Genomic DNA, 113903 nt, shown 5'->3' with positions numbered 1-113903 from the left:
GCCGCCGCCACCTGATACGCCGCCAGCTGGGCATGCTGCTGGGCGTTGTCCTTGGTGACAGGTGAGCGGGCGGTCTTCACATCGACGATCACGGGCCTGCCCTCGGCGTCGCGCTCGAGCCGGTCGATCCGTCCCCGCAGCCGGATCGTCGGGGAACCCTCCTCCCGCGGCTCGAGGACGCCGTCGACGGCCACCTCGACACCGACCTCGGTGAGTTCGGACCGGGTGTTCCCGAGCCAAGCGGTGAACGTGGCCAGCATGTCCCGGGTGCGGTCGAGTTCGCGCCGCGAGTACCACTGGGAGCCGAGATCGATCGACTCCCAGGCGTTCTCGAGCGCCCGTTCCACCTGATCGGCTGGGATGCGGCCGGCGAGCGCCTGCACCAGCGTGTGCACGAGCGTTCCCGCGATGGCGTGGGTATTGTCGCCGTCCCTGCCGCCGTGACGTTCGAGCAGCCACCGCAACGGGCAGGTGTTGAGCAGGTCGACAGTGGACGGCGACAGCGACACCGGTCCGTCCTCCGCGTTCCACAACGCCACGCCGGTGCTCGGTTCGGCGGTGCCGTACCACTGGTCCGGGTGAGCGCCGCGCACCCCGGCTTCGGCGAGCCGGGCGAGCTGGCGGGCGGCGCGTTCCTGGCGGGCGGGGTCGGAGTCGGCGACGTCCGGATCGCAGACCACGCTGCGCAGTTCGGCGACGAGGGCAGGCAGGGCCAGTACCCGGGTCGCCGGGTCCACCGCAGGCAAGGCCGCCTCCTCCGCGTCCGAATCCTGTTCTCCGGCGAGCAGTTCGTCGACGAAACGGGAGTGGACGAGATCGGCGTCGCCGCTGGCGGAATCGACCGCGGTGACGAGCAGACTCCGCCTCGCCCGGCTGCACGCCACCAGGAACAGCCTGCGTTCCTCGGCCAGCAGCGGTGCGGTGCGCGACATCCGGTCGGCGGCCGTCTCGCTGCCGTCGGACACGCCGCTCGTGAGGTCGATCAGCGCCTCGGTGCCGAGCAGGCTTCCGCGGGCGCGCAAGCTCGGCCACAGTCCCTCCTGCACACCCGCGACGGCGACGACGTCCCATTCGCGGCCGGCGGCGGCGTGGGCGCTGAGCACCGACACGGCGTCGCGGGGAACGACGGAGACGGTGCGCGCGGTGGGAATCGCCTGCCCGGTCAGGTAGTCGACGAACCCGGCGAGCTGCGCGCGAGGGAGGCGGTCGACGTAACTCGCGGCGGCGTCGAACAGGGCGACCACGGCGTCGAGGTCGCGGTCGGCCTGCGCCCCGATCGGACCGCCCCGGGCGGAGGCCGCCGACCATCGACGTTCGAGTCCGGTGGCCTGCCACGCCGCCCACAGCACGTCCTCGATGCCGCGCCCGCGTTCGAGCGGAACCCTCGCCTTGCGCAGCACGGACAGCACCCGGTTCAGGGACGCCGCTTCGACGTCGGTCAGCTTCGCCGTGACCCTGCGGGTGCTGCCCGTCTCGCCGACCAGCAGGAGACGAAGCAGCTCCGCGGAGTCGCGGTCGCCGCCGGAGGCGAGCTCGGCGCGCCGCAGACCCCGGCGAAGACGCCGGAGCGCCACGGGTTCTGCGCCGCCGACCGGGCCTGCGAGCAGGGCGAGCGCGTCCTCGCCCGTGAATTCCTGCCCGGACAGCGCCCGCAGCACCAGCATCAGCCCCGACACCCCGTGCTGACGGGCGAGCGGCAATTCGGACGCCGCGGTGGTGACGGGCACGCCTGCACCCAGCAGCGCCCGCCGGAGCGGGGCCAGCGCCCGTGGAACCGAGCGCACGATCACCGCCATCTCCGACCACGGCACCCCGTCGAGGAGGTGGGCGCGGCGCAGGGTGTCGGCGATCAGCGCGGCCTCCTTCGCCGCGGTGCCCAGGACCCGGGCCGACGTCCTGCCGCCGTCCTGCGCGGGGGTCCAGATCCGGTGCGGCAGATGCCCCGGCAGGCGGGACGTGATCCGCGCCGCGGTGGTCGCGACGTCCGCCGAACTGCGAAAGTTGACCGGTAGCAGCACCTGCCGGGGATCGCCCTTGTCGGCCAGGTGGGCGAGGAACGTGGGGTCGGCCCCGCGGAACCCGTAGATCGACTGGTCGGGGTCGCCGGCGACGACGGTGGTGCGGGTACCGGTGCCGACGAGCCGGACCAGTTCCGCGGCCTGCGGATCGAGGTGCTGGGCGTCGTCGACGAGCAGGTGCCGCACCCGGTCCCGTTCCGCGCGCAGCAGGTCCGGGTCGGTGGCGAACGCGGTGAGGGCCGCACCGATGAGTTCGGCCGCGTCCAGCGCCGGCGCCGTGGCCTCGGGGGCCTCGACACCCACCGCTCCGCGCAGCAGCATGCCGTGCTCGTACCGGGCGGCGAACATGCCCGCCGCCACCCACTCGGTGCGGTCGTGCCGCCGGCCCAGCTCGATCAGATCTTCCGGGCCGAGACCCCGCTCGCTCGAGCGCAACATGAGGTCGCGCAGTTCGACGGCGAAGCCGCCCAGCGGAAGTGCGGGACGCAGGCGTTCGGGCCACATCTCGCCGCCGTCCGCGATGTCGCCCTGCAGCATCTCGCGGAGCACGGCGTCCTGCTCGGCGCCGGTGATGAGGCGCGGCGGCGGATTGCCGTGGGCGGCGGCCTGCAACCGCAGCACCGCGAACGCGTAGGAGTGGACGGTGCGGACGAGCGGTTCGCGCGTGGCGCGGGGCCCGTGGTGCTCGTCGTGTCCGATGAGAGCGGCGGTGACCTCTTCACGCACCCGGCCTGCGGCTCGCTTCGACTGCGTCAGGACGAGCACCGACTCCGGGTCCTCGCCGCCGGCGATCCGGTCCACCGCGACGTCGACGAGCAGCGACGTCTTGCCGGTGCCCGGGCCGCCGAGCACCTGCCACGGATTCCACCCCACGCCGAGGGGCGGCGCGGTGAGGACCCGCCGGGTGGAGTCGTCCCACACGCGGGCCGGGCGGTCGGGGCTCGGGCGGTGCACGAGCCGGGCCCGGGGAGCCGACGTCCTGGTGCGCACCGCCGATTCCGTCATGGGCAGCATTCCACCAGAACGGTCCGACATCTCCGGCGGCGGCCCGATCCGGCATCATGGGTCACGTGTCAGCACTGAATACGTACCTGTTCGGCGCCGAGGACGGCACGGAGATCCTCGCCCTGCACGGACTCACCGGTCACGGCAGGCGGTGGGAGGCGCTGGCCACCGACCAGCTGCCCGACGCCCGGTGGATCTCCCCCGACCTGCTCGGGCACGGCCGGTCGACGTGGTCGCCGCCGTGGAACCTCGAGGCCCATGTCGCGAGCCTCGTCGACACCCTCGACGCGCACGCCCGGGGACCGGTCCTCGTAGTGGGCCACTCGTTCGGGTGCGCCCTGGCACTGCACCTGGCGCGCGCGGTCCCCGGCCGAGTTCGCGGCCTCGTGCTGCTCGACCCCGCGATCGGGCTCGATCCCGCGCAGATGCAGTCGGTGGCCGATCTCACCATCGCCTCCCCCGACTACACCGATGTCGAGGAGGCCCGGTCCGACAAGCTGCACGGCTCGTGGGGCGAGGTGGCCCGTGACGTCCTCGAGGACGAAATCGCCGAACACCTGGTACCCCTCGGGAACGGCCGGGTCAACTGGCGACTGTCCACCCCGGCCGTCGTCACGGCGTGGGGCGAACTCGCCCGGGAAGCGGTCCTGCCGCCCGCGCATCTGCCGACCGTGCTCGTGCAGGCGTCGAAGGTGCAGCCGCCGTACGTCACACCCGAGTTCCGCACGGCTCTCGCCGGCCACCTGGGCGACAACCTCACCGCCGTCGACCTCGACTGCGATCACATGGTGCCGCAGGCCCGGCCCGACGAGGTGGCCGAGCTCATCCGCAGACTTCTCTGATGGTCGCCACGACAGAGGAACAGGTCGAGGCAGTCCGCGCGCTGGTCGCGTCGATTCCGCCCGGCCGGGTGGCCACCTACGGCGACATCGCCGCGGCGGCCGGGCTGTCCAGTGCGCGGACGGTGGGCTGGATCATGCGCACCGACTCCGCCGACCTGCCCTGGCACCGCGTGCTGGGCGCCTCGGGGCGGCCGGCGCCGCACCTCGCACACAAGCAGATCGCGAAGCTCGAACTCGAGGGCGTGCCCATCCGGGACGGCCGCGTAAATCTCGCGGCGGCACGGTACCTGTTCGATCCGCCCGGCTGACGGTCCATCGGCTCAGCAGGTGCTCGGCGCGGGGTCGCCGCGGAACCTGGCGTCCATCCAGTCCAGCCCCTGGGGCAGTCCCAGCGCCGCCGCCGACAGATGGTCGGGTGTCGGCGTGAGCAGCGTCTGCACCGGTGTGCCCGCGTCGCAGTACCGCCGCAGGGTGGTGTCGATCGAATCGACCGGGATCAGCGCGTCCGTCGGACTGTGCCATTCGAAGATCGGTGTGGTGGGCACGCCCGGATACAGCTCCAGGCTGTTCTCCTCCATCACCTTCCACGCTTCCGGGTCGTCCATGAAATTCTCGTTGTCGGTCATTTCCGAAGCGCTGTGCCCGATTCCGAACAGCATGATCTCGTTGGTGCATCCGTTGCCGATCATCTGCTTCATCCGGCGGCCCTCGTCGTTCAGCTGGCCGCTGACGTCGATGCGATCGGGGTATTCGCGTTCCAGACCCAGTGCGGCGGCCATCGCGAGACCGAACGCGGGGTGCGGATTGGTGCCCAGCGCCTCCGCCATCTTCACCAGGTTCATCGGGGTTCCGCCCTCGGCCGCGCCGACGATGTTCAGTTCGGGGGCGTAACTCGGCGCCAGCGCCGCCGCCCATGCCGTCGCCATTCCGCCACCGGAGTAGCCACCCAGTCCGACCTTGCTGTTCTGCACCTGCAGGTCGGGGACCCGTTGGACGGCTCGGATGCCGTCCAACGTGATCTGGCCGCCGAGTTTGGCTGCGCCGTACGCCATCCGCGGTCCCAGATGGTCGGGCAGCGCCACCGCCCACCCGCGCGCGAGAGCGATGTTGAGGCCGGCGGCCTCCCGGATCTGGTGCAGGGGGTCGCTGGTGTAGAGCTCGGTGACGATCTTGCACTTGTTGCCCAGCGAATTGATGATGTGCTGATACGACACCAGCGGGCCGTCCGGAACGTGGTTCGGGGGCAGCACGTACGTGGTGTTCGCCGCGATCGGCCTGCCCTCGGAGTCGGTGGTCCGGAACAGCAACTCCCACATCGCACTACCGGGGAAATAGTACGACGGCGGCAGCTGGCGGATCTTCAGCACGTCGCCCGGGGCGTGGTCGGCGATGTCCGTGGGTTGTATGTAGAAGGGGTCGGGGTCGGCAACCGGGAAGATCGCGTCGGCAGCGGACGGTGTCGGCAAGGGCGGCAACGGCACCAGTGGTTGCGCCGCGGAAGTTCCTGCGCCCGCGAGGGCGGCGGTCAGCGCGAGGACCGAGCCGACTACGACGGTGCCGAAGGATCTGCGGAACAACGAGCCCATGACATACCCCACATTTCAGCGACGGGTCGACGGCATCACTATGCCAGAGCGTCGATAAAGATCCGCCCCTTTCCCGGTACCGAACAGGTCTCTGACCGATACTTCGATTCACAGATACTCGTCCGGGTGCACACCGCTGCGTCACACGACGAGCGCCGGCGTCACGGACATCGCCGCGTCGGCGGACACAACCAGGTTGGCAAGGACATTCACGGCGGCGGTCAGTTCGGACACCGGCCGCGTGAACGGCATCCGCTGATGGTCGTCGAACAGATGGCCGGTGCCGAACCGCGGCCCGGGCGCCAGCAGCAGGCCCCGCGACCGCGCGGCCGCGACGAGGTCCGTCGAACTCGTCCCGGCCGGCAGCGCGCACCACAGGGACAGTCCCCCGGCCGGCAGCACGTAGCTCCACCCGGGCAACCGCTCGTCGACCGCCGCCGCGAGCGCGTCCCGCTGCGCCCGGAGGTCCCGTCGGCGCCGCGCGACCAGCCGGTCGTGCCAGGCGAACAAGCGCACGGCCGCAAGCTGATCCAGCACGGAGACGGACAGTTGCCTGCGGGCCATGATCTTGGCCATCTGCGCGGTGCGGGCGGCCTCCGCCCGCACCCAGCCGATGCGGATACCTCCCCACACGGTCTTGCTGAGACTGCCGATCGCCACGGTCGCCGACTCCGGGACCGGGACGCCGAACGGCTCGAGGTCGTCCGGACCGTCCAGCACGATCTCCGCCGCCACCTCGTCCACGACGGTCACCACACCGTGACGGGCGAGGGTCGCGGCCAGCCGCCGTCTGCCGTCGGGAGTCGCCCTGGCTCCCGACGGATTGGAGAAGTCCGGCATCACATACGCCACCGTGGGGGCGCTCTGACGGGCGGCCCGGTCCGCGTCGGCGACGAACGCGTCGGGGTCGGTCGCGTCGATCGGCACCGGAACGGGTCTGCCGCCGGCCGCCTGCACGGATTCGACCGCGCCGGGGTAGGTCGGGTGTTCGATCAGGACACGGTCGCCCGCCTCGACCAGTGCCTCGAACACCACCTCGGTGGCGTCGCCGGCGCCGCCGGTGACGAGGATCTGGTCCGCGGTGGTCGGTCGACCGCGGCGCGTGTAGTGGCCCGCTATCGCCGCCCGGAGCGTGGTCAGTCCCCCGGGGTGGTATCCGTGCTGGGGCATGAAGCGGGGCAACTCGTCGACGGCGTCGAGGTATGCCTCCCGGAGTTCGGGAGCGGCCGCGGGGGCGGCGTTGACGAGGTCGATCACGCCGTCGACCGGCGCCCCGACCATGCTGCCCCAGGCAGGCGGACCCGACGGCATCGCCACGAACGTCCCCGACCCGTGCCGCGCCGACGCCCCAACCCGCCTCTCTCAGTTCGCGATAGGCGGCGCTGACGGTCACCCGGCTGAGCCGCAGTTCCTCCGCGAGGGCCCGTTCGGCGGGAAGCCGGACGCCCGCGGCCAGAGATCCGTCGGCGACCCTCTCGCGGAGGGCGTCCGCGAGCCCGCGATACAACGGCTGGCCGCCGGCGGGCGCCGCACCGAGCAGCACCGCCAGCTCGGCCGCGGAGACGGTTCGGACCGGTTCGCTGCTCATACAGGCCACTTTGCCACAGAGGACTGGAAGTTTGCGGTCCACTTCGGGCAGACAATGGGGACATGCTGGTAATTGGAATCATCTTGGCCCTCAGCCTGGCGTCGGTGGCCTGGCTCTGCGTCAGCACGGCGCAGGGCGGACGGTCCGGGCTCGCCGGTCCTCCGCGCAGCCACCTGCACAGCGACTGAGGGTGTGCGGCAGCATGAGGGAATGAACTCTGCCGCGCCCGTTCACGCGATAGTCCTCGCCGGTGGACGAGCCACTCGGATGGGCGGCGTCGACAAACCGGCCGTGGTGGTCGGCGGACGCCGGATGCTCGACACCGCACTCGACGCCGTCGACGACTGTGAGCGCATCGTCGTCGTGGGACCTCACCGCGTCGACCTCGATTCGACGGTGCTCCAGACGCAGGAGACTCCGCCGGGTGCCGGCCCGGTCGCCGGGGTCGCCGCCGGGCTGGCCGTGCTCGACGCCGAACCGGACGACCGGGTGATCCTGCTCGCGTCGGATCTGCCGTTCGCCGAACCGGCGATGGCCGAGACCCTCGCCTCCGCCGCGCAGGACGCCGACACCGTGTTCGCGGTCGACGAGTCGGGCCGCCTGCAATTCCTGTTGTCCGCGTGGCGCGTCGGCGCGCTCACCGATCGGCTCCGCGCGCTCGGCTCCACCGTGAACCAGCCGATGAAGGCCCTCGTTCCGGAATCGTTCGGCACGGTGCTCATCCGTGGCATCACCGACTGCGACACCCAGGAGGACGTCGAGCGGGCCCGGAGCACGGCCACGGCGGCACCCGTCACCATCGCCGAGGCCCGCGCCGCGATCCTGGCCGCGGTCCCCCCACTGCCACCGCGAGCCGCGGTGCTCGGCACGTCGCTCGGCGCCGCGCTGGCCGAGCCGCTGCTCGCCGCCGAGGCCTTGCCGCGCATCGCGGTGTCCGCCATGGACGGGTATGCGGTCGCGGGCGACGGCCCGTGGATGCTGCGCGACGCCATCCGGTACGCCGGCAGCGACGAGGAACTCGAACTGGCGGAGGGCGAGGCGGCGCGGATCGCGACGGGGGCGCACCTGCCCAGCGGCGCCACCACGGTCGTGCGCGACGAATTCGCGGTGACGACAGACACTTCCGAAGGTCCGCGACTGTCCCGGAGAGACGACGCGCCTCACCGCGACGACGCGCGCCGTCGCGGTGAGGACTGGCATGAGGGGTACCGGCTCGCGGCGGAGGGAACGGCCGTCACGCCTGCGCTCGTCTCGGCCGCCGCGAGCGCGGAAGTGACCACCGCCGGGGTGCGCGGACCGGTTCGCGCACACGTCGTGGTGACGGGTGACGAGATCCGGCGTGACGGCCCGCTGCGGCAAGGTCAGACGCGGGATGCCCTGGGACCCGTTCTCCCCCAGTTCCTCGCGTGGTGCGGCATCCACACGGTCGCCGACACGCACCTGCGGGACACCTCCGACAGCTTCGACGAGCTGTTCCGAGAAGTCCGCCGGCCCGACCTGATCGTGATCGTGGGGGCCACGGGCGGCGGCGCGGCCGACCAGCTGCGTGCGGCGCTCGACCGTGCAGACGCGCGGATCGTGGTGGCGCGGGTGCGGTGCCGCCCGGGCGGTTCGCAGGTGACCGCCCTGCTGCCCGACGGCCGGGTGGTGCTCGGTCTGCCCGGCAACCCGTACGCCGCGGTCGCGACACTGCTGACCACGGTTCCGTCCATCGCGACCGCGCTCACCGGTCGCACCCCGGCACCGATTCAGCTGGGGCGCATCGCGAATGCGTCCGAGGTCAGCGGTGACGCCACCCGCATCCTGCCCGCGGTCCCGCAACCGGACGGCACGTGGCGCGTCGACCCCGGAATCCGGACCGCGCATCTCGCGGGTCTCCTCGACCGCGACGCGCTGGTGCTGGTCCCGGCGGGGGCCGTCGACGGCGATCTCGCCGAGCTGGTTCCGCTACCGCGCTGACGGTTCAGCGCTGGTACGACAAGGCGCGGACCGCGGCAGGGATTCCACTGCGGTAGCGCTCCGCGACGAGATCGACGATCTCCGGATCGACGCCGAGCGGCTCGCCCACCCCGTCCGCACCGGCGTCGGCGAGGCGGGCGTGGAACAGTCCGTGGGCCAGGAGGTACGACGCGACGAACACCCGCTTCTCACCGCAGGCCCGCAATCCGGCGACCACGTCGGGGACGCGCGGCTGGGCGGTCGCGACGTAGCCGATCCGCACCCGCGACGCGACCAGTTCCGACAGCATCGCGGCGGCGCGCCGGACGTCGCGCAGGGCCCGGGGGTCGGAAGAGCCGGCCGCGGCGAGCACGACCGCGTCGCCGGGCCGCCAGCCCGCGTCGACGAGACGCCGCAGCAGGACGTCCGCGAGAACGGGGTCCGGGCCCAGGGCCCGCGTCACGGCTACGGAGGGGTGACCGCTGTCGGCGACCTCCCGCGGAACATCGGTGTGCACGTGGTAGCCCGACGCGAGGAACGCCGGCACCACGACGGCGGGCCCGCTGATGTCGCGGAGCACCTCGGCGGGTGAGGGCCCGAGTACGTCCACGAAGGACACCCGGGTCGGTCCGACCTGCTCGGCGACGGCATCGGCGAGCGCGGCGATCATCTCCACGCCCCGGGGACTGCGCGTTCCGTGTGCTACCAGTACCAGTGCTGTCTCGTTCATTGCTGTCCCTCCTCACGTGAATCGACGCAGTCGACGGGATCGAGCGCGAGGCGGTATCCCCGCTTGACCACCGTCTGGACTGCCTTGGGTGCGCCCAGTGACGCGCGCAGTCTGGCCACCGCCGTCTCCACGGCGTGCGTGTCGCCGCCGCCACCGGGCAGGGCCGCGAGCAGTTCGTCCCGGGGGACGACCCGGCCGGGCCGGGCGCCGAGCGTGCGCATCAGCGACATCGCGGCGGGCGGCAGCTGGCGCACCTCGCCGTCGACGACGACGCAGCCGCCGCGGATGCTCAGCTCGTGTCCGGCGGTCTGGATCTTGTTCGCCCGCCTCGGCAGCTCGTCGGCGATGTGCCGGGCGAGCGCACCCAGCCGCGAGCGTGCCGGCATCGTCGTCGGAACCTCGAGTTCGCGGAGCGGTCCGGCGGTGACCGGTCCGACGCAGGCCGCGAGGACCCGGTGCCGGAACGAGTGCAGCACCATCTCGATCATTCCGGTCTCCTTGGCGCGGGTCAGCAGCGAGGCCACCGCCGGCGCGCTGGTGAAGCTAACCGCGTCGAGACCGCCGGAGGCGATCAGTTCGATCATCCGGTCCATCGGGGCCTGGTCCTCGAGCGGCGTCCACCGGTAGACCGGGACGGCGATCACGTCGGCGCCCGCGCAGCGGAGCACCTCGCAGAAGTCCGCGACCGGCTCCCATTCCGTGGTGGCCCCGTGCAGCTGAACCGCGATGCGTTTGCCTTCGACTCCCTCACCGAGCAGATGATCGAGCACTTCCGCCGACGACTCCGACGCGGGGGACCACTCTTCCCGCAGGTCAGCCGCCCGGATCGCGCCCTTCGCCTTCGGTCCGCGGGCCAGCAGCCGGCTCGACGCCAAGGCCCGGCCCAGCTCCTCGGCTTCACCCCAGCCGTCCGCAGCCTCCATCCAGCCGCGGAAACCGATCCCCGTGGTCGCGACGACGATCTCCGGCGGGTTGTCGATGATCTGCCTCGTGACGCGCTCCAGTTCCGTGTCGTCGGCCAGCGGGATGATGCGGATCGCCGGCGCGTGCACCACGGTGGCACCCCGCCGCGTCAGCAGCGTCGCGAACTCTTCCGCGCGCCGAGACGCCGTGATCCCGATCGTGAACCCGCACAGCGGCGCCGCGTCGTTCACGCGTGCGTGCTGTGGACCTGGACGACGCCGGCCCACACCCGCACGTCGTACACGGGCAACCGCACCGACTCGTCGTCGAGGCAGCGACCGTCGACCAGCGAGAACACCTGCTTGAGCAGTGGCGACGCCACGGTGGGCTCCCCTGCCCGGTCACCGACGAGCCCGCGGGACATCACGGCCGCGCGCCCGAACGGGTCGATGTTGCCGACGGCGTGCAGGGATCCGTCCTCGAGAAGGAACAGCGCCACCTGCTCCCCACCCCGCAGCAGCACCGCCACCCCGAGACCGGGGATCAGCTGGCTGAGCGGACACGCGGACGTCCATTCCAGACGGCCTGACTTGACGCTCTCGAACCTGGTTCCACTGGCACTGTGGACGTTCATGTCGACGACGGTCATCACAGTCCTCCTTCGGGCTGGTGTGTATCCGTGCTTGGATACATAGTTCGTGGTGGGTGTTTCCGCTGCGTTAAGCGGGGATTACTCCGATGTAGAAGCTGCGAATTTCGGCATTCCCATCAACACCGGCACCTTCCGGACACCCGTGTCGTCGAACGCGACGGTCGGATCGGCCTCTTCGGGCGCGTTGACGAACGACACGAACCGCGACAGCTTCTCCGGGTCCTCGAGCACACCCGCCCACTCGTCCTTGTAACCCAGAACGTGCTTGGCCATGGCCGCCTCGAGATCGGCGGCGATGCCCAGGCTGTCCTCGCACACCACGGCCTTGAGGTGGTCGAGTCCGCCGTCCAGCGATTCGACCCACGGCGCGGTGCGCTGGAGCCGATCCGCGGTGCGGATGTAGAACATCAGATACCGGTCGATGTACCGGATCAGGGTCTCGTCGTCGAGCCCGCCCGCGAGCAGCTGGGCGTGCTTCGGGGACTGGCCGCCGTTGCCTCCGACGTACAGGTTCCAGCCGTTCTCGGTGGCGATGACGCCGACGTCCTTGCCGCGCGCCTCGGCGCATTCGCGGGCACAGCCCGAGACACCGAACTTGATCTTGTGCGGGGACCGCAGGCCGCGGTACCGGTTCTCCAGGTCGACCGCCATCCCCACGGAGTCCTGCACGCCGTACCGGCACCAGGTCGATCCGACGCAGCTCTTCACGGTGCGCAGCGACTTGCCGTACGCCTGGCCCGACTCCATGCCGGCGTCGACGAGACGCTTCCAGATCGCGGGCAGCTGCTCGACGCGGGCGCCGAACAGGTCGATACGCTGACCGCCGGTGACCTTCGTGTACAGGCCGAAGTCGCGGGCCACCTCGCCGATGACGATGAGCTGTTCGGGCGTGCATTCGCCGCCGGGCATCCGCGGCACCACCGAGTAGGTGCCGTTCTTCTGGATGTTGGCCAGGAAGTGGTCGTTCGTGTCCTGCAGCCCCGCCTGGTTGCGATGCAGAATGTGGTCCGAGTCGGTGGACGCCAGGATCGACGCGACGACGGGCTTGCAGATGTCGCAGCCCGAGCCCGTTCCGTACTTCGAGATCAGTGCGGAGAACGTGCGCGTGTCGGTGGCCTGCACGATCTCGAACAGCTCGGCGCGGGACTGCTCGAAGTGCTCGCACAGCGCCTTCGACATCACCACTCCGGACGAGGCGAGCAGCTGCTTGATGGTGGGCAGGCAGCCGCCGCACGTCGTGCCTGCGTTGGTGCAGCTCTTGACTTGCGCGATGTCGCAGGCGCCCTCGGCGATGGCCCCGCAGATCGCACCCTTGGTGACGCCGTTGCAGGAGCACACCTCGGCGTCGTCGGGCAGGGATCCGGCGCCGGGCTTCTCCCCCGCGGGGGAGATGAGCGAGGCCGGATCGCCGGGCAGTTCGCGGCCGACGAGGGGCCGCAGCGACGCGTACGCGGAGGCGTCGCCGACCAGGATGCCGCCGAGTAGCGTCTTCGCGTCGTCGGACACGACGAGCTTGGCGTAGGTGCCCTTGGCGGCGTCGCTGAGAACCACCTCGAGCGCGCCGGGGGTCTGAGCGTGGGCGTCGCCGAAGCTGGCGACGTCCACACCCATCAGCTTGAGCTTGGTGGACAGGTCGGCGCCCGGGAACTCCGCCGCCCCGCCCAGCAACCGGTCCGCGACGATCTCCGCGGTGGTGTAGCCGGGAGCGACGAGGCCGTAGCACCTGCCCTCCACCGCGGCGCACTCGCCGACCGCGTAGATGTTCTCATCCGACGTGCGGCACCCGAGGTCGGTGATGATCCCACCCCGCTCACCGACGTCGAGTCCGGCGTCACGGGCCAGCTGGTCCTGCGGGCGCACTCCCGCGGAGAACACCAGCAGCGCGGCCTCGATCACCGAGCCGTCGGACAGTTCGACGCTGATGCCGTCCGGGCCCTCGGTGATGCCTGCGGTGCCGACGCCCGTGTGAACGGTGAGACCCAGGTCGGTGACGAGGTTGGCCAGCAGCGCGCCGCCGCCCTCGTCCACCTGCAGCGGCATCAGCCGGGGAGCGAACTCGACCACGTGCGGGGTCATGCCCATCAGCTTGAGCGCGTTCGCGGCCTCGAGTCCGAGCAGACCACCGCCGACCACGACGCCGACGGCGCCGGGCCCGGCCGCGTCGGCACGCTTCCGGATGCCGTCGAGGTCGGCGAGCGTGCGGTAGACGAAGCACTCCGGCCGGTCGTGGCCGGGGATCGGCGGCACGAACGGATACGAACCGGTGGCCATCACCAGAGCGTCGTACCCGACGACCTCGCCCGAATCGGTGGTGACCTTGCGGGCCTCCCGGTCGATGGTCGCGGCCCGGCGGCCGATCCGGAGGTCGACGAGCGCGTCGTCCGGGTAGTCGTTACCCGCGAGCGCAAGCTCCTTGGGGTCCCACGCCCCCACGTAGGAGGACAGTCCCACCCGGTCGTACGCGGGGAGGGGCTCCTCGCAGAGCACCGTCACCGACCAGTCGTCCGACTCGTCGCGTGCACGCAACGCCTCGACGAATCGATGTCCGACCATTCCGTGTCCGATGACCACTGCTGACTTGCGGCTCATGCCGTCGCTCCTTCTAGCTGAATTACTCGGGTTCATGCGGTACTGCGCGAGGTCACGCCGAGACGGACACCTTTTCGTCGTCGCCGTCGGTGACGGGGAGACCGCGGGTGACGGACGGGCGGCGCAGGAAGACGAACCAGGTGACGAGGATGCAGGCGAGGTAGAAGGCGAGGAACACCCAGAACGCCATGGTCGCCGACTTCGCGGCGCCGCCGTAGGACGCGCGGAGGACCAGGTTGATTCCGACGCCGCCGAGGCCGCCGATCGCGCCGGCGAAACCGATGAGGGCGCCGGACATCGCCCGTGACCACGCCGCCTTGGCGTCGCGGCTCAGTCCTTCGAGCCCCTGCGCCTTGGCCTCGAAGATCGACGGGATCATCTTGTAGACCGAGCCGTTGCCGATGCCCGCCAGCAGGATCAGGGTGATGAAGCCGAACACGAACGCCACCAGCACTCCGGCCGTGGCCGCACCCGGAGCGCCGTCGTCGACGGTGCCCGCGGTCACCAGCACCGCGGCGGCGAGCGCCATGGCGACGAAGGTGTAGAGCGTGATCTTGCCGCCGCCGATGCGGTCGGCGAGCTTGCCGCCCATCGGCCGGGCGATGGAGCCGAGCAGCGGGCCGATGAAGGCGATCTGCGCGGCGTGCAGGGCGGCCGCCGCCGGTGTGGCGCCGCCGGCGAGGAAGTTGATCTGGAGCACCTGGCCGAACGCGAAGCTGAATCCGATAAACGAGCCGAACGTGCCGATGTAGAGGAAGCTGATGACCCACGAGTCGGAGAACTTCAGCGCCTTCACCATCGACCGGAGATCGGACTTCTGGTTGCCGAGGTTGTCCATGAACAACGCGGCCCCGACCGCGGCGACGGCGATGAAGACCAGGTAGACGGCGCACACGATCCAGGGGTCCGTGTTGCCGAGGGTGGCGATCACGAGCAGGCCGACGACCTGGATCACCGGGACGCCGATGTTGCCGCCGCCCGCGTTGAGACCGAGAGCCCAGCCCTTGAGCCGTTGCGGATAGAACGCGTTGATGTTGGTCATCGACGAGGCGAAGTTGCCACCGCCCACGCCGGCCAGTGCGGCGACGAGGATGAACGTCGTGTACGACGCCCCCGGGTTCATCATCAAGTAGAGGGTGAACAGCGTCGGGACGAACAGGACGAGGGCGCTGAAGACGGTCCAGTTGCGGCCACCGAAGCGGGCCGTCGCGACCGTGTACGGGATTCGAAGGATCGAGCCGACGAGGGTGGGGACGGCGACGAGGAAGAACTTGCCCGCCGCGTCGATCCCGTAGATGTCGGTCGGCATGAACAGCACCATGACGGACCAGATCGACCAGACGGAGAAGCCGACGTGCTCAGCGACTACCGACCAGATCAGGTTCCGCTTGGCGATATCCTTGCCGCCCGCCTCCCAGGCGTCGACGTCTTCCGCGTCCCAGTGCTCGATGTAGTGCTTCTTCACCCGGGCCTCCTCGTTGTGTGGGAGACCCAAAGGTAGAAAACCGGTGTTGCGGCGGTGCTGCGGTCGGTGACCGGGGCGTCAACTGATCCTCACTTTTCGGCTGGGCCGATGTGAGGTTTCCTGCATGTTTCCTAGACGTGTCGAAGAGCGTCCACGGGCTCCGATTCGACGTGCCAGCTGTCCTCGAGCATCCGCGGCTTGCACGCCTGGAACGCGGCTATGAGGAGGATCACCACGCCGAACGTCAGGAATCCGAACGACAGGGTCCACCCGCCGGACGCGTCGTGGAACACGCCGAACAGCAGCGGACCGAGGCACGCGACGGCGTAGCCGACGCCCTGGGTGAAGCCGGACAGCGTCGACGATCCGAGGTGGCTGCGGGTGCGCAGATTGATCAGTGTCAGCGCCATCGGGAACGTACTGGGCCCGAGGCCGAGCAGCACGATCCACAGGATGGGCGCGCTCATGGGTGCGAGCAGCAGGCCGCTGAACGACACCAGGTAGCAGACCGCGCACCCGATCACGATCGGGAACGGGTTGCGCATGCGCGCGCACAACGTGGGGGCGCCGAACGCCGCGACCAGACCCATGAACGAGAACAGACCCACCATGGCACCGCCGAACGCCTCGCTCGCGCCGGCGTCCGCGAGAATGTCGGGAATCCAGGTGAACATCGAATACGTGATCATCGACGTCATCCCGAACATGCCGGCCATTCCCCAGCCGACGGGTGACCGCCACGCGTTTCCGTGGGGGCGGTCCATCCGGCCGTCCGCGGTGGGCGCGGCGGCCACGCCCACCGCTCGCCGCCGTGCCCGCGTGAGCAGGAGGATCCACGGCACCGCCGCGGCGAAGCCGAGGAAGGCCCAGATTCCGATCGACAACCGCCAGCCGAAGGCCTCCGCGAGCGGGACCGCGACGAACGCGGGCGCGATGGTGCCGATCTGCACGCCGACGATGTACACCGAACTCATCACGGCCAGCCGGTCGGAGAAGTATCGCTTGACGAGCGGAGGGATCACCACGTTGCCGATTCCCATGCCGGCGAGCGCGAGCGCCGACAGCGCGAGCAGCGACCAGGTGTCGCTCATCAGCGCCCTCGTCAGCATGCCCACCGCCGCCATCAGCATGGCGACGAGCGCGGTCCGTTCCAGGCCCCACCGCTTGGCGATGAGCGGCGTTCCGAGCCCGAACAGCGCGAACATCGCCGTCGGGACCATTCCGAACACCCCGACGACCGTCGGCGAGAACCCGATGTCCTCCCGGATCTGGGAGGCCAGCGGGCTGAAGGACGTGACTGCGAGCCTCAGGACGAGAGCCGACATGGCGATCGCGCAGAAGACGAGGAGGCGGCCGCGTAGAAGAGTCACGAGAGAAATCATAGGATGACAGGATGACCTTTGGACAACCCGTGCGCCGCTCGAGTCTCATCTCACAGGTGACCGAGCAGCTGCGCGACGAGATCTGCAGTGGCCGGTGGGCGGTGGGAGCGAAGATCCCCACCGAGTCCGCGCTGTCCGAACTCACCGGAACGGGGCGCAACACCGTCCGTGAGGCAGTGCAGGCCCTCGTCCACACCGGACTGCTGGAACGACGGCAGGGATCGGGCACGTACGTCGTCGCCACCTCCGACGTCGGCGGCACGCTCGGCAAGTACTTCGCGGGCGCGCACGAGCGCGACGTCACGGAACTGCGGCAGGCGCTCGACGTCACCGCGGCCGCCCTCGCCGCCCGGCGACGAACCCCGGACGACATCACACGACTGCAGAGCCTGCTCGACGAGCGGTTCCGATGCTGGGCCGAATCCGGCACCGAGGCCGCGGTCGACGCCGACATCACCCTGCACCGCGCGATCGTCGAGGCGAGCCACAACGCCGTATACCTCGAGTTCTACGACTCGCTGCTGCCCTCGATCGCGCAGACCGTCGACCGGCACGTGCACGCGACGGGTGCGGGATTCCACGACGAGCACCGGCACCTGATCCAGGCGATCGTCGACGGCGACGAGACCGCGGCGACCACCGCCGCCCGCGACCTGTTCGCCGAGCTGCTCACCACCTAGAGCAGGAGGCGCACCACATCGGCGGTGCGGGCGAGTCCGGGGAACGCCTCCGCGGTCGACCGCGGGTGCAGCACGTGGACGGCGAGCCGGAACAGCACTGCCCGCAGAAGCATCTGCGGCCACTCGGGCAGGTCTTCCCACCGCCCGATGAGGGCCTCGTCGGCCCCGCCCCAGGAGATGGCGTCCACCACCGCCACCGCCGCCGCCCAGGACGCGGGACGCCAGTACGGCGTGATGTCGGTGATCCCCGGCGCGAGCGCACCGGCGAACAGGACGGTGCCGAACAGGTCTCCGTGGACGAGCTGATCCGGACACGTGACGGGCTTGCGCAATGTCGCCAGCCCCGTGATCAGGTCGAGGCTCTTGCGACCGTCCGGGGACGGGTTCTCGAGCTGATCGGCGCCCTTCGCGCTGCGCAGCGGGATCTTCTCCCAGGCCGCCCGGTCCGCCGCGACGAAGACGTCGACCTCGGCCCACGGCGCGACCGGGGGCTGCACCAGGAACCGAGGACGGTCGAGTTGCGAGGTGGCGGCGTGCAGCCGCCCCGACATCGACACGACCTCGTCGTGACGCGGTTCGGGAGTGCCCTCGATGAACGTGTCGGCGCGCCACCCGGACACCACGTACCGGCCGTCGGTGGACCGCACGGGACGGGCGAGCCGCACCCCGTCCACCTCGAGCGTCTCGCGGACCTTGGCGGACCACGCGGCGCGCGCATGATCGGCGACGGCTGACAGGACCACGTCTCCACAGAGCCACCCGCCGTCCCAGTCCGCACCGAGTGGGATGGGCTCGACTTCCCGGAGGCCGAACGTGGAGCACACGTGCTGAGGAGGTTGGCCGGTGCTCACGCACTCAACGCTACCGCCGGGTGGGCCGGTGACCGCGCAAGGCGCGCTGGCGGGCGGGGGTCAGTAGACGGGCAGGCTCGTGTCCACCTGTTTAGCCCACGCGATCACGCCGCCCTGCAGATGGGTGGCGTCGGAGAACCCGGCCTTCTTCAGCGCGGCCAGCGCCTCCGCCGACCGGACGCCGGTCTTGCAGTGCAGCACGATCGGCTTGTTCTGCGGAAGCTCCGACAGCGCCTCCCCCGACAGGATGCGGTCCTTGGGGATCAGCACCGCACCGGGCAGGTGGACGATGTCCCATTCGACGGGCTCGCGCACGTCGATCAGTTCGATCTCCTTGCCGGAGTCGAGGAGATCGCGCAGCTCCGTGGCGGTGATCGTCGAACCGGCCGCCGCGGCCTGCCCCTCGTCCGACACCACGCCGCAGAACGCGTCGTAGTCGATCAGTTCGGTGACCGGAGTCCGCGCCGGATCCCGGCGCAACGCGATGGTGCGGTACGTCATGTCCAGCGCGTCGTAGACCATCAGCCGTCCGAGCAGCGATTCGCCGATACCGGTGATCAGCTTGACCGCCTCGGTGGCCATGATCGAGCCGATCGACGCGCAGAGCACACCGAGCACGCCGCCCTCGGCGCACGACGGCACCATTCCCGGCGGTGGCGCCTCCGGGTAGAGGTCGCGGTAGTTGAGCCCGCGGCCGTTCGGCGCGTCCTCCCAGAACACGGACGCCTGGCCTTCGAAGCGGTAGATCGAACCCCACACGTACGGCTTGTGTGCGAGGACGGCGGCGTCGTTGACGAGGTACCGGGTGGCGAAGTTGTCGGTGCCGTCGAGGATCAGGTCGTACTGCTCGAACAGTTCGACGGCGTTGTCGGGCTCGAGCCGGAACTCGTGCAGCCGGACGTCGACGTTGTCGTTGATCTCGCGGATCGAGTCGCGAGCGCTCTCCCCCTTGGGACGGCCCACGTCCGAGCGGCCGTGGATCACCTGGCGCTGCAGGTTCGACATGTCGACCTCGTCGAACTCGACGATGCCGAGCGTCCCGACCCCCGCGGCCGCCAGGTAGAGCAGAGCCGGAGAGCCGAGGCCGCCGGCGCCGATGACGAGGACCTTCGCGTTCTTCAGGCGCTTCTGTCCCGCCATGCCGACGTCGGGGATGATCAGGTGCCTGCTGTACCGCGCCACCTCGTCGCGGGAAAGTTCGGCGTCCGGTTCCACCAGCGGCGGCAGCGCCTCGGTGGTCTTCACAGAACGGTCAAGCGACACGGCCCACTCCTGACGATTGCGCGACGGCTTCCGATGTGTCGGACAGCATTGACTTCAACGCCCCGACAGAGTCCATTCTTCCCCTCCCGCCCGCAGTCGCGCGGGACCGGTCCAGACTCATGCGCGCGGGAAGGGCCAGGGATTGAAATGGCAGGTCAGCCCGTTCATCGGCACGACACCCTCGGGGTCGAGCCGGGCGATGTCGTTGTTGGCCGTCCCGAACGTCTGCTGCATCATCACCGGCGCGAGGCCGCCCTCGGTCTCGCACGGCTGATGGTCCTGGTAGCCGATGGCGTGCCCGACCTCGTGGTTGATCTGGTACTGCCGGTACGACCCGATGTCGCCCTGGAACGCGATGGCGCCGCGCACCCAGCGCGGCTCGTTGAGGACGACGCGGTCGATGCCCGGGTTGTAACAGGACACCTCCAACTGGATGTCGTAGCCACACGCCTCGCGAATGGTCATCTGCGACGTCAGCGACACCCGGAAGTCGGGATCCCCCTGGTCGACGCGGCGGAACGCGAACCGCGGGTCCTTCGTCCAGCTCTTCGGATTCGACAGCGTCTGGTCGACCATCCGGCCGAACGACTCGTCCCCGCCGAATCCGGACGTGTCGACGCCGTCCTCGATCTCGACGCTGTACGTGAACTCGCGTTCGGTGCCCTGTCCGACCTTGGCTCCGTTGCCGGGAACGACGTGCCAGGTGCCGGCGCCCACCGCCGTGAACGGACCGCCGTCGGGCAACGCGCCCGAGGGAAGTTCGGCGGCGAAGTTTCCGTCGGCCTCCGGCGGGACCCCGATGACGCTGGAACCGTCGGTGTCGCGGGAGAGGGTGCCGAATCCGGGGGTGTCGGTCTCGGCCGTCGTCTCGCCGCCGCCGGTGTCCCGGACCGCGTCGATCACGACGAGCACGGTGACCACCAGCAGGATCGGGATCGCGTACGCCCGCCAGCCGTAGGTGGAGACGAAGCGGCCGATGCGGCTCTGCTTCCGGGCCTGCCGCTCGGGGCGCGGGTTGCGGGGACGGCCGACGTCGCGGCTGGTCGGGTCCCATTGAGCGCGGAGAGGTTGATGCGACTGCGCCTGCGGTGCCGACTGCGAGGCGCGGGGACGGACGTCACGCTGGTCGATGCTTCGCGATCGTCGCTCCCCGTCCTCGGAACTCTGGGGAGCCCGGCCGCGAACACGCGGTCCTCCTCGGTCAGTCACGCAGCCCAGAATCTCACAGTCCGGCACCGCCTCGTCCCAGTGCACCGTCCGCAGGTCATTCGGCGTGTCACGTGAGCGCGACCCGCAACGTCGCGGCTACCCGGATCACCAGGAGACCCGAACCCCTGCGGTACCCCAGTTACCGGACAGGCAATATCCTTGACCGGGCGAGTCCTGCGAGTCCACCATGAACGGTTCACTACGCGCGGGTATCGTTCACACAGTTACACAGAATGTGACGCGGAATACTTGTGCAGATTGGAAGCGCTATGACTGAACTCGCGGATCGGACGAACTCCGATCGCGATGCCAACACCGGAAAGGGCACCGGGGCCCGTCGCAGCACGCGACTCCCCCGCGACGCCCGGCGACTGCAGCTACTCGCCGCAGCCAGCGAGGTCTTCGTCACACGCGGATACCACGCTGCCGGAATGGACGAGATCGCCGAGTGCGCCGGTGTGAGCAAGCCCGTCCTCTACCAGCACTTCCCCGGCAAGCTCGAGCTGTACGTGGCCGTGCTGCAGAGCTACGTCGACAGCCTGATCTCGGGCGTCCGCCAGGCGCTGCGCTCGACCACCGACAACAAGCAGCGTGTCCGCGCCGCGGTGCAGGCGTTCTTCGACTTCGTCGACAACGACTCGCAGGGCTTCCGGCTCGTATTCGAGTCCGACCTCATGGGTGAGCCGCAGGTGCAGAGCCGCGTCGAGCAGGCCACCGAGGCATGCGTCGACGCCGTGTTCGACCTTGTCAGCCACGACTCCGGTCTCGACCCCTACCGCGCCCGAATCCTGGCCGTCGGCCTCGTCGGCGCCAGCCAGTTCACCGCGCGGTACTGGCTCGAGGCGGCGCGCCCGATCCCGAAGGAAGAAGCGGTCGACACGACGGTCACGCTCGCGTGGGGCGGTCTGTCCCGGGTTCCGCTGCACCCCGAACAGCGCTGACAACACGAGAAAGGGCCCGACAGTCGGATCGACCGTCGGGCCCTTTCTCGTGTTCACGTGGTCGGAGCGAATCCGACTGCGTTCACTTCGTCGGCGCGAATCCGACCTTGCGGATATCGGACGGGCCGATTTCCACGTAGGCGATCTTGCTGGACTGAATGAGGTACTTACGCCCCTTGTCGTCTTCCAGGGACAGGATCCCGTCGCCACCGGTGAGGGCGCCCGAGACCAATGTCTCGACCTCGTCCGGGGTCTGCTCGCTGCTGACGATGAGCTCACGCGGGCTGTCGATTACACCGATCTTGACCTCCACGGTCAACCTCCGAACTCTCCGAGAAACATCAGCTGTCCCGGCCAGGCTAATGCAGTGGCCGCCGCCGATGCGCGTCTGCGGGCTGTGCCCTGAGCGAACACCGGCAAACCGGTGCCGTCCAGACCAGTCACGACGGCGGTGCCGTCACACAAGTCTCGACGGCGGTGCCGTCACACAAGTCTCGACGGCGGTGCCGTCACACAAGTCTCGACGGCGGTGCCGTCACACAAGTCCGAGCACGGCCATGCGTTCGGCGTGCATCTCCTGCATGCGGTCGAACAGTGCGACGACGCCGTTGAGGTCGCCGGACGCGGAGATGACGAGTTCGGTCAGCGCCTCCCGCTGCGCCAGGACGAACTGCGCCTGGGTGATGGCCTCGCCGAGCAGTCGCCTGCCCCACAGCATGAGGCGGTCCTTGTCGCGGTTGCTGGCCTTGATCGCCTGCTGGACCTCGTGGACGACGAACTCGGAGTGCCCGGTCTGTGAGAGCACCTCCTCGACGGTCCGCGAGACCTCGGCGGGCAGCGAGTGCCCGATCTCGCGGTAGAAGTCCGCGGCAATCCCGTCGCCGACGTACGCCTTCACCAGCGCCTCGAGCCACGTCGAGGGGGTGGTGGACGCGTGGTAGTTGTCGAGGGCCCGGACGAACGGATCCATCGCCTCGAAGATGTCGAACCCACGCGCGGTCAGCGCCTTCTCGAGCATCTCGAAGTGGCCCATCTCGGCGGCCGCCATGCTCGCGAGCGCCACTTTGCCCTGCAGGGTCCGCGCCATCTGCGCGTCCTCGGACAGCCGGTAGAACGCGGAGATCTCGCCGTAGGCGAGGACCGCGAAGAGTTCACCGACGCCGGGGTGATCAGCGGGAATCGTGGAATCAGTGGATGCAGGGGTGTTGGGCTCCATGGCGCCACAGCCTAATGCGTCGAGCAGTGATATTTGCCATGCGTAACCAGTTGTGGAGCGTTCTCCGGCTACAATGATCGTGGGCAACCGCTCGTCACCACGTTCGTCTCCACAGAGAACGCGGTTCGAGTGATGATCGATCACGATCCGATCGGCGGTTCCCACCGATAATGTGCGCGCACCTGATCGACGGTCCCAGCCGCGCCTCGCCGAAATCTTCGATTTCTGCGCTGAGGCAGAGGCAGGATCGACTCGGAAGAGGACATCGACGAGCGTCGACTGGGAAATCGGGCCGACCAGCGGCCTGGCCCTTACCTCGTGCGTGCGTGCAGCTACGAGGAAGGCCAGACCCCTGAGCAAGATCACTGTCGACCATGAAGACGACGCAACCGAGACCACGCTGTCGGCGCAACTCGACTCCACACACGTCGCCCCCACTTTCGCCGAACTCGGAGTGCGTGACGAGGTCGTCCGCGCCCTCGACGAGATCGGCATCGAGCGCACGTTCGCCATTCAGGAGCTGACGCTCCCCCTCGCCCTCGCCGGCGACGACCTGATCGGTCAGGCCCGCACGGGCATGGGCAAGACGTTCGGTTTCGGCGTCCCGCTGCTCCACCGCATCTCCTCCGGCACCACCGGGACGGCCGCACTCGACGGCACTCCCCGCGCGCTGGTCATCGTCCCCACCCGCGAGCTGTGCATCCAGGTCACCAAGGATCTCGAGGGCGCGGCGAAGTACCTGAAGGGCGAGAAGAACAAGCCCCTCGAGGTCCTCGCCATCTACGGTGGCCGCCCGTACGAGACCCAGATCGCGACGCTGCAGAAGGGCGCCGACGTCGTCGTGGGCACCCCCGGGCGTCTGCTCGACCTCGCCAACCAGGGACATCTGATCCTCGGCAAGGTGGAGGTGCTCGTTCTCGACGAGGCCGACGAGATGCTCGACCTCGGCTTCCTGCCCGACATCGAGCGCATCCTGAACATGGTGCCGGACAAGCGCCAGACGATGCTGTTCTCGGCGACCATGCCGGGTCCGATCATCACGCTCGCCCGCACGTTCCTCACCCAGCCGACGCACATCCGCGCCGAGCAGGCCGACGACTCGGCGGTCCACGACCGCACGAGCCAGCACATCTACCGCGCTCACGCGCTCGACAAGGCGGAGATGGTGGCCCGCGTGCTGCAGGCCGACGGCCGCGGCGCGACGATGATCTTCACCCGCACCAAGCGGACCGCGCAGAAGGTGTCCGACGAACTCGCCGAGCGCGGTTTCGCCGTCGGCTCCGTGCACGGCGACCTCAACCAGGTTGCCCGCGAGAAGGCTCTCAAGGCGTTCCGGTCGGGCAAGATCGACGTGCTCGTCGCGACGGACGTGGCGGCCCGCGGTATCGACATCGACGACGTCACGCACGTCATCAACTACCAGTGCCCGGAGGACGAGAAGACGTACGTCCACCGGATCGGCCGCACCGGTCGCGCGGGCCGCACCGGCATCGCCGTGACGCTCGTGGACTGGGACGACATCCCCCGCTGGCAGCTCATCGACAAGGCTCTCGGCCTCGGTATCCCCGATCCGGTCGAGACGTACTCGAGCTCCCCGCACCTGTACGAGGAACTGTCGATCCCGGCTGAGGCGACCGGCACGATCAAGCGCCCCCGGGTCGAGAAGGCCGCGCCCGCGCAGAGCGAGGACGCCGACACAGAGAACGGCGAGAAGGCCGAGCGCACGGAGCGTCCGGCACGCACCCGTACCCGTCGACGCACACGTGGTGGCCGTCCCGCGGACGCCGTGGGCCCCAAGTCGCCTGAGCCGACGGCACCCGAATCCGCGGCGGCGAGCACGGACGCCGACGGCGAGGGTTCCAAGCCCCGCCGGCGCCGTCGCCGCCGGACCACGAAGGTCGGCGCCGCCGCGACGAACGCGGAGTAACCAACCACCGTGCTCGCACCTGAGCGGCGCTCACGCGCCGATCTCGTCGTCGCTGCCGGAATCGCCGTCGCGGTCGTGGTCGCCCTCACCGTGGTGTGGTTCCGCAGCGATGCCCGGGGCACCACCTCGATCACCGCCGCCGAACCGCCGCCCGCGCTCGTCACGGCCCTGACGGTCCCCGAGACACTGAGCCCGATCTGGGACTCCGCGAGTTCCGCCACCACCGCGCCTCTCGTCGTCGGCGGTGCCGTCGTCACCGCCGAGGGCGGCGACGTGGTGGGCCGGGACCGGATGTCGGGTACCGAACTGTGGCGATACGCGCGTGATCTCGACCTGTGCGGTGTGACGGCGTCGTGGGAGAAGGTCGTGGCCGTCTACCGCGACGACCGCGGATGCTCCCAGGTCACCGAACTCGACGGCGGCACCGGTGAGCGCCTGGCGCAGCGGAACAGCGACGCCGATCCCGGGGTGACGCTGACGGCCGACGGAACGTATGTGGCCTCCCTCGGCGACCGCCGTCTGGAACTGTGGCGCTCCGACCTGGTTCGCACCGTCGAGTACGGGCGGGTGGACGCTCCGGTGAACCCCAAGAAGCAGCCCCGCAGCGGATGCACGCTGATCGACGTCGGTTCGAGCAGCAGCAAGCTGTCCGTGCTCGAGCGCTGCCCCGGCGAGGTGGCCGATCGGCTGACGGTCCTGAATCCCTCGCCGAAGGACAATCAGGAACCCGAGGAGTACGGGTCCAGCGTCCTGGCGGGTGTCGACGCCGGCGTCGAGGGTGCGCGCATCCTCGGTGTGTCGGGCGACACCACGGCCGTCTACCTGCCCGCGGGCAGGACGACCGGACCGCGGATCGGCCTGTTCGACGGCACCGGCAACGCCGTGTCCGAGTACGCGCTCGCCCTCCGGGTCGGACCGGATCCGGTCACGTCGGCGAGCAGTTCGGTGGTCACCTGGTGGACCGGTTCCGATGTCGTCTCGCTCGGCGCGTCCGATCTCGTTCCGCGCTGGACCTTCCCGGGCGCTCTCGGCCCGGGCGCCGTGATGGCCGGGAACCTGCTGGTCCCGGTTGCATCCGGGATCGCCGTGCTCGATCTGCCGACCGGTGCGCTGTTGCGGACCATCCCGGTGGCGCGCGACAGCGTCACCGGTCCGATCACCACGACCGTGGCCGGCGACGTCGTGCTCGAACAGCGCGGCGACAGCGTGGTGGCGCTGCGCTGAGGTGACCGCTCAGGCGGACTCGGCGAACACCACGAGGTAGCCGTCGAGATCGCGGAGCCAGATCTCGCGATGTCCCGCATTGGGATTGACGTGCACGTCCGTCACCACGTCGGCTCCCGCCTCCCGCACCCTCGTGACGGTGCCGTCGAAGTCGGTCGTCTCGAACCAGATCGCCACCCCGTTTCCCCGCGGGAGTGACGGATCGCCGAGTGGGCCGTGGTGGTGGCCCTCGTCGAGTCGGTGCAGTTGCAGGATCAGGTGCCCGTCGACGAGGAGTTGCTCGTAGTCCCGTCCACCGTGACCGCTGCGCGCGTTCAGGACCGTCCGGTACCACTCGCCTGACCGTTCGACGTCGTCCACGGCGAGGAGCGGCTGGGCCCGCATAGTCAGCGTGTTGTTCCGGGTTGTGTCCGTGACCGTCATGGGCCCGACGTTAGCGCCGCACGCTCCCCCGCACTTGGACGAATGGGCACACCGCGCGCCCGTCAGCGGAAGGTGGCGCGGTACGCGGAGGGTGAGACGGCGACGGTGCGCGCAAGGTGTTGCCGCAACGAGGTGGCGGTACCGAATCCCGCGGCCTCGGCCACGTCGTCCACCGGCAGGTCGGTGTTCTCCAGCAGTTCACGGGCGCGGGTAATCCGCTGCTCGAGGATCCACTGCGTCGGCGACATCCCCGTCTCGGCCCGGAATCGTCGGGTGAACGTGCGTACGCTCATCGACTCCCCTGCGGCCAGTTCCCGCAGCGACAGCGGCTGATCTAGCCGGGCCAGCGCCCGGGCCCGCGCTCCCGACGTCGACGCACCGCCGGCCTCCGGGACCGGCGCGGTGACGAACTGCGCCTGACCACCGCTGCGGTGAGGCGGCACGACCGTTCCCCGCGCCACCTCGTTGGCCACCGACGCACCGTGATCGACGCGAATCATGTATAGGCACAGATCGATTCCGGATGCGACGCCGGCGGCGGTGAGCACGGTGCCATCGTGGGTGTAGAGCACACCGGGGTCCAGGTGAACGTCCGGGTAGAGCCTCCGGAACGCGTCCGCCGATTTCCAGTGCGTCGTGGCGCGCCGGTTCTCCAGCAGGCCGGCGGCGGCGAGGACGAACGATCCCGTGCAGATCGAGGCCACCCGGGTGCCGGGACGGATGTGCGCGAAGGCGTCCGCGAGCGGGCCGGGCAGCCCTCCGTCCTCCGGCGGATCGTAGTCCTGATCGGACGCCGGGACCACGACCGTGTCGGCGGTGCCGAGCAGCGCCGGGCCGTGCTCGACCGACAGCGTCACGTCGGTGTCGGTCCGGACGGCGCCGGGAGCGAGGGCGCACGTGAGGATCTCGTACAGCGGTTCGCCGTCCCGCGACCGTGCTTCGCCGAACAGGCGATGAACGATTCCGAACTCGATCGGGAGCAGGCCGTCACGCACGAACACGACCACGCGATGACGACGCCCGGGCCGTTCGACGCTCGAATCGGACATGGCCCGATTATTTCACATAGTGTCCCACCGGCCACTGGTGCGGCGACGTACGCGGATCCAAGATCGGAAGGGTCGAAGGCGACCGAGCGAAAGGCGGACCATGAAGATCCTGTGGGTGTCGGCGCATCCCGAGCCGAAGTCCCTGAACGCCGCACTGCGCGGCGATGCCCTCGCGGCACTGCGCGGCGCCGGCCACCAGATCCGGACCTCCGATCTGTACGGGATGCGATGGAATCCGGTGGTGACCGCGGACGACTTCGCACACGATCCGGGCGGCCGCCTCCTGGTGGGAGCGAGGTCGGGACAGGCGCTGGCGGAGGGCACCCTGGCTCCCGACATCCTCGCGGAGCAGCGCAAACTCGGGTGGGCCGACGCGGTGATCGTGCAGTTCCCGCTGTGGTGGTACGGCATGCCCGCGATTCTCAAGGGCTGGTTCGACCGGGTGTTCGTCGAGGGCTACGGATACGGGGTGCGGGGCGAGGACGGTTCCACCCGTCGGTACGGCGAGGGGACCCTCGCCGGTAAGCGGGCGATGACCGTCGTCAGTTTCGGCGGCAGCGCCGACAGCGCAGGCCCGCGCGGAATCAACGGCCCAATCGACGAGGTCCTGTTCCCGATCCACCACGGAATCTTCTGGTACACCGGGATGTCCGTGCTGCCCCCGGTCCTGATCGACAGCGCGGACCGGTTGCCCGCCGAGTGCTACCCCGGGGTCGCGGCCCGCGTGATCGATCGCGTATCCGGCCTGTTCACCGACGCCCCGTTGCCCTTCCGCTCACAGAACGGCGGCGACTACGACGACCGGTTCGTGCTGCGCGAGGACCGGGCGCCCGGCGTCACGGGCCTGCGCGCCCACTACACCGACGCTCGTTCCGGGGCGCACGGACCGGAAGCCCAAGTCCCCACCCGCTGCGGGGTGTAACGTGTTCTAATTCACGGCATGGCAACCTACGTGATCACCGGCGCGGCCTCGGGCATCGGGGCGGCGAGCCGCCGCACCCTCGAGGCCGGCGGCCATACCGTCATCGGCGTCGACCTCGCACACACCGACGTGACCGCCGACCTGTCGACCCCCGGTGGCCGGCACGCGGCGGCCGCCGCCGTGACCGACATGAGCAGCGGCGGCGTGGACGGTCTCGTCTGCTGCGCCGGACGCGGACCGCTGTCCCAGGTGTCGGGCGGCACGCTGATCGCCGTGAACTATTTCGGGGCCGTGGAACTCGTGACTGCCCTGAAGCCCGCCCTCGCGCGCGCGGACGGCGCCTCGGTGGTGGTGATCTCGTCGAGCAGCACCACCACGCAGCCCGGGATTCCCGGCAATCTGGTGACGGCGTGCCTGCACGGCGACGAGGCGGAGGCGGTGCGCATCGGCGACGAGGTGACTGCCATCCCGGCGTACCCGGCGTCCAAGCTGGCGCTGGCGTGGTGGATGCGACGGGAAGCGGTGCGGCCCGAATGGATCGGCAACGGAATCCGGCTCAACGCGATCGCCCCGGGGATGATCGACACGCCGATGACCAGCGGGGACCACCTCGACCCCGAACTGGCCAAAGCCCTCGACTTCTACCCGGTGCCGCTCGGCAGGCGCGGACGCCCGGACGAGATCGCCGCGCTCGTCGAATTCCTGCTCGGACCGGGTTCGACACTGTTCTGCGGAAGCGTCGTCTTCGCCGACGGGGGAACGGATGCCCAGCTACGCCAACAGGATTGGCCCGCCGCGTGGAATCCCACGCCGGAGGAACTTACTCGGCACTTCCAGGCGAAAACGTAGCGAGTTCGGATCCCGCCCAGTGCTTGGCGAGGTTCTCGGCCAGGTCCCGGTACGCCTGGGCGCCCTTGTTCTTGCGCCCCACCAGGACCGTGGCACCCGACGCCGTCGCCTCCGCGAACCGCACCGTCCGCGGGATCGGCGGGGCGAGGACCGGCAGGTTGTAGCGGTCGGACACGTCGGACAGCACGTCCCGGCTGTGGGTCGTGCGCGCGTCGTACAGCGTCGGCAGCGCACCGAGCAGCACCAGGTCGGGGTTGGTGATCTGCTGCACCTCGGTGACCGTCCGCAGCAACTGCCCCACACCGCGGTGGGCGAGCGTCTCGCACTGCAGCGGCACCAGTACCGACTGCGCTGCCGTGAGCCCGTTGAGCGTGAGCACACCGAGCGACGGCGGACAGTCGATGATCACCGTGTCGTAGTCGTCCAGCAGCGGCGCCAGAGCGCGCTTGAGGGCGAACTCACGACCGGGACGCATGAGCAGCAACGCCTCCGCGCCCGCGAGGTCGATCGTCGCGGGCAGGAGCGCGACACCGTCCTCGGTGTCGATCACCGCTTCGCGCGCCGCCAGGTCACCCGTCAGCACGTCGTGGACGGAGGCGTCGAGGCGGTCCGGGTTGTGCCCCAGGGAGAAGGTCAGGCACCCCTGCGGGTCGAGATCCACCACCAGAACCTTCTGGCCCAGCCCGACCAGAGCTGCACCGAGAGAGGCGACCGTGGTGGTCTTCGCGACCCCACCCTTCTGATTTGCCACTGCAAGAACCGTTGTCACGGCTCGATCCTTACCTACTTCGTCGCCGGAGGCGAGCCATACACGCAGATTGACTGACATGATGGATGGATGCCACCCAGTGATTCGCCGCGCGGCCGTCGGATCGTCCTCCTCCGGCACGGCGAAACCGAATGGGCCCGTTGGGGTAAACACACCGGCCGGACCGACGTCCACCTCACCGAACTGGGTGAATCCCAGGCACGGCAGGTCGGCCCGGCGATGGACGCTCTCGCGCTGCGCGACCCCCTCGTCATCGTCAGCCCGCGGCAACGCGCCCAGGAGACGGCGGAGCTGGCGGGGCTGAAGATCCAGCGCACCTGGGACGCGCTCGCCGAATGGGATTACGGCATCTACGAGGGCATGACGACGCCCGAGATCAGGCAGCAGGTCCCGGACTGGACCGTGTGGACACATCCGTGTCCGCGCGGCGAACAGGCCGAGCAGGTACACACCCGCTGCGACCTCGTACTGTCCGTCGCGCATTCGCAACTCGTCGACCGCGACGTGATCCTCGTCGGGCACGGCCATTTCTCCCGCGCGCTCATCGCCCGCTGGGCGGAGCTTCCGATCAGCGAGGGGCGCCGGTTCGCGATGTCGCCCGGCGCGTACTCCGTCCTCGGCTTCGAGCACGGGGCGCAGCAGGTGGTCAGCCACAACGTGACAGCGGAAGGTGCCCGATGATCAGACGCGCAGTACCCGAGGACGTCTCCGCGATCACCGCGATGATCTACGAACTGGCCGAACACCAGCGGGCCCGCGACAAGTGCACCGTCACCGCCGACCAGATGGACGACGCCCTGTTCGGTCCGCAGCCGTCCACGTTCGCCCACGTCGCGGTCAGCGACGACGGCCGGGTCGTCGGTATTGCGGTGTGGTTCCGGAACTTCTCCACTTGGGACGGCACGCACGGCATCTACCTCGAGGACCTGTTCGTCAGCCCGTCCGAACGCGGGTCGGGTCACGGCAAGGCCCTGCTCGCCACCCTCGCGAAAGAGTGCGTCGACAACGGCTACACGCGGCTGTCGTGGTCGGTGGTCAACTGGAACAAGCCGTCGATCGCGTTCTACGAGTCCCTCGACGCGCGACCGCAGGACGAGTGGACGACGTATCGGCTGACCGGGGATCCGCTCGGCCGCCTCGCGTCCGAGGTGAGTTAGCGTTCCGACGGGTTGTCGACGTCGGCTTCCTGGCCGTACTCGGCCGCCATCCATTTCGATGTCGGGCTGCTGAACAGGCACCCGAGGGCTCCCACCACGACGACGCCGAGCAGCACACCGAAGAACGGCTGATGGGAATCGGTGAGCAGCGACCACGCCACCGGAAGCAGCAGCAGCTGGGCGACGATCGCGATCGCCCGCCCCCAGCGCCTGCCGAAGATCAGGGCGAGCCCGGCGGCGAGCACGGCGCCACCGAGAATGGCGAACCAGGCGGCGGTGCCGTATCCGCTGCTGACGCTCTGGTCGTGCCCGAGCAGCCCCCGGACCACCAGCACCACGGCGACTCCGACCGCCACCGCACCCTCGAGCGACACCAGGGCGCCCGCCGCGCGGACCGTGGTGGGCGTGGACTTGCTGAGAGACGGCTTCGGCACGTCGGCCAGCCTAGAACACCTCGCCGCCGGCGGCCTCGGACGGTGACACGTGCCGCCCCGGCTAGGCTTGGGCCCCGTGCGCGCGCTGCTGATCGTCAACCCCAATGCCACCTCGACGACCCCGGCCGGGCGGGATCTGCTCGCGCACGCGCTGTCGAGCCGGGTGCGGTTGACGGTCGCGCACACGACGCATCGCGGGCACGCCGCCGAACTGGCGCAGCAGGCCTGCGTCGACGGGATGGGCCTGATCATCGTGCACGGCGGCGACGGCACCGTGAACGAGGTGGTCAACGGGCTGCTCGGCACCCCGGACCCGGGGTCGGCGAGCACGGTGACGGTGGGGCCGATCCCCCCGATCGCCGTCGTCCCCGGCGGGTCGGCGAACGTGTTCGCCCGCTCTCTCGGCATCGCCCCGGATCCGGTGGACGCCACCAACCAGCTCATCGATCTCCTCTCGAACCGGCAGCGGCGCCGGATCGGGCTCGCGCACTGCGACCACCGCTGGTTCACGTTCAACGCTGGCCTCGGCTGGGATGCCCAGGTGTGTGAGGCGGTCGACCTACACCGCAAGAACGGGCGCCCTGCCACACCGGCGCAATATGTCCGCGCTGCGGTGCGCGTGTTCTTCCGGTCGAAGTACGCGGAGCCGACCCTCACCGTCGAGGTTCCCGGTAGCGATCCGGTCGAGGGCGTTCATTACGCCTTCGTGTCGAACGCGAGTCCGTGGACGTATCTGAACAAGCGGGAAGTCCACACCAATCCGGACACCACCTACGACACCGGTCTCGGTGTCTTCGCGATGCGATCCACCGCGATCCTCACCACCCTGCGGGTGGCCCGCCAGTTGCTGACCCCCGGCACCCGCCCGAAGGCGAAGAAACTCGTCCGGGTCGACGACGTGCCGTGCGTGCGGATCTCCGCGTCGGAGCCGATCGGACTGCAGATGGACGGCGACTACATCGGGCTTCGCAACGTCGTGGAGTTCGTTTCGGTGCCCGAGGCGCTCGATGTCGTCGCGCCGCCGCGACCCTGAGCAATTCTCGAGAATCCCCGTTTTCACCTAGCGGGAAGTACCGGCTCGGGGTAAAAAGGACGGCGCGCCTCGAAGGGCAGCCTAACTACGTGAGCTCCCCCACGGTGCGGCGGTTTTCTATTGACATCCCGCCAGTTCGTGAAAGCATTCACAAGCAACAGTGCGGAAACATTCTCTACGCACACATGAACTCACGAAGACGAAACGGTGCACGACGCACCCAGTTAAGGAGCAGAAGGATGGACTGGCGCCACAAGGCAATCTGTCGCGACGAAGACCCCGAGTTGTTCTTCCCTGTGGGCAACAGCGGTCCGGCTCTCGCGCAGATTGCTGATGCCAAGGTTGTCTGCAACCGCTGCCCGGTGACCGCCGAATGCCTTTCCTGGGCACTCGAGTCGGGCCAGGACGCCGGTGTGTGGGGCGGCATGAGCGAAGACGAGCGTCGCGCACTCAAGCGCCGGAACGCTCGGACGCGTGCCCGCACCACCGTCTGACACTTCAGAAGGAGACGGGCCCGGCACCACATGGTGCCGGGCCTTTTGCTTGCCCGGTCAGTACCGCGGTCCACGGCGGCCCAGCGGTACGCGTAACACGGCATCGGTTCCCCCCTCCGCCCCCGGGTGCAGACCCAGCGAACCGTTCAGCTCGGCGGCCACCAAGGTCCGGACGATCTGGAGACCGAGCCGGTCGGACCGCTCGAGGCTGAAACCGGGCGGCAATCCCCTGCCGTTGTCGTGGATCACGACGTCCAGCCAGCGCGCCGACCGTTCGGCCCGCATGGTGACCGTGCCCGCGGCGCCCGGTTCGAAGGCGTGCTCGATCGCGTTCTGCACGAGTTCGGTCAGCACCATCACCAGCGGTGTCGCCCGCTCCGCGGAGAACACCCCGAAGCTGCCCTCCCGGCGGACCTTGATGGGCGTGCTCACCGTCGCCACGTCGGACAGGATCGGCACGAGCCGGTCGACGACCTCGTCGAGGTTCACCTCCTCGTCCACCGACATCGACAGCGTGTCGTGGACGAGGGCGATCGACGTGACACGTCGCACCGATTCGCTGAGCGCCTGACGGGCCTCCTCGTTGTTGGTGCGGCGGGCCTGCAGCCGCAGCAAGGCCGCTACGGTCTGCAGATTGTTCTTCACCCGGTGGTGGATCTCGCGGATCGTCGCATCCTTGCTGAGCAGAGCCCGATCGCGCCTCTTCACCTCCGTGACGTCCCGCACGACGACGGCGGCGCCGACCCGGTTCCCGCCGGGTTTGAGTACCAGGGCCCGCAGCAGGACGGTCGCTCCCCTGGCCTCGATCTCCATCCGGCGGCCCGGCTTGTCGGCGATCGTGTCGCGGATGTACCCGGCGACCTCCTGTGACTCGAACGGGTCCGTCACGAGAGACCGCGTGGTGGCAGCGAGATTCTGGCCGATCAGGTCCGAACTGAGACCCATCCGGTGGTACGCCGACAGCGCATTGGGACTGGCGTAGACCACGCTGCCGTCGGTGTCCAGGCGGATGAAGCCGTCGCCGGCGCGGGGGCTCGAGTTGGTGTCCGAGCGGGCCTCACGGATCGGGAAGGTGCCGTCGCTGATCATCTGGCACAGGTCCTCGGCGCAGTCGAGGTACGCGACCTCGAGCGGACTCTGCGCCCGCTGGTGCGACAGGTTGGTGTCCCGGCTCAGGACGGCGATCACCTCGCCGTTCCACCGCACCGGGACCGCTTCGCCGCGCGGCGGCAGACCGGCGTGCCCGCCGCCGTCCTCGGGGCGCACGACGTTGCCCTCGAGCAGCGCCTGCAGCACCTGCGGATGTTCCGACTCCGACACGACGGTCCCGACGACGTCCTCCGGGAAGGCGGTGGATGCGGTGGTGGGCCTGCAGTGCGCGACGCAGATCACGGTGCCGGTGGGATCGGTGGAGGCGGAGTCCGCTCCGACCCACAGCAGAACGTCCGCGAAGGAGAGATCGGCGAGCAACTGCCATTCACCGACGACGCGCTGCAGGTGGTCGACGGCCTCGCCGGGCAGGTCGGTGTATTCGGCGAGCAGATCGCTCAGGGTCGACATCGTGGTGGGTGTCAGTCAGCTCAGGAGATGACCGCGATCAGGTCGCCCTGCTGGATCACGTCGCCGACCTTGACGTCCACAGACGTGACCGTGCCGGGCTCTTCGGCGATGACGGGGATCTCCATCTTCATCGATTCGAGGATGACGAGGGTATCGCCTTCCTTCACCTCGTCACCCGCGCTCACCACAACCTGATACACCGTCGAAACCATTTCGGCGCGCACGTCTTCTGCCATTGTGATCCTTCACTCCCGGGTGTCGAGAAAGCCCTGTTGCAAGGACACCCAACCACACGTGGAAGACTGTGGTGAAAAGAAGGGAGATCTACTCATGGGTAAGCGTGGTCGCAAGAAGCGCAGTCGCAAGGGCAACGCCGCAAACCACGGCAAGCGTCCCAACGCCTGACGCGCCGCAGAACGCACCAGGGGTCGGAAAGCAGCAATGCTTTCCGGCCCCTGATTGCTGTTCTGACGGGTCAGGCCTCGGGTTCGGTATTCGTGATGAGGATCGTCCGCCGCAACTCGATGGAGAGCCTCTGACGCAGACTCTCCGGTGCGTGCTCACCGCCGCACTTGCGGTTCACGAGGCTCTTGACCTTCTCCTCGATCCCGTACGCCTCGAGGCACGACCCGCACTCGTCGAGGTGCCGCTGCAGCCGCGCCCGCGAGGCCTCGTCGCATTCGCTGTCCAGCATCAGCCAGACGTCCGCGATGACGGCGGAGCAGTCGAGCTGCTCGAATTCGTCCTGCTCGCTCACCGGGAAACCTCCTGCTCCGCACTCACTACACTGTCGCCGGACACATCGCCGGTGCCCCCGCGGTTGAATCCTCGTTCGCGTGCGACGTCGGCGAGCAGACCCCGGAGCTGCTTGCGCCCGCGGTGCAGCCGCGACATCACGGTCCCGATCGGGGTGCCCATGATCTCGGCGATCTCCTTGTAGGGAAAGCCCTCGACGTCGGCGTAGTAGACGGCCATCCGGAATTCCTCCGGCAGGGCCTGCAGCGCTTCCTTGATGTCGTCGTCGGGAAGCGCGTCCAGTGCCTCGACTTCGGCGGACCGCAGCCCGGTCGACGAATGCTCCGCCGTCGCCGCCAGCTGCCAGTCGGTGATCTCGTCGGTCGGGTACTGCGCGGGCTGCCGCTGCTTCTTGCGGTACGAGTTGATGTACGTGTTCGTCAGAATCCGGTACAGCCACGCCTTGAGGTTGGTGCCCTCGCGGAACGAACGGAACGCTGTGTAGGCCTTCACGTACGTCTCCTGCACGAGGTCCTCGGCATCCGCCGGGTTCCGGGTCATCCTCAGAGCAGCGCCGTACAGCTGATCCAGAAGTGGGAGCGCATCCCTTTCGAAACGCGCGATCAACTCGTCCTGGGGCTCGGCCTTCTCTGCCGTCGGACGGTCATGTTCCTGCACGCTGATCCCTTCGGTCGCCGTGGGCGTCAACGTTACCGCCAACTGCAGACGCGACGTGGGCTCGATTACCGAGGACATCACGATACGGACCACTCCCTTCGATGCACTGGTCTTCTGCAGGTACCAACACGACTCCCGCCCGCGGTGTTCCCGCACCGCGTGGCAGAGTGTTCGCCCATGGCCGGAACTGCCACTCCCGCGACGAAGCTCCTCGTCACACAGCGCGTCGACCACACCGTGCACAGCTACGCCCACGACGAGCGGGCGGAGTCATACGGTTCGGAGGCCGTCGACGCGCTGGGCGAGACGGTCGGCGTCGCCGCCCACCAGGTGTTCAAGACACTCGTGATCAAACTCGACACGGGCAAGCTGGCGGTGGCGGTCCTGCCGGTACCGGAGAAACTGTCCCTGAAGGCCGCGGCCGCGGCGCTGGGCGCCGGCAAGGCCGTGATGGCAGACCGCACCGAGGCCGAGCGCTCCACCGGGTACGTCTTCGGCGGCATCTCCCCGCTCGGACAGCGGAAGGCACTTCCGACGGTCGTCGACGTTTCGGCGCTCGACTGGGACCGGGTGCTGTGCAGCGCGGGCAGGCGGGGACTCGAGATCGAACTCGCGCCGGCCGATCTGGTGCGGCTCAGCGGCGCCGTCACCGCGGCGGTCACAGCAGGCTGATCTGCTCCCCCACCTGCGCGTCGTCGCGACCGGCCGCGTCGGGGTCGAGAAGTTCCGGACCGTTGTTCTTCACGCTGTTCACCAGCGTGGACACCCGCCGGACGGTGATGTCGGCGATGGCGCCGGGCGACACCGCGAGCAGGTCCGTGGACGCGGGGTGCTCGGGATCGAGCCATGCGGCCCAGCGGTCGCGGGGCATCACGAGCGGCATCCGGTCGTGCACGTTCTCGAGTTGGGCGGCGGAGTCGACCGTGATGATGCTGCAGCTCAGGACGGGAGGCGACTCCTCCACAGCAGGGTCGTGCCAGACCGACCACAGCCCGGCCATGTACAGGCGTGAGCCGTCCTCCGGCGACATGTAGTACGGAATCTTCTTCGCCTTGCCCGCCTTCTTCCCGGCGGCCGGCGGTTCGGCCTCGGTCTGCCACTCGTACCAGCCGTCCATCGGCACGAGGCAGCGCTTGTACTTGAACGAATTCCGGAAGGCGGGCTTGTTGTCGACCGAATCCGCCCGGGCGTTGAACAGCACCGGGCCCTTGCCGAGTACCTTCGTCCAGGACGGCACGAGACCCCACCTCATCCGCCGGATCCGACGGGCGTCGCGCCGGTCGACCACCGTGAGGACTTGCGTGGTGGGCGCCACGTTGAAGTCGGGCGGACTCTCCTCCTCGCCCGCCTCGTTGATCGCGTCGAGGTCGGCCGCGAGTGTCGCCGGATTCGCAGTGGTTGCATACCTGCCGCACATGTCCACCAGAGTGGCACGAACCACCGACACCCGCGACACACCGCCCACCCCGCCCGGCGACCCGCCCGATAGGCGAAGATGGAGACCGTGAGCCTGAGCCTGTGGAACGCCCCCCGTGCCGAAGCGCCCGTCGTCGCGACGGTCGCCCTCCCCGGATCGAAGTCGATCACCAATCGCGCGCTGATCCTCGCCGCGCTCGCGGACGGTCCGTCCACCCTCACCGGGGCACTGCGCAGCCGGGACACCGACCTCATGATCGACGCACTCCGGACGCTCGGGATCGGCATCGAGACGGCAGGCGGCGACACGACGCTGCGGGTCGCTCCCGGCCCCCTCCGGGGCGGTGCGGTCGACTGCGGTCTGGCAGGCACCGTCATGCGGTTCCTTCCGCCGGTCGCCGCGCTCGCCGGCGGAACGGTCGACTTCGACGGCGACGAGCAGGCGCGCACCCGCCCCCTCGACACGATCCTGAACGCGCTGCGCGGTCTCGGCGCGGACATCGACGGCGACTCCCTGCCGTTCACCGTCCGCGGCGCGGGCTCGCTGCGCGGTGGGCGGGTCACGATCGACGCGTCGGGTTCTTCGCAGTTCGTGTCCGGGCTGTTGCTGTCGGCGGCCGCGTTCGACGAGGGCGTCACGGTCCATCACGACGGCACGACGGTTCCGTCCATGCCGCACATCGACATGACGGTCGAGATGCTGCGCGAGTCGGGTGTCGAGGTCTCCACCCCGGCGACAGGCGGGGAGGCCGACACGTGGCGGGTGAGCCCCGGTCCGGTCCGGGCCGTCGACCGGGTGATCGAGCCCGACCTGTCGAATGCCACCGCCTTCCTCGCCGCAGCCGCTGTCACCTGCGGTGAGGTGACCGTTCCGCTGTGGCCGGCCGAGACGACGCAGCCCGGCGACGCGATCCGCGAGATCCTGCTCGCGATGGGCGCCGACGTCCGGCGGGACGGGGCGAACCTCACCGTCCGCGGCCCGCAGCAGCTGACCGGCATCGACATCGACCTGCACGACGTCGGCGAACTCACCCCGACCGTCGCGGCGCTCGCCGCACTCGCGGACGGCCCGTCCCATCTGCGCGGCATCGCGCATCTGCGTGGACACGAGACCGACCGGCTGGCCGCGCTCGCACACGAGATCAACTCGCTCGGCGGAAACGTCACCGAAACCGAGGACGGCCTCACCATCGTGCCTGCCGACCTGCACGGCGGGACGTGGCGTTCCTACGCCGACCACCGGATGGCGACGGCGGGAGCCATCGTCGGGCTGCGGGTCGACGGCATCGAGATCGAGGACATCGGCACCACGGCGAAGACGCTGCCCGGCTTCGAGAACCTGTGGGCCACAATGCTGTCCGCGTCCGCGGGCACCGGGCGGAAGGCGAGCTTCTGAGTCGCAGGCAGTACGACGAGTCCGACGTCCGGGTGCGCCCGGGCCGAGGAACGCGCCCGCGCACGAAGACCCGGCCGGAGCACCTCGCCGCGGAGCCGGCGATGGTCGTCTCGGTCGACCGCGGCCGGTGGGGTTGCGTGCTGGGCGGCGACCCCGAGCGTCCCCTCGTCACGATGCGCGCCCGCGAACTGGGCCGCACCCCCATCGTGGTGGGCGACGAGGTGAGCGTCGTCGGTGACCTGTCCGGCAAACCCGACACCCTGGCGCGGATCGTGCGGGTCGCCGAGCGCGCCACGGTGCTGCGGCGCACCGCCGACGACACAGACCCGTACGAGCGGATCGTGGTGGCCAACGCGCAGCAGTTGCTGATCGTCGTGGCGCTCGCCGACCCGCCGCCGCGGACGGGGTTCGTCGAACGCGCGCTCGTCGCCGCGTACGCGGGCGGGCTGAGCCCCATCGTGTGCCTGACGAAGAGCGACCTCGAACCGCCGGAGGAGTTCGCGAGCGCATTCGCCGACCTCGACGTCCCCGTGGTCGTGGCGGGCCGCGACGATCCGGTCGACGAGGTCCTGGCCATGCTGTCCGGCAGGCTCACCGCGCTGATCGGGCATTCGGGGGTCGGGAAGTCGACTCTCGTCAACCGCCTCGTGCCCGACGCCGACCGGGCCGTGGGCGTGGTCTCCGGTGTGGGCAAGGGCCGGCACACGTCCACGCAATCGGTCGCGCTGCCGCTCCCGTCGGGCGGCTGGGTGATCGACACACCGGGCATCCGGTCGTTCGGACTGGCCCACATCTCCCCGGCGGACGTGGTGGCCGCGTTCTCCGACCTGGCCGCGGCCATCGAGGACTGCCCGCGGGGATGTACCCACCTCGGCCCGCCCGCGGACCCGGAATGCGCGCTCGACCATCTCGAGGGCAAGGCCGCCAAACGCGTCGACGCGGTCCGTCACCTCCTCACGGCCATCGCGTCCAACGAAGCCTGGTGAGGGACGAACCGCGCCGGGGCGGAACTGCCTAGCGGAACTGCCTAACGGGAGAGCAGCGCCCGCAGACCGCGGCGCTTGCGGGTGCGCTGGATCGCCGAACCCAGCCCCTGACGGCGACCGGTAACGGGATCGATTGTCGCCGTGGTGTTTCCACCGAACCTGCGCTCCGACGCCGTCTCCGGCGCGTCGTCCGCGGTCGCCTTGAGGTACTTGTTCGGCAACGACAGCTTGGCGATGGTGCGCCACGACTTCGCGTACTGCACCAGGAACGGGCCGGTCGTGTACGGCAGGTCGTACTTCTCGCACAGCTCCCGCACCCGCACCGCGATCTCCGCGTACCGGTTGCTCGGCAGGTCGGGGAACAGGTGGTGCTCGATCTGGTAGCTCAGGTTGCCGGACATGAAGTCCATCAGCCTGCTGCCCTCGATGTTCGCACTACCGAGCATCTGACGCAGGTACCACTGCGCGGGCGTCTCCTTGTCGATGTCGGCCTTGGTGAACTTCTCCGCGCCGTCGGGGAAGTGCCCGCAGAAGATGATGGCGTTGGTCCACACGTTGCGGATCGCGTTCGCCGTCATGTTGGCGGTGAGCGTGCTCTTCCAGGCGGGACCGGTGACGGCGGGGTGGATCACGTAGTCCTTGAGGATCTGCTTGCCGATCTTCTCACCGACCTCGCGCAGCTTGCGCTGCGTCTCCTCCTTCGGAACCCGCCCCTTGGCGACCTTGCCGAGTTCGAGATGCTGCGCCGCGACGCCGTACTGGAAGAACAGGGCCAGCAGCGTGTTGTACACCAGGTTGCCGGCATTGAACGGCTTCCAGCGCTGGTCACGCGTGACCCGGAGCAGTCCGTATCCCACGTCGTCGTCCATGCCGAGGACGTTCGTGTATTTGTGGTGCAGGTAGTTGTGGGTCTGCTTCCAGTGCGCGGACGGACCGGTGTTGTCCCACTCCCACGACGTGGAGTGGACTTCCGGATCGTTCATCCAGTCCCACTGGCCGTGCATGACGTTGTGGCCGAGTTCCATGTTCTCGATGATCTTCGAGACACCGAGCATGCCCGCTCCGAGCAGCCAGGCAGGACGCCGGCGACTCGCGAACAGCACTGCACGGCCACCGATCTCGAGTCCACGCTGCAGCCTGATGGTGTTCCGCACGTAGCGCGCGTCGCGCTCCCCGCGAGATTCTTCGATATCGCGGCGGATCGCATCCAACTCGCGCCCGAGCGCCTCGACATCGGCATCGGTGAGATGTGCGTATTCCTTGACATCTGCAATCGCCATGGGGGACCTCCTCCTGGCTGGTCGACAGTTCACACCGGATAGGCGCTGACATGACCTACCGTACCGTAAGTTACGGCACCGTAGGTTACCTGACTGTAGGTGTGAGTGAAATCACCGTCGACGGCGCGGGATCTTGGCCTCCGCGTGGGCGCGCAGCGCCGACAACAGGCCACGGCGCTGCCCCGTCACCGGATCGGTGCGGAGCGTCTCGACCATCGCGGCACCCGCGTCGCGGGCATCGCGGAACTTCCGCTCCGAGGACGTCTCGGGGGCGTCGTCCGCCGTCGCGCGCAGGAAGCGGTCGGGCAGGGCGAGTTTGTGGATCGTGCGCAGAGCCAGCAGGTACTGCTTGGCGAGCGAGCCCGTGGTGTAGGGCAGGTCGTACTTCTCGCACAGCGCCCGCACCTTCACGGCGATCTCCGGGTACCGGTTGCTCGGCAGATCGGGGAACAGATGATGCTCGATCTGGTAGCTGAGATTCCCGCTCATGAAGCCCATGATCTTGCCGGAGTCGAAGTTGGCGCTGCCGAGCATCTGCCGGAGGTACCACTCGTGCCGGGTCTCGTTCTCGTACTCGTCCACGGTGAACTTCTCGGCGCCGTCCGGGAAGTGCCCGCAGAAGATCACCACGTACGCCCACAGGTTCCGCACCAGGTTGGCAGTGGTGTTCGCCGTCAGCGTCGACTTCCACGCCGGCCCTGCGAGCACCGGGAACAGGAGGAAATCCTTGCCGACCTGACGGAAGATCTTGCGGGCGAAATCCTTGTTGGCCTGCGAGTTGAGCTGCCCCTTCTCGGCGCCCTCCAACTCGGCGGCGAACGTGAGGTCGTGGAGGGCGATCCCCCACTCGAACGTGGCGGCCAGGATGATGTTGGCGAACGGCTGCAGCAGGTTGATCGGCCGCCACTCCTCGTCGCGGGTCATCCGGAGGATGCCGAAACCGACGTCGGAATCCATTCCCACGATGTTGGTGAACGTGTGGTGGGAGTAGTTGTGCGCCCGCTTCCAATGCTCGGACGGACCCGTCTGATCCCACTCCCACGACATCGAGTGAATCTCGGGATCGTTCATCCAGTCCCACTGGCCGTGCATCACGTTGTGGCCGAGTTCCATGTTCTCGATGATCTTCGAGAGGGAGAGCATCGCGGTGCCCGCCAGCCAGGCCGGACGGTACCGGCTGCCGAACAGCGCGAGCCGGCCACCGAGCTCGAGCAGTCGTTGCGCCCTGATGGCCCGGCGGATGTAGCGGGCGTCGCGGACGCCGCGCGAATCCTCCACGTCGAGCCGGATCGCATCCAACTCACGCCCGAGCGATTCGATGTCCGCTTCGGTCAGATGCGCGAACTCTTTGATGTCGGTGATCGCCACCGTGCTCCTCCGTCTGGTGAGAGTCCGAGAATAGCGGAGTCAGGTGAACAACACGCTCACGCTCACGCGTCGAGCGTGCAGTCCCCTGCCGCCGCCGAGATACAAGTCTGGACTCGGTCACCTTCGGCATGCTGCTTGCCGGACCTCAGGTCGATGGCGTGCCCGGCGAGAATCGGCACGACACAGGTCTGGCAGATCCCCATCCGGCAGCCGAACGGCATCAGCGCGCCGACTTGCTCGCCGGCCTCGAGGAGAGTCGTGGCACCGTCGATCGTGACGGTCTTGTCGGCCTTGGCGAACGTCACCGTTCCGCCCTCGCCCGACGTGTCCGCGCGGGAGACGGCGAAACGCTCGAGGTGCAGCTTGTCCTCGATGTTCTCGTCGCGCCACAGCGTCTCGATCTCGTCGAGCATCGGCAGCGGCCCGCAGGCCCAGGTCTGCCGTTCACGCCAGTCCGGGCACACCTCGTCGAGCGAGGACAGCGCAAACTTGCCCTGACTGCGCGTGAGCTGGATCTTGCACCGGAAGTCGTCGTGCTCCTCGTGGAGCTGGGTGAGTTCGTCGGCGAACATCACGTCCGCGTCGGTGGGCGCCGAGTGGACGTGGAAGACGTCGGGAAGCTGGCCGCGCCGGTTCATCGTGCGCAGCATCGCCATGACGGGAGTGATGCCGCTGCCCGCGGTGAGGAACAGGATGCGCTGCGGCGGCGGGTCGGGCAGCGCGAAGTTCCCCGTAGGTGTCGCGAGCCGCACGATGGTCCCCGACGGCACGCCGTTGACGAGGTGGCTCGACAGGAATCCCTCGGGCATCGCCTTGACGGCGATGGAGATGCGCTTGTCGTCCCAGTTCGGCGGCGAGGTGAGGGAGTACGAACGCCAGTGCCAGCGTCCGTCGACGTGCAGGCCGATGCCGATGTACTGGCCGGGCTCGTAGTCGAAGTCGAATCCCCAGCCCGGCTTGATGACGATCGTGGCGGAGTCCGCGGTCTCCGCGCGCACGTCCACGATCTGTCCGCGCAGCTCGCGCGCGGACCACAGCGGGTTGGCCAGGTGCAGGTAGTCGTCGGGCAGCAACGGCGTCGTCAGACGTGCCGCCGCACCGCGCAACCAATTGAGCTTGGACCGCTTGGCGGGCACGACCGCTGCTGCGGGCGCCTCGATCCAATCCTTCAGACCCATCCGACCTCCACCTTTTCCGTCACCACCTACGCTACCGTAGGTTATCAAGTTACGGTACCGTAGGTTACCCCAAGGTAAGCGGACGTACCGGTCAGAGCAGTTCGAGCAGGAACGGAAGCTCCTGGGTGGCGTACCACGCCAGAACGTGATCCTCGGCGTCACCGAGAACGAACTCGGCGTCCGGATCCCCCAGATCCGCCTCGTCGATCGCCGACACGGCCCGTTCGATGTCCGGCTCCGCCTCCGCGAGGTCCACGTGCACGGACGCGACCCGGCCGATCGTCACCGGACCGGGCAACCGGACCACCGCGTCGTCGAGGTCCGGACGGGGTGTCACGTCGTCGATGTCCGCGGCGACCACGGCGCGGCGGAAGCGGACCCCGTCGCTGCCGCTCTCCCCCACCCGGCCCGCGATCAGACGCAGCGACGCCCGGGCGGCCTCGGCCATCGCGACCTCGGCCAGTTCGTCGTCGTCGCCCGACGAGTACGCCTCGCGGAGTGTGGCGGTGACGGCGAAGGCGGTACGGCTCATCGGATCGAACTCCTGGTCGGCGACGAGCCGCTGGAGGATCTCGATCGTCGCGGGAACGTACACCCTCGTCATGCGTCACCCGTCATTCGCACCGCGGACTTCTCACCGGCTGGCATCCAACAACTCCTCGAGTGATTCGTACAGCAGCGCCGCCACCACGTCCACGTCGGCCATGGCGTCACGGTCTGCATTCAAACCGTAGTAGACGTTGCCGTCGTAGGACGTGAGGCCGATGCTCAAAGTCTGGTTTTTCAGCAGGGGCGACACCGGATACATCTCGAGCATCCTCGCTCCCCCGACGTACAGCGGCATCTGCGGACCCGGCGCATTCGTGATCATCAGGTTGAACATGCGCTGCGAGAAGCTGCTCGCGACACGGGCACTCATCGCATGCAGCGTGGCCGGCGCGAATCCCGACAACCGCACCAGGGTCTCCGCGGTGACCCGCTGACTCTGCTTCGCGTGCGCCTCCATGGCGTGCGCCACGTGCGACAGCCGCACCACCGCGTTCGGCTCCCCGACCGGCAGGTCGATGAGGAAGGACGACACCATGCTCCGCGGGTCCGCCCACTCGCCGCGGCGCGACGCCTCGTCGTCGGCCTCGGGGTCCGTCGCGTACACCGACATCGGGACCATCGCCCGGACCGTGGTCGACTCCGCGACCGGTTCACCGCGGGACAGCAGCCAGTACCGCATCGCACCCGACACCACGGCGAGGATGACGTCGTTGACCTCGCACCCGTACTGCGCCCGGATCTTCCGGTAGTCGCCCAGTTCGGTCTTGACCACCGCGAAGCGCCGGTTGCGGGAGATCGTCGCATTGAGCGGACTCGTCGGCGCCACCTGCGCTGCGGTGCGCACCACGGCGGCGAGTTTGCCGACGGCGCGCACGGTCTCACCGAGCGCAGACGCCATGTCACCCAACGTCATCCGCAGCGCGGCCAGCCCCTCACCCGGCCTCGACACCATCTCCGCCAGCGCCCCCGCGATGAGCGTGGACTCACTGGGGGCGGGACTCGGCATCCACAGTTCCTCGGCCATCGGCCGCCGGGTCTTCGCCGGGTCCAGGATCACCTGACCGATCTCGAGCGCCGTCTCGCCGTCGACCAGCGAGGAGTGCGACTTCGTGAAGATGGCGAAGCGGTTGTTCGACAACCCCTCCACCAGATACATCTCCCACAGGGGACGTGTGTTGTCGAGGGGACGGGACGTGAGCCGTGCGACCAGGTCGTGCAACTGGGCGTCCGACCCGGGTTTCGGCAGCGCCGACCGCCGGACGTGGTACTCGATGTCGAAGTCCTGATCGTCCACCCACACCGGACGCGACAGTCCCAGCGCCACCTCCCGCACCTTCTGCCGGTAGCGGGGCACCAGGCTCAACCGCTCCTCGACGAGGCTAAGCAATTCCTCATAGGACAACCCGTTTCGCGGCTTCCGGAAGATCGCCAGCGATCCCACGTGCATCGGGGTACTGCTCGCCTCGAGGAAGTAGAACGATGCATCCTGCGTAGTCAGTCTCGTCACCATGTCGGCGCCTGTCCCCCTTGCATCCCGTCTCGATCCACCTCGAGAAGTATCGCGATCTCGTCCGCCGTGGCCGCGCCGTCCACGTGGTGAATGCCCACCATCCCGACAGCCACCGCGCCCCGGACGTTGACCGGCAGGTCGTCGACGAAGACACAGTCGCCCGGGTCCAGACCGAGCGCGTCGGCCGTGAACCGGTAGATCCGCGGATCAGGTTTGGCGACACCGACATCCCCGGACAGCACGACCTGATCGACCAGCCGGCCGTCGCCGAGTTCCCGCAGCCACTGCGCGCCGGGACCGCCGGGGTCGTTGCTGAGAATCGCGGTCCGCACACCACGGGTCCGGGCACCGGCGAGGACGGACGACAGGCCGTCCATGTCCGAACCGGGACCCGCGAGTACTCCGCCGAAGTCCAATATCAATCCCCGCACGTCCCCACCCTAGGGTCCGCCCCACGGTTCGGCGACACGACGACGGGATCCGTGCGATCATGACCGCTACGACGGCCGTCTCATGCCGAAACCGGGGGGTAAGAAATGAGTGAGTCCTACACGTTCCTGTCACGGGCGCCGCGCTTCGAGCCGGCGGCCGGCGACGACACCGAGCCGATCCTGCCCGGAAGTTCGGCGGCGCATTCGGGTGCGCGGCACCCGCGTGGGTACGGCAGGCACCGGTCGTCGCCGCACTCGGGTGCGTCGCCGCGCACCGCCGTGACGCACCCGGGAACGGTGCCGATTCCGTCGCCGGACGTTCAACGGTTCACGGAGCAGGCGTTCCGGCTGGTTCTCGAAGTGCTGGATCGGCGCCGCAACGTCCGGCAACTGCGGCCGCTGGTGACGCCGTCGCTCCTCGACGTGGTACGCACGCTCGCGCTCGCGGAGTCGCCCGCCCGGCGACTCGGTGTGGCGGCGCTCGTCCGCGTGCACCTGCGCGCGGTGGAGCCCTGCGTGTTCGAGGCCTTCGGTACCTACAGCCGGGGACCCCGGATCTTCGTGATCGCAGCCCGTGTCGAACAACAGTCCGACACGGGCTGGACCGTCACCTCGCTGGTGATCGGCTGATCAGCGCTTGCGCTTGGTCCGCGGAGCCTTCTTGCCCTTCGACTGCGAACGCGCGGCCTCCCGCCGCTGGCGGCGGGTTCCGGCGTCGGCGGAATCGTCCGATTCGGCCGCTCCGCGGCGGCTGAGCTGGGCGTTGCCGTCCTCGGCGGGCCCGGAATACGTGAGCCCGCGGGGCTCCCCGTCGTCCAGTCCCTTCGCGCGGAGCGCGGACGGTGCCGCCGTGCCCTGCGCCTGCTGCGCGGCCTCCTGGGTGGGCAGCGGTCGCGGCGCCGCCGGAGCGGGTGCGGCCGACGCCGTCGCCGCCGCGGAAGCCGCGGTGACACTGACGCCCGGCGCCTGCGCCGCCTGCGGGGCGGCCGCCTCGACCTGAAGGTTGAACAGGAATCCGACCGACTCCTCCTTCAGGCCCTCGAGCATGCCGCCGAACATGTCGAAACCTTCGCGCTGGTATTCGACGAGCGGATCACGCTGGGCCATCGCCCGCAGGCCGATGCCCTCCTTCAGGTAGTCCATCTCGTAGAGGTGCTCACGCCACTTCCGGTCGAGGACGCTCAGCAGGACCCGGCGCTCGAGTTCGCGCATCGATCCCTCACCGGCGACACCGTCGATCTCGGCCTCGCGCCGGGCGTACGCGTCGTGCGCGTCCTTCAGCAGGGTCTCGCGCAGTTCCTCGGCGGTGATGTCCTTCGTCTCGTCGTCGCCGTCGCCGACCAGTTCCTTGTAGTCGACACCGATCGGGTACAGCGTCTTGAGCGCCGTCCACAGCTGTTCGAGATCCCAGTCCTCGACATAGCCCTCGGCGGTGGCGCCGTCCACGTAGGCGGTGACCACGTCGGTGATCATCTTCTCGACCTGGCCCTCCATGTCCTTGCCTTCGAGGATCTGACGGCGCTCGTTGTAGATGACCGTGCGCTGCTGGTTCATCACCTCGTCGTACTTGAGGACGTTCTTGCGGATCTCGAAGTTCTGCTGCTCGACCTGCGTCTGAGCGCTCTTGATGGCCTTCGAGACCATCTTCGCCTCGATGGGAACGTCGTCGGGCAGATTGAGCCGGGTCATGATCGACTCCAACGCCGCACCGTTGAACCGGCGCATCAACTCGTCGCCGAGGGACAGGTAGAACCGGGACTCACCCGGATCGCCCTGCCGGCCCGACCGGCCGCGCAACTGGTTGTCGATGCGGCGGGACTCGTGCCGCTCGGTGCCGAGGACGTACAGCCCGCCGGCCTCGCGCACCTTGTCGGCGTCGGCCTTCACCTCGGCCTTGACCTGGTCGAGGACGTCGTCCCACGCCGCCTCGTAGTCGTCGGGGGTGTGGACGGGGTCGAGACCCTGCTTGCGCAGCGCGATGTCCGCGATGATGTCGGGGTTGCCGCCGAGCACGACGTCGGTACCGCGACCGGCCATGTTGGTGGCCACGGTGACCGCTCCCGACCGGCCTGCCTCGGCGATGATCTGGGCTTCCTGCTCGTGGAACTTCGCGTTCAGCACGTTGTGCGCCACACCGCGCTTGGTGAACTGCTTCGACAGGTACTCGGACCGCTCGACGCTGGTGGTACCGATGAGGACCGGCTGGCCCTTCTCGTGCCGCTCCACCACGTCGTCGACGACGGCGTGGAACTTGGCTTCCTCGGTCTTGTAGATCAGGTCGCCGTTGTCGACGCGGACCATCGGCCGGTTGGTGGGGATCGGGATCACACCGAGGTTGTAGATCTGGTGCAGCTCGGCGGCCTCGGTCTCGGCGGTGCCCGTCATCCCCGACAGCTTGTCGTACAGGCGGAAGTAGTTCTGCAGCGTGATCGTGGCGAGGGTCTGGTTCTCGGCCTTGATCTCGACCTTCTCCTTGGCCTCGATCGCCTGGTGCATGCCCTCGTTGTAGCGGCGGCCGACGAGGACGCGGCCGGTGAACTCGTCGACGATGATCACTTCGCCGTCGCGGACGATGTAGTCCTTGTCCTTCGTGTACAGCTCCTTGGCCTTGATGGCGTTGTTCAGGTAGCTCACGAGCGGCGAGTTGGCGGCCTCGTACAGGTTGTCGATGCCGAGCTGGTCCTCGACGAGTTCGACGCCGGCCTCGTGGACGCCGATGGTGCGCTTGCGGATGTCGACCTCGTAGTGCACGTCGCGCTTGAGCAGCGGCGCGATGCGGGCGAACTCCGCATACCACTTGCTCGACGCGTCGGCGGGGCCGGAGATGATGAGGGGGGTCCGGGCCTCGTCGATGAGGATGGAGTCGACCTCGTCGACGACGGCGAAGTTGTGCCCGCGCTGGACGAGGTCGTCCAGGGAGTGCGTCATGTTGTCGCGCAGGTAGTCGAACCCGAACTCGTTGTTGGTGCCGTAGGTGATGTCCGCCGCATAGGCCGCGCGACGCTCGGCCGGCGACATCCCGGACAGGATCACGCTGGTGTCGAGGCCGAGGAAGCGGTGGACGCGGCCCATCCACTCGGAGTCGCGCTTGGCGAGGTAGTCGTTGACCGTGACGACGTGCACGCCGTCCCCGGCGATCGCGTTGAGATATGCGGGCAACACGCAGGTCAGGGTCTTGCCCTCACCGGTCTTCATCTCGGCGATGTTGCCGAAGTGGAGGGCGGCGCCGCCCATGATCTGCACGTGGAAGTGCCGCTGGTCGATGACTCGCCAGGACGCCTCGCGGGCCACCGCGAACGCCTCGGGCAGCAGCTCGTCGAGCGTCTCGCCGTCCCGGTAGCGGGCGCGGAACTCCTCGGTCTTCGCGCGGAGTTGCTCGTCGGTCAGGTCTTCGACCTCGGGCGACAGCGAGGAAACGTGGTCGGCGATGTGCTTGAGCCGCTTGACCATGCGACCTTCACCAACACGGAGCAGCTTCGATAGCGACAGCGACGGCACAGTCTTGTTCGTCCTCAATCTTCGGCAGTGGATGGGTGACACACAAAATCCGGCCGGAGGTCCGAGAACCCCGGCCGGATTCCATGGTAGGCGCTTCCGCGATCGGACGAGTAGACCGACCGCTCGGATCGTCAGGCGGAACGGGAGTACATCACGCCAGACGGATCAATCCGTAGTCGAACGCGTGCCGCCGGTAGACGACGGTCGCCTTGTCCGACTCCTTGTCGTGGAACAGGAAGAAATCGTGTCCTACCAGCTCCATCTCGTACAGAGCGTCGTCGACGGTCATCGGCGTAGCCGTGTGTTCCTTGGTCCGCACGACGTGACCGGGTGTGTGCTCCTCCGACACCTGACCGTCCAGGGAGATGTCGGGACTGATGCCCAGACTCTCGTCCTCGGCCAGTGCGGCGGTGGCTTCCGCCACCGACACCGGGGTCTTCTCCCCGTAGTGGACTTTCTTCCGGTCCTTGGTGCGGCGGAGCCTGCTCTCGAGCTTGGCGGTCACCGACTCGAATGCTGCATAGAAACTGTCGGCGGATGCCTCGGCTCGGGCTACCGGCCCCTTGCCTCGGGCAGTGATCTCGACGCGCTGGCAGTTCTTCCTCTGGCGTCGATTGGGTTCGTGTTGAAGTTCGACATCGAACAGGAATATGGAGGGATCGAAGCGCTCGAGGCGCGACAGCTTCTCGGAGACGTACACGCGGAAGTGGTCGGGTACCTCGACGTTGCGTCCCTTGACGACGATCTCGGCGGTGGGGGTATCCGTCTTCTCTTGTGCTTCCGTGGTGCGGTCGTCGACGAAAACCGAGGCTTGCGAAGGGGTCGTCACTCGTACCTCCCGATTACGGCCCCGCCCCTTGATGGGCGGCGGCGAGTTTGAGCAATGCCGGAAGGGGGTCCGCCCGGCACCAGGTTCGAAGTTCCACCTCCTACCTGTGTTTTCGGGTGTGTCCGCGACGCTAGTACGTAACGCGCGCGAGTGCCACTGTTCGGCAGAATTTCATCCGACACCCGCCACGACGACCACCGCACTCACTCGGATGCCCGCTCTCGCCAGCACCCGGACCGACTCGGTCGCGGTGGCGCCCGTGGTCGACACGTCGTCCACCAGCACCACCGAGACTTGTTGCAGTGCAGAACATTCCGACGCGAGATGCTGCGCGAACGCCGCACCGCTGCGCGTCAACCGGACGCCACCCTCGAGGTTTACTCGACGTTGATCGGCGGTCAGCCCGACCGAATCACGCACGGCGCGCCGCATCACGAGCGCGGGACACACCCGCGTGTCCCCCACGGCGGTGACGGCTATCCGCGTGACAGGGTCGCCGCCGCGCGCGCGGGCTGCCCGCGGGCGCGTCGGAGCGGGCACGAGGACCACCGGAGCGACGTCCGGTGGGTCGAGCTCACCCCACTGTTGCAGACGGCTCAGAGCGCCCGCGACGCCGGCTCCGAGCGGAACGGCGAGATCGCGTCGCCCCCGTTCCTTCGCGGCGATGACGGCCCGGCGGCGGACACCCGAGTACGGCCCGAGCGCCCACACCCCGACCCCCGGATCCACGCGCGGCCGGAGCAGCACGGGGTCGTCGGCCATCTCCGCGGCGCAGCGGGCACACCACAGGGTGCCCGGCACCCCGCACCCGCCGCACTCGGCGGGCAGGATCAGATCGAGCAGGGTCCGGAGACCGGGCAGCGCGCGCATGCGGGCAGTATCCGTGCCCGCACCGACAGCCCGCCCGCACCGACAGCCCGCCCGCACCGACAGCCCGACCGCACCGACAGCCCGACCGCTCCGGCGAGCTCAGCCCGGCAGGACCGGTATCGCCTTCACGCCCGTCAACCCGGGAACCTCCCGCCAGTACCGGTCGCCGGCCGGATCGTTGTTGTTCAACTGGAACACCGCCCGGGAGTCGGCGACGAACTCCGTGGTCGTCGACGCGTCCACGGCCACCACGGGCGCGGTCAGGTTGCGGCTCGGCAGCGCGTCCATTCGCGACCCGTCGACGGCCACCTGCACCACCGGGATGTCGGACGCCGCACGCGCGACGACGATCGTGTCGCTCGTGCTCCAGTCCAGGGACAGGGCCGGGCTGCCCAGTCCTATCGCGACCGCACGCGGATTCGTCAGAGCGTACGCACCACCCGGCATCTGGGTGACGATGGCGAGATAGACCTTGCCGTCGACGATCAGAGCGGCCCGCACGCCGTCCCGCGACAGCCGCAACTCGGTGATCGTGGCGCCCAGTGCGGTGACGGCGCCGGCGTCGACGTTGACCACCGACGTCCGGCCGGTGCCGGGCTCGCGCAACACCCGAATGACCGTGTTGCCGTTGACCGCTGCCCAGATCGCCGAATTGTCGGGCGCCCACGTGGGGCGGGTGATCGCGCCGCCTTCGAGCACCGATGCGGCACCGTCCTCGTACGCCCCGACCATCAGCGAACTCGCCGGCTCCGGCGCGGGGCGCCCCGTGTCGGCGACCGCGGCGACCAGCTTCCCGTCCTGCGACAGCGCGAGCGAGCGCATGTTGCGGGCCGCACCGAAGTACCCGGGCACCGGGGTGACACCGGTCTCGGTGACGCTCACCATCGACCCCTCGCGCAGCGCGTGCAGGCCCACGGTGGCGCTGGACGTCGCGAACGGGTTCATGGATGCGACGTCGGCGGTGGTCCACCCGTTCGGGAACCGTTCGTCGAACGGCTCGCCGTCGGCGAGCAGCACGTAGGGGCCCGAGATCTCCGCGTTGGCCAGCGTCCAGATCACCTGCGCCGCGAACAGCTGCTTCTGCTGCGCGTCCATCGGCGGCACGCCGGTGAAGTCGATCCGGATCCCGCCGAGCCCCACCCCCACCTGCGCGGTGCGGCCGTCGGCCTTCGTGATCGGGCCGCGCACCGAGACCCCGTCCCCGAGTTCGTTGCGGACGGCCGGGGCGAGCGCGGCCTTGGGCCCGTCGATCAGGAGACCGATCAGCTGCGACGCCATCTGGTCCTGGGCGCCCGACACCCAGCGCGGGTCCGGCACGACCGTCGTCCCGGCCGGGTCGAGGAAGTACAGCGACTTGCGCTGGTAGGTGTTCAGGAACTGCGCGCGGTCGAGGATCACGCCTGCGGGGAGTTCGGAGATCCGCCATTCACCGCCCTGCAGCTCGAGACTGATCCGCGTCTCGAAACTGCCCTCCTCCGCCACGTACAGCCCACCGGGCTCGAGCTGACCCACCTTGTTGGCGCGGATCGTGTACGTCGCCTGGTCGGCCGACCGGGTCTCCGGGAGGACGTCGACCTTGTCGACGATCGTGGCGCTGGCCGCGTCGTCCCACCTGCCGGACACACCGGGGGTGAGGAACTGGCGGGCCGCGAGGTGCCGGTCGGTCGGATCGGTACTGGCCTTGAAGAAGTCGCGCAGCAGCAGGTCGGGTTCACGTCCCGGCGCCGGGGCCGCCACACTCGAACCCGGCGAGTCACGGTTGATCGTGCCGATCGCCTGCGGGGTCGACGAATCCGGGAGGCTCGCGCATCCGCTGACGGTCACGAGCACCGCGAGGGCGATCGCACCGCACACCGATCGCGACCGCATAGCGGATCGGCTGCCGGGCGTCACAGGTCCGACTCCGGCCCGTGCGCACCGTCCCGGTCACCGACGTGCGCACGCTCACGTTTCTGGGGAACCGTGCGGGACTCGTCGACCGCCGCCTCCGGAGCCTCGTTGCGCACCGGCAACGTGTCGTCACCCGGAACCGGCTGCCCTTGAACGTATTTCGCGGTCCCCGGTCTCAGAGACAGCGGGCTCGACACGACCTTTCGTCCCCGCACCCGCGGCAGCGTCAACCGGAAGCAGGCTCCCTGGCCGGGTTCACCCCACGCCTCCAGCCTGCCGTCGTGGAGGTTCGCGTCCTCCACGCTGATCGCGAGTCCGAGTCCGGTACCGCCCGACCGCCGCACGCGCGACGGATCGGACCGCCAGAACCTGTTGAACACCAGCTTCTCCTCGCCCGGCCGCAGGCCCACGCCCTGGTCGCGCACGATGAACGCCACAGCGCTGTCGTCGGCGCGCACGCGCAGCAGCACCGGTTTGCCTTCTCCGTGATCGATCGCATTCGCCAGCAGGTTCCGCAGGATGCGCTCCACCCGGCGCGGGTCCACCTCGGCCATCACCGCCTGGTCGGGCAGATCCACGATCAGTTCGGTCCCGCTCTCGCGCGCAAGGTGACGGACCGTCGAGATCGCCGCCCGCGCACACATCCGGACGTCGAGTTGCTCGGCGGCCAGTTCCGCTACGCCGGCGTCGTGCCTGCTGATCTCGAGGAGGTCGGCCAGCAGCCCCTCGAACCGGTCGAGTTCCGCGACCAGCAACTCCGAGGACCGCCGCAGCACCGGGTCGAGGTCGTCGCTGCCGTCGTGGATGAGGTCGGCCGCCATGCGGACCGTCGTCAGCGGGGTCCGCAGCTCGTGGCTCACGTCGGAGGTGAATCGCTTCTGGAGGTTTCCGAATTCCTCGAGCTGGGTGATCTGCTTGGACAGACTCTCCGCCATCTCGTTGAACGACATCGCCAGCCGGGCCATGTCGTCCTCGCCGCGGACCGGCATGCGCTCCTTCAACCGGCCGTCCGCGAAACGCACCGCGATCCGTGACGCCGACCGGATAGGCAGCACCACCTGCCGGGCGACGAGGAGCGCGATGGCCGCGAGCAGCACGGCGAGCACGGCGCCACCCACCAGCAGCGTGCCGCGCACCAGCGACAGGCTGCGGTCCTCACTGGCCAGCGGGAACACCAGGTACAGCTCGAGCGTGGAGATCGCCGACGCGGTCGGGCTCCCGACGATCAGCGCCGGTCCCGAATAGCCCTCCGGATCGTTCACGGTGGCGAATTGGTACGCCACCTGACCGGCCTGGACGAACGCCCGCAGCGATTCCGGGATCTGGTCCGCCGGACCACTCGACGTCGGCGCGCGGGGGCCGTCACCGGGCACGATCAGCACCGGGTCGAACGTGCCCGCCGAACCCGACGCCTGCCCGGCGTCGGGTTCCCGGTTCGTCAGGGCGGCCCTGGCGCCGTCGAGCTGGGTGGTCGGCGAACTACTGTCGTCCGCGCCGGCCAGCTGCCCCTCCACCGTGCTCCGGGCACGGTCCATTTCCTCCGTGGCCGCGTTGATCTTCGTCTCGAGCAGACGGTCGGTGATCTGACTCGTCAGCACGACGCCGAGCACGACGATGACGATGAGCGACAACGTCAACGTCGACACGACGACCCTCAGCTGCAGCGAACGGCGCCACGTGTGCGCGAGGGTATTGCTCAGTGAGTGACCCCACCGAAGGATCGGCGAAACGCGTCGGTTGACACGACGCCGCCATCGGGAAACACCTGTCACGGCGGTCCGGCCTTGTAGCCGACCCCCCTGACCGTCAAAACCACTTCGGGATTCTCGGGATCAGTCTCGACCTTGGCACGCAGACGCTGCACGTGCACGTTGACCAGTCGGGTGTCGGCCGCATGTCGGTAACCCCACACCTGCTCGAGCAGCACCTCACGGGTGAACACCTGTCGCGGCTTGCGCGCCAGAGCCACCAGCAGGTCGAACTCGAGGGGGGTGAGGGAGATCAGTTCTTCGCCCCGGCTCACCTTGTGGGCGGGGACGTCGATGACGATGTCGGCGATGCTGAGCAGCTCGGCCGGCTCGTCCTCGGTCCGGCGAAGCCGAGCCCTGACCCGAGCCACCAGCTCCTTGGGCTTGAACGGCTTCATGATGTAGTCGTCCGCGCCGGATTCCAATCCGAGGACCACGTCGACGGTGTCCGTCTTCGCGGTCAGCATCACGATGGGAACACCGGAATCGGCCCGCAGGACACGGCACACGTCGATGCCGTTCATGCCGGGCAGCATCAGGTCGAGCAGCACCAGGTCGGGGCGCGTCTCCCGGACCGCGGTGAGTGCCTGGGTCCCGTCCCCCACCACATACGGATCGAATCCTTCGCCACGGAGCACGATCGTGAGCATCTCCGCGAGCGCAGTGTCGTCGTCGACAACCAGAATCCTTGGCTTCATGTCCCTATCGTTGCATCTTCGGAGGCCGTAACAGCCCGTTCGCCGTTACGGCGTGCCGTGTTCTTTCTCGTCACGGCGGGCCGTGTCGTCACTCAAGAGTGCCAGGTTTTCGGCGAGCGTGACCGGATCGGTGTCCGGGGTGAGCACCCACCACGGCGACATCCAGTCCTTCACGGCCAGCTCGCGGTACACCTCACCGGTGCGTTCCTGCAGCCCACGGTCGCGTTCGTAGGCGTCGAGGGAGCGGCTGGCATCCGCCGATTCGCGGCCCCGGGCGCGTTGCGCGGCGAGCGCGACGGGAACGTCCAGATACAGCTGCAGGTCGGGTCTGGGCAGCCCCAGCCGCTCGAACTCGAGATTCTCCACCCAGCCCACGAACTCCCCGTCCGCCGCCTGGTGCAACCGGGCCGCACCGTACGCGGCGTTGGACGCCACGTACCGGTCCAGGATCACCAGGTCGTGGCCGGCGAGCAGGTCTGACAGCTCACCGACGGCGCCGGACCGGTCCAGCGCGAACATCACGGCCATCGCGTGCACGGACTCGGCCAGGTCCCCGTGCGCGCCCTTGAGCGCCTCCGATGCCAGATCGGCGTGCACGGACCTGCCGTACCGCGGAAAGTCGAGGGTGCCGACCGTCAGACCCCGTTCGGTCAGGCGATCCACCACGGCGCCGACCAGTGTTCGCTTACCCGCGCCGTCCAGGCCTTCCAGCGCAATCAGTGTTCCCACGAGGAGAAAGGCTATCCCCCGGCCCGCACACGACGGACCGGGGGACGCCGCGGCCTCTAGTACCGGTAGTGCTCGGGCTTGAACGGGCCCTCGACGTCGACGCCGATGTACTCCGCCTGCTCCTTGGTGAGCTTGGTGAGGGTGCCACCGAGAGCCTCGACGTGGATCTTCGCGACCTTCTCGTCGAGGTGCTTCGGGAGGCGGTACACCTCGTTGTCGTACTCCTCCGGCTTCGTCCACAGCTCGATTTGGGCGATCACCTGGTTGGAGAAGCTGTTGCTCATCACGAACGAGGGATGGCCGGTCGCGTTGCCGAGGTTCAGCAGGCGGCCCTCGGACAGCACGATGATCGAGTGGCCGTCCTTGAACCGGAACTCGTCCACCTGCGGCTTGATGTTGATGCGGGTGACCTCACCGGAACGCTCGAGGCCTGCCATGTCGATCTCGTTGTCGAAGTGACCGATGTTGCCCAGGATGGCCTGGTGCTTCATCTGCTTCATGTGATCGAACGTGATGATGTCCTTGTTGCCCGTGGACGTGATGATGATGTCGGCCCAGCCGATGGCCTGCTCGACCGTCTTCACCTCGAAGCCGTCCATCAGCGCCTGGAGGGCGTTGATGGGGTCGACCTCGGTGACCGCGACGCGGGCGCCCTGTCCGCGCAGCGCTTCGGCGCAGCCCTTGCCGACGTCGCCGTACCCGCAGACGAGTGCGGCCTTGCCGCCGATCAGCACGTCGGTGCCGCGGTTGATGCCGTCGAGCAGCGAGTGGCGGGTGCCGTACTTGTTGTCGAACTTGCTCTTGGTGACCGAGTCGTTGACGTTGATCGCCGGGAAGACGAGTTCACCGGCAGCGGCGACCTGATACAGCCGCAGGACACCGGTGGTGGTCTCCTCGGTGACGCCCTGCACCGATTCCGCGACCTTCGTCCACTTGCTCTTGTCCGCCTCGAGGGACTGACGCAGCAGGGCGAGGAACACCTTGTACTCGTCGGAATCCTGGTCGTCGTCGGTGGGCGGCACGACGCCCGCCTTCTCGAACTGCGCGCCCTTGAGGACGAGCATCGTGGCGTCGCCGCCGTCGTCGAGGATCATGTTCGCCGGCTTGTCGGCGTCCGGCCAGGTGAGCATCTGCTCGGCGGCCCACCAGTACTCCTCGAGCGTCTCGCCCTTCCACGCGAAGACCGGGGTGCCCTGCGGCTCCTCGGGCGTGCCGTGCGGGCCGACGACGATCGCGGCGGCGGCGTGGTCCTGCGTCGAGAAGATGTTGCACGAGGCCCAGCGGACCTCGGCGCCCAGCGCGGTGAGCGTCTCGATGAGCACAGCCGTCTGGATGGTCATGTGCAGCGAACCGGAGATGCGAGCGCCCTTCAGCGGCAGCACCTCTGCGTACTCGCGGCGGAGCGCCATCAGTCCCGGCATCTCGTGCTCGGCGAGCCGGATCTCCTTGCGGCCGAACTCGGCGAGCGAAAGGTCCGCCACCTTGAAATCGATCCCGTTGCGGCTCTCGGCCACGGGCGTGGTTGAAACTGAGGTCGTCATCTGCCTCTCCTGTTTGACTGCTGTTTCGGTCAAGGCTATCGGTACTGCGGCCCGGCGGTCACACTCACGTGACGCTGCGCGGCCGGGCGATCACCCACGATCGGCCCCGCCCACCGCCTCGTCCACGAAAGGCCCCAGAAGAGCACCCAGATCCTCGGCGACGTTGGCCTCGGATTCGGGTGGCATCGAGATGTAACTCATAGCGAGACGCACGATGGCTCGGCTGAGAATCCCCGCGTCCGACGGATTCGCCCGCACCCAGCCCCGCTGGAACACCTCGGCGAGCCGCGTCGACGCCCGCTCGATGATCGGGGCACTCTCGGTCGTGATCAGCCGCAGCAGATCGGGCTTGGTCTCCCCGCGCAGGAGTGACTGCACCAGAGGGTCGGACAGGCTCGCCGCGAAGAACGCGGTGAATCCGGCGAGCAGCGCGGCGCGGCCCTGCCCGACGTTCGCCACCAGCGCCTCGTCGACGGCGTCGACCAGTTCGTCGGCGAGCCGGAGGGCGTACGCCTCCGCCAGGCCCTGCCGGGACTTGAACTCGTTGTAGAGCGTCTGTCGGCTCACCCCGGCACCGGCCGCGACGTCCGACATCGTGATGTCCGACCAGTCCTTCTCGAACAGAAGGTCCCGCATCGCGTCCAGCACCGACTGACGCAGCAGCAGCCGCGCAGCCTCCTGATAGGGCACCCGGACACGCGACGAAGTCATGGCGAAGACCTTAGTGCCCCGGTTTCGCCGCACCGTAATCCGGGCGGCACCGGCCGTCCGGGGCGCCGTCCCAACAAATTCCGGCGCCGCGCCGCCTCCGGGCACCGAATCCCCCTGCGCCCCAGCCGGAAACCCTGCGAGTGTCAGACCTCGCCGCGACTGCGCCTCTCCATCATCGAGTGACGGCGACTGTACGCGAAGTAGATGATCACACCGAGCGCCATCCACACGATGAACCGGATCCACGTCTCGACGGACAGGTTGACCATCAGCCACAGGCAGGCCAGCACCGCCAGGACGGGAACCAGTGGGACCAGTGGGACCCGGAATCCGCGGGGCAGGTCCGGGCGGGTGCGGCGCAGCACGATCACGCCGATCGACACGAGGACGAACGCGAACAGCGTTCCGATGTTCACCATTTCTTCGAGGGTGCCGATCGGGAAGACGCCCGCCAGCACGGCCACGACGACACCGACGAGCACGGTGATCCGAACGGGGGTGCCGTGCTTGCCGGTCGGCGCCAGCCGCCGCGGCATCAGCCCGTCCCGGGACATGGCGAACAGCACCCGGGTCTGCCCGAGCATCAGCACCATCACCACGGTGGTCAGGCCGGCCAGTGCACCGAACGAGATCAGGTTCTTCGCCCACGTGATTCCGTGAATGCCGAACGCGGTGGCCAGATTGGAACTGTCCCCGGCCAATTCGTGGTAGTCGACCATGCCGGTGAGCACCAGCGTCACCGCCACGTACAGGATGGTCACGATCAGCAGCGATCCCAGAATTCCGCGGGGCAGCGCCTTCTGCGGATCCTTCGTCTCCTCGGCGGTGGTGGCGACGATGTCGAACCCGATGAACGCGAAGAACACCAGGCTCGCCGCCGCGAGCAGCCCGTACCAGCCGAACGTGCTGCCGCCCGCGCCCGTGGCGTACGAAAACAGGGACTGGTGGATGCCCTCGCCCGTGCTGCCCGCCTCGGACGGCGGAATATATGGCGAGTAGTTGTCGGGGTCGATGTAGAACGCGCCGACGACCACGACGACCAGCACCACGGCCACCTTGATCGACGTGATCACGAGGGAGACGCGCGACGACAGCTTGGTGCCCGTCGCCAGCACGACGGTGATGATCGCGACGATGAGTACCGCGCCCCAGTCGAACGTGACCGAGCCGATCTGCGCGATCGGCGAGTGGTTGCCGATCACCTCACCGAGATAGAGCGACCAGCCCTTCGCCACGACCGACGCCGCGAGCGCGAATTCGAGGATGAGGTCCCAGCCGATGATCCACGCGACCAGTTCACCGAACGTCGCGTAGGAGAAGGTGTACGCGCTGCCGGCGACCGGAACGGTCGAGGCGAACTCGGCGTAGCAGAGCGCGGCGAGGCCGCACGCGATGGCGGCGATGACGAACGCCGCCGACACCGAAGGTCCCGCGACGTTACCCGCGGTCCGGGCGGTGAGCGTGAAGATGCCGGCACCGATGACGACGGCGACACCGAAGACGGTCAGGTCCCACGCCGTCAGGTCCTTGCGGAGTTTGGTCTCCGGTTCGTCGGTGTCGCGGATCGACTGCTCGATCGACTTGGTGCGGAACAAGCCGGTCGGCCTGCCGCCGATATCCGGTTCTCCGCTGCCTTTGTCCTGGATGGCCACATCAGCCTCCTCAATCGAAAGTTGCCGTTCAGCCTATGCCTTCGGTTGCCCGGAACAGGCCGGGTTCGATGTAGATGCGGCGAGCCGCCGGGACGGCGCCCCGCACCCGCGCCTCGGCCTCGTGGACGGCCTGGGCGACCGTGCCGGTGAGCCCTTCTCGGATCGCAGGGCGGGTCACAGGCTACGCGATCGGGGCGCCGACCCTCGCACTGAACAACTGGGCGCATTCGGTGCCCGCCGTCGCCACCACTTCGGGGTCCTCGGCCGCGATCCAGACGGCGTTTCCCTGGGACAGTTCGAGGCTGTCGTTTCCGCAGCGCAACTCCACCGAACCCGAGGTGCACAGCAGGATGTGCGGCCCCTCCGAGTCGAGCCGGTGCTCGGTCGGGCCGTCCGGTGACAGGTCGATCCGCGCGAGGACGAATTCCGGCGCCGGCGTCGAATACACGAATTCGCCCCCGCCCGGACGCTCCTGCGCCTCCAGGATCGGAATGTCGACGGTGTCGAAGTCGAGGACACGCAGCAACTCCGGCACGTCCACGTGCTTCGGCGTCAGTCCCCCGCGCAGCACGTTGTCGGAGTTGGCCATGATCTCGACCGCCATCCCGTGCAGGTAGGCGTGGAGGTTGCCGGCGTCGAGGTACAGGCCCTGCCCCGGCTCGAGGGTGACCCGGTTCAATAGCAGCGCGGCGAGCACACCCGCATCCCCCGGGTACACCTCGCTCAGTTCGAGGGCGGTGCGGACCTCCGCCGCGAATTCACCGTCCTTGGTGTTCGACAGGTAGTCGACGCACCCGTCGAGCACCCTCGGCATCAGCGCACCGAGCACGGGCTGCGGCAACGTGATCCACGTGGTGAACAGCGCGCGAAGACCGTCCGAGTCGGGTTGCCCGGCAATGAGGCCGACGTAGGGTTGCAGTTCGGGAACGGCGATCGCCTCGAGCAGTTTGACCGTGCGCTGAGGGTCCCGGAATCCGGCGAGCGCGTGGAACCTGCTGAGAGCCACGACGAGTTCGGGTTTGTGGCTGGCGTCCTTGTAGTTGCGCACGGAGGACTCGAGGGGGATTCCCACCTCGTTCTCCCGGGCGAATCCTTCCCACGCCTGCTCGGCGCTCGGATGCGCCTGCAACGACAGCGGTTCCTCCGACGCGAGCAACTTGAGCAGGAACGGGAGGCGTTCGCCGAACGTCTCGACGCTGCGCTTCCCGAGCTGGCGTTCGGGCTCCGAGTGCACCAGGTCCAGGAGAGACCGGGGCCCCTCGTCGGTGATGACGCGGGCGGGATCACCCGGGTGTGCGCCCAGCCACAGTTCCGCCTCGGGATGGGCCGTGGGAACCGGAAGTCCGCGCAGCTGTGCGATGGCGGTGCGCGATCCCCACGCGTAGGACCGGAGCGCACCTTCGAGTCGGTGCACTAGATACCGCCGATCAACTGTAGATACGCGGCAGTCATGTCGAGCCTGCCCACCAGTACCGCCGCCTGTTCCAATTCGGGGCGCTGCGAGGAAACCTGCCCCTCGTCGGACGACGCGACGACGAGGTCGACGTCGCCCAGGACCGCGATCCTACGTTCGACGAGCATCCGGTCGGCATCGGCCGACAGCACGAACGTGCGCACCGGGCTCGCCGGCGGCGGACCGTCCAGTTCGGGATCGTGGAAGATCGCGTCGTGCGCGGACAGCGCCGGGTCGACGCGGAACGTGCCCGCCGCACTCAGCACGTCGGGAAGCTCCGACGCCGTCGCCACGCGGCCGGCGTGCAACAGCGCCTCGGCGCCGTGCCTGGCCAGTTCCACCGTGCTCTCCGTATCGCCGGTGAGGACGATCCGGCGACCCTGCATGCGGGAGGCCAGAGATTTCGCGGGGTTGTGGAACACCTCGCTGTTCGGCCGGTCGCGCAGCGCCTCACCGTCGACCGCGTCGGCGAGTTGCTCGAGGTCGGGGACCTCGTCGCCCCAGCGTTCGGAACCGACCACCCGAAGGACGGCCAGCAGAACCGCGAAGTACCGGAGCAGGCCGTGCCGGGTCAGAGCCCGGACCCGGGGCGCGAACATGACGACGCGTCCGGCCGCTGCCGCCTGCAAGGGTCCCTCGTCCGGTGCCGCGACCACGACTTCGGCGCCGCGGCGCACCGCCGCGTCGACGGCCTGCACGAGCCGGGGGTCGCCTGCGTCGTCGCCGGCCACCACCACCACGTCGAGCGGGCCCACCCAGACGGGGGTCCGCGCGGCGCGCACCAGCGGGAATCCGATCCGTTCGGCGAGGACCGCCGTCAGGATCCCGGCACCGCGGCTGGCCCGCCCCGCGCCGGTGACCACCACCACGCTGCGCGGACGCAGCCCCTGCAGTCGTTCGAGGGCCCCTTCCTCGACCGCGGACCGGGTGGCCCGGATCTGGGCACCCCCCATTGCGGCGGAACGCAGTACGCCCTCGGTGTCCGCGGAAACCAGTCCGTCCCCGTCGTCCAGATCGAGCAGGGGCGTCGGCGCTGTCATGACACCGCACCCCCTTTCTTCGTCAGTGCAAGCCACATTCGCAGCACGAGCAGAACCTTGTCATTCCAACTATGGCAGTCAGGCTCGGACGATGCCCAATATCTCGGTAACGAGTGCATCTACGTCTGCCGTCGTGGGTGCTTCGACGTTGAGTCGCAGCAGCGGTTCGGTGTTGGAGGCGCGCAGGTTGAACCACGCGCCGCCGCGCAATTCGACCGTGACACCGTCGAGCCGGTCGACACCCGCGGTGCGATCGGCGAACGCCGCCACCACCGCGGCGGTCCGCTCGGCGGCGTCCGACACCGTCGAATTGATCTCCCCCGACGCCGCGTACCGCTCGTACTTGGCCATCAGTTCGGACAGCGGACGGTCCTGCTCCCCCAGCGCCGCGAGGACGTGCAGCCCGGCGAGCATGCCGGAGTCGGCGCCCCAGAAATCGCGGAAGTAGTAGTGCGCGGAGTGCTCGCCGCCGAAGATCGCGCCCGTCTCGGCCATCTGCTGCTTGATGAACGAATGCCCGACCCGGGTGCGCACCGGATGTCCACCCAGTTCGGTGACCAGTTCCGGCACGGCGCGGGACGTGATGAGGTTGTGGATAACGGTGGCACCCGGCTCCTTGGCCAGCTCACGCTCGGCCACCAGGGCCGTCACCGCGGACGGCGACACCGGGTTGCCGAGTTCGTCGACCACGAAGCAGCGGTCGGCGTCACCGTCGAAGGCGAGACCGATGTCGGCACCGGTCTCCCGGACGTACCGCTGCAGATCCACCAGGTTCGCCGGGTCGAGCGGATTCGCCTCGTGGTTCGGGAACGTGCCGTCGAGTTCGAAATACAGCGGCTGCAGCTTCACCGGCATCGGCTCGAACACTGCGGGCACGGTGTGCCCGCCCATGCCGTTGCCCGCGTCCACGGCCACCGTCAGCGGCCGGAGGTCGGACAGGTTCACCAGCCCGCGGACGAAACTCGCGTACTGCTCGAGCACGTCCTCCTCGGACACCTCGCCCGCGGCGCCGTCGTATGCGGGAACCCCGTCGACGACCTCCGCGGCGATCGCGGCGAGGCCCGTCTCCTGCCCCACCGGCTTCGCGCCCGCGCGGCACAGCTTGATGCCGTTGTACTTCGCCGGATTGTGGCTCGCCGTGAACATCGCACCCGGGCAGTCGAACAGTCCCGAGGCGAAGTACAGCTGATCGGTGGACGCGAGTCCGATGAGCACGACGTCGAGGCCCTGCGCGGTGACGCCGTCGGCGAACGCACCGGCGAGTTCCGGGGACGACGCGCGCATGTCGTACCCGATCACCACCTTCGTGGCGCCCTCCTCACGGACGAGTCGTGCGAAGGCGCCACCCACGTCCTGCACGAACGCGGCATCGATGAGTTCACCGACGACACCCCGCACGTCGTAAGCCTTGATCACGGCATGTACGGACTCGGCTGATCGCGCCACTTCTGTTTTCTCCTTTACGAGCACCAGTGCTGGCGCAAGCCTAATGCCTGCCCGTCGCGGGCACGGCACGCCGCGGACCGCAGGCCCGGGACGAGCTGGGGACGTCAGTTGGCGGGGTCGGGAAGAACCCGCAGGTGGCCACGCCGCCCGGTACGAGCCGGGCCGGGCTGGGTGCCGGTTTCGGCGCGCTCCTCGGTGGACAGAGCGCGCTCGGACCGGCCACGATCGCCGAGACCTGCCTCTCGCACGGCCTCCGCCAGCGCGGTCAGGTCGTCCTCGTCCGGGGTGCTCGACGAAAATCCACCCTCGTACCGAACCAGTTCCCAGCCCTTGGGTGCGGTGATCCTCGACGCGTGCGTTTCGCACAGATCCCACGAGTGCGGTTCGTCGACCGTGGCGAGCGGGCCCACGACTGCGGTGGAGTCCGAGTAGACGTACGTGAGCGTCGCGACAGCGGGGTTCTTGCACCCGGGGCGGCAGCATCGACGCAGAGATCTCACAGCTAGGAAGCCTAGCCCCACGAAGGCCCCACACCTACTCGGACACACCGACAGTGTCCGGCTGTCGTAATGTCCACTCCATGTCCAGAGCACGACGCAGGCGTCCCGTCACCACTCGATCCGTCGACCGGCGGGGACGCGGGATCCGCGGGTCCGTGTTCCCCCCGGACGCGCCGGCGCGGCGCAGCCGCGCGGAAAAATTCGATCTGGTGGTTCTGGAGGCGTTCGCGCCGATCGACTCACGCTGGCGTGAACGCCTCACGAAGCTGGACATCGCCGTCGACGAAGTTCCGAAGATTCATGCGCTCGACCCGGATTCGGTCAACTGGCCCGCCGAGGTCGTGGCGGACGGGCCCGTGCCGCTGTCCCGGTTGATCCCGGCAGGCATCGACCGGCACGGATCCACCACGCGGGCGCGAGTCGTCCTCTTCCGGCGCCCGCTGGAACAGCGCGCCAAGGATCCGGACGATCTCACCGACCTGGTGCACGACGTGCTCGTACAGCAGGTGAGTACCTACCTCGGGGTCGAACCCGAGGTCATCGACCCGGATCTGCCGGGCGATGAGGACTGACTAGCCGATCCCCCGCTTCAGGCGCCGGCGCTCACGCTCCGACAGGCCACCCCAGATACCGAACCGCTCGTCATTGGCCAGTGCGTAGTCGAGGCATTCGTCCTTCACCTCGCAACCGAGGCAGATGCGCTTCGCTTCTCTCGTGGACCCTCCCTTTTCGGGGAAGAATGCCTCAGGGTCGGTCTGCGCACAGAGCGCACGTTCCTGCCACTGATCCTCGATGGTGTCGAACAATTCGTCGAAACCGGTCACCAGACTCAACGCCGGGCGGGGGCCCGCCGTCTCGACCTCCTGCGCGACGAGCTCCGGCATCGGAAGTTCGCTCACACTGCTTTCTTGCACATTGCTTATGTCTTGCACATTGCTTATGTCTTGCACATTGCTGATGTCTTGCACGCTGATTTGTTGCACACCGTCTTCTTGCACACAGACTTCTTGAACACAGACGCCGTCCGCTGCGCCTGCTTCGGAATTGGTCTGCGGTTCGTCGCTTACTGTGCTCCAGCGAGTCTCCGACTCGATCTGCTCATTGGGCATCGTTCCGCCTCCTCACCTGTGATAGCGCAGAAAATTTCGATCGATCATGTACCCCGAACCGAACACCCCTGCCACCCCGTTCGAACAACCGTTCGAATTGATCCCCGCTGCAAGTGATTCCACGCCCGCAACGTTGGAATGACATATTTGTGATTAGACACGCCCAGCGTGTCGCGGTCAAGCTAACCGCAGAAAGTCGATTACTATTTCGCGCTCTCGAATCCCCCTGGGGAAGCAGGCCACCGGACGCCGACGCTCACCGCCTAGGCTTGCACCGTGAACGTGACTGTATTGGTTGGCGGGGTCGGTGGGGCCCGGTTCCTGCAAGGAGTGCGACGGCTTCTGGGCGCCGATGCGCCGGGTGGTGCGGGTGCGGATTCGTCGCATCGGATCACGGCGGTGGTCAACGTCGGTGACGATGTGTGGATGCACGGGCTGCGGATCTGCCCGGACCTGGACACCTGCATGTACACCCTCGGTGGGGGTATCGACACCGTCCGGGGGTGGGGGCATGCCGGCGAAAGCTGGAACGCCAAGGAGGAACTCGCCGCCTACGGCGCCAAGCCGGATTGGTTCGGACTCGGGGACCGGGACATCGCGACCCATCTGATCCGGTCGCAGATGCTGCGCACGGGGTATCCGTTGTCGGCGGTGACCGAGGCGTTGTGCAACCGCTGGCAGCCGGGTGTGACGTTGCTGCCGGTCACCGACGATCGTAGTGAAACTCACGTGGTGATCACCGACCCGGAGGACGGGGAGCAGCGGGCGATCCACTTCCAGGAGTGGTGGGTTCGCCACCGGGCGCAGGTACCGACGCACAGTTTCGCGCACATCGGGTCGGAGCAGGCGACGCCGGCACCGGGGGTGCTCGAGGCGATCGAGGGCGCCGACATCGTGTTGCTGGCGCCGTCGAATCCGGTGGTCAGCGTCGGCGCGATCCTGGCGGTGCCGGGGATCCGGGGTGCGCTGCGCACCACCACCGCGAAGGTGGTCGGGATTTCGCCGATCGTCGGCGGGAAACCGTTGCGCGGCATGGCCGACGAATGTTTGGACGTGATCGGGGTGGAGACGTCCGCCGAGGCGATCGGCCGCTGGTACGGGGCACGGTCCGGGACCGGGATCCTCGACGGCTGGCTGGTGCACGACACCGATTCCGCCGACGTACCCGGCGTCGCCGTACGGAGTGTGCCGCTGCTCATGACCGATCCGGACGCCACCGCCGCGATGGTGCAGGCCGCCCTGGACGTGGCCGGGGTGCGGTTGTGACCGAGCAGGCGGGTGGGGCGCCGGTCGATCACGCGCCGGGCGGGGCGATCGAGATCCTGCCGGTGCCGGGGCTGCCCGAGTTCCGGCCCGGCGACGACCTGGCCGCGGCGGTCGTCGCCGCGGCGCCGTGGCTGCGCAGCGGTGACGTGGTGGTGGTCACCAGCAAGGCATTCTCGAAGGTCGAGGGCCGGATCGTCTCGTGCCCGGTCGATCCCGAGGAGCGGGACGCCGCCCGCCGCCGGCTGGTCGAGCAGGAAGCGGTGCGGGTGGTCGCCCGCAAGGGCCGGACCCTGATCACCGAGAACCGGCTCGGGATCGTGCAGGCCGCGTCCGGAATCGACGGATCGAACGTGGAGGGCTCCGAACTGGCTCTGCTGCCGGAGGATCCGGATGCGAGCGCCCGCGGGCTGCGGGAGGCGATCGAGGCGGCGCTCGGTGTCACCGTCGCGGTGGTGGTCACCGACACGATGGGGCGGGCGTGGCGCAACGGGCAGATCGACGCCGCCATCGGCGCGGCCGGGCTGCCGGTCCTGCACGGGTACGCCGGGGCCCGGGACTCTCAGGGCAACGAACTGATGGTCACCGAGGTCGCGGTCGCCGACGAGATCGCCGCCGCCGGTGACCTCGTCAAGGGCAAGCTCGGCGGGGTGCCGGTCGCGGTGGTGCGGGGCCTGGCCCTGGCCGACGACGGGTCGCGGGCACGGGATCTGATCCGGCACGGCGAGGAGGACCTGTTCTGGCTCGGCACCGCCGAATCCGTGGAACGGGGTCGGGCGGAGGCGTTGCTGCTGCGCCGCTCGGTCCGCGAATTCGCCGACGATCCCGTCGATCCCGACGCGGTGCGGGCGTCGATCGCCGAGGCCCTCACCGCCCCGGCGCCGCACCACACCCGGCCGGTCCGGTTCGTGTGGATCCGTACCCGGGCGGTGCGTGAGGACCTGCTGTCGGCGATGCGGGAGCGGTGGCAGGCCGACTTGGCCGCCGACGGCATGGACGCGGACGCGGTGGCGGCGCGGGTGGCGCGGGGGAACATCCTGTTCGACGCGCCGGAGGTGATCATCCCGTTCTGCGTCCCCGACGGCGCGCACAGCTACCCCGACCCGCGCCGGCGGGCGGCGGAGGCCACGATGTTCACCGTCGCGGTCGGCGCGGCGGTACAGGGACTGCTGGTGTCGTTGGCCACCAAGGGAATCGGCAGCTGCTGGATCGGCTCGACGATCTTCGCCGCCGACACCGTCCGCGGTGTCCTCGGACTGCCCGCCGACTGGCAACCGCTCGGCGCGATCGCCGTCGGCCACCCACTCGAACCACTCGGACCCCGCTACCCCGCCGACCCCGGCGACGCCCTGATCGAGAAATGACCCGCACACATGAGCGCCGAATCACTGCACCGCACCGCGACCGCCGCACTCGAGGGCTGGAAGACGCTCGACGAGAACGACGAATCGTTGCGGCACACCATGCTTGCGTTCCTCGCATCCGCGCCGCTCGGATGCCTGCGTGAGTACGCGCCCGGGCACATCACGGCATCCTCCCTCGTCCTGGACGAGGGAGGATGTCACGTGCTGCTCACGCTGCATCCCCGAGTCGGCCGGTGGATCCAATTGGGTGGGCACTGTGAGCCGTCCGACGACACCGTCGTCGACGCCGCACTGCGGGAGGCGTGCGAGGAGTCGGGAATTCCCGACCTCCGGATCGACCCCGAACTGCTCTCGGCGCACACCCACCCGATCACGTGCTCACTCGGACAACCCACCCGGCACCTGGATCTCCGGTTTCTCGTCCGCGCGCGTGCCGGCGCACACATCGTGCGGAGTTCCGAATCGACGGATCTCCGGTGGTGGCCGGTGGACGCGCTGCCGCCGAACGCGGAGAAGTCCACGATCGACCACCTCGTGCACCTCGCCGGACTGCGCTAGGGGCGCTTCACCTCTCACACGTCCGTACTGAACCGCACTCCGCCGTCGGGCAGCGTCACGCCCGGCCACACCCGGGCCCCGCGCAGCAGTTCGCACCGGGCACCGACGTCGGCTCCGTCGCCGATCACGGCGTCCCTCACGAGGGCCCGCGGACCTATGCGCGCACCGAATCCGATGATGGACCGTTCGACGGTCGCACCGGCCTCGACGACAGCACCGTCGAACAGCACCGCACCGTCGAGTCGTGCGCCCGCGCCCACCTCGGCACCGCGGCCGACGACGGTGCCGCCGATCAGCAACGCACCCGGGGCGACGCCCGCACCCGGATGGACGAGCGATTCGCCGCGGGGCCCGTCGAGCGCCGGCGACGGAGCGATGCCACGCACCAGATCCGCCGAACCGCGCACGAAGTCCTCGGGAGTGCCCATGTCGCGCCAGTACGACGAGTCCACGTGACCATAGATGCGGGCGTCACCGGCGAGCAGCGACGGGAACACCTCACGCTCCACCGACACCGGCCGGCCCTCGGGGATCTGTTCGATGATCTCGCGCTTGAAGACGTAGCACCCGGCGTTGATCTGGTCGGTCGGCGGATCCTGAGTCTTCTCGAGGAAGGCGGTCACCCGGCCGTCCTCGTCGGTGGGCACACAGCCGAACGCCCGCGGATCCCCCACCCGCACGAGGTGCAACGTGACGTCGGCCTCCCGGGTCCGGTGAGTGTCGAGGATCGCCCCCAGATCGGTGCCGCCGAGGACGTCACCGTTGAAGACCATTGCGTGGTCGCCGCGCAGCTTCGGCAGAACGTTGCGGATGCCGCCTCCGGTGCCGAGCGGTTCGGTCTCGGTGACGTAGTCGATCTCGAGTCCCAGCTTGGAACCGTCCCCGAAGTACTCCTCGAAGACCTCCGCCTTGAAGGACGTGCCGAGCACGACGTGCTTGATCCCGGCCGCCTCGATCCGCGCCAGCAGATGCTGGAGGAACGGCAGACCCGCGGTGGGCAGCATGGGCTTGGGCGCCGACAGCGTCAGCGGGCGAAGCCGCGTCCCCTGACCGCCGACCAGCACCACCGCATCGGTCGTCTTCTCAATTGCCATGAGTCGTTCCCCCCTCGTTCTCGTTCTTCCGACGTTCCCGCACCGCCGCAGCGACGGCGATCTTCGACCGCATTGCCAATCCTCCCCGAAGTGCCCACCTCAGGGGTGCCTGCCACCAGTGAGGATGGCGGTCGGCCTGGAACCGGTACGCGCTCTGATGATGGGCGGGCAGCATCAGTTCCGGATGCTTGCCCGCGGCGTGCCCCTTCGCATGGGTGACCTCGGCGGACGGCACGTACACATTGAGCCACCCGGCCTTGCCCAGGCGATCGCCCAGATCGACGTCCTCCATGTACATGAAATAGCGGGAGTCGAAACCGTTGATCGAGTCGAACGCCGCGCGTCGCATCAGCAGGCACGAGCCGGACAGCCAGCCGACCGACCGCTCGCTGACGGTCTCGTTCTCCTGCCGGTAGCCGGCAGTCCAGGGGTTGGACGGCCATACCGTGCCCAGGACGGCGTGCCCCGCCCCCGACACGAGGTCGGGCACCTGGCGCGCCGACGGGTAGACGCTTCCGTCGGGTTCGAGAACGAGCGGTCCGAGCGCCCCGGCACGCGGCCAGCGCTCGGCGGCCGCGAGGAGAACGTCGATCGATCCGGGCGCCCAGCGAACATCCGGATTGGCGATGACGACGAACTCGATGTCGTCGTCGATCTCCGCCACAGCCCTGTTGACGGCACCGCCGTAGCCGATGTTCCCGCCGGTGCGCAGCAGGCGCACGTGCTCGTGCGCCGCGTCCGCGGCCTCGGGGGCGCCGTCCGTCGAACCGTTGTCGGCCATCACGACCTGCGGATCTTCTTTCGTCGCCTCGGCGAGAGTGCCCAGGAACTGCTCCAGATGCTCACCTGGCGAATAGGTCACCGTCACCACGGCCAGCTTCGAACTCACGCGGGCAAGCGTAGCCGTTGAAAGGGGGTCCCTCTCACACCGCGGCACGCAGAGCGGCACGCAAGGCATCTCGCCACGGCCGCAACGGGGTCAGCCCGGCGTCGGCCCACGCGCGCCCGGACAGCACCGAGAACGCCGGTCGCGGGGCGGGGCGCACGAACTGGGCACTCGTGCACGGGCGCACCCGCTGCGGGTCGGCACCCGCTTCCTCGAACACTGCCCGTGCGAGGTCGAACCAACTCGCCCGGCCCGAGTTGGTGGCGTGCAGCACCGGTGCGCCGATGTCGCTGCGACCGGCCAGTTCGAGCAGCGCGTCGGCCAGGTCGCCGGCGAATGTGGGCGAGCCCACCTGATCGTCCACGACGTCGACCGTGTCACGTTCGCGCTCGAGGCGGCGCATGGTGGAGACGAAGTCGGAACCCACCCCGCTGTACACCCAGGCGGTGCGCACGACGTGCGCGGACGGAAGCGCAGCGTGGACGGCGCGCTCGCCGGCAAGTTTGGTGCGTCCGTAGGCGGTCGCGGGACCGGTCGGGGCGTCCACCTCGTACGGCGTGTCGCCGTCCCCGGCGAATACGTAGTCGGTGGAGACGTGGATCAGCCGGGCACCCACCCGGGCGCACGCCGCCGCCAGGTTCGCAGGACCGTCCTCGTTCACGGCCCGCGCGGCGTCCTCGTCCGACTCCGCCGCGTCCACCGCGGTGTACGCGGCGCAGTTGATCACCACCGAACCGGCTTCGACCTGCGCATCCACCGCGTCGCGGTCGGTGATGTCGAGCTCGTCCGATCCCACACCGCGGGCCGGCATGCCCATCGCCCCGGCCCGTCGGAGGAGGTGTCCAGCCAGCTGCCCGCGGGCGCCCGTCACAAGGATGTTCGTCACGGCGCCCAGTCTGGCACGCCGATCCACGCGTCCCTGCTCCAGCCGCGGCGACCAGTAGCCTGGTTTCCGTGTCACACGAGCAACCCGCACCAGACGCACCCCCGAGCACCGCTCGGCGGCCGATTCACATCGCTGTCGCGGTGCTGTCGGTGCTCGCACTCGTCGTCACGGGATTCGCGTGGCGGAGCATCGACTCGCTGCGCAACAATCTGGCAACCGCGGGCGGTCTCGGCCTCGGGGGAAGCGCCGACGGCGCCGTCGACATCCTCATGGTCGGCACCGACAGCCGCACCGACGCCCACGGCAACCCCCTCTCCCAGGAGGAACTCGACTCACTGCGGGCCGGTGAGGAGGTGGCCTCAAACACCGACACCATCGTCCTCGTCCGTGTTCCGAACGACGGCAGTTCCGCCACCGCCATCTCGATCCCCCGCGACTCGTACGTCGACGTGCCGGGGATCGGCATGTCGAAGATCAACGCCGCCTACGGTGCCACCAAGGAGACCGAACGGCTGAAACTCGTCGAGGACGGGGCCACCGACAAGGAGGCCGAGGAGGAGTCGACGAAGGCAGGCCGCGAGGCGCTCATCCAATCGGTGGCAGATCTCACCGGCATCACCGTCGACCATTACGCCGAGGTCGGGCTGCTCGGGTTCGTCCTCCTCACCAACGCGGTCGGCGGAGTCGACGTCTGCCTCAACGAACCCGTCGACGAGGACATGTCCGGCGCCCACTTCCCTGCCGGCGAGCAGACGCTGAAGGGTGCGGACGCACTGAGCTTCGTCCGCCAGCGCCACGACCTCCCCCGCGGCGACCTCGACCGCATCGTGCGCCAGCAGGTGTTCATGGCCTCGCTCGTCGGCAAGGTGCTGTCCGCGAAGACGCTCAGCGACCCGGGCAAGCTCAACGAACTCAGCGGCGCGGTGCAACGCTCGGTCGTGCTCGACGACGACTGGGACATCATCGAATTCGCCACCCAACTGCAGGACCTCGCCGGCGGCAAGGTGCAGTTCGAGACCATTCCGGTGGCGGATCTCAACGGCATGACCGACTACGGCGAGTCCATCGTCGAGGTCAAGCCGAAGGACGTGAAGAAGTACGTGGCCGGACTCGTCGGTGAGGGGCCCACCGACTCGGAAGACACCACCACCAAGTCCGAGACGCCCGACATCGACACCTCGACCGTCACCGTCGACGTCGCGAACGCCAGCGACGTCGGAGGCCTCGCGAACGGTGTGGCCGACGCCCTGACGTCGCTCGGCTACGGCCAGGGTGAGATCGGCAACTACACGGGCAAGGCCGTGAGCGAGACCACCGTCTTCGCGCATTCCGCGGACGACGACAGCGCCAAGTCGGTCGCGGCCGCACTCGGCGGGCTCCCCACCGACACCGATTCGGCGCTGCCTCGAGGCTCGGTCCGGGTGGTGCTGGCGAGCGACTACCAGGGGCCGACGTCCGCCGAGACCACCATCAGCAGTTCGTCGTCCGAGTCCTCCGAAACGGGCCTCGAGCCCGTGTCCACGGCAGGCACGACCCCCACCCCGGCGCCGCCCGGCCCGCCCATCGACGCCGGCTCGTCGGGCCCGCGTTGTGTGAACTAGAAAACGAGAGACGGACTTGTCCATGAATCATGCGTCCCGCACGCTGACCGACGCCCTGCTCGACCCGATCCTGAAGAACGACCCGGCCGGACCGCGCATCACGTTCTACGACGACGCGACGGGCGAACGGGTCGAGCTCTCGGCCCTCACCCTCGCCAACTGGGCGGCCAAGACCGCCAACCTGCTGCGCGACGAATTCGCTCTCGAACCCGGCGCCCGCGTCGCGGTGCTCCTGCCCGCACACTGGCAGACGGCCGCGGTCCTGCTCGGCGCGTGGTGGGCCGGCGCCGAGATCGTCCTCGAACCCGATGCGGACGCCGAGATCGCCCTCGTCACCGCGCAGCGCCTGGGCGACGTCGAGGACGTTCCGGAGGTCGCGGCGCTGTCGCTGGACGCGTTCGGCCGCCCCGTTCCCGACCTTCCCGTCGGCATCACCGACTACGCCACCTCGGTGCGCGTCCACGGCGACCAGTTCCGGCCGACGGTCGCCGGACCGGCACTGGCGGGCAAGAGCGTCGACGACGTTCTCGCCGCAGCCCTGGCGTCCGCCGAGTCGCACGGGATCACCGGAACCGACCGGGTGTTGTCCGTCGAGGCATGGGACTCCCCCGACGCCCTGATCGACGGTCTGGTGGCCGTGTTCGCGGCCGGGGCGTCACTGGTGCAGGTCGCCAATGCCGGCACCGCGGCCCAGGCGCGGCGCGTGGACACCGAGAAGATCACCCGTCAGCTGTCCCGGTAGCCGCCGTCCTCGAGGCCCGCGGCGATCTCGAACCGGTTCCGGGCACCGGGGTGCCTCGACTCCTCGAACAGGTACCGCAGCGCGAACGTCCAGCCGTACGTCGCCCACTGGTCGGCGTGGACCGCTTCGTGTCGCAGAAGGGATCTCGCCGGGTTCCGGCCGGTGAGAAACGCACCGCCGATGGTCGTCCCGCCGCGCGCGTACCCACCGCGCATGCCGCTGCACACGAAGATGCCGAACTCGGCGTCGAACGCGATGCGGGCACCCCACAGCCGGGCATACGCCAACGCCAGCCGGGTGATCGCCGCCGACCGGGGATTTCCCCGCGACGCGCGGATCATCGGCACCCCGTCGCTGCGTTTCACAGGCGCAGGATAAACGCTCGAGGCAGGGTCCATCCACAACACCACGCCCATCCACAGGCCAATTGAAAGTCCCAGCTCGCGCGTCGCTGAGGTGCAATGCCCACCCCAAGCTGTCGATCATGACGACACGCACGCGAACCCTGAAGGAACTGACCGACGCGGGAATCCCGCGCAGCACGATCGCCTCCGGTGCCGGAGTGGCTGCGTGGCGACCGTCCGCGCTGCTCAGTCACCGCACGGCCGCCTGGCTCTATGGGTGGCTGCCCGAACCGGTCGACATCGAGGCGACGATTCCCCGCGGCCTGCGCGTCACACCGCCGGACTGGCTACGGCTGTACCGCCGCGAACTCAGCCGTCGCGGTCTCCACCTCGAGGCCAACCATCCGATCGGTCCCTACGTGGGTGATTTCGTCGACGAAGTCGCGCGGATCGTCGTCGAGGTCGACGGCCGCGAGTTCCACAGCGAACCCGAGGTATTTCGACACGACCGCAGACGCCGGAACTGGCTGGGTGCGGGAGGGATGGATGGATGGCGCTCCGCTTCGCCGCCTACGACGTGCCGGCGCGTCCCGATGTGATTGCCGAAGAGATCATCGCCGCGGTGCGAAGACGACGTCAGCCCAGCAGCTTGTCGCGGAGGGCCTGATCCTTGCCCAGGACCATCTTCTCGAGCCCGTCCTGGAAGGCGGCCATCTGCCGCTGCAGGGCGGGGTCGGCGGCACCGAGGATGCGGACGGCGAGCAGGCCGGCGTTGCGGGCGCCGCCGATGGACACGGTCGCGACGGGGACGCCTGCGGGCATCTGCACGATCGAGAGAAGCGAGTCCATGCCGTCGAGGTACTTCAGTGGCACGGGCACACCGATGACGGGCAGCGGGGTGGCCGACGCGACCATGCCCGGCAGGTGGGCGGCGCCGCCGGCGCCGGCGATGATCACCTGGATGCCGCGGCCGGCGGCGTCCTTCGCGTAGTCGAGCATGCGCTGCGGCGTGCGGTGCGCGGAGACGACACCGACCTCGAAGCGCACCCCGAATTCGGCGAGCGCCTCGGCGGCGGCCTCCATGGTGGGCCAGTCGGAGTCGCTGCCCATGATGAGCCCGACCTGTGCGCCGTGCCGTGCTGCCGTGTCACTCACCGTGTTCATCCCATCCGTCGGTCCATTCAGCGTGCGAGAGCCAGTGCGCGGCGCGTTCGGCCCGCTCGCGGACCCGTGCCACGTACTCGGGGTCGTCGATCGAACCGGGTCCGCCCACGATGTTCACGTGACCGATCTTCCGGTCCTCACGTTCGCCCTTGCCGTAGAGGTGGATCTTCGCGTCGGGCATCCGTGCGAAGAGGTGGTGGACGCGTTCGTCCATGCTCATCTCGGGCGCGGCCGGTGCGCCGAGCACGTTTGCCATCACCGTGATCGGTGCGAGGGGCGCGGTGTCGCCGAGCGGATAGTCGAGGACGGCACGCAGGTGCTGCTCGAACTGCGAGGTGCGGGCGCCGTCCATGGTCCAGTGGCCGGAGTTGTGCGGGCGCATCGCGAGTTCGTTGACGACGAGCGTGCCGTCGGTGGTCTCGAACAGTTCGACGGCCATGGCGCCGACCACACCGAGTTCGGACGCGATGCGGAGCGCCAGTTCCTCGGCGGCCTCGGCGACGGAAGCGGGCAGCGCGGGCGCGGGGGCGAGGACCACGGCGCACTGTCCGTGGCGCTGCACCGTCTCGACCACCGGCCACGTGGCGCCCTGGCCGAACGGCGACCGCGCCACCATCGCGGACAGCTCACGCTGCATCTCGACCTTTTCCTCGACCAGGAGGGAGACACCCTTGTCGAGTTGCTGGGTGACGATGCGCTCGGCCTCGTCGGAATCGGCGGTGATCCACACGCCGCGGCCGTCGTATCCGCCGCGGACGGCCTTGATGACGACGGGCCAGCCGTGTTCGGCGCCGAACTTGACGACGTCCTCGGCCCAGGTCACCTCGGCGAACGCCGGGACCGGCGCGCCGAGTTCGCCGAGCTTGCGGCGCATCGCGAGTTTGTCCTGCGCGTAGATGAGCGCGGTCGGCGGCGGCTGCACGTTGACGCCCTCGGCGACCAGGACGTCGAGGTGCTCGGTGGGCACGTGCTCGTGGTCGAAGGTCAGCGCATGCGACCCGACGGCGGCCCTGCGGAGCGCGTCGAGGTCGGTGTGGCTCCCGAGGACGACGTCGGGGCTCACCTGCGCTGCGGGTTCGTCGGCGGTGCCGGAGAGCACCCGCAGGGTCTGGCCGAGCGCGATTGCGGCCTGGTGGGTCATCCGCGCGAGTTGGCCGCCACCGATCATCGTCACGACGGGTTGCCCGGCGGTCAGATCGCGGGGTGTCGTGGGACGCGGTGTGGAGTCAGAGTTGCCGGTCACGGGTCACTAGTTTGTCACGTCCGGTGGCGGGTTCCGCCGCCGAGGTGGCCGGTCCGCACTTTCTGTGATTCTCCTGATGATCTCGCCGCCAATTGGTGGTATCCGGTCCGGCTTTCGTAAACTCATCCGTTGTGTCATTTGTCGACGGCGTCCTTGCACGCGTTCCCCAGCCTTTCCGGGCTCTCGCGTTGCGGCATCACGAACTGATCAAGTTCGCGATCGTGGGCGGCACCACCATGGTCTTCGACCTCGCGATCTTCTATTCGCTGAGCCTGACGATCCTCGAAGAGAAGCCGGTGGTCGCCAAGGTTCTGTCCGGAATTCTCGCGACGGTCCTGAGTTACATTCTCAACCGCGAATGGTCGTTCAAGAACCGCGGCGGACGTGAGCGCCACCACGAGGCCCTGCTGTTCTTCACGATCAGCGGAGTCGGCGTTCTCCTCGCCGCCGCGCCCCTGTGGATCGCCAACAACGTATTCGACATCCGCGAGACGCAGGAGAATCTGACGACGCTGGTGGTCGTCGACTTCGTGCTCAACTACATCATCGGAAACCTGCTGCAGATGGTGTTCCGCTTCTGGGCGCTGCGCAGGTTCGCGTTCCCCGACGAGAACGTGCATCTCATCGACCCGGACCTCGTCGACGAGGCCGCCGAGGAAGAGATCGGCCACCCCTGACCGTCAACGCGGTTCCCGGATCCCGGTGACCCGCGTCGGCACGTGCTCGCGGGCGATCGGAACGAAGATCGCGAACAGGGCCGGACGGCGACGCTGCAGTTCCAGCCGGCCCCCGTCCGCCTCGATGAGCGCGCGGGCGAGCGCCAGACCCACACCGGTCGAACCGGCCCCCGAGAAACCGCGGTCGAAGATGTGCGGCGCGAGGTCGTTGCTCACGCCGACACCCTCGTCCGACACCTCCACACACACCATCGCCTCACGCGGCGACAGTTCCTTGCCCGGAGTCCGCTGATTCTGTCCCTGGATCAGACGCACCGCGACCGTGCACGTCCCCGCCCCGTGCATGAGCGCGTTGTCGACGAGCACCGCCACGGCCTCACGGAGCCGGGAACCCGTGGTCGACGCCATCACGTTCGTGTCTCCGCGCAGCAGCAACTCCCGGTCTGCGTCCTCGAACGGCCGTTTCCAGTCCGCGATGACCACACTGAGCTCCCGGATCACCGACACCTGGGTCTCGGTGCCGCTGCTGCGGGACGAGCGGACCAGTTCGTCGATCGCGACGGTCAGCCGGTCCACCTGCGCCATGGCCTCGTCCGCCTCGACGACGACGGCCGGGTCCGGGTGCACGGACAGTTCGTCGAGCCGGAGACGGACAGCCGTGAGGCGGCTGCGAAGTTGATGGGAGACGTCGGCGACGAGTGCGTGTTCGCGCTGCAGCCGCCCCGCGATCTCGACGGTCGCCGAGTCGAGAACGTCGGAGACGCGGTCGAGTTCGGGGATGCCGTGGCGTCGCACGTCCGGGCGGAAGTCGCCCTCCGCGAGCCGGGCCGCCCGGTTCGCGACGTCCCGTAGCGGGTCGGCCAGCCGCTTCGCCGTGACGTAGGCCACCACGGTGCCCGCGGCGATGGACACGAGCACCAGCAGTGCGACGGCACCGACGGCCTGGCGTTGCTGGGTGCGCATCTCGTCGGACGGCACCTCGAGGCGAAGCGAACCGGACGTACCCATCGCGAGAGATTCCACCAGGGGCGACTGCACGGACGATTCGCCGATGTCTACGCGTGCGGCGCCGTCGTCCGTGGTCGGGTACACCACGACGAGCCGGCCGCCGGCGGGCGTCAGCAGTCGCAGGGAGTTCGTGTCGAGGTCGCCCTCGACGACGCCGTTGACGCCCTCCTGGGTGATGATCTCCGTGGCCATCCGATCCAGCCGGACCTGCAGATCGCTCCGGTTGAAGTCCTCGACCCACAACCAGGCCGTGTAGATCAGCGGCACACCGAGCAGCAGCGCCGTCAGGATCACGACCGCGAGGATCGACTGGAGAATTCTGCGGCGCACTACCCCGCCTAGTCCGTGTTGATGCGGAAACCGACGCCGCGGACCGTCGCGATGCGACGTTCGGCGGCGGGCCCCTCGTCACCGATCTTCCGGCGAAGCCAGGACATGTGCATGTCGAGGGTCTTCGAGCCGCGCAGTTCCACGTCGCCCCATACTTCCGCGAGGATGGTGTCGCGGGACACGACCTGTCCCGCGTGTTCGAGCAGTACGCGCAGGAGTTCGTACTCCTTGTTGGCGAGGGCGATCTCGGTTCCGTTCACGAGCACCCGGCGGGCCGCCGGCTCGAGCCGGATGCCCCCGACCTCGACGACGGAATCCTCGCTGCCGCCGCGACGGCGCAGCAGGGCACGCACCCGGGCCATCAACTCCGCCAACCGGAACGGCTTGCCCACGTAGTCGTCGGCTCCGGCGTCGAGTCCGACGACGAAGTCGACCTCGTCGGTGCGCGCGGTCAGCATGAGCACCGCCAGTTCCGAGCTGTGGGCACGCACTTGCCTGCACACCTCGAGCCCGTCCATCCCCGGGAGTCCGAGGTCCAGGATCAGCAGGTCGTAGGCCCCGTCGAGCGCCTGCTCCAGCGCGGCCGGGCCGGTCTGCTCGATGGTGACGTCGTATCCTTCCCGGCCCAGTGCCCGCGACAGCGGGGCGGCGATGGCTTCGTCATCTTCGGCAAGCAATACAGCAGTCACCTCCACAGCGTACGGAGGTGCGGAGACGGCCGTGACCGGTTACCAGCCTTTGCCGGTGTCGGCGTCACCGTGCGGGTTCTCCCGCTCCCGTTCGCGGTGGAGATCCATCGCGTCGAACACCTGGTGGTAGAGCAACGAGTGGACGCGCTGGACGTCGGGGATGTCGTCGAACTCCAGCGGGTCGTCGGAGGACGACACGATGACCAGCGTTCCGGTGCGGAGCATCCTGTCGAGGAGGCCGTGCCGGAACTGCACGTTGCTGATGCGCCCCATCGGAATGTCGATCCCGGTGTGCGTCATCACACCCCGGCGGATGAGGACGCGCCGGTCGGTGACGATGAAGTGGGTGAACTTCCAACTGAGAAACGGCGCGACACAGCGCCATACGACGAGTCCCAGCCACAGCACGAGGACGACGACGAGCGCGACGGTCAGCGCGGAGCCGTCCAGTTTGTTCTCGGCGAAGCCCGCAGCGAAACCCGCGACCGCCGTCGCCAGCAGAAAGGTGACGGCGGGGAGCAGCAACATCTTCCAGTGCGGATGACGGTGAAGTAGCAGTTCCTCGTCCTCGGCGAGGGCGTCCTCCGGATATCCCATGTGACGAGTGTGCCTCTACCGCATGCGGCTGAGCACGATCGGGGTGATCACGATGATGATGCCGTACAGCACCATCCACACTCCGACCACGATCACGAACACCTCGAGCGACAGTTCGGGCTGCAGGAGCACGAAGGCCCCGGCGACCACGCTGATCACTCCGAGCACGATGGTGAGGCCACGATTCGCGACGGAACCGGACGCGCCCTCCACGATCTCGAGGACACCTCGAAACACCCACCATGCCCCGACCACGAGCGCGATGATGACGACGGTCTGGAGCGGGCTCCTCAGCACGAGGAACGCGAGAAGTATTGCCAGGGCGCCGGATACGCCCACCAGGGTGCGTGCAGCTCCCCCGGCCTCGACGTCGGCGAACGCCCGGATGATCTGGACGATGCCGAATCCGAAGAACTGGATGGCGATCAGGACGGCCAGCACCGTGAGTGTCACGTGCGGCCACACGAGCACGGCGATGCCCAGGCCCAGGGTGAGCAGACCGAGCACCACCGTGAGACCGGTCAACGTGCGCCGGGCTGCGGTGACGGAGGACTCCGGAATTGAGGTACTCATGTACCACAGTGTCGCACTACTCGGTGCTGACCGGGCGTAAATGTGTGATGTCACCTGCGGCGACGGCGACCGTGTCGGGCTGCCCGTCGGGGGCGATCACCACCCGGCCCTCGGCGTCGACGTCCGTTGCGATGCCGATCAGTTCACGCCCGCCGGGCAGTTCGGCGCGCACCCGCTGGCCGAGCGTGCCGCAGCGCTCCCGGTAGGCCCCGGCGAGTTCGGTGACGTCCCAGTTCGCGTCGTGCCACTGCCGCCAGCGATCGGCGATGGCCCGCAGCACCGCCCGCACCAGGGTGTCGCGGTCGCTGACCTCGGCGCCCTCGAGGACGAGCGACGTCGCGTGCTCGACGGGCAGCTCGTCTCTCGTGAGGCTCACGTTGAGTCCGATCCCCACGACGACCGCGGGATCCGGTGTGGTGGCGGACACCTCGGCGAGGATCCCGGCGACCTTGCGTCCGTCGATCAGTACATCGTTGGGCCACTTCAGTTCCGCCGGCACCTTGGCGGTGGCACGCAGCGCGTCGACGACGGCCACGCCGGTCAGCAGCGGCAGCCACCCCATGTCGTGGACGCTCATCCCCGGCATCGTCAGCAACGCCGAGACGGCGATCTGCGCCTGGGGCGGACTCACCCAGGCGCGGGAGTGGCGGCCCCGGCCGCTGCCCTGGAATTCGGCGAGCAGCACGTGCCGGTCGCAGTCCGACGTCGCGGCGCGCGAGAGAAGGTCCGCGTTGGTGGACCCGGTCTCCTGCACCACGTCGAGCCGCGACCAGAACTTGCGCGTGTCGCTGTCGTCGTCGCCGCGGACGAGCGCCGCCCGCAGATTGTCGGCATTGAGAGGGGGTCGGTTCAGGTCGGTCCACATCACCACAGCCTAGGACGAGCCGGAAAAGGTACTGGTCAGTAGCCGGGTCGGGACAACGTGCCGCCTGACCACCTCCGTTGCCGGAAGGTCGCCCGCTCTCGTTAAGCTGACCTGTCATGACCACTGTTCAGGAGCCGGGCGCGGCGGAGTCGGCGAGTACGCCCGATATTCACACGACGGCGGGAAAGCTCGCCGACCTGCGTAATCGTCAGGCCGAGGCGCAGCACCCGAGCGGTGAAGCCGCGGTGGAGAAGGTCCACGCCAAGGGCAAGCTCACCGCCCGCGAACGCATCACCGCATTGTTGGACGAGGGCTCGTTCGTCGAACTCGACGCCCTCGCCCGACACCGCAGCGTGAACTTCGGCCTCGCCGACAACCGCCCCGTCGGCGACGGCGTCGTCACCGGCTACGGCACCGTCGACGGCCGCGACGTGTGCGTGTTCTCCCAGGACGCCACCGTCTTCGGCGGCTCCCTCGGTGAAATCTACGGCGAAAAAATCGTCAAGGTCATGGACCTCGCTATCAAGACCGGCCGCCCGTTGATCGGCATCAACGAAGGCGCCGGCGCCCGCATCCAGGAAGGCGTCGTCTCCCTCGGGTTGTACGGTGAAATCTTCCACCGCAACGTCCAGGCCTCCGGCGTCATCCCGCAGATCTCCCTGATCATGGGCCCCGCCGCCGGCGGCCACGTCTACTCCCCCGCCCTGACCGACTTCGTCGTCATGGTCGACCAGACCTCCCAGATGTTCGTCACCGGCCCCGACGTGATCAAGACCGTCACCGGCGAAGACGTCACCATGGAAGACCTCGGCGGCGCCCACACCCACATGGTCAAGTCCGGCGTCGCCCACTACGTCGCCTCCGGCGAACAAGACGCCCTCGACTACGTCAAGGACCTGCTGTCCTACCTCCCGTCGAACAACCAGGCCGCCGCCCCCCGGATGCTGCCCACCGACCCGATCACCGGGTCCATCGAGGACTCCCTCACCGCCGAGGACCTCGAACTCGACACCCTGATCCCGGACTCGGCGAACCAGCCCTACGACATGCACGAGGTCATCCGCCGCATCCTCGACGACGACGAATTCCTCGAGGTCCAGGCCGAACGCGCCGGCAACATCGTCGTCGGCTTCGGCCGCGTCGACGGCCGCTCCGTGGGCATCGTCGCCAACCAGCCCACCGTGTTCGCCGGCTGCCTCGACATCGACGCCTCCGAAAAGGCCGCCCGCTTCGTGCGGACCTGCGACGCGTTCAACGTCCCCATCATCACCCTGGTCGACGTCCCCGGGTTCCTGCCCGGCACCGACCAGGAATACAACGGCATCATCCGCCGCGGCGCGAAACTGCTCTACGCCTACGGCGAGGCCACGGTCGGGAAGATCACCGTCATCACCCGCAAGGCCTACGGCGGCGCCTACGACGTGATGGGCTCCAAGCACATGGGCGCCGACGTCAACCTGGCCTGGCCCACCGCGCAGATCGCCGTCATGGGCGCCTCCGGAGCCGTCGGGTTCGTCTACCGCAAACGCCTGCTCGAGGCCGCCCGCAACGGCGACGACGTCGACGCGCTGCGCCTGCAACTGCAGCAGGAATACGAGGACACCCTCGTCAACCCGTACGTCGCCGCCGAACGCGGCTACGTCGACGCCGTCATCCCCCCGTCCCACACCCGCGGACAGATCGTGGCCGCCCTGCGCCTGCTCGAACGCAAAATGGTCACCCTCCCGCCCAAGAAGCATGGGAACATCCCGCTATGAGCGTCGGCGAATCATTGGACAGAATGACGGAACTTCCCGAGGACGACATGCGCACCGAGACCGCTCCGGATGCGACGTCGTCGGTCAACGGTTCCGCGGCGGACACGACGCTCCCGGACGGCGCCGCCCCCGACCTGCCCGTGGACGGCGCAGCCGAAGCGGCCCGCGATACCTTCCTGACGGTGGTCAAGGGGTCCCCGTCCGACGAGGAGATCGCAGCACTCGTCGCGGTGCTGTCCGCGGTCGCCGCCGCCGGCAGCGGTGATCCGGATTCGGGTATCCCGCCCGAGTCCTGGGGCGCCCCCACCCGGATGCACCGGAGCATCGCCCCGTTCTCGCCGTACGCGTTCCCGAACGTATCGGCGTACCGGCGTTGATCCGGGTCTCGTGACGTCCTTCGTCCTCGCCTCGGCTTCCCCGGCGCGGCTGGCCGTGCTGCGCAGCGCCGGGGTGGAACCGGTGGTGCGAGTCTCCGGAGTCGACGAGGATGCCCTCATCGCGGCACTCGGTGCCGACGCCGCCCCCGAGCACGTCGTCACCGAATTGGCCCGCGCCAAGGCCAAGGACGTCCTCCCCGTTCTCGCACGAGACGGGATCTCGGATGCCGTGATCGTCGGATGCGACTCCATGCTGCTGATCGACGGCGCCCTGCAGGGCAAGCCCGGGACCGTCGACGTCGCGCGCGAGCGCTGGTCGTCGATGGCAGGCCGTAGCGCGACCTTGCTCACCGGGCACAGCGTCCTGCGGATCACCGAGGGCGCGGTGGTGGGTGACGCACACGACCACAGCGCCACCGTGGTCCATTTCGCGAGCCCACCGGACGCCGACCTGGAGGCCTACCTGGCGACCGGAGAACCGCTCCAGGTCGCGGGCGCGTTCACCCTCGACAGCCTCGGCGGGTGGTTCGTGGACCGCATCGAGGGCGACCCGTCCAGCGTGATCGGGATCGGTCTGCCACTCGTGCGGAGGTTGCTCGCGGACGTCGGGGTCGGCGTCGCCGAGCTGTGGGCGACGTCAGGCCGCGGCGACTGACCCGTCGTCAACCGGCTGGTTCCGGCGCGGCAGGGTCAGCGACGCCACCCCGATGGCAGCGGCGACCGCCGCGATGATCCAGAGGATGCGGCGTTCCGCCTGCAGAAACGCCTCGCCTGCCGCACTGCGGGTCGACTCCCGCGCCGCGACCACCGCGGAGTCGGCGATCTGCTGCTGGGCAGCGCCGAGCGGGGCTCCCCCCGACGCCGGAGAGCGGCACTCGTCGGGCACCTTCATCGGGGACGTGGACCCGAGCTGCTCCGACGCGCACCGCACGAACGTCTCCTCCGCGCGCGGGATCAGCGCCGGCGGCACCCCGACCTCGGCGAGCCGGGCGGTGAGCGCCGGACGCTCGGCCTGCACCGCGTCCGCCGACTGCGTCGCGACGAGATTGAAGAACACCACCCCGATCACCGCGAGCCCGATCGAACTGCCCACCTGCTGAACCGTCGGGAGCAGCCCGGACACCGAACCCGCGTTTTGCGGTCGCACGGTCGCGAGGATCGCCGTCTGGACCGGTGCCACGAACAATCCGAGCCCGGCTCCCCCGATGAACAGGGGCCCGGCCAGCGCCGACCACCGCGGATCGGTGCCCTCGTGCTGCAGTTGCGCTGCCAGCACGACGAGGGAGCCAGCGAACAGCACCATCCCCGACGGCAGGACGAGGTTGCCGATGCGCCGGTAGACGGCCGCGGAGGCCAGCGCGGCGAGACCGGTGCCGAGCGCCCACGGAAGCGTCATCATGCCGGCACGCAGTGGTGAGAACCCGAACCCGAACTGCAGGGTGAGGGAGATGGTGAAGATCAGCGACGTGAGCGTGCCGAAGAACACGAACGCGATGGCGGCGCCCAGCGAGAACGCGCGGTCGGTGAACAACTCCAGGCGCAGGACCGGGTCGCCGCCGCGGCGCCCGAGCCGCCACTCGTGGACGACGAAGGCGAAAAGCACCGGCACCGAGCACAGCAGCATCACCACGATCGACGTCGGCCAGCCGCGTTCACGTCCCTCCGCGAGCGGGAAGATCAGCAGGAACAGCCCGACCGCCGACAGCGCGGCGCCGCCCACGTCGAGTTGGCGGACACCGTCCGGCTTCGCGTCGACGAGGTAGAAGTAGCCCAGGACCAGGGCTGCGAGACCGAGCGGGAGATTGACGAAGAAGATGAGCCGCCAGCCCCAGCCGAAGAGGTCCCACTGAATGAGAAGTCCGCCGACGAGTGGGCCGCAGATCGTGGCGAGCCCGATGGTCGCGCCGTAGATCCCGAAGACCCGCGGGTGGGCGCGTTTCGGGAAGAGCCCCGAGATGATGGCGAACGTCTGCGCCGACATCGACCCCGCCGCGAGGCCCTGCAGCGCCCGCGACACGACGAGAGCGGTCGGCGTCTGCGCGAGTCCGCAGAGTGAATGAGGCGAGCACGAAGACGGCCAGTGCCGTGAGGAAGACGCGTCGCCGGCCGAGGAGATCACCCAGTCGCGCCGCAGTGATCAGCGAACAGGCGAAGGACAGTGTGTAGACACTCACCATCAGCAACTGCGCCGACACCGACGCGCCGAGGTCGACGGCGATGCTCGGCAGCGCGACGTTGACGATGGTCGCGTCCAGGAGTTGCATGAACACGGCGGCGAGACTGGTGGCCAAACCCAGCCAAGGCACCCACCGGCCGAGCTCGCCCCGATAGAGTGCGTCACGCTGAGTCACAGGCATCCGGACAGGCTAGCGGCTCGAATCTCACAGGTAGCTGTGAGGTTGTTGCGAAGTTGCTGCAGTTTACGCCAAGAACTTGCAGCGTAGAACCCCTTTGCCCGACACTTGACTAAACTGGGACCGGCCTGTAATCAGTCTTTTACTTCTCTACCTCTCGCAGTAAGGCACTCGGTGCCGCATCCTGTGCGAGAAGGCCGTGCCACACCCGACCGATCTCGCAACCTCGATTCGACACCAGGAGCCGCTCGATGGACTTGAACTTGATCACCCACTGGAAGCCAGAGCCTGGGAGGGTCGTCGAGTGGAAAGTCACGGACGCGAGCGCACGTGCGGCCGCCGAGGCGCCGGTGGATCCGGCACTGCCGACGACGATGCAGGAACGGCACCTGCGGCGGGCCCGGCTGGCGGCGAACAACGGCGAAACCCAGTCGCCGTGGATCGGCATCGCATTCGACTTCCCGGGCAGGCTCGACCGCGCGGCGATGACCCGGACCCTCGAGCGCTACGTCCTGCGGCACGACACGCTGCACAGCTGGTTCTCGTTCGAGGACGCTGACACCGACCCCGCGAACACCGGCAACGCGGTCCGGCGGCACGTCGTGCCCGCCGACGCCATCGCGCTCACGGCACACGAGGGCGAGACGCTCACCACGACCGAGCAGGTCCGTGACCACGTCGCGGCACGCTTCGCGAACGACACGAGCGCTCTGGCCTGGCCAGCGTTCGTCTTCGGTGTGGTGGAGCACTACGACGCCGAGCCCCCTGGAGCCGAGGACAGCTTCACTTTGTTCCACGCCGTCGATCACGCGCACACCGACATGCAGTCGATGATCCTCACATTCGCCGAGACGCGGATCATCTACCAGGCGGAACTCGACGGCACCGTGCCCGAACTTCCCGCCCCGGGAAGTTACGTGGAATACAGCCGGCAGGAACGGGAGAAGGCGGCGACGCTGACGCTCGCCTCCCCCGAAGTACACGGCTGGATCGGTCACCTCACCCGTAACGGTGGCAGCTTTCCGAGCTTTCCGCTCGACCTCGGGGCGTCCGACGCACCCAAGCCGGCCATCGGCAGCCGGTTCGACCTCGCCGACGCCGACGAATGCGAGCGGTTCGGCGCCGTGTGCAAGGCACACGATTCCAACTTCATCGGCGGGGTGTTCGCGGCCCTCGCCATCACCGAACACGAACTCGTCGGTCGCGACCGCTACATGGCGCTCTCCCCCGTCACCACCCGCAACGACCCACAGTTCTACTGGTCCCAGGGGTGGTTCATCAATCTCATTCCGGTCGGGTTCGCCCTCGAGGAGGCCACGACGTTCACCGGGCTCGCCGGGCGCGCGCAGGACGCCTACCGTTCGGGGAAGGCCCTCGGCGAGGTGTCCGTGCAGCAGGTGATCGACACCGTTCTCGCCGAGGCAGGCCCCGAGGCGACGTCGCAGCACACCACGCTCGCACCGCCGCCGATCGTGTCGTACATCGACGGGCGGCGGTTGCCGCAGACCGAGAGTTTCGTGTCGGCCCGGGCGACCGGCATCGTCGGTGGCAAGGCCACGCAGATCGCGTCGATCTGGATCAACCGCGTTCTCGAGGGCACGTGGATGGCCGTGTCGCATCCGGACACCGAGGAGGCGCACCGGTCGGTGACCGCGTATGCCGAGCGGTTGTCGACCATCATGAAGACCGTTGCCCGCGACGGCGATTACACGGTGACGCCGTTCGCGCCGGTGGCCGCGGAATCCGCGATCGCCACAGGGGCGCAGTAGTGCACGTCACGTCGATCGACCGGTACATGCTCGAGCCCGGCCTGGTGACGGAATGGTCCGTCGCGCCGGGCGAGGTGTCCGCCTCCGCCGTGCCGCCGTCGTACAACCAGCAGTTCCATCTCGATACCGCACGCACGCACGGCGTCGGCCGAAGTGTCTGGATGGCAGCGGCTTTCGACCTCCCCGGCCGACTCGACCGGGACGCGCTCACGCAGGCGCTGGCGCATTTCATCCGGCGCCACGACACGCTGCAGACCGGCTTCGACGTGAGCCCGGACGCGATGGAACGGATGGATCTCGACCCCGACGACATCACGGTCGTCGCGTCGGAGTCCTCGGTGACGACGTCACCCCACGAGCTCCGCGACCATTTGCGGTACCGGTTCACCGAGGCGTGCGACCCGCTGACGTTCCCCGCCTACCTGTTCGCGACGATCGAGCGCGACGCGCACTACACCGTGATCAGTGCGTTCGATCACACGCTCGTCGACGGGTATTCGCTCGTCATCGCGCTGGGCGAACTCCGGCGGATCTATCAGAGAATTCTCGGGCTCGGCCGCTCGGCTGTGCTCACCGAAGCGGAGCTGACGGAGGAACTCGGCGATCCGGGGAGCTTCCTGCGGTACTGCGAACTCGAGGCCGAGGCGCCACTCACCGAGATCGGCGACCCCCGGGTGCGTGAATGGGCCCGCTTCTACGAACGCTGCGGCGGCACCGCGCCCAGTTTCCCGCTCGATCTGGGTGTCGAGGCCGGTAGGCCCGCCCCGCAGGGCGCCGACGTGCGTCCCCTCCTCGACGCCGCGGGCACCGACCGGTTCGAGGAGATCTGCCTGGACTCCGGGGGAAGCCTGTTCACGGGGGCACTCACCGCGATGGGTCTGGCCGTGCACTCGATCAACGGCACCGACCGGATGCCGTTGCAGTTTCCGCTGCACATCCGCCAGGACCCGCAGTGGGCCAACGCGATCGGGTGGCTCACGACGAGCGCGCCGCTGACGGTCGAACTGACCCCCGACTACGACTTCCAGTCCTCGCTGGCGCACACCCACGCCTCGTTCCGGACGGCGCTCACACTCAAGGGCGTGACGATGGCCCAGGTGCGGGAGGCCCTCGGTGACGGATATCGCCGGACCCGCACCGATGTGTTCATGGTCTCGTACATCGACTACCGCAGGCTGCCGGGCACCGACGACCACGACGAACTGAACGCCCACCACATCAGCAACGTGACGGTCGCGGACGACGCCCAGTTCTGGATCTCACGCACCCAGCGGGGTCTCGCGCTGCGGTCGCGGTTCCCCGAGACCCCGACGGCGCGGCGTGCGGTCACGGAGTTCGTGGTAAGGCTGCGGGAGATCATGCACGACATCTGCGAGAACGGTGTCACTCCCATCGCGGAGCTCACCAGTCAGCTGAACCTGGAGGGCACTCCGGTCGTCTGACCGCGGGAGTGCTCGAACAGTCGCCGCCGCATCCCGGCGGCGACCTTGGCAGCCTCGGCCTTGGCCTGCTCCGCGACGTCGCCGATAAACAACTCGTCGACGCTGGACGTCCACAGCTCGACCCAGCGGTCGAAGTGCCGGTCGGTGAATCCGTGCCTGCCGTGCAGCGCCCGGTGCACGGCACCGACGCTGCCGCGGTAGACGCCGGTGCGCAGCAGGATCGTCTCCCAGAAGTCGCACATGACAGGCAGATGGTCGTCCAGGCCGATCACGGCGAGCGTCTCGAATGCCGGCTCGAGAACCGGGTCGGCGAAGGCCCGGCCGTAGAAGTGCCGGAGCAGCAGTTCCAGGTCGGCACGCGTCGCGATGTCGGACATGGGGCCTCCGTTCGGATGCGAATCTACGCGCCCACTCGCACCGTCCTCACCGTGCGCGGGAGGTAAGTGTGAACGCCGGTCGGAAGAACTTCCGGCGTCCGCCTAGAATTGATCCGTCCCCGTCGCATCTGCCCCAGGAGCCCACCCGTGCCCGTAGCGCCAGATCCCACCCAGTCCTTCGCCGAGTACGCCAATCCCGGTCGGCTCGTGTCGACGGAGTGGCTGTCCGCGAATCTGGGCACACCCGGCCTCAAGGTCGTGGAGTCGGACGAGGACGTGCTCCTCTACGACGTCGGCCACATCCCCGGCGCCGTCAAGGTCGACTGGCACCTCGACCTCAACGATCCGGTGACGCGTGACTACATCGACGGGGAGCAGTTCGCCGAGTTGATGAGCCGCAAGGGCATCAGCCGCGACGACACCGTCGTGATCTACGGCGACAAGAGCAACTGGTGGGCGGCGTACGCCCTGTGGGTGTTCACGCTGTTCGGGCACGAGGACGTCCGCCTCCTCGACGGCGGCCGTGACGCGTGGATCGCCGAGAACCGGGACACCGCGTTCGACGTCCCCGAGACATCCCCCACCGACTACCCGGTGGTCGAGCGCAACGACGCCCCGATCCGCGCGTTCAAGGACGACGTGCTCGATCACCTCGGCAAGGGGCCGTTGATCGACGTGCGTTCGCCGCAGGAGTACACCGGCGAACGCACCCACATGCCCGACTACCCGGAAGAGGGAGCGCTTCGCGGCGGCCACATCCCGAGTGCGCAGAGCATTCCGTGGGCCAAGGCCGCAGCACCCGACAGCCGTTTCCGTTCGCGCGGTGAACTGAACGAGATCTACGGCGGGGTGTCCGCCGACGACGACATCGTGGCGTACTGCCGTATCGGTGAGCGTTCCAGCCACACCTGGTTCGTCCTCACCCACCTGCTCGGTTACCCCAACGTCCGCAACTACGACGGTTCGTGGACGGAATGGGGCAACATGGTTCGCGTTCCGATCGTCAGGGGTGAAGAGCCGGGCCACGTTCCCGGCGCATCGTCATGACCGAACTTCCCGATTCGCTTGCCGAGATCGTCGACGACTTCGCCGCCGTCGACGGCTCGGACAAGTTGCAGTTGCTGCTCGAGTTCAGCCGCGAGCTGGCGCCCCTGCCCGCCGAACTCGAGCAGGATGCGATGGAACCGGTGCCCGAGTGCCAGTCCCCGCTGTTCCTGTCGGTCGACGACTCCGATCCGGAACACGTGCGACTGCACTTCAGCGCGCCCGCGGAGGCACCGACGACGCGAGGTTTCGCGTCGATCCTGCACCAGGGCCTCGATGGGCACAGTGCTGTCACCATCCTCGGCGTGCCGGACGATTTCTACTCCGCGCTCGGGCTCGCCGACGCGGTAAGTCCGCTGCGGCTGCGCGGGATGTCGGCGATGCTCGCGCGAATCAAGCGGCATCTTCGCGGCTAGGCAGGTCTGAACACATACCGATGGAATTCACCGAACTTGCCGACTACCCCGTTCCGGTGGGTGCGCTCACCGAATGGTTGCCGTGCGCCCGCTCGGAGTGGGAGGACGATCCCCGTCCGGCCTCGTACATCCACGAGGCGCATCTGCGCCGGTGCGCCGACGGTCGCGAATCCTGGCTGGGCACCGCATTCGAGATCCACGGCACCCTGAACGTCACCGCGTTCCGGGCCGCGCTGGAGAAGTGGACCGACCGTCACGAGGTGCTGCGCTCGCACACGACCTTCGACACGGAGACCGAGCGGGTTCGCCGGCAGACCGTGCCGCAGGGCGGGTTGCACGTGGGGGTCGTCAGCCACGGTTACGACGCCGCCGGTGGCGACAACTTCGCGCACCTGCAGCAGTTGTTCGACGAGTACGCCTCGCCGCACAGTTGGCCGTCGTACGTCTTCGCGACGCTCGAAACCGTCCGACGCGACCGGTTCACGGTGTTCTTCGCGGCGGATCACTCGATCATCGACGGGTTCTCCATCGTGCTCATTGCCCACGAGTTGACCGCCCTGTACGAGGAGGCGCTGTCCGGCCGCACGGCCAACCTGTTCCCCGTCGGCAGCTACATCGACTTCGGCCGCGAGGAGCGCGAGAACACCACCGACGCCGAGGTGAAGCGGAAGGCGCTCGACGTGTGGCGGTCCGCACTGGAGGGGCCGGGGCTCCCCGAGTTCCCTCTCGAAGTCGGCCCGCGGACGACGTATGCGCAGCAGAACCTGTCCGCCTGGATCCTCGACGCCGACCAGGCCGCGGCGTTCAACTCGGCGTGCCGGGAGGCCGATGTGGGATTCTTCCCCGGCCTGCTCGCGTGCCTCGGCCTGGCCGGTGCGGAAGTGGCGGGCTATCACCGCTTTCGGACGGTCACTCCCGTTCATACCCGGCACTCCCCGCAGTGGGCGTCGGCGCTGGGGTGGTTCGTGGGTCTGAGCCCGATCGACTTCGAGGTGACCTCGGACGATTTCGCGACCGTCGCGCGCGAGGCCGCCGACAGCGTGACCCGGACGAAACCGATCTCGGTGGTCCCGTTCGACCAGATCGAGAAGGAACTCGACATCCCCATCCGGCCGCGTTTCGTCGTCTCCTACATGGACGTCCGGTTCGTTCCCGAAGCGGGCCGCTGGCACGAGCGCAACGCCCGGGCCCTGCGGAGTCGGCAGTACACCCACGACGTGTACGCGTGGATCAATCGCACCCCCCGCGGCGTCAATCTGGCGGTCCGGTATCCGGGCAACGACATCGCCGCCGCGAGCGTCCACACGTGGGTCGCGAGCCTCCGCCGGCAACTGGAACAGGTTTCAACCAGCTACCCCTCGGTAGGGTTGCGCAGCGTCGGACAGGCCTGACGGCAAATTTCGGTCCGGTGGCAACACCGATCGGTTCGGTGCCTAGACTCCGAAGTGATGCCGTAACCCACCGCCGGTGAACACCCCCGGGGACCACCGCGGAGACAGACCATGCGAACCACAGGAGGCTCAGTGCCCAGTCATGCCAGCGCGCACATCACGAAGGTGCTCGTCGCGAACCGCGGTGAGATCGCAGTGCGGGTGATCCGGGCCGCCGCCGACGCCGGCCTGGCCAGCGTCGCCGTCTACGCCGAACCCGACGCCGACGCCCCGTTCGTGCGCCTGGCCGACGAAGCCTTCGCCCTCGGCGGACAGACCTCCGCCGAGTCCTACCTCGTCTTCGACAAAATCCTGGACGCCGCCACCAAATCCGGCGCCGACGCCATCCACCCCGGCTACGGCTTCCTCTCCGAAAACGCCGACTTCGCCCAGGCCGTCCTCGACGCCGGCCTGATCTGGATCGGCCCCTCCCCCCAATCGATCCGCGACCTCGGCGACAAGGTCACCGCCCGCCACATCGCCGAAAAGGCCAAGGCCCCGATGGCCGCCGGCACCAAGGACCCCGTCAAGAACGCCGACGAGGTCGTCGCCTTCGCGAAGGAATACGGTGTCCCCGTCGCCATCAAGGCCGCGTTCGGCGGCGGCGGGCGCGGCATGAAGGTCGCCCACACCATCGAGGAAATCCCCGAACTGTTCGACTCCGCCACCCGCGAGGCCGTCGCCGCGTTCGGCCGCGGCGAATGCTTCGTCGAACAGTATCTGGACAAGGCCCGGCACGTCGAAGCGCAGGTCATCGCCGACCAGCACGGCAACGTCATCGTCGCCGGCACCCGCGACTGCTCCCTGCAACGCCGCTTCCAGAAACTCGTCGAAGAGGCCCCCGCCCCGTTCCTCACCGACGACCAACGCGCCCGCATCCACTCCTCCGCCAAGGCCATCTGCAAAGAGGCCGGCTACTACGGCGCCGGCACCGTCGAATACCTCGTCCAGGGCGACACCGTCTCCTTCCTCGAGGTCAACACCCGCCTGCAGGTCGAACACCCCGTCACCGAGGAAACCGCCGGCATCGACCTGGTGCTGCAACAGTTCAAAATCGCCAACGGCGAAAAACTGGACATCACCGAGGACCCCACCCCCCGCGGACACGCCTTCGAATTCCGCATCAACGGCGAGGACGCCGGCCGCGGGTTCCTGCCCGCCCCCGGCCCGGTCACCAAATTCGTCCCGCCCACCGGCCCCGGCGTCCGGATGGACTCCGGCGTCGAAACCGGGTCGGTGATCGGCGGCCAGTTCGACTCCATGCTCGCCAAACTCATCGTCACCGGCGCCACCCGCGACGAAGCCCTCGCCCGCGCCCGCCGCGCCCTCGCCGAATTCCAGGTCGAGGGCCTGGCGACGGTCATCCCGTTCCACCGGGCCATCGTCGCCGACCCCGCCTACATCGGCGACGGCACCTCATTCGACGTCTACACCAAGTGGATCGAAACCGAATGGGACAACCAGGTCGAACCCTTCACCGGCGGCCAACCCCTCGACGACGAGGAGAACCTGCCCCGGCAGAACGTCGTCGTCGAGGTCGGCGGCCGCCGCGTCGAGGTGTCGCTGCCCGGACAATTCACCCTCGGCACCGGCAGCGGTACCGCGGCCGGGGCGGTCCGGAAGAAGCCCAAGGCCCGCACCCGCGGCGGCGCCCACGGCGGCGCCGCCTCCGGTGACGCCGTCACCGCCCCCATGCAGGGCACCGTCGTCAAGGTCGCCGTCGAAGAAGGCCAACAGGTCGCCGAGGGCGACCTCATCGCCGTCCTCGAGGCCATGAAAATGGAAAACCCCGTCAACGCCCACAAGGCCGGCACCGTCACCGGCCTCGCCGTCGAACCCGGCGCCGCCATCACCCAGGGCACCGTCCTCGCAGAGCTCAAATAGCGCTTGTGAGTACTTGTCAACCGCCCACGGTTGACAAGTACTCACAAGGGGCGGCAGTAGTCTGTACGCATGTCTGACGTTCCCGAGATCCGTATCGGCACTGCCGAACGTGAGCAGGCCCTGAACTCGTTGAGCGAACATTTCGCGGCGGGCCGTCTGACGGTCCCCGAGTTCGACGAGCGCAGTCTCGCGGTCACGAATGCCACCACCCGCGGCGAGCTCGACCGCGTGTTCACCGACCTCCCCGCGACCACTGCCCCGGCGCCTGCGAAGGCCGAGGCAGCGGACACCGACCGCGACCAGAACTGGCGTCGCATCGTGATGTCGGTGATCCCGCTCGTCGCCCTCGTGCTGTTCTTCGTCGTCCCCGTCGACAACAGCTGGCTGTTCTTCCTGATGATCCCCGCCGCCGGCGCCATCCTGTTCGGGACCCGCGACGACCGGCACGATCGGGATCGCCGCCGCGGTCGTCGCGATCGGGACCGCTGACATGGAACCGGTCGAGGTCAATGCGGGCGGCTGGTACCTTCGCGCGCTGCGCGAGGACGAGCGGGTCGACGATCGTCCGGCGCTCGCGGACGGTGGAATTACCGAACCCGGCTACGTCGCCCGCCGCACGGCGCAGTGGCGAAGCGACGAGCACTATTCGTGGGCGATCTGCCAGCCCAACACCGGCGAACTGCTCGCCGAGGTGGGGATCACTCCGTCGGGTGAATGCGCGACCCTGACCGGGTGGGCGCGCGCCGGTCACGAGGATGCGCTCGCGAGCGGGTCGGATGCGGTGCAACGGTTCGCGGAGGGCGCACTGGGGTTCACGGTGCAGCGGTGACTGTGCGTTCCGTTCCGGTGGCGGCCCTCACCATGCTGGCGCTGGTCATGTTGCTGTCCCCCGCATCCGCGACGCCGTCGGGTCCCGAACATGCTGACAAGGTGGTGCACGCCCTGCTGTTCGCGGCGCTGGCGGCCGCCTCCAGGTATGCCCTCCTGACGCCACGGATCACGGTGCTCTGGTTGGCCGCATTCGCGGTGATCACCGAGATACTGCAGGGCGTGCTGCCGATCGGCAGGCACGGTTCGGTCTGGGATCTCTGCGCGGACATGGTGGGTGTGGCGATCGGGTTGTCCGCTCAGTCCGCGATCATGCGCTCCCGCAGCAGAGTCTGAACTCCCGCGTCGAGGCCGAGTCCGTCGGAGAAGTACCGCTCGATCGTCGCGTACCGCTCACGCATGGCGGCCAGCGATACCTGCAGATACTGCTCGCGGACCCCGAGCACGGGCTCGAGCAACGCCGGATCTCCACCCGCCTCCACGAATTTCTCGAACACTCCGGCGAACGCCGGCAGCAGGAGTTCGTTGGTCAGCAGGTAGTCATGGAACACGTCGTCCTCACCGACGCCGAGGAGCAGCAGCAGTGCCGCCGTGGCCCACCCCGTTCGGTCCTTCCCGGTGGTGCAGTGCACGAGGGCGGGCGTGTTGCCGTTCGACGCCAGACCGCCGAACAGTTCCCGGTACGAGGACACCGCGCTGGGCATCACGACGAAGTCGCGGTAGCTGCCCTCGAAGTACTCGATGGCGCGGCCGCCGCCGAGTTCGCGTTCGGCGATCATCGGGTCGGCGATCACCTGCAGCATCTGCGCGGGGATCGACCGGATCCCCTTGTCGGCGAGCACGTCCAACGCGACCGCGCGGGCCCCGTTCGGGAGTATGTCGGGGGCGGCGTCTCGCTCGTCGGCGGTCCGCAGGTCGTACACCGTCCGGATCCCGAGGCCGTCGAGCACCGGCAGGTCCGTGTCTGCGACCCGGCTGAGATCGGTCGAACGGTAGAACACACCGGTGCGCACCTTCGCGCCGTCCCCGGTTCGGTAGCCGCCGACGTCTCGCAGATTGGGCACGGACGTGAGCGGAATCGGCGTCATGCGTCGACGGTACCGCCCAGCACCCGGGCCAGTGCATCCACGGCGGCGTCGAGTTCCGCGGTCGTCACCGTCAGCGGTGGACGGAACCTGATCCCACGCTTGCCGGTCGGCAGGATCAGCACCTGCTCCCGGTCCCGGAGATCGGCGACGACCCGGTCCCGCCGCTGCGGGGTCGGGAGCGTGATCGCGCACATCAGGCCACGGCCCCGCGGCTCGGTCACGTCGGAGTTCGCCCGCGCGAGTTCCCGCAGCCGTCCGAGAAGGTGTGCCCCCGTCAGGCGGGCCCGGTCGACGAGCCGATCCGCCTCGACGACTTCGAGGATCCGGCGGGAACGCACCATGTCGGTGAGGTTGCCACCCCAGGTCGAGTTGATCCGTGAGCTGACGGCGAACACGTTGTCGGGGATGTCGTCCACCCTGCCGCCGGCCATGATTCCGCAGACCTGGGTCTTCTTGCCGAACGCGACGACGTCGGGGTGCACCCCCAGTTGCTGGTACGCCCAGGCGGTTCCGGTGAGACCGCACCCGGTCTGCACCTCGTCGAAGACGAAGAGCGCGTCGTTCTCGCGGCAGAGCGCCTCCATCGCCTGGAAGAATTCCGGGCGGAAATGGTGGTCTCCGCCCTCACCCTGGATCGGCTCGGCGATGAAACAGGCCACGTCCGAGGGGTTCTCGGCGAACGCGCGACGCGCCTGATCCAGAGCGCGGCGTTCGGCTTCCTCGACCTCCCGCCCGTCCGCGAGGTATGGGGAGTCGATGCGCGGCCAGTCGAACTTGGGGTACCGCGCCACCTTGCCGGGCTCGGTGTTGGTGAGCGACATGGTGTATCCGCTGCGCCCGTGGAAGGCCTCCGTCAGGTGGAGCACCTTCGTGCCGAGCGCCGGGTCGAGGCCCCGGCTCTCGTTGAGCCTGCTCTTCCAGTCGAACGCCACCTTCAGCGCGTTCTCGACGGCCAGGGCGCCACCGTCGATGAAGAAGAGATGCGGCAGCGCGGGATCGCCCAGCACCCGGGCGAACGTCTCGACGAACCGTGCCATCGGGACGGTGTAGATGTCGGAGTTGCTCGGTTTGTTGACCGCCGCCGCCGCCAGTTCGCGGCGAAAGGCGTCGTCGTCCGCCAGTGCGGGGTGGTTCATCCCCAGGGCCGACGATGCGAAGAAACCGAACATGTCCAGATAGCTGGTCCCGTCCCGCTGATCGACGAGATGGGTGCCGCGTGAGCGGTCCAGGTCGAGTACCAGGTCGAACCCGTCGACCAGAATGCGCTCGCGCAGCACGTCGTGCACCTGGCTCGCCGGCAGCTCGCCCCCATCTCCGGTAAAACGAATCGCTGTACTCATACCGAGAGATTACGTCAAAATTCCTGCCTGCCGGCGACTATTCGGCAACATATCCGGCACAGAGCTCACTTGTCGTAAAATGTTTGCAAGATGATGGTGCTGCGCGTATGGACGTTGGCGGTGGCGCGGATCTCCTGCAGAAGGTGTTCCAGCTCCCGCGGCGAGGCGACGCGCACCAGCAGCACGTAGCTCTCCTCCCCCGCGACCGAGTGGCACGCCTCGATCGCCGGGAGGTTACGCAACCGGGCGGGCGCGTCGTCGGGCTGCGACGGATCGAGAGGGGTGATCGCGACGAATGCGGACAGACCCTGCCCGAGCGCATCCGGATCGATCTTCGCGGTGTACCCCCGGATCACTTTGCGGGCCTCGAGCCTGCGCACCCTGGACTGCACTGCGGAGATCGACAGCCCGGCCTTCTCGGCGAGTGTCGCCAGAGTCGCTCTGCCGTCGGCCACCAGCTCCTGCATCAGTACCCGATCGATGTCGTCGAGAGGAGTATGGGGTGCGTCGCTACGGAAAGATTCCACCACCAGCGCAGGCTAGCCCAGCGGAGGTGCATCTTGGTTGAAACGTGGGAGCTCCGCGCCCGCTTCGCCCGCGCACTGGGCGCGGCGTACGGCCGGACGGTTCCGGCCTACGACACGCTGGTCGAGGTTGCCGACGAGATCAATGCGGACTTCGCGGTGAGAAACCCGGCCGACGCCGAACTCCGGGGTGGCCTCACCCGGATCACCGTGGAACGCCACGGCGAGATCCGGCTCGGTGGGCCCACCGAGCTTCGCCAGGCCGCCATCCTGTTCTCGGGCTTCGGGATGCACCCCGTCGGCTGCTACGACCTGCGCGCCGCACCCGATCCCGCGCCCGTCGTCTCGACGGGATTTCGTCCGGTCGACCCGATCGAACTGGCCCGCAACCCGTTCGGGATGTTCACGTCGATGCTCACCACCGCCGATCGCCGGTTCTTCGACTGCGATCTCCAGCACCGACTCGAGAATGTCCTCGCCGCCCGCGCCGTGTTTCCCACCGAGCTGCTGCACCTGGCCGCGCTCGCGGCCGAGGAGGGCGGGCTGACGGCGCCGACGGCCGAACGGTTCGTCGCACTCGCGGCCACGGCCTTCGCACCGTCGGACGCCGCGGCCGACCGATCGTGGCTCTCCGCGCTCGACCGTGTCGCACCCGTCGCCGCCGACCTCGGCGGGCGCACCGGCGTGCGAGTCGCGCACCTCGCACCGCGGGTCTTCGACATCGACGAACTGTGCCGCCGGTCGGCGCGGCACGGCCTGAGAACGATCGACGACACCGACCGCAGGCCCGCCCGGGGTGGCCAGGATGTGCTCCTCCGGCGCGTGTCGTTCGGCGCCGCCGGCACACCGGGCGGCGTCCTCGTCGCGGAATCTCGCGGCATCGCACTGACACCCAGGGGGCGGGCGCTGTACGACAATCCCGCCCGCGGGGTGGACGAGTTCCCGCAGACGAAAGCGGAACTGGAGGCCGGAGAGCTGGCGTACTTCACTCACCGCCGCACCGGCGACGGCCACGTCGCGGAGCCGATCCTCTACGAGGATTTCGCGCCGATGCCGGCCGGCTCCGGCCCCGACCACCTAGCGTGGCTCTCCGAGACACTCGGCCGGGCGGTGCACGACCCGTTCACGCTCTACCGACAGCAGCAGGACCATTCCCGAGAGAGGACAGCATCGTGAACCTTCCCGCCCCCGAGGAGTTGTGCCGGCGCGCCGAGGAAGCACTGATCAGGTGCGGCGCCGAGATCACCGACGGCGGCGGACCGCTCGTCGCCCGCACACCGATCACCGGGACCGAACTGCGCACAGTGACGGCGAGCAGCATGGAGGACGTGGACCGGGCGATCACCGCGGCCCACGACGCCTTCCTCGAGTGGCGTTCCGTCCCCGCCCCCCAGCGCGGCGCCGTGGTGCGTCGCCTCGGTCAGCTTCTGACGGACAACAAGACCGATCTGGCGGAACTGGTCACACTCGAGGCCGGCAAGATTCCGTCCGAGGCGCAGGGCGAAGTGCAGGAGATGATCGACATCTGCGAATTCGCGGTCGGTCTGTCCCGCCAGTTGTACGGCAAGACGATGGCGTCGGAACGTCCGGGACATCGGCTGATGGAGACGTGGCACCCGCTGGGAGTGGTCGGGGTGATCTCGGCGTTCAACTTCCCCGTGGCCGTGTGGTCGTGGAATACCGCGATCGCACTGGTCTGCGGCGACACCGTGGTATGGAAGCCGTCGGACCGGACGCCGCTGACGGCGATCGCCTGCGACGCCCTGCTGGCGCGGGCGGCCCGCGACGTCGGTGCACCCGCCGGCCTCCACGCCCTGATCCAGGGCGCGGGGGACGTCGGCGAGCGGCTCGTCGACGACGCGCGCGTCGCGCTGGTCAGCGCCACCGGTTCGGTGCGGATGGGTCGCGCCGTGGGGCCTCGCGTCGCCGCGCGTTTCGGCAAGTGCCTGCTCGAACTGGGCGGCAACAACGCGGCGGTGGTGGCGCCGTCCGCCGATCTGGACCTGACCGTGCGGGGAGTCGTGTTCTCCGCCGCGGGCACTGCGGGACAACGCTGCACGTCCCTGCGACGGTTGATCGTGCACTCGTCCGTCGCCGACGAACTGGTGGAGCGCATCTCTTCGGCATACGGACAGTTGAAGGTCGGGAACCCGTTCGACGACGGCGTCCTCGTCGGCCCGCTGGTGAACCGAGCCGCGTTCGAGGCGATGCAGACAGCGCTGGACAAGGCCCGCGCCGACGGCGGCACCGTCGTCTGCGGCGGCGAACGCAGCGGTGGCAGCGACTCCGCCTACTACGTCTCGCCGGCCCTCGTCCGGATGCCCGCGCAGACGTCGGTGGTGCGGGAGGAGACGTTCGCACCGATCCTCTACGTGCTCACCTACGAAGAATTCGACCAGGCGATCGCGTTGCACAACGAAGTGCCCCAGGGTCTTTCGTCGTCGATCTTCACCACCGATCAGCGTGAGGCCGAGAAGTTCCTGGCGGCTGACGGTTCCGATTGCGGCATCGCGAACGTCAACATCGGCACCTCGGGGGCGGAGATCGGCGGGGCGTTCGGCGGGGAGAAGGAGACGGGCGGCGGCCGCGAGTCCGGATCCGACGCGTGGAAGGCCTACATGCGCCGTGCGACGAACACCGTCAACTACTCCGATCGACTCCCGCTCGCGCAGGGGGTCGAGTTCACCTGATCGACGCCGTCGACCGGCTACTCTCGGGGCGTGAGCAACTGGACCGAGATGGCGCGTGAGATCGCCGAGAACGTGCTGTTCCCGGTGGCCGACAGCGTCGATGCCGACGGCGAGATTCCCGACAGTCACTTCGAGACTCTCGCCGCCGACGGCTTCTACGGACTCGCGGCACCCGGCGAAGAGGGTGTGACGCCGTCGGTGCTGGTCGACGTGATGGAGACGTTGTGCGGCGGCTGCCTCGCGACGGCGTTCACGTGGATGCAGCATCACGGCGTCGTCGCCGGTCTCGCCGGTTCGCCGAACACGACCCTGCAGGATCGGTACCTCGACGGACTCGTCGACGGCACGGTGCGGGCCGGCGTCGCCCTGGCCGGAGCGATTCCCGTCCCGCCCACCCTGTGGGCACGCAGCGTCGACGACGGATACGTGCTCGACGGAGTGTCGCCGTTCGTCACCGGCTGGGGCATCGTCGATCTGCTCCAGGTGTCGGCGCGCGACGAATTCGACGACTCCATCGTGCACGTCATCATTCCTGCACAACCGCTGCGCGGACTGACCGCCGAGGAACTCCCGCTGATCGCGGCCCGCGGTTCCAACACGGTCCGGCTGACATTCGACGGCCTCGCCGTGCCGCGGGATCTGGTCAGCGCCGTGGTCTCCCCCGAGGACTTCGCGAAGAGCCAGCTGTTCGGGTCGTGGATCAACGGGTGCATGGCGATGGGGATCGCCCGGCGAGCGATCAGCGAACTGCAGGCGTTCGGCGTAGACGCGGACCCGTTCGAGGAGCAGGCCGCCCGGGCACGTCTCGACCTGAACGCGGCACTGGAAGGCCGTGCGGAGATCGCCGAAGCTCGGGCCCGCGCTTCGGAACTCGCCATCCGCACCGCCACCGCCCTCGTCACCGCGAAAGGCAGTTCCGCACTGCTCGCGGGGAACACGGCGGAACGACTGATGCGTGAAGCCACCTTCACGCTCGTCGCAGCGGGACGTCCGGCGATCAAGTCCGCCTTGCTGGAACGCCTCGGCCACGACTAGTGCGTTGTCTCCCACACCCTGGCAGTTCCGACGCTGAAAGCAGGTTTCGTCCATGGCATGCCGCATCAGTGAACTCGTGCTCGGTTGCCGCGACCCCGAGGTGCTGGCCCGGTTCTGGTGCGAGGTCCTGGACTTCGTGGTCCTCGACCGCGAGGGCGACGGAAGCATCGAGATCGGGCCACGCGAAGGGTTCGGCGGCCCACAGCCGACGATCATCCTCAGCCGCCGCGACGCACCGGAGCCCGGGAAACCCCGGCTGCACATCGACGTCAACGCCACCGACCGCGATCAGGACGCCGAACTCGAACGCCTCCTGAAGCTGGGAGCACGCGCTGCCGACATCGGCCAGACCGGAGAAGAGCCCTGGCACGTCCTCGCCGATCCCGAAGGAAACGAATTCTGCCTGCTCCGGGCCCGCCTTTCTCCCCTCTGACGCTCCCTCGCCTGGTGTAGGATCCTGTGCGCCGGAATCGAGTTCGTGGCCGCCGAAGCTGCGCGTGCCTACCTGTCGGCACCGTTCCGTTGGAGCGCGAGCCGCGAAACTAGCGGGTGCGTACCCTGAGGTCACCGAACAGCGAGTACGACACCACGCGGATTGCCGGGGCTCCGGGCCCGGGATCCTGTGCGCCGGCGTCGAGTTCGCGGTCTCCGAACAGGTCGAATCCTCCCACCTCGACGTGCACGCCTTCCGGAACGGTGATCGTGCTGTCCCCGAACAGGGTGACGAGGGTGATCGTCGATGTGCGCGCGCCGATCACGGCAGACCGGAGGTCGAGCTTCACGTCGCCGAAGAGAAGGAGAGCCAATGTCTTCACGGCGAGTGACCAGCGACCGGAACGCCGGGTGTCGCCGAAGATTCCGATGAGGGTGGACTGAGGTCGCGACACGGGCGGCGGGGGTGTGTCGACGGGAACGAGTTGCCGGAGGCGCGCGAGGTCGGCGTCACGTGACCACACGACGGCGGCCTGCTCCGAGTACTCCTCCAGCGTCAGGCGCCCGTCGCCCACCGCCTTCTCGAGGCGAACCTGTGCGGTCTCCCGGAGTCGGTCGAGTTCGTGGCTGTCCCCCGCAGCAGTCATGACTCCACCGTAGCTGTCGGTGCCGTCGTCTAGGGTCTGACCGCTCGACCGGTGCCGCAACGCCCTTCGACCGAAGCGAGACAACGTGTTCAGGATGATCGGCGCAGTTGCCCTCGCGCTACTCGCTGCGGGCGCCTACGTGGTGGTCTCCGGACACGAACCCGCCACCGTCGAGTTGCCGACACCGTCGTTCGTCCCGGCAGCAGTACCTGCCGCGGATCTCGCGACTGTGTGACTACAGGCCTCGGCTTGGGCACTTCGCTCGGTCACGCAGCCTCCGGCAAGCACGATCGATCAGCTCACCGGCATGGTGTCGGTGGTTGATTCGCGGTCTTCTGGCCGGGTCGATGAGCGGTGGCGGTATCCATTCGGTGCGTCCCGCGAACGCGTCACCGGGTGGCGCGCTGGTGGTCGCCCAGCGTCTACGTAGATCTCATACTGTCTGCCACTGGCGTGGCGGGCGTGGGAGATGGACGTGTCACCCCCATCCGCGGTGTCACGGTGGGCAGGCTGCGGCGGACCCGGCGGGGTGATCAGATCCTCCACCGCGATCACCGTCGCCCCCGCCGAGGCGGCGTAGTCGACGGTCTGGCGGGCGAAGTGGAATCCCAATTCCCGGTTGATCTTTCCCCGCTTGGCACCCACCGCGGTGCGGTGGGCGCCGAGGACGGCGATCTTCGCCTCCAGCCTGGTGCGGACCTCGGGTTCGGCGTTGGTGGCCAGTTGCGTCAGCCGAGCGGCCTTGCGGTGCAACATCTGCCCCTCCGATTGCAGGCGGGCCAGTTTGGTCCCGAGGCCGCGGTCGTCGTACGTCCAACCCCGAAAGTCCGAGGACAACCCGTCCGGGTTCTCGGTGGTGATGGCGGCGGCACCGAGAGTAGACGGGGACCAATCCACCCCCACCGCGACCGTGCCGGCCATCAGATCGGCGGCGGGGACGAGTTCGGTCGCCGCGCACCGCAACAACAGACCCCTTTGGTCGAGGACCAGGGTCGGCAGATGCCAGCCGCTGACCGCCCGGCCGTCCAGGTGCCCGGGGATGGCGGCGGTCAGCCGAACCCGCCGCCACTGCGCCCGCCCCGCCGGGACCGGGCAGGTCGGCAGCTTCACCGTCAACGTCATGACGGCATCTGAGACGGCGATGTGTGCGAGTTGTCGATCCGCGGCCGACAGCCGGGCCATCGCCGCGACCTGAGGCGGGCCCTGCATGTCGGTGATCCGCAACCGACCGGCCAGTGCCCCGCCCTCGCGGCGGGCGCGGGCAATCAGCTGGCGCCGCACGCCCCGGGCGAAACCCAATGGCACCCAGTCGCCCGGTTCGGTCGGCGGCGCCAGAGCGCCCGTGGCCGGGTCGAACCGCTGAGAGAGCGATGTGATCGCGGTGTCCCGGTAAGCGAGGATCCGCAGGGTGGCCATCACCTGCGCGGTCACCACCCGGGTCACGCGTGAGGGCACGTACACCCCGTCCGGGTAGTGCGGGTTCCAGCCGAGGCGGGCCGCGGCGACGTGCCCCTGTGCGGGCAGCCTTCGGTCCTGGTGGTCCCGTCCGGCCGCGAGGACGTCGAAGGTGACCGGCTGCCACAGCCGTGCCGTCAACTCGGCGCCGGCCGCGGCGATCAGGTCGAGCAACCACCCCACCCGGGTGTCGACGTCGTCGAGACCGATCGGCTCGCCGGTGATGTCGTCGACCGCCACGTGGGCGCGGGTGGTGAACGCGAACTGCCGCGGCGCAGTCGATCCCGGCCCGGTCATGCCGGCCGACCCGGCGCCAGGAACAACCCGAAGGAATCCGGGCTCATCCCTCTCCCCTCCCCGTGACGGCAGTAGCCAATGCCGTCAGGTGTTCCGTCACCTGATCTGCCGCCCCCCGGTCGAACTCATGTGCGAATGACACTGCGACCCACCGACCAGTTCGGCGGACCGCACAGCATGTCCCTGCCGCCTGTCGGACCCCCGGTGCAGTATGGAACGGTGACCGACGTCCTGGGCAGGTTCTCCGCCGCCACCCGTGAGTGGTTCGACGGTGCGTTTCCCGCGCCGACGGCCGCGCAGCTCGGTGCGTGGGAGTCGATCGCCAGCCGGGCCCACACGCTGGTCGTCGCGCCGACCGGTTCGGGCAAGACGCTGTCCGCGTTTCTGTGGTCCCTCGACCAGCTCGCCGCGACGGACGGTAAGGACCGCAGGACCAAGGTCCTCTACATCTCCCCGCTCAAGGCGCTCGGTGTCGACGTCGAACGCAACCTCCGCGCCCCGCTCGTCGGGATCACGCAGACGGCCAAGCGGCTCGGGCTCACGCCGCCGGAGATCTCGGTGGGCGTCCGCTCCGGCGACACACCGGCCGGCGACCGGCGGGCGCTGATCAAGAATCCGCCCGACATCCTCATCACCACCCCCGAGTCGCTGTTCCTGATGCTGACGTCCGCCGCGCGTGAGACGCTGACGCAGGTCGACACGGTCATCGTCGACGAAGTGCACGCGGTGGCCGGCACGAAGCGCGGCGCGCACCTGGCGTTGTCGCTGGAGCGCCTCGACCGGCTCCTCGACACTCCGGCACAGCGCATCGGGCTGTCGGCGACGGTGCGGCCGCACGAGGAGGTGGGCCGATTCCTGTCCGGTTCGGCGCCGATCCGGATCGTGGCGCCCCCGTCGCCGAAGACGTTCGACCTGACCGTGCAGGTTCCGGTGGAGGACATGACCGAACTCGGTCTCGCCGAACCGGCCGAGGGTTCGGCCTCGGCGACCCCGCAGGCGGGGTCGATCTGGCCGCACGTCGAGGAACAGATCGTCGACCTCGTCCTGGCGCACCGGTCGTCCATCGTGTTCGCCAATTCGCGGCGGCTCGCCGAGCGGCTGACCGCGCGGCTCAACGAGATCTACGCCGAACGCGCCGGAACCGCCGTCGACAAGAACCCGAAGCCGGCCTCGCAGATCGGCACACCGTCCGAGGTCAACTTCGGTGCAGACCCGCTGCTCGCCCGCGCCCACCACGGGTCGGTCAGCAAGGACCAGCGGGCACTGATCGAGGACGACCTGAAGTCGGGGCGGCTGCGGTGTGTGGTCGCGACGAGCAGCCTCGAACTCGGAATCGACATGGGTGCCGTCGATCTCGTGATCCAGGTCGAGGCGCCGCCGTCGGTGGCGAACGGGCTGCAGCGCGTCGGCCGCGCCGGGCACCAGGTCGGGGAGATCTCCCGGGGTGTCGTGTTCCCCAAGCACCGCACCGATCTCGTGCACTGCGCCGTCACCGTCGAACGGATGGTCACCGGCAAGATCGAGGCGCTCGCGGTTCCCGCGAACCCGCTCGACATCCTCGCCCAGCACACCGTGGCGGCCACCGCCCTCGAACCGATCGACGTCGACGACTGGTTCGAGACGGTCCGGCGCAGCGGTTCCTTCGCGACGCTGCCGCGGTCGGCCTACGAGTCCACCCTCGACCTGCTCGCGGGCCTCTACCCGTCCGACGAGTTCGCCGAACTCAGGCCCCGCCTCGTCTGGGACCGCGAGGCCAACACGCTCACCGGACGCCCCGGCGCGCAGCGGCTGGCGGTCACCTCGGGCGGCGCCATCCCCGACCGCGGTCTCTTCACGGTCTACATGGTCGGTGAGAAGGCGTCCCGCGTCGGCGAACTCGACGAGGAAATGGTGTACGAGTCGCGGGTCACCGACGTCTTCGCTCTCGGGGCCACCAGCTGGCGGATCGAGGAGATCACGTTCGACCGGGTGCTGGTCAGCCCCGCGTACGGCCAACCGGGGCGGTTGCCGTTCTGGCACGGTGACGGCCTGGGGCGCCCGGCGGAACTGGGCGAGGCGCTGGGGCAGTTCCTGCGGGAGATCTCGCTCGGGCACGAGACCGAGGTGCAGGAGCGCTGCCGTACCGGCGGGCTCGACGAGAACGCCACGAGCAATCTCGTGCAGCTCGTGGCCGAGCAGAAGACGGCGACGGGGCAGGTCCCCACCGACCGCACCCTGGTGGTCGAACGGTTCCGCGACGAACTCGGCGACTGGCGGCTGATCCTGCACTCGCCGTACGGCCAGCGCGTTCATGCGCCGTGGGCTCTGGCGGTGAGCGCGCGGCTGAGCGAACGTTTCGGTCTCGACTCGAATGCGACCGCCTCCGACGACGGCATCATCGTGCGCCTCCCCGACACCGACGACACCCCGCCCGGCGCCGACCTGTTCGCGTTCGACACCGACGAGATCGAGGACATCGTCACCGAACAGGTCGGCGGTTCCGCGCTGTTCGCGTCGCGGTTCCGCGAATGCGCGGCCCGGGCGCTGTTGCTGCCGCGCCGCACGCCGGGCAAACGCGCGCCGCTCTGGCAGCAGCGGCAGCGGTCCGCCCAGCTTCTCGACGTGGCCCGCCGGTATCCGACGTTCCCGATTCTGCTCGAGACCGTCCGCGAGTGCCTGCAGGACGTGTACGACCTGCCGGCACTGAAAGACCTGTTCCGTAAGCTCGCGCGCCGACAGATTCGCATCGTCGAGGTCGAGACGCAGTCGCCGTCGCCGTTCGCGGGCGCGCTGCTGTTCAACTACGTCGGCGAGTTCATGTACGAGGGCGACAGCCCGCTCGCCGAGCGCCGGGCGGCGGCCCTGTCCCTGGACTCGACGCTGCTGGCGGAACTGCTCGGCCGGGTGGAACTGCGCGAACTGCTCGACTCCGACGTCATCGCCCACGCCGAACTCGAACTGCAGCGTCAGCTCCCCGACCGCAAGGCGAAGGACCTCGAGGGCGTCGCCGACCTCCTGCGCCTGCTCGGGCCCCTGACCTCCGAGGAAGTCGCCGCCCGGTCGACGACCGATCCCATCCCCTGGCTCGACGAACTCGTGCGTGCGAAGCGGGCGCTCGCCGTGTCCTTCGCCGGTCGCGACTGGTGGACGGCCATCGAGGATGCGGCGCGCCTGCGCGACGGGCTCGGGGTGCCGCTGCCGATCGGGGTTCCGGCCGCGTTCATCGAACCCGTCGACGATCCGCTGGCCGACCTGATCAGCCGCTACGCCCGCACCCACGGTCCGTTCACGATCCCCGACGCGGCCGCCCGGTTCGGCCTCGGTTCGGCGGTGGCCCGCGACGTGCTGCAGCGGCTCGCGCAGGGCAAGCGGGTGGTCGAGGGCGAGTTCCGGCCCGGTGCGACGGGCAGCGAATGGTGCGATGCCGAGGTGCTGCGCCGCCTTCGCAGGCGTTCGCTGGCCGCGGCGCGTCAGGAGGTCGAACCGGTCAGCACGGCGACGCTCGGCCGCTTCCTCCCGGCCTGGCAGCACGTCGGGGGCACACTGCGCGGAATCGACGGCGTCGCGACCGTCGTGGAACAGCTTGCCGGCGTTCCGGTTCCCGCCTCGGCACTCGAATCGCTGATCCTGCCGTCCCGGGTGGCCGACTACTCCCCCGCCATGCTCGACGAACTCACGTCCACCGGTGAGGTGTTGTGGTCGGGCGCCGGCAGCATCTCCGGCAAGGACGGATGGGTGTGCCTGCACCCCGCCGACACCGCACCGCTCACGCTGACCGCGCCCACCGAATCGGATCTGACCGACGTGCAGAGCCGGGTCCTCGACACGCTGTCCGGCGGCGGCGCGTACTTCTTCCGGCAACTCGCGGACACCCTCGAGATGTCCGACGACACCGCGCTGGCCACGGCGTTGTGGGATCTGGTGTGGCTGGGGCACATCGGCAACGACACGCTCGCCCCGGTGCGCGCCCTGCTGTCGGACACGTCCCGGACCACCACGAGCCACCGCGTGCCGCGACGACCGCCGCGCGCCCGCGCCTACCGCAGCCTGGCGGTTCCGAAGCGCACCGCGCCGCCCACGGTCGGGGGACGGTGGTCGATCCTGCCCGCCGCCGAGTCCGATGCCACGCTGCGGGCCAGCGCCACCGCCGAACTCCTGCTGGAGCGATACGGGGTGGTGACCCGCGGGTCGGTGATGACCGAGAACGTTCCCGGCGGGTTCGCACTGATGTACAAGGTGCTGGGCACGTTCGAGGACAACGGCCGCTGCCGGCGAGGACATTTCGTCGAGACACTCGGCGGTGCACAGTTCTCCACTCCACCGGTGGTGGACAGACTTCGAAGCTACGGCGATTCGCTCGAGGGCAGGCACACCGCGCTGCCCGCCGTGACGCTCGCCGCCAGCGATCCCGCCAACCCGTACGGTGCGGCCCTGCCGTGGCCGAAACGCGGCGACGACGCACCCGCGCACCGGCCCGGACGCAAGGCCGGTGGCCTCGTGGTGCTCGTCGAGGGCGAATTGATCCTGTTCGTCGAGCGTGGCGGGCGCACGGTCCTCACGTTCACCGACGACCCCGGTGTTCTCCGCACCGCGGCCGTTGCCCTCGCCGGGGTCGTCAAACGCGGCGGAATCGACAAGATCGTGGTCGAGAAGGTCGACGGCGACACCATCCACGGCAGCGACTTCGCGCCGATCCTGACCGAGGCCGGGTTCTCGCCCACCCCGCGCGGTTTCCGGTTGCGGGCCTGACATGCCCGAAGGCGACACCGTCTGGCGCACCGCCAACTCGCTGCGCGACGCCCTCGAGGGCAAGGTGCTGACCAGGTGCGACGTGCGGGTACCGCGCTACGCCACCGTCGACCTGTCCGGTCAGGTCGTCGACGAGGTGGTCAGCCGGGGCAAGCACCTCCTCATCCGCGTCGGCGACTATTCCATTCACACCCACCTGAAGATGGAGGGCGCGTGGCACATCTACGCGCCGGACTCGAGGTGGCGACGGCCGACTCACCAGGCCCGGATCGTGCTGTCCACCGAAGATCGGGTGGCGGTCGGGTTCTCGCTCGGCATCACCGAGATCCTGGCGCGCGACGACGAGGAGTCCGCGGTCGGCCACCTCGGTCCCGACGTGCTGGGGCCGGGCTGGGACGCCGACACCGCGATCCGCAATCTGCGGGCCGCCGGCGACCAGCCCATCGGTCTGGCGCTCGTCGACCAGCGCAACCTTGCCGGTCTCGGCAACGTGTACCGCAACGAAGTCTGCTTCCTTCGCGGCGTCCACCCGTATACGCCTGCGGCCGAGGTGACCGATCTGCCGGCGCTGGTCGCGCTCGCGCATCGCATGATCCACGCCGACAAGAACAACTCGGTCCGGCACCGGCCGTGGGTGTACGGGCGTGCCGGACAGCGCTGCCGCCGGTGCCGGACGGTGATCGAGGGCCACGACCTCGGTCAGCAGCAGATCTTCTTCTGCACGTACTGCCAACCGCCGGTCGGGAGCTAACGCAGAACCGTGGTCGGCGGCCCCAGCGGCGGCGGTCTGCGTGTGCGCCGGCGGCCGAGGAGCCAGGCGGCGCCGTCCGGCACCCACAGCACGGCGGCCGTGGCGATCGTCAGGAGATACGTGGGCGCGATCAGGGGCAGCAGGATGCACCCGAGCAGGGCGACGGGAAAATCTCTGCGCCACAACAGCGACAGCAGGACCGGCAGCACGAGAAAGAGCGCGGCGAGTCCGAAGTGCGAGGTCGCCACGGCCCACGGCACGCCCACCACCCAGCACAGCATCCCGAACACCTGGTGCGTGATCAGCAGGAACCGGGCGACCTCGGTGAAGGTCCAGAACCGGCCGACCTCGACGCCGACCCAGAAGATGCGGCTGCGGAACGGTCCGACGCCCTCGTCGAGCAGGGCCAGCCGGAACAGTTCGTCCGCGTGGCGTCGCAGCGTGTTTCCCTCCGGTCCCTGCGCGCTCGCGCGTTTACACAGGTCGTCGTGCATGATCGCGGGAAGCAGCTGCCTGCCGTACGGGGTGAGCAAACCCTGCAGTGGCGCGGGGATCGACGCGAGATCCGTGCGGAGCAGGCACGGCATCGGGGCGCAGCCGGGCACCGTCACCACCGTGTCGCCGTGGACGTAGACGAATTCGCCGACGAGTTGGAAGAACTTGCGGTCGAGTACCCGGAGCTCGGGTTGCGGGCGAGTCGGATCGTCCACGGACACCTGGAACGGCATGCGCACCTCACTCGTGGCCGGCCTTGTTTGCCTCCACCACCAGCGTGACGCAATGCGCGACGAATTGCTCGCGCGACGCGGCAACAGTTCCGTCGAGATATCCGATGAACAGCGTCGTGAGTGCGCCGACCACACCTATCGCGACGAGTTGTTTCTCCACCTCGTCGTCGACGGCGGACAGCTGGTCGTGCACGAGTCCGACGAAGCCAGGCATCAGGTCGATTCCCCGCCTGCTCAGCGCGGGTTCGGACAGCGGCGCCAGCAGGAGCACGCGGCCCATCGCGGGATCGTCGACCATCAGTTTCACGAACGCGTCGACGGCGGCCGCGGCCCGTTCCCGGGCGGTCTCCGTGGACGCGACGGCCTCCACGAGCGCGGTCTGCGCCTGATCGCCCACCGCCGCGTAGACCGAGCGCACGAATTCGTCCCGGTCCCGGAACGATTCGTAGAAGTACCGTTCGGTCAGGGATGCCGCGCGGCAGACCGCGCGCACGTTCACCGCCGGCCCGTCGGGCGCACCGAGCAGCGCGACGCCCGCACGCAGCAGCGAATTCCGCCGTGCTTCCCGCCGGTCCTCCAGCGTCACTCTTCTCTCCCCAATCCTTGACTACGCGTGTTGTCAGATCCTAGTCTGACAACGTGCGTAGTCACCTGAACGCGGACGGCACGCCCGTCCCGGCCTCGGCCCCAGTTCCCCTCGGCCCCGATTCGCTGACCTGGAAGTATTTCGGCGACTGGCGCGGAATGCTGCAGGGCGTCTGGGCGGGGTCGATGCAGAACATGCATCCCGGGCTCGGCGCGGGCGTCGAGGAACACTCCCGCTTCTTCGACGAGCGGTGGGAGCGCCTCTACCGGTCGCTGTACCCGATCGGCGGCGTCGTCTTCGACGGCGACCGCGCCCGGCAGACCGCCGAGCAGGTGCGCGGGTACCACGACAACATCAAAGGGATCGACAAGCACGGCCGCCGGTACCACGCCCTCGACCCGGACACGTTCTACTGGGCGCACGCCACGTTCTTCATGGGCACCATCCTCACCGGCGACAATTTCATGGGTGGCCTCACCGAAGACCAGAAGCGCCGGCTGTTCACCGAGCACATCCAGTGGTACCGCCTGTACGGGATGAGCATGCGACCCGTCCCGGAAACCTGGGAGGCGTTCCAGGACTACTGGGATCACATGTGCCGCAACGTCCTCGAGGACAACAAAGCCACCCGCGACGTCCTCGACCTGTCCGGGCTCGGCGCTCCCCCGTTCCTGTCGTGGCTACCCGGCCCGATCTGGGCGATCCTCCGCATCCCGGTGGCGAAGGGCTTCGTGTGGCTGACCGTCGGCATGTACGACCCACCGGTCCGCGACCTCCTCGGCTACCGCTGGACCACACGCGACGAGCGCCTGCACACTCTCGTCAGCCGCGCCGTGAACGCGGTATTCCGTCTCGTCCCGTGGCGGTACCGCTACCACCCGCGCGCCCGCGCCGGCTGGGACCGCGAGACCGGACGCGCCCCCGCGCACGCACCGCTCGTCCACACCCCGCGACGCAACCTTCCACCGCGGGGCCGGCGCGACGATCCCCAGCACTACAGCCCGAAAGTCTGAGTTCCCAGGGAGCTCACAGACAACGCCCACACTGCTCACGGGTTCCGGGACGACGCTGAATGACATGGAATTCATCGCTGTCACAGCCCTCGTCGTCATGGCGCTCTCCGGGGTCGTCGCCGCACACGCACCGAAATCGCTCGTCCACACTCGCTGACCGCGTGCGCGTGGAATGCTCGGGGCCATGGAGTGGGACCTTCCGAAGCTCTTCAACCGCCCCGCGCAGCTGACCGACGCCCCGATCGACACCGAGCGCGCCGCTCGGCGCATCAGCGCCTACATCTACGGCAACATCCTCGTCCTCGCCGCGCTCATCCCCGTCACCAAGGCACAGGAAACCGTCGGCATCGCGATCGTCGTCGGAGCGGCGCTGTCCACATTCCTCGCGCACCTATTCGCCGAGTCCGTCGGGCAGACACTGCGTCTCGACCGCACGCTCACCCGAGCCGAACGCAGCGGGGAACTCCGCGACGGCCTGCCCATCCTCACGTCGGCCGTAGTCCCCAGCGTCATCCTGTGCGCCGCGCTGATCGGCTGGCTGGAGCCGAGGACCGCGCAGTTGATCGCCGAGTTGGTGATGATCACCCGGATCGCGTCGATCAGTTACGTGATCAGCCGTCTCCGCCGCGAGAGAGTCACGTCCGGCACCCACTGGGCGGCGTTCGGCCTCGCCGTCGTCGCATCGGCCATCGTGATCGTCAAGGTATTTCTGACACACTGACCGGCGGTTCGAGCAGTTCGATCCGCGATTCCGGTGCCGCCGCCCGCAACGCGTCGGCGGACAGGTCGTCCGGTTGCGCCTGCGACTGCACCTCCGCCTCCACCCGCGCCTGGTACGTCTTCACCTCGCGGTCGATGTCGTCGGCGTCCCAGCCGAGGACCGGAGCCACCAGCTGCGCCACCTGCTCGGCGCAGTTCACACCCCGGTGCGAGTACTCGATCGCGATCCGGGTGCGCCGGGCGAGGATGTCGTCGAGATGCAGCGCACCCTCGGCCGCCGCCGCGTACACGACCTCGACCTGCAGGTAGGCGGGCGCGTCGGTGAGGGGCTGGAGCAGTTCCGGCTTGTCGGCCGCCAGGTCGAGCA

The 113903-nt window shown here is 68.9% G+C and carries 111 protein-coding genes and 3 pseudogenes (2 of these 114 only partly in view); 48 read left to right on the top strand and 66 right to left on the bottom strand.

Annotated features, from left to right (window positions below; genetic code table 11):
* On the bottom strand, positions 1–3023 hold the 5' portion of the coding sequence (locus tag ROP_RS31960) for an ATP-dependent helicase (RefSeq protein WP_043826912.1). Its footprint begins 274 nt before the window's first position; only the first 3023 of its 3297 coding nucleotides appear in the window; its start codon is at positions 3021–3023; the stop codon falls past the left edge of the window.
* A 56-nt stretch (positions 3024–3079) separates the two neighbouring features.
* Between ROP_RS31960 and ROP_RS31955 the strand changes: the two genes are divergently transcribed.
* Positions 3080–3865: an alpha/beta fold hydrolase gene (locus tag ROP_RS31955; protein WP_015890136.1), complete on the top strand. Its 786-nt coding sequence runs from the start codon at positions 3080–3082 to the stop codon at positions 3863–3865.
* On the top strand, positions 3865–4173 hold the full coding sequence (locus ROP_RS31950) for an MGMT family protein (protein ID WP_015890135.1): 309 nt from the start codon (positions 3865–3867) through the stop codon (positions 4171–4173). The genes ROP_RS31955 and ROP_RS31950 overlap by 1 nt, the downstream gene beginning before the upstream one ends.
* Positions 4174–4185: 12 nt before the next feature.
* On the opposite strand, the gene ROP_RS31945 is transcribed toward ROP_RS31950, so the two are convergent.
* Together ROP_RS31945 and ROP_RS31940 are read right to left on the bottom strand one after the other, a co-directional pair.
* Positions 4186–5451: a lipase family protein gene (locus ROP_RS31945; protein WP_043825761.1), complete on the bottom strand. Its 1266-nt coding sequence runs from the start codon at positions 5449–5451 to the stop codon at positions 4186–4188.
* Between the two features lie 141 nt (positions 5452–5592).
* Positions 5593–7039 (bottom strand): annotated as a pseudogene (locus ROP_RS31940) (PLP-dependent aminotransferase family protein).
* 62 nt (positions 7040–7101) lie between these two features.
* On the opposite strand from ROP_RS31940, the gene ROP_RS44900 reads away from it, so the two are divergent.
* Positions 7102–7227, top strand: a complete 126-nt coding sequence (locus ROP_RS44900) for a hypothetical protein (protein ID WP_269454464.1) — start codon at positions 7102–7104, stop codon at positions 7225–7227.
* Between the two features lie 22 nt (positions 7228–7249).
* Complete coding sequence (locus tag ROP_RS31935) at positions 7250–8998, top strand: NTP transferase domain-containing protein (protein ID WP_043825759.1); 1749 nt, start codon at positions 7250–7252, stop codon at positions 8996–8998.
* Positions 8999–9002: 4 nt separating this feature from the next.
* On the opposite strand, the gene ROP_RS31930 is transcribed toward ROP_RS31935, so the two are convergent.
* From ROP_RS31930 to ROP_RS31905, 6 genes are all read right to left on the bottom strand, one after another.
* On the bottom strand, positions 9003–9707 hold the full coding sequence (locus tag ROP_RS31930) for a sirohydrochlorin chelatase (RefSeq protein WP_015890130.1): 705 nt from the start codon (positions 9705–9707) through the stop codon (positions 9003–9005).
* Positions 9704–10861 (bottom strand): uroporphyrinogen-III synthase, encoded by a 1158-nt coding sequence (locus tag ROP_RS31925; protein ID WP_015890129.1) that lies wholly within the window; start codon positions 10859–10861, stop codon positions 9704–9706. The genes ROP_RS31930 and ROP_RS31925 overlap by 4 nt, the downstream gene beginning before the upstream one ends.
* Positions 10858–11259 (bottom strand): nitrite reductase small subunit NirD, encoded by a 402-nt coding sequence (gene nirD / locus ROP_RS31920; protein WP_043825757.1) that lies wholly within the window; start codon positions 11257–11259, stop codon positions 10858–10860. The genes ROP_RS31925 and nirD overlap by 4 nt, the downstream gene beginning before the upstream one ends.
* A gap of 81 nt (positions 11260–11340) precedes the next feature.
* Positions 11341–13851, bottom strand: a complete 2511-nt coding sequence (gene nirB, locus ROP_RS31915; RefSeq protein ID WP_015890127.1) for a nitrite reductase large subunit NirB — start codon at positions 13849–13851, stop codon at positions 11341–11343.
* 52 nt (positions 13852–13903) lie between these two features.
* A complete protein-coding gene (locus ROP_RS31910; RefSeq protein WP_015890126.1) occupies positions 13904–15316 on the bottom strand; it encodes an MFS transporter in 1413 nt (470 codons plus the stop codon).
* Between the two features lie 131 nt (positions 15317–15447).
* Complete coding sequence (locus ROP_RS31905; protein ID WP_015890125.1) at positions 15448–16698, bottom strand: CynX/NimT family MFS transporter; 1251 nt, start codon at positions 16696–16698, stop codon at positions 15448–15450.
* An 11-nt stretch (positions 16699–16709) separates the two neighbouring features.
* On the opposite strand from ROP_RS31905, the gene ROP_RS31900 reads away from it, so the two are divergent.
* On the top strand, positions 16710–17378 hold the full coding sequence (locus ROP_RS31900; RefSeq protein WP_015890124.1) for a FadR/GntR family transcriptional regulator: 669 nt from the start codon (positions 16710–16712) through the stop codon (positions 17376–17378).
* Here ROP_RS31900 and ROP_RS31895 read toward each other — a convergent pair.
* From ROP_RS31895 to ROP_RS31885, 3 genes are all read right to left on the bottom strand, one after another.
* A complete protein-coding gene (locus tag ROP_RS31895; RefSeq protein WP_015890123.1) occupies positions 17375–18229 on the bottom strand; it encodes a TIGR02569 family protein in 855 nt (284 codons plus the stop codon). The genes ROP_RS31900 and ROP_RS31895 overlap by 4 nt on opposite strands.
* A 60-nt stretch (positions 18230–18289) precedes the next feature.
* Positions 18290–19474, bottom strand: a complete 1185-nt coding sequence (gene moeZ, locus ROP_RS31890; RefSeq protein ID WP_015890122.1) for an adenylyltransferase/sulfurtransferase MoeZ — start codon at positions 19472–19474, stop codon at positions 18290–18292.
* Between the two features lie 135 nt (positions 19475–19609).
* Positions 19610–20746, bottom strand: a complete 1137-nt coding sequence (locus ROP_RS31885) for a DUF3152 domain-containing protein (protein ID WP_015890121.1) — start codon at positions 20744–20746, stop codon at positions 19610–19612.
* Positions 20747–20970: 224 nt separating this feature from the next.
* Between ROP_RS31885 and ROP_RS31880 the strand changes: the two genes are divergently transcribed.
* Complete coding sequence (locus tag ROP_RS31880) at positions 20971–21642, top strand: TetR/AcrR family transcriptional regulator (RefSeq protein ID WP_015890120.1); 672 nt, start codon at positions 20971–20973, stop codon at positions 21640–21642.
* An 82-nt stretch (positions 21643–21724) separates the two neighbouring features.
* On the opposite strand, the gene ROP_RS31875 is transcribed toward ROP_RS31880, so the two are convergent.
* Both ROP_RS31875 and ROP_RS31870 read right to left on the bottom strand, forming a co-directional pair.
* The gene (locus ROP_RS31875) at positions 21725–21955 is read right to left on the bottom strand and encodes a DUF3107 domain-containing protein (RefSeq protein ID WP_015890119.1); all 231 of its coding nucleotides are present in this window, start codon (positions 21953–21955) and stop codon (positions 21725–21727) included.
* Positions 21956–22177: 222 nt separating this feature from the next.
* Entirely contained in the window at positions 22178–22858 is a 681-nt protein-coding gene (locus ROP_RS31870) for a ferritin-like fold-containing protein (RefSeq protein WP_015890118.1), read from the bottom strand.
* A gap of 322 nt (positions 22859–23180) precedes the next feature.
* Between ROP_RS31870 and ROP_RS31865 the strand changes: the two genes are divergently transcribed.
* Together ROP_RS31865 and ROP_RS31860 are read left to right on the top strand one after the other, a co-directional pair.
* A complete protein-coding gene (locus tag ROP_RS31865) occupies positions 23181–24785 on the top strand; it encodes a DEAD/DEAH box helicase (protein WP_015890117.1) in 1605 nt (534 codons plus the stop codon).
* A 9-nt stretch (positions 24786–24794) separates the two neighbouring features.
* Positions 24795–26009, top strand: a complete 1215-nt coding sequence (locus ROP_RS31860; RefSeq protein ID WP_015890116.1) for an Rv3212 family protein — start codon at positions 24795–24797, stop codon at positions 26007–26009.
* A gap of 9 nt (positions 26010–26018) precedes the next feature.
* Here the strand turns inward: ROP_RS31860 and ROP_RS31855 are convergent, their stop codons facing one another.
* Both ROP_RS31855 and ROP_RS31850 read right to left on the bottom strand, forming a co-directional pair.
* Positions 26019–26432, bottom strand: coding sequence for a VOC family protein (locus ROP_RS31855; protein WP_015890115.1), 414 nt, complete (start codon positions 26430–26432; stop codon positions 26019–26021).
* A 62-nt stretch (positions 26433–26494) separates the two neighbouring features.
* Positions 26495–27481: a GlxA family transcriptional regulator gene (locus ROP_RS31850; RefSeq protein WP_015890114.1), complete on the bottom strand. Its 987-nt coding sequence runs from the start codon at positions 27479–27481 to the stop codon at positions 26495–26497.
* A gap of 100 nt (positions 27482–27581) precedes the next feature.
* Between ROP_RS31850 and ROP_RS31845 the strand changes: the two genes are divergently transcribed.
* Entirely contained in the window at positions 27582–28403 is an 822-nt protein-coding gene (locus tag ROP_RS31845; protein WP_015890113.1) for an NAD(P)H-dependent oxidoreductase, read from the top strand.
* A gap of 18 nt (positions 28404–28421) precedes the next feature.
* Entirely contained in the window at positions 28422–29252 is an 831-nt protein-coding gene (locus ROP_RS31840; protein WP_015890112.1) for an SDR family oxidoreductase, read from the top strand.
* On the opposite strand, the gene ROP_RS31835 is transcribed toward ROP_RS31840, so the two are convergent.
* On the bottom strand, positions 29224–30021 hold the full coding sequence (locus ROP_RS31835) for a ParA family protein (RefSeq protein WP_043825753.1): 798 nt from the start codon (positions 30019–30021) through the stop codon (positions 29224–29226). The genes ROP_RS31840 and ROP_RS31835 overlap by 29 nt on opposite strands.
* 69 nt (positions 30022–30090) lie before the next feature.
* Between ROP_RS31835 and ROP_RS31830 the strand changes: the two genes are divergently transcribed.
* Positions 30091–30702: an acid phosphatase gene (locus tag ROP_RS31830; protein WP_015890110.1), complete on the top strand. Its 612-nt coding sequence runs from the start codon at positions 30091–30093 to the stop codon at positions 30700–30702.
* A complete protein-coding gene (locus tag ROP_RS31825; RefSeq protein ID WP_015890109.1) occupies positions 30699–31178 on the top strand; it encodes a GNAT family N-acetyltransferase in 480 nt (159 codons plus the stop codon). Before ROP_RS31830 ends, ROP_RS31825 begins: the two co-directional genes overlap by 4 nt.
* Here the strand turns inward: ROP_RS31825 and ROP_RS31820 are convergent.
* The gene (locus ROP_RS31820; RefSeq protein ID WP_015890108.1) at positions 31175–31612 is read right to left on the bottom strand and encodes a hypothetical protein; all 438 of its coding nucleotides are present in this window, start codon (positions 31610–31612) and stop codon (positions 31175–31177) included. The two genes, ROP_RS31825 and ROP_RS31820, sit on opposite strands and share 4 nt — an antisense overlap.
* Positions 31613–31688: 76 nt before the next feature.
* Between ROP_RS31820 and ROP_RS31815 the strand changes: the two genes are divergently transcribed.
* Both ROP_RS31815 and ROP_RS31810 read left to right on the top strand, forming a co-directional pair.
* The gene (locus ROP_RS31815; RefSeq protein WP_015890107.1) at positions 31689–32645 is read left to right on the top strand and encodes a diacylglycerol/lipid kinase family protein; all 957 of its coding nucleotides are present in this window, start codon (positions 31689–31691) and stop codon (positions 32643–32645) included.
* Positions 32646–32884: 239 nt separating this feature from the next.
* A complete protein-coding gene (locus ROP_RS31810) occupies positions 32885–33139 on the top strand; it encodes a WhiB family transcriptional regulator (RefSeq protein WP_005240099.1) in 255 nt (84 codons plus the stop codon).
* 57 nt (positions 33140–33196) lie between these two features.
* On the opposite strand, the gene ROP_RS31805 is transcribed toward ROP_RS31810, so the two are convergent.
* The gene (locus ROP_RS31805; RefSeq protein WP_015890106.1) at positions 33197–34699 is read right to left on the bottom strand and encodes a sensor histidine kinase; all 1503 of its coding nucleotides are present in this window, start codon (positions 34697–34699) and stop codon (positions 33197–33199) included.
* 20 nt (positions 34700–34719) lie between these two features.
* The gene (locus ROP_RS31800) at positions 34720–34935 is read right to left on the bottom strand and encodes a biotin/lipoyl-binding carrier protein (protein ID WP_005240095.1); all 216 of its coding nucleotides are present in this window, start codon (positions 34933–34935) and stop codon (positions 34720–34722) included.
* A gap of 94 nt (positions 34936–35029) precedes the next feature.
* Between ROP_RS31800 and ROP_RS45315 the strand changes: the two genes are divergently transcribed.
* On the top strand, positions 35030–35104 hold the full coding sequence (locus tag ROP_RS45315) for a 50S ribosomal protein bL37 (protein WP_022597109.1): 75 nt from the start codon (positions 35030–35032) through the stop codon (positions 35102–35104).
* A gap of 70 nt (positions 35105–35174) precedes the next feature.
* Here the strand turns inward: ROP_RS45315 and rsrA are convergent, their stop codons facing one another.
* Positions 35175–35456 (bottom strand): mycothiol system anti-sigma-R factor, encoded by a 282-nt coding sequence (gene rsrA, locus ROP_RS31795; RefSeq protein WP_015890105.1) that lies wholly within the window; start codon positions 35454–35456, stop codon positions 35175–35177.
* On the bottom strand, positions 35453–36190 hold the full coding sequence (locus ROP_RS31790) for a sigma-70 family RNA polymerase sigma factor (RefSeq protein WP_015890104.1): 738 nt from the start codon (positions 36188–36190) through the stop codon (positions 35453–35455). The genes rsrA and ROP_RS31790 overlap by 4 nt, the downstream gene beginning before the upstream one ends.
* 99 nt (positions 36191–36289) lie before the next feature.
* Between ROP_RS31790 and ybaK the strand changes: the two genes are divergently transcribed.
* On the top strand, positions 36290–36784 hold the full coding sequence (gene ybaK / locus ROP_RS31785) for a Cys-tRNA(Pro) deacylase (protein WP_015890103.1): 495 nt from the start codon (positions 36290–36292) through the stop codon (positions 36782–36784).
* On the opposite strand, the gene ROP_RS31780 is transcribed toward ybaK, so the two are convergent.
* Complete coding sequence (locus tag ROP_RS31780; protein ID WP_015890102.1) at positions 36771–37529, bottom strand: SOS response-associated peptidase; 759 nt, start codon at positions 37527–37529, stop codon at positions 36771–36773. The two genes, ybaK and ROP_RS31780, sit on opposite strands and share 14 nt — an antisense overlap.
* Before the next feature lie 78 nt (positions 37530–37607).
* Here ROP_RS31780 and aroA point away from each other — a divergent pair, with 78 nt between their 5' ends.
* On the top strand, positions 37608–38924 hold the full coding sequence (aroA, locus tag ROP_RS31775; protein ID WP_015890101.1) for a 3-phosphoshikimate 1-carboxyvinyltransferase: 1317 nt from the start codon (positions 37608–37610) through the stop codon (positions 38922–38924).
* Positions 38870–39910: a ribosome small subunit-dependent GTPase A gene (rsgA, locus tag ROP_RS31770; RefSeq protein ID WP_015890100.1), complete on the top strand. Its 1041-nt coding sequence runs from the start codon at positions 38870–38872 to the stop codon at positions 39908–39910. Before aroA ends, rsgA begins: the two co-directional genes overlap by 55 nt.
* Positions 39911–39951: 41 nt before the next feature.
* Here the strand turns inward: rsgA and ROP_RS31765 are convergent, their stop codons facing one another.
* The 6 genes from ROP_RS31765 to ROP_RS31740 form a co-directional block, all read right to left on the bottom strand.
* Positions 39952–41190 carry a fatty acid desaturase family protein gene (locus ROP_RS31765; protein WP_015890099.1) on the bottom strand — a complete coding sequence of 413 codons (1239 nt, stop codon included), beginning with the start codon at positions 41188–41190 and terminating at the stop codon, positions 39952–39954.
* 111 nt (positions 41191–41301) lie between these two features.
* Positions 41302–42558, bottom strand: coding sequence for a fatty acid desaturase family protein (locus tag ROP_RS31760; RefSeq protein WP_015890098.1), 1257 nt, complete (start codon positions 42556–42558; stop codon positions 41302–41304).
* A gap of 62 nt (positions 42559–42620) precedes the next feature.
* The gene (locus tag ROP_RS31755; RefSeq protein WP_015890097.1) at positions 42621–43736 is read right to left on the bottom strand and encodes a ferredoxin reductase; all 1116 of its coding nucleotides are present in this window, start codon (positions 43734–43736) and stop codon (positions 42621–42623) included.
* Between the two features lie 91 nt (positions 43737–43827).
* Positions 43828–44340 carry a DUF6912 family protein gene (locus tag ROP_RS31750; RefSeq protein WP_015890096.1) on the bottom strand — a complete coding sequence of 171 codons (513 nt, stop codon included), beginning with the start codon at positions 44338–44340 and terminating at the stop codon, positions 43828–43830.
* Positions 44341–44370: 30 nt separating this feature from the next.
* Positions 44371–45795 (bottom strand): WS/DGAT/MGAT family O-acyltransferase, encoded by a 1425-nt coding sequence (locus ROP_RS31745; RefSeq protein WP_015890095.1) that lies wholly within the window; start codon positions 45793–45795, stop codon positions 44371–44373.
* A complete protein-coding gene (locus ROP_RS31740) occupies positions 45789–46226 on the bottom strand; it encodes an HAD-IA family hydrolase (protein ID WP_015890094.1) in 438 nt (145 codons plus the stop codon). Before ROP_RS31740 ends, ROP_RS31745 begins: the two co-directional genes overlap by 7 nt.
* A gap of 105 nt (positions 46227–46331) precedes the next feature.
* Between ROP_RS31740 and ROP_RS31735 the strand changes: the two genes are divergently transcribed.
* Positions 46332–46856 (top strand): Rv3235 family protein, encoded by a 525-nt coding sequence (locus tag ROP_RS31735; RefSeq protein ID WP_015890093.1) that lies wholly within the window; start codon positions 46332–46334, stop codon positions 46854–46856.
* Here ROP_RS31735 and secA read toward each other — a convergent pair whose 3' ends face one another.
* The 15 genes from secA to ROP_RS31665 form a co-directional block, all read right to left on the bottom strand.
* The gene (gene secA, locus ROP_RS31730) at positions 46857–49724 is read right to left on the bottom strand and encodes a preprotein translocase subunit SecA (RefSeq protein ID WP_015890092.1); all 2868 of its coding nucleotides are present in this window, start codon (positions 49722–49724) and stop codon (positions 46857–46859) included.
* Positions 49725–49875: 151 nt separating this feature from the next.
* Entirely contained in the window at positions 49876–50553 is a 678-nt protein-coding gene (hpf, locus tag ROP_RS31725; RefSeq protein WP_015890091.1) for a ribosome hibernation-promoting factor, HPF/YfiA family, read from the bottom strand.
* A 171-nt stretch (positions 50554–50724) separates the two neighbouring features.
* Positions 50725–51423, bottom strand: coding sequence for a ComF family protein (locus ROP_RS31720; protein WP_015890090.1), 699 nt, complete (start codon positions 51421–51423; stop codon positions 50725–50727).
* 99 nt (positions 51424–51522) lie between these two features.
* A complete protein-coding gene (lpqB, locus tag ROP_RS31715; RefSeq protein WP_015890089.1) occupies positions 51523–53316 on the bottom strand; it encodes an MtrAB system accessory lipoprotein LpqB in 1794 nt (597 codons plus the stop codon).
* Positions 53313–55085 (bottom strand): MtrAB system histidine kinase MtrB, encoded by a 1773-nt coding sequence (mtrB, locus tag ROP_RS31710; protein ID WP_015890088.1) that lies wholly within the window; start codon positions 55083–55085, stop codon positions 53313–53315. The genes lpqB and mtrB overlap by 4 nt, the downstream gene beginning before the upstream one ends.
* A complete protein-coding gene (gene mtrA / locus ROP_RS31705; RefSeq protein WP_005240059.1) occupies positions 55082–55759 on the bottom strand; it encodes an MtrAB system response regulator MtrA in 678 nt (225 codons plus the stop codon). Before mtrA ends, mtrB begins: the two co-directional genes overlap by 4 nt.
* A gap of 45 nt (positions 55760–55804) precedes the next feature.
* Entirely contained in the window at positions 55805–56488 is a 684-nt protein-coding gene (locus ROP_RS31700; protein ID WP_015890087.1) for a dTMP kinase, read from the bottom strand.
* Positions 56489–56544: 56 nt separating this feature from the next.
* On the bottom strand, positions 56545–58029 hold the full coding sequence (gene ahcY, locus ROP_RS31695) for an adenosylhomocysteinase (RefSeq protein WP_043825739.1): 1485 nt from the start codon (positions 58027–58029) through the stop codon (positions 56545–56547).
* A 90-nt stretch (positions 58030–58119) separates the two neighbouring features.
* Positions 58120–58740, bottom strand: coding sequence for a TetR/AcrR family transcriptional regulator (locus ROP_RS31690; protein ID WP_015890085.1), 621 nt, complete (start codon positions 58738–58740; stop codon positions 58120–58122).
* 143 nt (positions 58741–58883) lie between these two features.
* The gene (locus ROP_RS31685) at positions 58884–60392 is read right to left on the bottom strand and encodes an amino acid permease (RefSeq protein ID WP_015890084.1); all 1509 of its coding nucleotides are present in this window, start codon (positions 60390–60392) and stop codon (positions 58884–58886) included.
* Positions 60393–60420: 28 nt separating this feature from the next.
* On the bottom strand, positions 60421–60570 hold the full coding sequence (locus ROP_RS42780; RefSeq protein ID WP_231869013.1) for a hypothetical protein: 150 nt from the start codon (positions 60568–60570) through the stop codon (positions 60421–60423).
* A gap of 3 nt (positions 60571–60573) precedes the next feature.
* Positions 60574–61806, bottom strand: coding sequence for a mannose-6-phosphate isomerase, class I (gene manA / locus ROP_RS31680; RefSeq protein ID WP_015890083.1), 1233 nt, complete (start codon positions 61804–61806; stop codon positions 60574–60576).
* The gene (locus ROP_RS31675; RefSeq protein ID WP_015890082.1) at positions 61806–62885 is read right to left on the bottom strand and encodes a hypothetical protein; all 1080 of its coding nucleotides are present in this window, start codon (positions 62883–62885) and stop codon (positions 61806–61808) included. The genes manA and ROP_RS31675 overlap by 1 nt, the downstream gene beginning before the upstream one ends.
* Positions 62886–62963: 78 nt before the next feature.
* The gene (locus tag ROP_RS31670; protein WP_015890081.1) at positions 62964–64331 is read right to left on the bottom strand and encodes a phosphomannomutase/phosphoglucomutase; all 1368 of its coding nucleotides are present in this window, start codon (positions 64329–64331) and stop codon (positions 62964–62966) included.
* Positions 64332–64435: 104 nt separating this feature from the next.
* Positions 64436–64831: a DUF3499 domain-containing protein gene (locus tag ROP_RS31665; RefSeq protein WP_043825734.1), complete on the bottom strand. Its 396-nt coding sequence runs from the start codon at positions 64829–64831 to the stop codon at positions 64436–64438.
* A gap of 80 nt (positions 64832–64911) precedes the next feature.
* Between ROP_RS31665 and ROP_RS31660 the strand changes: the two genes are divergently transcribed.
* Positions 64912–65403: a metallopeptidase family protein gene (locus tag ROP_RS31660; RefSeq protein WP_015890079.1), complete on the top strand. Its 492-nt coding sequence runs from the start codon at positions 64912–64914 to the stop codon at positions 65401–65403.
* Here the strand turns inward: ROP_RS31660 and ROP_RS31655 are convergent, their stop codons facing one another.
* A complete protein-coding gene (locus ROP_RS31655; protein ID WP_043825729.1) occupies positions 65404–65715 on the bottom strand; it encodes a WhiB family transcriptional regulator in 312 nt (103 codons plus the stop codon).
* Positions 65716–66216: 501 nt separating this feature from the next.
* Between ROP_RS31655 and cofD the strand changes: the two genes are divergently transcribed.
* The 3 genes from cofD to ROP_RS31640 are packed head-to-tail and all read left to right on the top strand — an operon-like array spanning position 66217 to position 69125.
* A complete protein-coding gene (gene cofD, locus ROP_RS31650; RefSeq protein ID WP_015890077.1) occupies positions 66217–67206 on the top strand; it encodes a 2-phospho-L-lactate transferase in 990 nt (329 codons plus the stop codon).
* Positions 67203–68567 carry a coenzyme F420-0:L-glutamate ligase gene (locus ROP_RS31645; RefSeq protein ID WP_015890076.1) on the top strand — a complete coding sequence of 455 codons (1365 nt, stop codon included), beginning with the start codon at positions 67203–67205 and terminating at the stop codon, positions 68565–68567. Before cofD ends, ROP_RS31645 begins: the two co-directional genes overlap by 4 nt.
* Positions 68568–68576: 9 nt before the next feature.
* Positions 68577–69125 carry an NUDIX hydrolase gene (locus ROP_RS31640; RefSeq protein ID WP_015890075.1) on the top strand — a complete coding sequence of 183 codons (549 nt, stop codon included), beginning with the start codon at positions 68577–68579 and terminating at the stop codon, positions 69123–69125.
* A 14-nt stretch (positions 69126–69139) separates the two neighbouring features.
* On the opposite strand, the gene ROP_RS31635 is transcribed toward ROP_RS31640, so the two are convergent.
* The 3 genes from ROP_RS31635 to rfbD are packed head-to-tail and all read right to left on the bottom strand — an operon-like array spanning position 69140 to position 71991.
* A complete protein-coding gene (locus ROP_RS31635) occupies positions 69140–70219 on the bottom strand; it encodes a sugar phosphate nucleotidyltransferase (protein WP_015890074.1) in 1080 nt (359 codons plus the stop codon).
* The gene (locus tag ROP_RS31630; RefSeq protein WP_015890073.1) at positions 70209–71108 is read right to left on the bottom strand and encodes a glycosyltransferase family 2 protein; all 900 of its coding nucleotides are present in this window, start codon (positions 71106–71108) and stop codon (positions 70209–70211) included. Before ROP_RS31630 ends, ROP_RS31635 begins: the two co-directional genes overlap by 11 nt.
* A gap of 34 nt (positions 71109–71142) precedes the next feature.
* Positions 71143–71991 (bottom strand): dTDP-4-dehydrorhamnose reductase, encoded by an 849-nt coding sequence (gene rfbD / locus ROP_RS31625; protein ID WP_015890072.1) that lies wholly within the window; start codon positions 71989–71991, stop codon positions 71143–71145.
* A 122-nt stretch (positions 71992–72113) separates the two neighbouring features.
* Between rfbD and ROP_RS31620 the strand changes: the two genes are divergently transcribed.
* Positions 72114–73592 carry an LCP family protein gene (locus ROP_RS31620; protein ID WP_043826907.1) on the top strand — a complete coding sequence of 493 codons (1479 nt, stop codon included), beginning with the start codon at positions 72114–72116 and terminating at the stop codon, positions 73590–73592.
* A gap of 22 nt (positions 73593–73614) precedes the next feature.
* On the top strand, positions 73615–74334 hold the full coding sequence (locus tag ROP_RS31615; protein ID WP_015890070.1) for a TIGR03089 family protein: 720 nt from the start codon (positions 73615–73617) through the stop codon (positions 74332–74334).
* On the opposite strand, the gene ROP_RS31610 is transcribed toward ROP_RS31615, so the two are convergent.
* Positions 74319–74732: a hypothetical protein gene (locus tag ROP_RS31610; protein WP_331457992.1), complete on the bottom strand. Its 414-nt coding sequence runs from the start codon at positions 74730–74732 to the stop codon at positions 74319–74321. The two genes, ROP_RS31615 and ROP_RS31610, sit on opposite strands and share 16 nt — an antisense overlap.
* An 86-nt stretch (positions 74733–74818) precedes the next feature.
* Here ROP_RS31610 and ROP_RS31605 point away from each other — a divergent pair, with 86 nt between their 5' ends.
* Positions 74819–75277, top strand: coding sequence for an endonuclease domain-containing protein (locus ROP_RS31605; RefSeq protein WP_015890068.1), 459 nt, complete (start codon positions 74819–74821; stop codon positions 75275–75277).
* A gap of 37 nt (positions 75278–75314) precedes the next feature.
* On the opposite strand, the gene purE is transcribed toward ROP_RS31605, so the two are convergent.
* The gene (purE, locus tag ROP_RS31600; protein ID WP_043825725.1) at positions 75315–75842 is read right to left on the bottom strand and encodes a 5-(carboxyamino)imidazole ribonucleotide mutase; all 528 of its coding nucleotides are present in this window, start codon (positions 75840–75842) and stop codon (positions 75315–75317) included.
* The gene (locus ROP_RS31595) at positions 75826–77085 is read right to left on the bottom strand and encodes a 5-(carboxyamino)imidazole ribonucleotide synthase (RefSeq protein ID WP_015890066.1); all 1260 of its coding nucleotides are present in this window, start codon (positions 77083–77085) and stop codon (positions 75826–75828) included. The genes purE and ROP_RS31595 overlap by 17 nt, the downstream gene beginning before the upstream one ends.
* A gap of 131 nt (positions 77086–77216) precedes the next feature.
* Here ROP_RS31595 and ROP_RS31590 point away from each other — a divergent pair, with 131 nt between their 5' ends.
* On the top strand, positions 77217–77762 hold the full coding sequence (locus ROP_RS31590; RefSeq protein WP_043825722.1) for a GtrA family protein: 546 nt from the start codon (positions 77217–77219) through the stop codon (positions 77760–77762).
* Positions 77763–77765: 3 nt separating this feature from the next.
* Here ROP_RS31590 and ROP_RS31585 read toward each other — a convergent pair whose 3' ends face one another.
* The 5 genes from ROP_RS31585 to ROP_RS31565 are packed head-to-tail and all read right to left on the bottom strand — an operon-like array spanning position 77766 to position 81824.
* Positions 77766–79100 carry a sensor histidine kinase gene (locus ROP_RS31585; protein WP_015890064.1) on the bottom strand — a complete coding sequence of 445 codons (1335 nt, stop codon included), beginning with the start codon at positions 79098–79100 and terminating at the stop codon, positions 77766–77768.
* Positions 79101–79108: 8 nt separating this feature from the next.
* The gene (locus ROP_RS31580; RefSeq protein WP_015890063.1) at positions 79109–79789 is read right to left on the bottom strand and encodes a response regulator transcription factor; all 681 of its coding nucleotides are present in this window, start codon (positions 79787–79789) and stop codon (positions 79109–79111) included.
* Between the two features lie 39 nt (positions 79790–79828).
* On the bottom strand, positions 79829–80386 hold the full coding sequence (locus tag ROP_RS31575) for a PH domain-containing protein (protein WP_015890062.1): 558 nt from the start codon (positions 80384–80386) through the stop codon (positions 79829–79831).
* Positions 80387–80401: 15 nt separating this feature from the next.
* Positions 80402–80959 carry an HdeD family acid-resistance protein gene (locus ROP_RS31570; protein ID WP_015890061.1) on the bottom strand — a complete coding sequence of 186 codons (558 nt, stop codon included), beginning with the start codon at positions 80957–80959 and terminating at the stop codon, positions 80402–80404.
* A gap of 16 nt (positions 80960–80975) precedes the next feature.
* Positions 80976–81824, bottom strand: a complete 849-nt coding sequence (locus ROP_RS31565) for a biotin--[acetyl-CoA-carboxylase] ligase (protein WP_043826904.1) — start codon at positions 81822–81824, stop codon at positions 80976–80978.
* A gap of 116 nt (positions 81825–81940) precedes the next feature.
* Between ROP_RS31565 and ROP_RS31560 the strand changes: the two genes are divergently transcribed.
* The 3 genes from ROP_RS31560 to ROP_RS31550 are packed head-to-tail and all read left to right on the top strand — an operon-like array spanning position 81941 to position 84613.
* On the top strand, positions 81941–83581 hold the full coding sequence (locus ROP_RS31560) for an acyl-CoA carboxylase subunit beta (RefSeq protein ID WP_015890059.1): 1641 nt from the start codon (positions 81941–81943) through the stop codon (positions 83579–83581).
* A 23-nt stretch (positions 83582–83604) separates the two neighbouring features.
* Complete coding sequence (locus tag ROP_RS31555; RefSeq protein WP_043825713.1) at positions 83605–83958, top strand: acyl-CoA carboxylase subunit epsilon; 354 nt, start codon at positions 83605–83607, stop codon at positions 83956–83958.
* Between the two features lie 10 nt (positions 83959–83968).
* Complete coding sequence (locus tag ROP_RS31550; RefSeq protein WP_015890057.1) at positions 83969–84613, top strand: Maf family protein; 645 nt, start codon at positions 83969–83971, stop codon at positions 84611–84613.
* Here ROP_RS31550 and ROP_RS31545 read toward each other — a convergent pair.
* Positions 84596–86315 (bottom strand): annotated as a pseudogene (locus ROP_RS31545) (MFS transporter). The gene ROP_RS31550 and the pseudogene ROP_RS31545 sit on opposite strands and share 18 nt — an antisense overlap.
* A 248-nt stretch (positions 86316–86563) precedes the next feature.
* On the opposite strand from ROP_RS31545, the gene ROP_RS31540 reads away from it, so the two are divergent.
* Together ROP_RS31540 and ROP_RS31535 are read left to right on the top strand one after the other, a co-directional pair.
* The gene (locus ROP_RS31540) at positions 86564–88081 is read left to right on the top strand and encodes a condensation domain-containing protein (protein WP_015890054.1); all 1518 of its coding nucleotides are present in this window, start codon (positions 86564–86566) and stop codon (positions 88079–88081) included.
* On the top strand, positions 88081–89523 hold the full coding sequence (locus tag ROP_RS31535; protein WP_015890053.1) for a condensation domain-containing protein: 1443 nt from the start codon (positions 88081–88083) through the stop codon (positions 89521–89523). The genes ROP_RS31540 and ROP_RS31535 overlap by 1 nt, the downstream gene beginning before the upstream one ends.
* Here ROP_RS31535 and ROP_RS31530 read toward each other — a convergent pair.
* Positions 89490–89900, bottom strand: coding sequence for a group III truncated hemoglobin (locus ROP_RS31530; protein WP_015890052.1), 411 nt, complete (start codon positions 89898–89900; stop codon positions 89490–89492). The two genes, ROP_RS31535 and ROP_RS31530, sit on opposite strands and share 34 nt — an antisense overlap.
* Before the next feature lie 147 nt (positions 89901–90047).
* On the opposite strand from ROP_RS31530, the gene ROP_RS31525 reads away from it, so the two are divergent.
* The 7 genes from ROP_RS31525 to ROP_RS31495 all read left to right on the top strand — a co-directional run bounded on the left by ROP_RS31525 (position 90048) and on the right by ROP_RS31495 (position 95838).
* The gene (locus ROP_RS31525; protein WP_015890051.1) at positions 90048–90947 is read left to right on the top strand and encodes a sulfurtransferase; all 900 of its coding nucleotides are present in this window, start codon (positions 90048–90050) and stop codon (positions 90945–90947) included.
* Positions 90944–91360, top strand: a complete 417-nt coding sequence (locus ROP_RS31520; RefSeq protein ID WP_015890050.1) for a SufE family protein — start codon at positions 90944–90946, stop codon at positions 91358–91360. The genes ROP_RS31525 and ROP_RS31520 overlap by 4 nt, the downstream gene beginning before the upstream one ends.
* Before the next feature lie 20 nt (positions 91361–91380).
* Positions 91381–92751, top strand: a complete 1371-nt coding sequence (locus ROP_RS31515) for a condensation domain-containing protein (RefSeq protein ID WP_015890049.1) — start codon at positions 91381–91383, stop codon at positions 92749–92751.
* Between the two features lie 132 nt (positions 92752–92883).
* Positions 92884–94674 carry an acetyl/propionyl/methylcrotonyl-CoA carboxylase subunit alpha gene (locus tag ROP_RS31510; RefSeq protein WP_015890048.1) on the top strand — a complete coding sequence of 597 codons (1791 nt, stop codon included), beginning with the start codon at positions 92884–92886 and terminating at the stop codon, positions 94672–94674.
* Positions 94675–94743: 69 nt separating this feature from the next.
* Positions 94744–95163, top strand: a complete 420-nt coding sequence (locus tag ROP_RS31505) for a DUF1707 SHOCT-like domain-containing protein (protein WP_015890047.1) — start codon at positions 94744–94746, stop codon at positions 95161–95163.
* Position 95164: 1 nt separating this feature from the next.
* Positions 95165–95503 (top strand): hypothetical protein, encoded by a 339-nt coding sequence (locus ROP_RS31500; protein ID WP_015890046.1) that lies wholly within the window; start codon positions 95165–95167, stop codon positions 95501–95503.
* A gap of 2 nt (positions 95504–95505) precedes the next feature.
* The gene (locus tag ROP_RS31495; RefSeq protein WP_043825707.1) at positions 95506–95838 is read left to right on the top strand and encodes a VanZ family protein; all 333 of its coding nucleotides are present in this window, start codon (positions 95506–95508) and stop codon (positions 95836–95838) included.
* Here the strand turns inward: ROP_RS31495 and ROP_RS31490 are convergent.
* From ROP_RS31490 to ROP_RS31480, 3 genes are all read right to left on the bottom strand, one after another.
* Entirely contained in the window at positions 95802–96590 is a 789-nt protein-coding gene (locus ROP_RS31490) for a tyrosine-protein phosphatase (protein WP_015890044.1), read from the bottom strand. The two genes, ROP_RS31495 and ROP_RS31490, sit on opposite strands and share 37 nt — an antisense overlap.
* A complete protein-coding gene (lat, locus tag ROP_RS31485) occupies positions 96587–97930 on the bottom strand; it encodes an L-lysine 6-transaminase (protein ID WP_015890043.1) in 1344 nt (447 codons plus the stop codon). The genes ROP_RS31490 and lat overlap by 4 nt, the downstream gene beginning before the upstream one ends.
* Positions 97931–97995: 65 nt before the next feature.
* Positions 97996–98460: an Lrp/AsnC family transcriptional regulator gene (locus ROP_RS31480; protein WP_015890042.1), complete on the bottom strand. Its 465-nt coding sequence runs from the start codon at positions 98458–98460 to the stop codon at positions 97996–97998.
* Positions 98461–98490: 30 nt separating this feature from the next.
* On the opposite strand from ROP_RS31480, the gene ROP_RS31475 reads away from it, so the two are divergent.
* Genes ROP_RS31475 through ROP_RS31460 form a run of 4 tightly spaced genes read left to right on the top strand, consistent with a single transcriptional unit; the run spans position 98491 to position 102612 of the window.
* Positions 98491–99630 (top strand): 2-oxoadipate dioxygenase/decarboxylase family protein, encoded by a 1140-nt coding sequence (locus ROP_RS31475; protein WP_015890041.1) that lies wholly within the window; start codon positions 98491–98493, stop codon positions 99628–99630.
* Positions 99627–101144: an L-piperidine-6-carboxylate dehydrogenase gene (locus tag ROP_RS31470; protein WP_015890040.1), complete on the top strand. Its 1518-nt coding sequence runs from the start codon at positions 99627–99629 to the stop codon at positions 101142–101144. Before ROP_RS31475 ends, ROP_RS31470 begins: the two co-directional genes overlap by 4 nt.
* Positions 101145–101174: 30 nt before the next feature.
* Positions 101175–102179, top strand: a complete 1005-nt coding sequence (locus ROP_RS31465) for an acyl-CoA dehydrogenase family protein (protein ID WP_015890039.1) — start codon at positions 101175–101177, stop codon at positions 102177–102179.
* 52 nt (positions 102180–102231) lie between these two features.
* Positions 102232–102612, top strand: coding sequence for a VOC family protein (locus ROP_RS31460; RefSeq protein WP_015890038.1), 381 nt, complete (start codon positions 102232–102234; stop codon positions 102610–102612).
* 109 nt (positions 102613–102721) lie between these two features.
* On the opposite strand, the gene ROP_RS31455 is transcribed toward ROP_RS31460, so the two are convergent.
* Positions 102722–103258 carry a LiaF domain-containing protein gene (locus ROP_RS31455; protein ID WP_015890037.1) on the bottom strand — a complete coding sequence of 179 codons (537 nt, stop codon included), beginning with the start codon at positions 103256–103258 and terminating at the stop codon, positions 102722–102724.
* A 94-nt stretch (positions 103259–103352) separates the two neighbouring features.
* Between ROP_RS31455 and ROP_RS43630 the strand changes: the two genes are divergently transcribed.
* Positions 103353–103493, top strand: a complete 141-nt coding sequence (locus tag ROP_RS43630; RefSeq protein ID WP_167315970.1) for a hypothetical protein — start codon at positions 103353–103355, stop codon at positions 103491–103493.
* Positions 103494–103786: 293 nt separating this feature from the next.
* On the opposite strand, the pseudogene ROP_RS31450 reads toward ROP_RS43630, so the two are convergent.
* Positions 103787–105010, bottom strand: a pseudogene (locus ROP_RS31450) (transposase); the annotation flags it as partial.
* Between the two features lie 177 nt (positions 105011–105187).
* On the opposite strand from ROP_RS31450, the gene ROP_RS31445 reads away from it, so the two are divergent.
* Both ROP_RS31445 and ROP_RS31440 read left to right on the top strand, forming a co-directional pair.
* Positions 105188–109738 carry an ATP-dependent helicase gene (locus ROP_RS31445; RefSeq protein ID WP_043826901.1) on the top strand — a complete coding sequence of 1517 codons (4551 nt, stop codon included), beginning with the start codon at positions 105188–105190 and terminating at the stop codon, positions 109736–109738.
* A 1-nt stretch (position 109739) separates the two neighbouring features.
* Positions 109740–110489 (top strand): DNA-formamidopyrimidine glycosylase family protein, encoded by a 750-nt coding sequence (locus tag ROP_RS31440; protein ID WP_015890034.1) that lies wholly within the window; start codon positions 109740–109742, stop codon positions 110487–110489.
* Here the strand turns inward: ROP_RS31440 and ROP_RS31435 are convergent.
* Both ROP_RS31435 and ROP_RS31430 read right to left on the bottom strand, forming a co-directional pair.
* Positions 110486–111217: a DUF1353 domain-containing protein gene (locus ROP_RS31435; RefSeq protein WP_043826900.1), complete on the bottom strand. Its 732-nt coding sequence runs from the start codon at positions 111215–111217 to the stop codon at positions 110486–110488. The two genes, ROP_RS31440 and ROP_RS31435, sit on opposite strands and share 4 nt — an antisense overlap.
* A gap of 7 nt (positions 111218–111224) precedes the next feature.
* The gene (locus tag ROP_RS31430) at positions 111225–111803 is read right to left on the bottom strand and encodes a TetR/AcrR family transcriptional regulator (protein WP_015890032.1); all 579 of its coding nucleotides are present in this window, start codon (positions 111801–111803) and stop codon (positions 111225–111227) included.
* Positions 111804–111856: 53 nt separating this feature from the next.
* Here ROP_RS31430 and ROP_RS31425 point away from each other — a divergent pair, with 53 nt between their 5' ends.
* Both ROP_RS31425 and ROP_RS31420 read left to right on the top strand, forming a co-directional pair.
* A complete protein-coding gene (locus tag ROP_RS31425; RefSeq protein ID WP_015890031.1) occupies positions 111857–112816 on the top strand; it encodes an oxygenase MpaB family protein in 960 nt (319 codons plus the stop codon).
* A gap of 184 nt (positions 112817–113000) precedes the next feature.
* Entirely contained in the window at positions 113001–113537 is a 537-nt protein-coding gene (locus ROP_RS31420; protein ID WP_043825699.1) for a hypothetical protein, read from the top strand.
* Here ROP_RS31420 and glpD read toward each other — a convergent pair.
* A protein-coding gene (glpD, locus tag ROP_RS31415) for a glycerol-3-phosphate dehydrogenase (protein WP_015890029.1) crosses the window boundary here: on the bottom strand, positions 113515–113903 show its 3' portion. It continues 1354 nt past the right edge of the window; 389 of the gene's 1743 nt are visible here — the last part of the coding sequence; its start codon lies beyond the right edge, outside the window; the stop codon is at positions 113515–113517. The two genes, ROP_RS31420 and glpD, sit on opposite strands and share 23 nt — an antisense overlap.

The organism is Rhodococcus opacus B4 (genome assembly GCF_000010805.1).
GTDB lineage: Bacteria > Actinomycetota > Actinomycetes > Mycobacteriales > Mycobacteriaceae > Rhodococcus_F > Rhodococcus_F opacus_C.
Note: the sequence above shows the minus strand (reverse complement) of the source record. Positions and strands in the feature narration are given on the sequence as shown.

Bases quoted from the DNA above. Each gene is read 5' to 3' on its own strand.
- ROP_RS31955 (WP_015890136.1), top strand. From the start codon at position 3,080: ATGGGTCACGTGTCAGCACTGAATACGTACCTGTTCGGCGCCGAGGAC.
- ROP_RS31950 (WP_015890135.1), top strand. From the start codon at position 3,865: ATGGTCGCCACGACAGAGGAACAGGTCGAGGCAGTCCGCGCGCTGGTC.
- ROP_RS31945 (WP_043825761.1), bottom strand. From the start codon at position 5,451: ATGGGCTCGTTGTTCCGCAGATCCTTCGGCACCGTCGTAGTCGGCTCG.
- ROP_RS44900 (WP_269454464.1), top strand. From the start codon at position 7,102: ATGCTGGTAATTGGAATCATCTTGGCCCTCAGCCTGGCGTCGGTGGCC.
- ROP_RS31935 (WP_043825759.1), top strand. From the start codon at position 7,250: ATGAACTCTGCCGCGCCCGTTCACGCGATAGTCCTCGCCGGTGGACGA.
- ROP_RS31930 (WP_015890130.1), bottom strand. From the start codon at position 9,707: ATGAACGAGACAGCACTGGTACTGGTAGCACACGGAACGCGCAGTCCC.
- nirD (WP_043825757.1), bottom strand. From the start codon at position 11,259: ATGACCGTCGTCGACATGAACGTCCACAGTGCCAGTGGAACCAGGTTC.
- nirB (WP_015890127.1), bottom strand. From the start codon at position 13,851: ATGAGCCGCAAGTCAGCAGTGGTCATCGGACACGGAATGGTCGGACAT.
- ROP_RS31905 (WP_015890125.1), bottom strand. From the start codon at position 16,698: ATGATTTCTCTCGTGACTCTTCTACGCGGCCGCCTCCTCGTCTTCTGC.
- ROP_RS31900 (WP_015890124.1), top strand. From the start codon at position 16,710: ATGACCTTTGGACAACCCGTGCGCCGCTCGAGTCTCATCTCACAGGTG.
- ROP_RS31880 (WP_015890120.1), top strand. From the start codon at position 20,971: ATGACTGAACTCGCGGATCGGACGAACTCCGATCGCGATGCCAACACC.
- ROP_RS31870 (WP_015890118.1), bottom strand. From the start codon at position 22,858: ATGGAGCCCAACACCCCTGCATCCACTGATTCCACGATTCCCGCTGAT.
- ROP_RS31855 (WP_015890115.1), bottom strand. From the start codon at position 26,432: ATGACGGTCACGGACACAACCCGGAACAACACGCTGACTATGCGGGCC.
- ROP_RS31850 (WP_015890114.1), bottom strand. From the start codon at position 27,481: ATGTCCGATTCGAGCGTCGAACGGCCCGGGCGTCGTCATCGCGTGGTC.
- ROP_RS31845 (WP_015890113.1), top strand. From the start codon at position 27,582: ATGAAGATCCTGTGGGTGTCGGCGCATCCCGAGCCGAAGTCCCTGAAC.
- ROP_RS31840 (WP_015890112.1), top strand. From the start codon at position 28,422: ATGGCAACCTACGTGATCACCGGCGCGGCCTCGGGCATCGGGGCGGCG.
- ROP_RS31830 (WP_015890110.1), top strand. From the start codon at position 30,091: ATGCCACCCAGTGATTCGCCGCGCGGCCGTCGGATCGTCCTCCTCCGG.
- ROP_RS31825 (WP_015890109.1), top strand. From the start codon at position 30,699: ATGATCAGACGCGCAGTACCCGAGGACGTCTCCGCGATCACCGCGATG.
- ROP_RS31810 (WP_005240099.1), top strand. From the start codon at position 32,885: ATGGACTGGCGCCACAAGGCAATCTGTCGCGACGAAGACCCCGAGTTG.
- ROP_RS31805 (WP_015890106.1), bottom strand. From the start codon at position 34,699: ATGTCGACCCTGAGCGATCTGCTCGCCGAATACACCGACCTGCCCGGC.
- ROP_RS31800 (WP_005240095.1), bottom strand. From the start codon at position 34,935: ATGGCAGAAGACGTGCGCGCCGAAATGGTTTCGACGGTGTATCAGGTT.
- ROP_RS31790 (WP_015890104.1), bottom strand. From the start codon at position 36,190: ATGTCCTCGGTAATCGAGCCCACGTCGCGTCTGCAGTTGGCGGTAACG.
- ybaK (WP_015890103.1), top strand. From the start codon at position 36,290: ATGGCCGGAACTGCCACTCCCGCGACGAAGCTCCTCGTCACACAGCGC.
- ROP_RS31780 (WP_015890102.1), bottom strand. From the start codon at position 37,529: ATGTGCGGCAGGTATGCAACCACTGCGAATCCGGCGACACTCGCGGCC.
- aroA (WP_015890101.1), top strand. From the start codon at position 37,608: ATGGAGACCGTGAGCCTGAGCCTGTGGAACGCCCCCCGTGCCGAAGCG.
- ROP_RS31765 (WP_015890099.1), bottom strand. From the start codon at position 41,190: ATGGCGATTGCAGATGTCAAGGAATACGCACATCTCACCGATGCCGAT.
- ROP_RS31755 (WP_015890097.1), bottom strand. From the start codon at position 43,736: ATGGGTCTGAAGGATTGGATCGAGGCGCCCGCAGCAGCGGTCGTGCCC.
- ROP_RS31750 (WP_015890096.1), bottom strand. From the start codon at position 44,340: ATGACGAGGGTGTACGTTCCCGCGACGATCGAGATCCTCCAGCGGCTC.
- ROP_RS31745 (WP_015890095.1), bottom strand. From the start codon at position 45,795: ATGGTGACGAGACTGACTACGCAGGATGCATCGTTCTACTTCCTCGAG.
- ROP_RS31735 (WP_015890093.1), top strand. From the start codon at position 46,332: ATGAGTGAGTCCTACACGTTCCTGTCACGGGCGCCGCGCTTCGAGCCG.
- ROP_RS31720 (WP_015890090.1), bottom strand. From the start codon at position 51,423: ATGCGCGCGCTGCCCGGTCTCCGGACCCTGCTCGATCTGATCCTGCCC.
- mtrA (WP_005240059.1), bottom strand. From the start codon at position 55,759: ATGAAGCCAAGGATTCTGGTTGTCGACGACGACACTGCGCTCGCGGAG.
- ahcY (WP_043825739.1), bottom strand. From the start codon at position 58,029: ATGACGACCTCAGTTTCAACCACGCCCGTGGCCGAGAGCCGCAACGGG.
- ROP_RS31690 (WP_015890085.1), bottom strand. From the start codon at position 58,740: ATGACTTCGTCGCGTGTCCGGGTGCCCTATCAGGAGGCTGCGCGGCTG.
- ROP_RS31675 (WP_015890082.1), bottom strand. From the start codon at position 62,885: ATGACAGCGCCGACGCCCCTGCTCGATCTGGACGACGGGGACGGACTG.
- ROP_RS31660 (WP_015890079.1), top strand. From the start codon at position 64,912: ATGTCCAGAGCACGACGCAGGCGTCCCGTCACCACTCGATCCGTCGAC.
- ROP_RS31655 (WP_043825729.1), bottom strand. From the start codon at position 65,715: ATGCCGGAGCTCGTCGCGCAGGAGGTCGAGACGGCGGGCCCCCGCCCG.
- ROP_RS31640 (WP_015890075.1), top strand. From the start codon at position 68,577: ATGAGCGCCGAATCACTGCACCGCACCGCGACCGCCGCACTCGAGGGC.
- ROP_RS31635 (WP_015890074.1), bottom strand. From the start codon at position 70,219: ATGGCAATTGAGAAGACGACCGATGCGGTGGTGCTGGTCGGCGGTCAG.
- ROP_RS31615 (WP_015890070.1), top strand. From the start codon at position 73,615: ATGAATCATGCGTCCCGCACGCTGACCGACGCCCTGCTCGACCCGATC.
- ROP_RS31610 (WP_331457992.1), bottom strand. From the start codon at position 74,732: ATGGACCCTGCCTCGAGCGTTTATCCTGCGCCTGTGAAACGCAGCGAC.
- ROP_RS31605 (WP_015890068.1), top strand. From the start codon at position 74,819: ATGACGACACGCACGCGAACCCTGAAGGAACTGACCGACGCGGGAATC.
- purE (WP_043825725.1), bottom strand. From the start codon at position 75,842: ATGAACACGGTGAGTGACACGGCAGCACGGCACGGCGCACAGGTCGGG.
- ROP_RS31575 (WP_015890062.1), bottom strand. From the start codon at position 80,386: ATGGGATATCCGGAGGACGCCCTCGCCGAGGACGAGGAACTGCTACTT.
- ROP_RS31570 (WP_015890061.1), bottom strand. From the start codon at position 80,959: ATGAGTACCTCAATTCCGGAGTCCTCCGTCACCGCAGCCCGGCGCACG.
- ROP_RS31565 (WP_043826904.1), bottom strand. From the start codon at position 81,824: ATGTGGACCGACCTGAACCGACCCCCTCTCAATGCCGACAATCTGCGG.
- ROP_RS31560 (WP_015890059.1), top strand. From the start codon at position 81,941: ATGACCACTGTTCAGGAGCCGGGCGCGGCGGAGTCGGCGAGTACGCCC.
- ROP_RS31555 (WP_043825713.1), top strand. From the start codon at position 83,605: ATGACGGAACTTCCCGAGGACGACATGCGCACCGAGACCGCTCCGGAT.
- ROP_RS31540 (WP_015890054.1), top strand. From the start codon at position 86,564: ATGGACTTGAACTTGATCACCCACTGGAAGCCAGAGCCTGGGAGGGTC.
- ROP_RS31530 (WP_015890052.1), bottom strand. From the start codon at position 89,900: ATGTCCGACATCGCGACGCGTGCCGACCTGGAACTGCTGCTCCGGCAC.
- ROP_RS31520 (WP_015890050.1), top strand. From the start codon at position 90,944: ATGACCGAACTTCCCGATTCGCTTGCCGAGATCGTCGACGACTTCGCC.
- ROP_RS31515 (WP_015890049.1), top strand. From the start codon at position 91,381: ATGGAATTCACCGAACTTGCCGACTACCCCGTTCCGGTGGGTGCGCTC.
- ROP_RS31505 (WP_015890047.1), top strand. From the start codon at position 94,744: ATGTCTGACGTTCCCGAGATCCGTATCGGCACTGCCGAACGTGAGCAG.
- ROP_RS31500 (WP_015890046.1), top strand. From the start codon at position 95,165: ATGGAACCGGTCGAGGTCAATGCGGGCGGCTGGTACCTTCGCGCGCTG.
- ROP_RS31490 (WP_015890044.1), bottom strand. From the start codon at position 96,590: ATGACGCCGATTCCGCTCACGTCCGTGCCCAATCTGCGAGACGTCGGC.
- lat (WP_015890043.1), bottom strand. From the start codon at position 97,930: ATGAGTACAGCGATTCGTTTTACCGGAGATGGGGGCGAGCTGCCGGCG.
- ROP_RS31460 (WP_015890038.1), top strand. From the start codon at position 102,232: ATGGCATGCCGCATCAGTGAACTCGTGCTCGGTTGCCGCGACCCCGAG.
- ROP_RS31455 (WP_015890037.1), bottom strand. From the start codon at position 103,258: ATGACTGCTGCGGGGGACAGCCACGAACTCGACCGACTCCGGGAGACC.
- ROP_RS43630 (WP_167315970.1), top strand. From the start codon at position 103,353: ATGATCGGCGCAGTTGCCCTCGCGCTACTCGCTGCGGGCGCCTACGTG.
- ROP_RS31445 (WP_043826901.1), top strand. From the start codon at position 105,188: ATGTCCCTGCCGCCTGTCGGACCCCCGGTGCAGTATGGAACGGTGACC.
- ROP_RS31440 (WP_015890034.1), top strand. From the start codon at position 109,740: ATGCCCGAAGGCGACACCGTCTGGCGCACCGCCAACTCGCTGCGCGAC.
- ROP_RS31435 (WP_043826900.1), bottom strand. From the start codon at position 111,217: ATGCCGTTCCAGGTGTCCGTGGACGATCCGACTCGCCCGCAACCCGAG.
- ROP_RS31420 (WP_043825699.1), top strand. From the start codon at position 113,001: ATGGAGTGGGACCTTCCGAAGCTCTTCAACCGCCCCGCGCAGCTGACC.